This is a genomic window from Pelorhabdus sp. sgz311001, assembly GCF_055901755.1.
Genome location: NZ_JBVXUT010000002.1, coordinates 461,372 through 576,714 on the forward strand (window position 1 = coordinate 461,372; position 115,343 = coordinate 576,714).

The window sequence follows — 115,343 nt, forward strand, 5'->3', positions numbered from 1 at the left end:
AAATCCGACTAATGAGTCTAGTCTTCACTCGTCAAATTAGACCGTATTCGGCAAAAATAGATGAAAACAAAGATTTAAAATAATTTTTCAAGCTTGTTTCACTACTTTTCTCTTTATTTTGCATCTTTAGAGGACAAAGCAAACATAAATTCGCCTTCGGCCACAAGTTGACCGTCTACAAACGCCTGCGTCCAAATCTTACCGATGGAACCGCGAACCTTTAAAATATCCGCTTCCATGCGCACCTGATCGCCAGGAATAACAGGTTTACGGAATTTCACTTTTTCCATACCAGCAAAAACAGCCAGCTTACCGCGGTTTTCTTCTGGATACAAAAGAGCTACGCCACCTACCTGAGCCATCGCTTCTAGGAGCAACACACCAGGCATAATCGGTTTTCCCGGAAAGTGGCCTAAAAAAAAGTTTTCATTCATGGTAACATTTTTTATACCGACAGCATGTTTCATCGGTTCTATTTCAATAATACGATCCACTAACAACATGGGATAACGGTGAGGAATAATTTTTTGAATTTCACTTGCATCTAATATCATCAAGTACGCCTCCTTATAACTTTTGTGCAGCTTTATGCCTGTTCCTCTAAGATTTTCTTTGCGAGAACAGCATTTAACGCATGGCCTGACTTTACGGCAATAATATGCCCTTTAACCCGACCGGCCAAGGCAATATCACCAAGTACGTCAAGAATTTTATGCCGCACAAGTTCATCATGAAAACGAAGCGGTGTCAAAACTTCTTTATCATCATAGACAACGACATTTTCCAAGGTACCGCCCCGCGCCAAGCCCTTGGCCTTAAGCGCCTCTACTTCATGCATAAATCCAATCGTACGGGCTGGAGCAATTTCTTTTACAAACAATTCTGGGGTTATTTCATAGTCGCCGAATTGCGTACCCAATAGAGGGTGCGGATTGAGCGAAGTAAAAGTAATGCGAAAACCATCATAGGGTATAATAGCAATAAATTTGTCTTCTACATGGACTGATTGTGCCGTCTTAACTATGGTAATGTTACAAGGCGCGTCTAGTTCCTGTAATCCCGCCTGCTCGATCAAGCGGACGAAGGTCAGCGCACTGCCGTCGGCGACAGGCGGTTCCGGCGAGTCCATTTCAACAATACAATTATCAACGCCAAGTCCGGCAAAAGCCGCCATTAAATGTTCAATAGTGAACACCTTGGCTAAGCCAGCTTCCAGCGTCGTGGCGCGCAGTGTATTGGTTACTTGTCGAGCTGACGCTTGCACTGACGGAGCGCCTGGTAAATCGGTCCGAACAAAAAGAATCCCCGTATCTTGGGGAGCCGGCTTTAAAGCGAGATTTACCTCAAGACCGGAATGCAGTCCAATCCCAGTATAAGTAACTTCCTGGGCTACGGTTGTTTGGTATTGCATGATTGCCTCCTGCGAATTAACTCTTTTCATTCTACCGGAAAAATGGCCATCCTGCAAGATAAATCACGCTAAAGCTCTGGCGCTGATGCTCATTTGATACTCAATTAAGGCTTTATATTCACTCCCAATGACTGACTGGGGCTCCTGGAAAACAGTCTGAGGACTACCTGTTTCTACAATTTTCCCCTGATCCATAAGCACAATCCGATCGGCTACATGGAGCGCAAAGGGCAACTCGTGCGTAACAACTACCATCGTGCTTGCTTGGTACTTCGCTAAATCCTCCATGACCAGTAAAACTTCTCTGACAAGGATCGGATCTAGCGAAGCTGTCGGCTCATCCCAAAGCATAAGTTCCGGTTCAGCCGCCAAAGCGCGGGCAATTCCCACCCGCTGCTGCTGTCCGCCCGAAAGCTCTGTCGGCTTTTGGCTGCTATAGGCGATAAGACCCACCTTGTCTAGCGCAAGCTTGGCCTTATCTGCCGCCAATTCTCGTTCCATGCCATCCATAACTAAGCCCAGCATAACATTTTCAATCGCCGACAATCGTCCAATTAAATTAAAATGCTGAAAAACAAAACCCACTTTTTTCCGCACCTGCCGCAGTTCTTCTAAAGGCAGACTGACAAGATTTTGACCACGAAACCAGACTTCACCCTGATCAGGCTCTACGAGGCGATTCACCATGCGAATCGTCGTCGATTTGCCACAGCCTGACGGCCCCATGAGGACAACTGTTTCGCCGCGTTTTACGGCAAGATCAATACCAGCTACTGCTTTGACTGCGCCAAAGGTTTTATAAAGATCCTTAAGCTCCAATATCACTTCCTGATTTTGCGGCAAACCACTCTCAGCCATAGCCATCCTCCTTTATTTAAATTTCAGCAACCGCCGATTGAGTTGTTGCAGTAACCCAGGCCTACCGGCAGGAATCACAATTTCCCGCATAACCTGAGCAAAAGAAAGTCCTAGCGCCTCGCCTGCCAGCAATTCTTCCTGGGCAATCGGACTGATTTTCTCCGCATAAGCTGCTGTTACCAAACCAAAGACCGCCCCTAATACAGGGACTCCCAGCCAGGGCAAGTATGGGATACCGCCCTGTGCCAACAAAAACATACTTGTCAGCAATACAGCACCAATCATCATGCCATATAAGCGATGATAGCCTACCTTTCCCAACAAGCCCCATTTTCCGGTAAGCGTGCGCCGCTTCAAGGCACTCATCAGCGCAGTATGGTCAAGAACAAGAAAGACCACAGTAAATACACAAGCAGCAAGTCCCGCTAAAATAGCTTTGACTTCCGCTAAAATACTTAAGATCTGACCGCGCGGATCTGGTTCAATTACGCCAAGCGCCGTAGAGTAAACGGACAGATTATTGTGTCCTACCACTTTCGCCGCAATTGGCACGATCGCATCAGTACTCACTGTATTCGTCGTCAAAATTTGAATTCGTGCGCCGGGAATCACTTGTCCCGCAATGAATTTATCAAGCAAAGTAACCGTATGGGTAATTTCATCATCCTTCATATTGGGTACCGCCGCCGCCAAATACGCAAGCTGGCTTGTAATCAGCGGCGTATCAAGCTGTTGCAGTCGATTCAAGCTATTTGACGCTTGATCAAGACTACGCCGCGCTCCTGCCGTATCGTAGCGACGCAAATCGTCAAGCATGGCCTGTCCGCTTGTCGTCACCGAGTCAACCGCACTTTGAGCGGCTCTCGCCTGGCCTGCTAAATTGCCCATGGCTTGCACTGTGTTTTTGATACTTGTTAAGCCAGCCTGCGCGGTAGCCGCACTTGTGGCCGCATTACCGGCGTCAGCGCTGACAAGCTTTAATACTTGAAGTACGCTGGCAATATTCCCCATGGCCTGAGCTGAGGAATCAAGCTGCACGACTAAGGCATCTGTATTTAAATGAATCAAACCGCTTGTAGCCTGCTCGACACTGCGTCCAGCACTGCGCACCGATTTCAGTGTCTGATCGAGTTTATCCAAACTGGCGTTATACTGATCAATCGCGCCGTAAGCCGTTTGACTTAAAGCTTTCGCATCGCGAGTATAGTCGGGTATCTGTCCGACAAGCTTGCCTGTCTCAGTTAGGGCGCTAGCAAGTTGCAGCCGCGGCGACTGATATTGAGCCCCTCCCGCCGCTTCGCCAATCACATTTTGGTCAACACGATAGGCCTGCAACGATTTTAAATTGGCGCCGTCTCCTTGAGTAATTGCCGCCTCGGCACTACCGTCGCCACGAACAGCAGTTACAACAGCTAGTATATGCTCTTTACCAGCTGTCTCACCGCGGTTTGGCACTGTCGGAGCATTGCCTTGAAACAGCAGGGTATCACCTAGTTTATAGGGAAGGCCAGCCGGAGAAATTACCAGTTTTGCAGCATAAGACTGTAGAAACCGTTTCATTTCCATCATCGTACTAACCATATAGGTCATATCGTCATTTTTACCGTCAATTGATACATTTTGCGCCAAAGGCAGCTTGAGTGTCTGCTCCATAGCAGAGCCAATCTGCTCACCAGTCCGAATGGGATTGGCTGGCTCACTGCCGACAGGAAAGCTAATCTCCATGATCTGATAACGATCAAGGAGACTTTTTATTTGATTCGTCACATCAGCAGTCTTACTGGCATTGCGTAACAAAACTCCAATGGCCGCACCATCATAAAACGAGAACTGAACGCCTTCTAAGGCATCCACTTGCTCCATCACTTGATTTTTGGCGCCCTCCGGCACACCACGAATCGTAATACGCGGCTCAGTTAAGACGCCTACCCCAGCGCCACCGGGAATACTACCGAATAATTTGCCTAAACTGTTATAAGTTTGTTTGTTTTTCAAGGCTTCTGGTAAAGCTACAAAAAAGCTCGTTTTGCCGGAAAGGGTCGGCCCTTCCTTAAATTTCGCACCAGGAATGCTTTCCTGTATCATTTTCGCTAAATGCTCGCTCGTATCTTCTTTCATTTCTTCCCGAGCCGTAATAATCACATCATATTCGCCGGATTCACCAACAAGATTGGCTATGGTCTTAGCAAAGTAGGCATTCGATGCCAATGAAAGAGATGCAGCTAAAGCCGATCCCACAAGAATACTAAGAACCAGTAGCAAGGCAATCTCCTTTTTCATTTGCAATTCACCTCATTTTCGACCTCTAGTATATCATGTATATCATTTTTCAGTCTATATTTATATACTATTTATTAATAATGTATATACTGGAGCATTTGCTAACAAATCCCCTCCTCAGTATTTGCTAAAAGAGCTAATTATAACCACAGCTCCCTTTTAGCAAAAGGGAGGGGATTTGTTACAACGCTTCAACGTTAGCACTTGACTTCAGCTTTTGTAACAACTCTCCTCCCTTACCAAACTTTGTGCCAAATATCTTTTAATCACACATCATAAATAAAGTTTTCAAAGCAGCTCCCTATACTATTGGCACTTCATTCTGCTGTATACCATTGCCCCATAGCAGCCAGCAAAACAATAGATATGCTATTGCATACATTGGATCAAGCGTAATAGTGACGACGTTCCTTACGCTCCTCTCACCGCCACCTAGCAAGAAGAGCATAGGGCTGCTTACATAAGCAGAGGTCAATTACCAACGGTGAGGCGTCTCATCCGCCACCTAGCAGGAGGAGCATAGGACTGCTTACATAAGCAAAAGTCAAGTACCACCAGGGGAACTGTCCCATCACCACCACCCAGCAGGAGGAGCATATGGCTGCTTACATAAGCGGAAGTCAAGTGCCAACGTTGGAGCGTTGTAACAGCCATATGCTCCTCTGTCTACAAAAAAACTGCCTCGATTTCTCAAGGCAGTTTCCTTTTATAGCTTATTTATCCTTCTGTTGGCGGTTTTGTTTTCCAGCGATTATGCAACCAAAACCATTCGCTTGGATACTTACGAATATGACCTTCTACAACTTTGGTGACAGCCTGGGTCGTCTTCTGAATCGCCTCTTCCCGCTCGCCCTCGGCCACGCGAATCGCCGGATAGATATCAATGCGATGCTTTCCTGGCGCTTCTTCCGTAATAAAGGCTGGGATAATAGGCGCGCCTTTCAAGCGGGCTAAAGCCGCGGCCCCTTGCGGCGTCGACGCCGCTTTCCCGAAAAAATCAACAAATACGCCAGGCGGCCCGGCATCTTGATCTGCTAACAGGCCCACGATCATGCCTTGTCCCAAAAGACGCACCATCTCACGGACACTACTTTTATACGTTACATGCATGCCCGCCAAAGTCCGGTACTCGTTAATGAACTGGTCCATCGCCGAATTTGTCTGCTTTTGCACAACAGCGACTAAGGGGAAACCGTGCATCGCTAAGGCAGCGCCCATGATTTCCCAATTTCCACTATGAGCCGTAGCTAAAACTACGCCGTGACCTTCCGCCAAGGCTGCGTTCATGTGCTCTTCACCAGCAATCGTCACATGGGCGGCAATTGTCTCTTTCGTTACTTTCGGCAAATATAAGACTTCCATCAGCATCGGGCCAAAGCGAACAGCGCTTGCCTTCGTTAATTTTTGGGCGCTAGCCGCATCAATCCCCAAAGCCTGCTGCATATTTTCACAAGAAAGCAACCGCCTTTTTTTCGGCACAAGCAACCAAAAGAACTGCCCAAGACCGCGTCCAAGACCATAGCGAAGCGCTGGCGGCAAAAGGCAAATCAATTTACTTAAAGCCTTTATCAGAATATACAAGTGTATCCCCTCCTATCTGGTAAAATTAATACCGTAATAAGTGTGATGCCCCCGTAGGCCCCCTTCTAGCTTCAGACTGGGAGCAATCGCTAGACGCAAGCCGTAATTCATCGTTTTGCCGTCATATTCGCCAATGACCGTGGACCAAGGGTTTAACGAAGCTTCTAGTGCACCAAAAGAACCATTATAGCGGCCATCGCCAGTTCCGACATGAAGGCGAAAACCAAAAGGTAAGGTTTTACTCATTACAATATATTTAGTGCGATGATTTTGCTGAAAGGCGCCTTCAAGACCAATCGAAATTCCTGGAGTAAAAATTTCTTCGGGGATTAGGTTATATTTAGCCTGAACAAAGGTTTGCTGCGAATGACCATGATATTTGATATTCGTTAAACCGAGTTCTAAATTTCCGCCAACACCAAGAACAAAGTTTTCCATGAGCCCCTCATGTACCGAATCAACGCCGAAACTCAGTTGGCCACTACGAAGCACATCGGCCGTTTCTGTATTAATTAAACCAGTTCCGCCTACTAAACTGGGCGCAGCGCTAGCTAGCGGCAAATAAGCCAGCCAAGCCGCCACAATCAAAAGATATTTCACAAACTTCGATCCTTTCTGTGTGTACTTATGCGCCCACGGCAAAACAAGCCTGACCCATCGGCCAGGCTTGTTTACTGTATCAGAGCTTTCAAGGCCGCTCTTCTAATTGACGGATTTTACGCTCTAAGTCCTTTACTTGTTTCATCAAATCCGGCAGCTTTTGAATCGCTGCTTCGGCGCGAAGCCATTCACGATGAGGCCGCGCCGGAAAACCGGCAAAAAAGGACCCTGCCGGTACATCTTTAATCGGTGCTGAACGAGCTGCAAAGGTGCAGTTATCGCCGATATTAATGTGACCGTTACAGCCGCTTTGACCGGCAAAAGTAACATGGTTACCAATTTTAGCGCTGCCTGCAATACCAGTAAAGGCAACAAATAAGCCGTCTTCGCCAACTACTACATTATGAGCAATATGAACAAAGTTATCAATTTTCGTACCGGAAGAAATAATGGTGCTACCGGTAGTAGCCCGGTCGACGGCTACATTCGAACCAATTTCCACACGGTCGCCAATTTTTACATTGCCAACCTGTGGCACTTTTTCATGCTTGCCTTTTACCGTAACAAAACCAAAACCATCACTACCGATCACTGTATTGGCATGAATAATACAATCGCTGCCAATTTGACAATACTCGCGAATTGTTACACTAGGATATAAAACCGTATTCGCACCGATTACGGTCCCATGGCCGACATAGGTGTGAGGATAAATCACAGCATGATCGCCGATTTTTACATTGTCGGCAATGACCGCATAGGGCATAATCGCAACATTTTCGCCTAAAATCACATTTTTGCCCACCACAGCAGTCGGATGAACGCCAGCCTCAATTTTCACAGGTGGGAAAAAAAGTTCCAGCAATTTTGTAAAAGCTACACGGGGATTATCTACCACAATAGCCGCTTTAGGAAATGTATCTGCTGCCTCAGGCGGAATCATCACAGCTCCCGCCTGTGATAAAGCTGCTTTTTCTAAATGAGGCGCTACAGCAAAAGTAATATCCGTTTCCTTCGCATCTTCCAGGTTAGTAACACCCTGAATCTCAATCGTTCCGTCGCCTTGTAAAGTTCCCCCAACCACTTCAGCTAATTCTTGTAATGTTTTCATTAATGGAAGCCTCCAGCATCGCTCTGCGCTGTGTATTTACTGAATCCGTTTCAAAACATCGTCGGTAATATCAATCCCGCCTTGAGCAATACTGTTTTTATAAATCACAACACCAAGATCCTTTTCTTTGGCAATCTGCTCTAAGGATTGTTTAATATCCGCATCAATTTGACTTTCTAAATCTTGCTTAGTTTTCTGAAAGTCGCCATAAGCGGCCTCCTGCTTTTTATTAAATTCTTCGGGACTCAGCGAAGCTTTATCTTTATCAAGCTGATCACTCAATTCCTTGCCTTTGGTATTAAGCTGTTCTTGCATGGTCTTGATTTTCGGACTATCTGACATGATTTTGTTCACATCAATTACACCGATGGCAGACTGCTTACCACAACCGCCTAAAAATACAGCGGTGAGCAACAGTACCAATAAGGCCCCTACTGCTTTTTTCGTCATTTCATTTCCTCCTGTCTCCTGGATAATTCAACTTTCATTCCGTTAGGATCTAAGCTCTGACTGAATGAAGTTTCATTTATTATGCACAGGAAAATTATTTCTTAAACTGACGAATCACTTCATCAGTAATATCGTCGGCTTTTAAGTTAACTGCTACACTGGTAATCACAATGGAATACCCTTTCAGTTGAGCAGTTTTCCCACATAAATTTTCAATATCCTGAAAAATCAGCGCATCAAGCGCATCAATTCGCCCTTTTAATTGATCGAGCTGCGCAGCATCCTCAGATGTAAATAGAGTCTCCGCCGAACTTTCTGTTGACTGTGGCGGCACCGCAGCTGCCAAAGCCTGTGAGGCTGACAGCGCTTCCTTAGCGACTTGCTCGTGAAGCGATAAACCATATTGATCTAACTCGGCGCTAGCCGCTTGCTTTGCTTTAGCCATCTTCTGATCAATCAGCTCGGTTAACTCTGTTTCTTTTGTTTGTAGTTTTGCTGCTTTTTCTTGATTGATTTTTTCTTCTTTGGCCTGCAAAGCCGTAAGTTCCTCTTTACTCAATTGCAATGTTTTGCGCTTCAGTTCAATATCAAAGAGTTGGCTTTGATATTCTTCATTCAGCTTCGCCACGTAATCATTATACTGCGTAGCCGCCTGCGCCCTAGCCTCACTTTGCTGCGTCGTTAAAGCGGCGTTAAGTTCCGCCTGTTTTGCGAGCATTTTCTCCTGAAACTGCGCCTGAAGCTCGGCCGTTGGCGTCACTGTCGCCCCATTTTCTAGCGCTGCTGGGTTTCCATCGGTTCCGTCAGTAGCAGCGGTCGCTTGGCTTTGTCGCCCCGCGGCAAACTGCTGCTTAGCCAATAAAACTTGAAGTTCTTTCGCCAAAGCAGTGCGTTCTGCTTGTTTCGGATGAGAAGCACTCGCTTTGTCCATATCAATGATAGCAATTTTGTCTTTTTCCGGTTCAACTGATGCTTCTTTGGGCTTTGCACCACAGCCGCCTATAAGCATCACCGCAAGCAATAGCCCGATACAGGCAGTGAATACCACCAGAAATCGATTGGATCGGTTTCGCATCGAATCACCACTTTCAACAGGCAAATTTTAGGGCAAGGAAGAACCGAGCACAGCTTACACCGGCTCGGCTGATCTTTTGCTTCTTCTTTATTTACCGGTCAGTTTTTTAACAACATCATCGGTAATATCTTGTCCGCCATATACTACAGACCCTTTTTCGAGAACAACCGTCAAGCCTTTAGCATCAGCTACGCTTTTGATTGCGCCATCAATCTGGTCGCGAACAGGAGCTACTAATTCCTGCTGTTTCAGTTGTAAACGTTGTTGCACTTGGCCGTAATAATCTTGTTTTTCTTTATCATTCATATTTGCTGTTTTACTGTCAAAATCTTTTTTTGCTTGATCCACTTCTGCTTGCATTTGCTGATCGATTTTAGCAAGATCAGGATGCTGTTGGAAAATAGAATTGCTGTTTACTACGCCAATTGTTGATGAAGAAGATGCAGCTGAAGCTACTTTCCCGCCGCTCTGCGTCACCGCAATGGCGCCGACTCCCAGTAAAAATACAACGGCAACAGCCAAAGATACAAAGCGAACTACTTTTTTGTTTTTTAACGCATTTAACATTAAATACCCCTTCTTTCCCATACAAAATCGAATACCATAGACTCTAGTTCATTATAACAAGGCCGCTCGTTACATTCAATGATTATCTTGCTACATGCCTAGAGATTTCCGACTAATCTAAGATAATGCTCATCGCTTGTAACAACATATTCAGCACTCAAAAAATCATGAATTTTATAACGCAAGGCAAATTCATTGTAATTTCTGAGCGGTACTCGTTCCAAACGGAGCATGTAGCCTTTACCTAGCTCCTGCTCTATAAACAGGCGCGTTTCATGATCATTCAGACTGTACTTAAAGCCGCCAAGTGTTTGTTTTGAAAACCGATAGGCATAGCCTGGTGAAAAATCCCAGCTCATAGAACCTGTTACAACATTGCTTTCCACAAAAAGTTCATTGCGGGGATTCACCCATTTGCCCACATGAATTCGGGCTGACGTATTATTTTGCTTCCGTCCTGTATCGAGATACCCTTCGGCAAAAAAACGATACTTTGTCGTTTCCGGCAGCAGTACAAACGTTGTTACATTCGCCGCTGATAAGACAAGACGGTAAGTAAGACCATAACGCTGTGTCATTGGCAAAGCCTGCACCCTATCCAGCATTTTCTGCTTAAAATAGTCACGCTGGCGCTGTACAAACGATATAGGGAGACCGCGAATTTCCTTCGCCATCTCTTCTAGCGGCTCTTTCGCATCATAAAGCAACAGGCTCGGCAAAGTGTGCGAACGAATAGCGACTTCTGTGAACTGAACAATTTCTCCTACAGGGCTCAGCGTCATTTTCACAGTGGTTACAGGCCCTGGTATCACCTCAAAGATAGGGCGAAACTCAGGCAGTCGGTCAGCAACGAGGTCTCTAAGACTTTCTTTTACCAGGCTTGCAGCCCAATCCACGGCATCAATCGGCAGCCCCACTAAATTCTCCTGCAGCCGCTCTGGCACAGAAACAAGTTCTTGACCTGCTAGCGCTGCCATTTCTGGCGATAAGCCCGTAAATTCGACATCAAGCCGAACTTCCTTCACCGTAGCGCCCCAAGGCTCTAAGTTGACTCTAATTTCGGTCTCCTGGTCGGCAAAGACGCTTACAGACTGTACGGAGTAGCCGACAAGAACCCGCTCAAAGACTTCTTTAATTACTTTTTCATAAGCGCTGTGATTTGCCGCGACTTCGGCTATCGTTCTGCCTAGTAAAATATGCTGCCCCACTGTCGAAATACTTGCTTCCATCCGCTTTAACGCTTTGGGCGGCGGTGGCGCTGTTGAATTCACATTGACGCTGAGCGTTTCAACAACAGGCTGAGCTGCGACTACGGGCGTCAAAACCAGTAAGAACAACAGAGTCAGTAAGCTATAGCGCCAAACTGCACGAATAACAGCCACCTCCCCTCTGCAGGCTATAAGGAAAAGTCAGGCGATTTACCTGACTTTTCCTGTTGCTTAGCTTGTCTTAAAATTCATTCGTTTTAGAATTGGCCGCCAAAGCTGAAATGGGTTTTATTCCCCTGATCCCCTTTAGCAAAGTCAAAACGAATTGGACCAATCGGCGTGGTGAGACGAATGCCTACACCAACGCTCTTTTTGAGATCGCTGACTTTAAGCCCTGTATCATTCCAGGCATTACCAACATCGCCAAATACTACGCCTTGCACTTTCTTGATAATAGGAAACCGGTATTCCGCTGAAGCCAATACCATACGGTTGCCTTTAAACTGATCGTCATCATAACCGCGCAAATTGTCAGCGCCGCCGACAGAAAACTGATTTGCTTCGGAAATTTTACCTGTGGCATAACCAGCAGTGAGACGAACGGCAATGACATGATCATCATTAATCTTAAAGTAACGACGACCTTCTGCCGTGTATTTGTTAAAATTGAAGTCGCCTTTCATGAAGCGTCCGGCAAATTCACCACTTAAAGAATAGCGACTGCCTTCCGTTGGATTAAAGACATTATCACGATCATCATAAACGCGCGTCAAAATAACACTGCGTGTCAAACCAAAATTATCTTTCAAGTAATTGGTAAAATGAGGATCGGTGGTTTTGGAGTAATCAATATCTCCCGATACATGGCTAACCCATGTGTCTCTCCGGTTCTTAAAAGTAACATAGTTCTGCAAATATTCATTGGCAGGACGACCTAGCGTAACTTCAAAGCCCTTACGGTTTTTGTCATAGGTAGAACGACTGGCTTTGTCGTCATAGCTGCCATCAGAACGATACACGCCATAATCAGTATACTGATTCGTCATGTTATAGATACTAAAACCGATAGAAGTTTGTTGGTCATCAAGCCATGGGTGCGTATAAGAAAATTCATAATTTCGGCTGCTGGCATTGCCGCCGAACTCCCAGTGAATCTTCGCCTTGTCACCTGTTCCGGCTAAATTATTATCACCTAGCTCAATAATACCAACAAGCCCGTCATCATGACTATAACCGCCGCCAATAGAGAAAGTCCCTGTTTTTTGCTCGACTACATCGGCTTCCATCGATACGGCATTGGGTTCACGACCGGGGTTGAGTTTCATATTGACATCTTCAAAATAACCAAGATTATAGATCTTTTGCATGCTACGTCTTGCCAACTTAGCATTAAAAGGTTCGCCTGGCTTAATCGTCATTTCGCGAGTAATTACATAATCTTTGGTCTTTTGATTGCCCTTAACAACAATATTCTCCAGCATTCCTTCATTGATCGTAATCGTCAACGTCCCATCAGGGCTGGCGCTTACATCACTGACTTTTGCTAAAATATAGCCCTGATCATGGTAGTACTGCTCAATGGCCCGCATATTTTCGTTGAGGCTCTTCATATTGATAATACTGTTTTTAGGAGCTTGTACCATACCAAGAATGGCTTCCGTCGTAACTTTCGTATTGCCTTTTACAACCACATTCGTTAGTAAAGGATTCTCTAAAACAGTGTAGGTAACTTTAACTCCTTCTGGTACCTCGGAGAAATTCACCACAATATCATAGAAGTACCCAAGATCATAGACGGACTGCATGTCCTTACGGACTGCATCGCCTGTGAGTACATCGCCGGGCTTTAGCTGAATCGCTGCAAGAATCTTCCCTGTCTCTACGGTCTTATTACCACTTACGGCAACAGCCGCGACTGTTTTCCCCGTCATATCAGCGGCAAAAACAGAAGAAGTTGACCCTAGAAACAAAACGGTACAGAGAAAGACGGCAACTATAAACAGCCCGTAGCGTCTTGTATTCATGTATTCCCTCCTTATAGAACTTTCAACTCAACTTACTGACCGCGCAAAGATTTTCCGGCAGCCCGAATTAGCTGCTGCATTTCTTCCGGCGCTACGACTTTTGCCGTGTCCTGCGTCGGAACTGTTTCAGGGACAGGCGCTTTGCGAACAGGTTCTGAAACTGTCTGCGGCGCTGTCGTCATCAAACTTTGCTTAGGCGGCATTACATCAGCCTGCTTTTCTGTCACAGTCGATTTTGTTTCAACTGGATCCGTTACGGCAGGCACAGTGGGATGGACAGGTAATAAGGGTTTTGTTTCAGCTATCTGCGGCAAAACTTCACTTGTCTTTTGCTGCGCCAAATAAACATAGGCGCCCCCTATCCCTACAGAAACAAGTAAAGCAGCCAAAGAGAAGGCAGCTAGCTGCTTTTTCCAAGAAAAGGTCTTCTGTTGAATCGTTTTTTCCTGGATATGCTGAAGTTCAGCCTGAGCGAGCATAAGATTCAGTTTTCCCTGCGTATCTTTCTCGCTCTCAAAAGCTTGTTCAGCCCGATGCAGCCATTTTTGCGCTGACCGGAGATGTGCACTGATTTTCCCTTTAAATTCACCCATATTGACCACCTCTATTATAACCACATTTTATAATCAAGGGAAGGGTCCAGATTCTGGTCACTTAAATTCGTCTTTTTTTTAGCTTTTTTCCAAGAAAATCGCACATTCTTGCCGTTTTTTGAGTCATAATCACTTATTTTCATAATTTATCATTGATTTTATACGAAAAGCTTACCAGTTTTGCATTAACTTAGCCATCATACCGCGAATTCGCCGGATTCCCTGTTTCTGTAGACGATACAAATGGGATACGCTCACATCAAGCGACTGAGCTAAATTCTTAGGTTCTTGCTCTTCTAAATACATGCCGCTGACAGCAATTTGTTCTTTCTGCGGTAAGCGGTCAATAGCATTCTTTAATTGACTGACTAAAAAGCTTTGTTCAGTTTGAGACGCTAGACTAGGACCTTGATCGGCTAAATAATCTCCTAATGTGGCAGTATCTGCTTCATTTACAGGTCCGTCCATATAGGCCCAATTTTGCTTGCCCTCCTTCGCCAGATAGTTCAGCATCCGCCCGCGAATCCGATGAAGCGCATACACAGCAAAGGCAACATTTCGCTGTGGCTCATAGCTTTCCGCCGCTTCAATCAGACCTACAGTTCCTTCTTGAATCAAATCAAGCATCAGCGTTTCGCCAGCGCGAAACCGGCCTGCTGTTTTAAAAACCAGGGGCTGGTAGCGTTCAATGAGTTCGCTGCGTGCTGCTAAATCATCGCCGTCTTTATAGCGAGACCAAAGTTGGGCCTCGGCCGCGGGAGTTAAAAGCTCAACTTTATTTAGTTCTATTAAATAATCCTGCAAACTCATTGCGTCCATCCTATTCTTACAAAGTGTTTCCCGCTTCAAAAAGCATAGCGAGTTAGAATATTAAATTGCGTCTTCTTCACTGAATCATAATAAAGACCACTGCTTACATGTTCATTGAATTGGTAGAGGACGCCAATCTTCTGTGATGAGTTATCGACGCCACGAGAAAGGTTTATGGAAAAACGGTCTGTTAAATATTTGCTAATTTCTACATTATAAACATCACGAGAGCCTCGTCCGACTGTCCCATCAGTTGTCAGATAGTCGGTACTTCTTACAATATGAAAGTCATCCACACCAAAAAAGTCCTTTAAGGTATTTTCCACGGGACTGAAGAGCTGCGCCTCAATACCAGAGCTTACGACACTGCCAACTTGATCGACGCCAAACGAAGTATCGGAACTTTGCCGCTCAAAATAGCGACTTCTAAGCGTCAGCAGTGAAAGAATGGCTTCCTGGTTCATCGGCGGATTCGCTGATAATTTAAAATTCATCGCATTGGCTGGACCATTAACACCTAACGTGACGGTGGTCTGTTGCGCTAGATTAATCTGCTGAATCTGGAAATAAGAAGTTAGCTTTATGACAGGCATGAGCCCATTATAGGGTGTAAACTCAGCGGAACCGGAAACAATCTTAAAGGGCGCCGTAAAATAGGTAAGCTGACCACGACTCACAGTAAATCGGCCTGTTGGCTCAAGCTTTTGCCAAGTACCGCCAAAAGTCGTTTTTCCCTCAACATAAAAATCATACATATAAGGGTTATAAAATCGGACATTTTTACCGGCCTCTACTGTAACATCAAGCCCCATATCAAAGTTAGTAGGTTCCATGTCAGGGATCATTGGAATATCAATCTGATCGCGTTCAAATAACACCTTACCAGAAAGCAGCGGTTTTCCCGCTTTTGGCATTAACTGCAGCGAAGCACTGACAGGGCCTTTAAAGTTGCGATGATCAATTTCTAACGCGTTAAGATATAGATTAAAAGCATAGTCTGCTAAAGATCGCCCGCGAATCGCTGCTGAACCGTTGAGGGTAAACCCACCTTTTCCCATTGTGCCTTGAAACGTGTTTACAACTATTTTATCACCTTGTAGGCTAATGGCAATAGACAAGTTTTGCAAAGGCTCTTTTAAATCAGAAAATTTGATCACGCCATCAAGAACTGTAAAATCGCCTGATACCTTAGGATTATCAAGTGTACCGTTTACATAAACGATCCCTTGAGTCTGTCCTGTCGCCCAGGCCACTCGCTTAGTAAGAAGTGGCAAAATCCCCAAATCTGCTTGGTCGAGCATGATTTTTAAATCCATTTCCCCGTCAGACACAATCTTTTTGCTCACCTGACTATAATGGGAATTGGTAATCGGCGAAAGATTAGGCCAAATTTCACTGTCACTCAGCGATTTTAGCGGTATTTTCCCAGTAGCACTGGCGACATAACTGTTTTTCGTCAAGGTGATCTGATTAATATCGATTTGCTGCGGCGTAACAATAAAACTGCCGCTAAGCGTATCAAAACTCTGATCTTGAATACTGCCATTCGTGATACCAATAGAAACAGCAGCTTGCGGCGCTTTTGTATCGCCCGTAAGTGTCATGGCAATTAAGGCTTCGCCATGGACAGGAACTTTCGTATCATACCAAGCCGAAAATAAACCGCTATCAATTTGATTGCCGAAGACATTCAAATTGATTTGCCCCTTTAAATCGGCTGATCCGGTTACGACAAGCCGCCCATTGCCCTGCTGCGCCTGAAAATGATTCACTGTAACAACGTGATTTGCCAGTGACAAGTCAATATCAATATTTTCTAAGGGATAGTGTTTGATCGTCCCATGATCCAACTTAGCCCGTAAGGAGGCTGTAGGATTATCCCAAGCGCCGTAAGCCTGCATTTCACCATTGAACAGGCCAGTGACCTGATCTGGCGGCAAATCAAAGAAAGGCATCAGCGTACTGACGGAAGCATTTGAAACCTCCATCACGCCGCCCATAGTCTTGTCAATCAGATCCAAACCGCCGCGTAAGCGGAAGGTTCCGCCGCCCTGACTAAAGGTCAGATCCGGCACGGTAAGAGTTCGTTTATCAAGAATTACATGGCCTAAAACTCCGGTAATCGGCTGACCTTTCACTTTTACATTTTGCGCTGTCAATTCACCAGTAAAAACAGGATCATCTGGCGTCCCGGTCAATTGTCCGGCAAAATCACCGCGTCCGGTGACCGGATAAGGCAGTTCGACGAATAAGCGGTTTAAACGAATATTTTTAATATCTACGGCAAAATTCATTTGTTTATTGGCATCAATGGTACCACTCAATTCAAAATTCGCTGGTACTGCCCGTACTTTTAGATGATCGACGGTAGTAACGCCTTGATGGTGCTGGACCAGCGCTTCAGCCTGTCGAATAATATAACCACGATAGCTGCCATCGGTAAAGTTTGCAGCCATGAACGCCTCAGGCTGCTTGATTGTCCCTGTCAACCGCAAATCAGCATCAATATTGCCAGTCAGTCGTTCCCCAGGAGCTAGAACGGCCACAAGATCTTCCGCTCGCCCCTTGGTTAAGGCGGCAGTTAAGTCGATGCGCTGTTCACCGGTAAATTCTATGGAACCCGTCAAATGGTACCGTGTCACAATTTCCGGACTTAAAAGCTTCGGATCACTTTTTTCCACCTGACGATGATACTCTGTATTAACTTCATCAAGATACAGCCTATTCTGTGATACGTGAACACGCCCGCTCAGTTGGTCAAAGGGCTGACTTGCCAAACTTCCCTGCTCTCCTAGAACCTGTCCGGTAAAAGTCGGCTCATTCAAAGATCCGCCTAACTGCCCTCCCAGAGAAAAAGTCCCTTTGACGGGAATCTCGCTATAAGCCGCCGCCAAAGGAGCGGCATTAATGTCTTGGGCCCAAATAGAGCCTGTCAATTGACCTTGCCGCACCGCAGCAGAGAGAGAAATGGAGCCGCCGCTTATTTTAGCGCTAGCCGCCTGCAGTAGCAGAGAGCCGTCGCCATTTTTTTGTCCAGTGGCTGCTAGCGACTGAAAGTCAATTCCTTGCACCGTTCCCGCCTGCATAGAAACCTGGCCAAAAACAGTAAGCTGATCAACTGCTAAGGGTCCTGATGCCGCTAGGGAAAAATCGGCATAACCAGTAAGTGGCATTTGTAGCGCTGCCTCAAGTAAACTCGTATCAATATGCCAGCCAGAAAGCTGAAAGGCCGTCTGCCCCTTGGCAAAATCCACCGTCCCGGCCCCACTGGCATTACCCCCGAAGCCTAGCAAAGAAAATTTATGTATAGCCAGCTTTTGATCGCTGTAATGAAACTGTCCATAGACATGGTCTACGGCGTAATTCCCTAACTGCATTTTATTTACATTCACAGAGCCCGCCACATCAGGAGCTTTCGCTGTACCTTGTACCATAATATTTAAATCAGCCAAACCAGAAAGAGGCTGATTTAAACCGATTTTCGCTAGAGGTAATCTAGCAAGCTCGGTTTGATGCGTAGTAAGCGCAGCAGAAAAAACTGGCTCGGCGCCGCTATAGTAGACTTCACCGCTTAAAGCAAAAGGCTGCCCGTCAAATTCGGCTTTGCCGCCATAGAGGTTGATTTTATCAGAGGTAAACGTAAGAAAAGCGCTTCCCTGCGAAAATTCCTCGCCTTGCCAAGAAAAAGCCGCCTGTTTTACAGCGCTCTCACCAGAAAAGAGCAGCGATCCCTTATTTCTCTTGACAACAACTGTCACATCTTCTAGCTGGCCGCCGTGGATATCCAGCCCATTTTGCCCCAAAACTTCCGCAACGAGCGGTAAAAAGGGCGAAACCTCTACTTTTGACGCAGTAAGCTCAGCTTGAAGATTTTCCTTATCTTTGATAAATCCCTCTAGTGAAAAAGGTTGTCCAGCGGCAGTCCCCTTTAGCGTCATAGCTACAGCAGGAAACTGGGCCAAGTCAGCTGTTCCGTTCAAGTCTGACAGGACCCATTTCCCCTGGGACAAGGTAACCGTCACTTCTCCCTGCTCTATCGTAACCGTGCTTTTTAGCGGAGATTGTCCGCTCGTCTTCGTTTGAAAAAGTTTTTCTATATTCCAAGTTCCAGCAGCGTCTTGCCATAAAAAGACTTGGGGCGATACCAAATCAATGACCTCAATCATTGACGCAGCCGACTGACCGCCAAAGAGAAACTGACGCAATGAAAAAACCAGATTTACTTCCCTACTCTGGCCAAGCAATTCTCCCTCTTGATCCTCTATCGACACATCGCTTAAAGATAATTCACGAAAAGAACGAATCCGAATCGAACCGATTTTTACGTTCTGACCAAGAGCCTTAGTCAATTCCCCACTGATTTCCTGCGAAATCCCAACCATGACCTGCTGACTGTGGCTCAAAAAAACTGCGCTTCCCACAATTAATAGCAGAAAGGCAAGTAAAATAACTATTCCTTTTTTCGGCATAACGAGCCTCCTGCAATTCACTTACAGAGAAGTTCGACATCACTTCTAGGCCTTCCTCCATGACAAGAAATAGAAAATCGCGCCAACCGCTTAGAGGCTGGCGCGATACATAGCTTATAGAACTTCTATTTTGCTACAGCAATTCCCATGGCTTTATCTAGCTGTGCTTTGCTTGTATTGTAATCATAAAGGGCTTGTACAGCATTTGTTTTGGCTGTTGTGAGGTTTGTTTCAGCATCCATTACATCGGTATTGGTACCAACGCCAGAAGAGTAACGGACTTGAGCAATCCGGTAGTTTTCTTCCGCTTGATCAACGGCAACCTGCGTTGTAGCAATCCGTTTTTCCGCTTCCCGCAAGTTAAGGTAAGCCTGTTGCACATCAAGAATTACCGTATCACTCGTCTGACGAGCCGTATGCGTTGCTTTCTCCACACTAGCAGTCGCTTGTTTTACCTGCGCTTTGGTAATGCCGCCGTCAAAGATATTCCAAGTAGCCGATACGCCTACTACCCAGTTATAATTAGACGTTCCAGCAAACTTCGTATCGTTCCAGTCGGTCATGCCGCTCGCCGTAACAGTAGGTTTGTAGCCGCTATTGGCGACAGTAACGCCTTCCTTGGCCGAAGCAATGGCAAGATCAGATTGCGCTTTATCAGGGCGGTGCGCTAAAGCGTATTTTGTCGCATCCGCTAAAGCGATCTGGTATTTCGTATATTTCAAAGTATCTTTAATTTTAAGTTCCGTATCAAGCGAAATCCCCATCACATTATTCATGTTTGATAAGGATAGCTGATAGGCATTTTCGGCTTTAATTAAATTTTGCTCAGCATTGGCTAAGTTAACTTGTGATTGCAAAACATCAGATTTAGCAACAGTACCTACGGCATATTGAGCTTCTACATTTTTAAGATGCTGCTTCAGATCGCGAACGGCTTCCTGATTCACTTTCAGCATATTCTGAGCTTCCAAAATTGCATAATAGTAGACAGTGGCGCTATAACGAATCTGTTGCCGTGTATTTTCTAAGGCCAACTGGCTGGATTGGTAGTTCAAATCCATTTGATTGACGGTACCTTCTAGTTTGCCGCCTGTATAAAGCGGTACAGACAAGCTCAATTTGTTATCATATTTATCGGTGCTGGAGCGAGGCGTAAAAGTTGTACGGGATACGGTAGAACCAATGACGTTGCCATTGGAATCAACAACCTGACTCGCTCTGCTCGTACTTTCCGACGAAGGCGAACCAACGCGCTGCGCCGAGAAGGTATAGCTAAGCTGCGGCTGATAGCCATTTTTCGCTTGATCTAATTCGGAAGCAGCTACATCGAGACTAGATTCAGAGATACGGATAGCCGGATTATTCTTTAAGGCAATAGCAATACTATCGTCCAAAGAAATTTCCAGTGCCGCCGCCGACGCCTGTGGCGTCACCAATGCAAGGGAGCCGCCGATCAGCAGCAAGGCTAAGCTTTTTCGCAAAAAAGTATATTTTTTATCTCTCATTATGTATTAAATCCTCCTTATGAATTACAAAGTGCCGCCAGAGTGACTAGCGAGTCAATTATGAATTTATTATAGGGTCCTTTCCCTCTAGTGTCAACATTAGAAGGCATGGCGCAAACCAAAATACGTATTTTGGCTAGCCTCGCGATTGATGCTATCGGTTTGACCAATCAGAGAGATACTATCGGACAGTTTGTACTCACTGCGCAGTCTTACCTTCACTGCATTAGGATCATAAACATCGACAGAAAAACGCATTTGTTCGCCCACTTGAGCATCAAGACCGACGCCGGCCTTGCCGCTAATGACTCCCATGCGTTTGCCAAAACCATTTGTTTCACTCCCTACTTGAAAATTAAGTCGACTGCCATCACCGATAGAATCCACCCCCATTAAAGCATAATTTTGTGGTGTAAACTGCACCCTTAGATCTGCATCGGTGCGATATTTGCCCCGTTTGGGATTATAAAAAGCATCAACAGAGCCGCTAGCTGAAATATTGCTGACCTTACTTAGCAGCTTGTTTGCCTTTTCACTGGCATCATGGACGTTTTGCAGTGTTTCTTTCAGATTCGCCGCTGTTTTCGGATCAGTTACAACGCCTTCGAGCGATTTCGCCATCGCCTCAATCCGATCACTTGTCAGCTTAATATTATGTACGGCTGCCGCCAGATCAGAGGCCGTCTGGCCATTATTATCGACGCGACTCAGCATGGAATCCACGCGATCGGCTACGAGACGCAGGCTCTCTGACATAGCCCGCATATTCTGAACCATGGCATTTACATCTTGTTCATTATTTACGGCCATTCTTGCCAAACTTGCTGATAAGGCATTTAAATTATCCGTAATAACTTTGGCATTGAGCGCTGAATCTTTTAAAGCAGCCTTGACTTTTTCATCACCAAGAATATCATTTAATGATTGTACGAGTGCATGAACATCACCAAGAACTTTTTCCGCTGAGGCTATGAGAGTGGCGAGCCCCTGCGGCTCATCTCCCTGCACAATAGCGCCTGGTTCTAGCATCGAACTGTCTGTTGCCGCTGGCGGAACAATGGAAATGAACTTTTCGCCAAGCAGTCCGTCAGACCCGATCGTAAAATGCGACTGAGCCGGTATCGCTGTATCTTTTTTGATTTGCATAACGACACGAATTGCACCAGGCTCGATGGACACGGTTTCCACCCGGCCAACTTGAACGCCAGCATAACGCACAATATTGCCTGGCACGAGGCCAGCCACATCGCGAAATAAAACGGAAACAGGATAGCCTTTTTCACCAAAACTAAAGTGACTCAGACTTATAATCATTCCCGCCAAAAGCGTCAGCGCCGCTATTGTCATCGCTCCGACTTTGGCTTCTGTACTTATCACAAATCGTTCCTCCTTTTCATTAAGTCGCGCTGTTTAGCGCCATAAATAAACCGTTCAATCAGAGGGTTTTGCGAGTTTTTAAACTCTTCCGGTTTGCCAACTTGAAGAATGCGGCCTTCATGAATCATGGCCATGCGATCAGCAATAGCAAAAGCGCTATCCATATGATGCGTCACTACTAGACTGGTCACGCGCATGCGCCGCTGCGTACTAACAATCAGTCGGTCAATCGTGGAAGACATTATCGGATCCAACCCGGCGGAAGGTTCATCATAAAGCAGAATTTGCGGCTCTGTCGCAATGGCCCGGGCCAAGCTCACCCGTTTTTTCATTCCGCCGGAAAGTTCATTAGGCCAGTCGTTTTCACGGCCCCATAGCCCAACCATTCTGAGACAACGGCGCACGACTTTGGCTATGTCTGCTTCGCTTTTCTGACCATGCTCACGCAACCCAAAGGCGACATTTTCGCCTACCGTCAAAAAATCAAAGAGCGCTGAATACTGAAACACCATTCCCATTCGTAATCGTACTTGATTCAGCTGCGTTTCGTTCAAAGTAGAAATTTCACAGTTATCTATATATATTTTCCCTTGTGTTGGTTTCAGAAGACCAATCATCAGGCGAAGCAACGTACTCTTACCAGACCCGCTTGGTCCGATAATGACCATGGTCTCCCCTGTTTCTACTGTTAAATTGATATCTTGTAAAATAAGGCGGTTGCCTAAGGACAAGCTCACCTCTTCCAAGCGAATCATCGGCATTCCTCCTTGTTGCCGGCGCTAATAAAGTAACAAAGATAAAAAATAATTGCTAATAAAGATTAAAATAATCGAAGTAACGACAGAGCCTGTCGTGGCTTTACCGACTCCCTCCGCGCCGTTTTCTGTAGTTAAGCCTTTATGACACCCCACGAGAGCAACAATCATACCAAAAAACATGGCTTTGATGAGCCCGCCTGTCACATCATTCGGCACAGAAAAGACCTGAATAGAGTGAATAAAAGTCGACTCGGCAATACCGGCATAGCTTGTAGCCATAAAGTAGCCGCCTAAAGTACCAATTACATCACCTAATACCACAAGCGCCGGCACCATGATCAAACAGGCAAGCAGTCGTGGCGCTACTAAATAAGCAATTGGATTGACCGCCATCACTCGAAGAGCATCAATCTGCTCCGTTACTTTCATCGAACCAATTTCAGCGGTAATGGCCGCCCCAACACGGCCTGCCACAACGACACCAGTGAGCACCGGCGCTAATTCGCGCCCCATAGCAATAGCAATGACGCCGCCGACCGATGATTGCGCACCATATTTAATAAATTCATGGGCAATCTGCACTGTCATAACCATACCGGTAAATAACATGGTAAGCAAAACAATAGGCAAAGAATCTGCCCCTAAATGACCCATCTGCTGCAACACATGACGACTATTCGCCGCAGGTAAGAGCATAAAGGCATCGCGCAGCATATAAAAACTACGGCCAGCACTTTCAAATAAACGAATGGTTGCTTTACCGATTTCACTTAATACTTTACTTAGCATGGCTTCTTTTTCCTCAGCCCCTTCAAAATCGTAGTATCTTTATTCCCTATCAACAGAGAAATTCCCTGCTTGCGAGCGTTTTTTCGACAAAGAGATGCGAGAAAGCAGGCAATATCTGTATAAGATATTGCCTGCCTGAAAAAGCAAAATTATTTTACCATAATCGTAATTTGTGTATCGCCGTCAATGACAAAGTCAGTTGCTGCATTCACTTTTGCTTTTGCTGCATCATTAGACGCTTTTGCGTTGGAAACAGCTGTTGCCGCAGAAGTTTTATTGGGGGCTTTATTCCCCTTAGCAATTGCGGGACCATCGTTTTCCTCGCCTTGATTTTCAAGAATTTCCACGACAATATCATTATTACGGTCACGTGTAGCTAATTTATTCACTATCGAAGCAAAGGTACGTTTTTTCACATCACCGCGCAACGCATCAACATCAATTCCTTGCCGTTTTAACAGCAAGTCAGCCAGCGGCACCATACCGCCGCCGCGCACTTCCAGCAACATATTGCCAGAAGATTGGTTTTTGGGCACTTGATATTGAACTGTTTTGACGACAGGTGCGCCGCGATAAGGCTTTAAGGTTACGTCAATAGCAACGGTATCACCGGCTTTTGCTTCCCCTTTCGCCGCTTTGGCGCTAAGAATGGTCGCAGTCTTCCGCGCCGCTTCTACCTCTACGTTTACCTTCACATCAAATAAATCTACATGGGAAAAAATATTGCTTGTCAATAAATCTAATGCTTCATGAACTTCGCCTACAGCCATTTCACTGATTTTACCAGGTGCATAAAACATATTTTCCCGCTTTAACGTTTCGCCTGGAAGATTGCGTCCCGTTATTTCGAAGGTAACCTTTGCTGTCCCGCCGCCTTGGCGGTCCATCGCTTTGTCTATGGCGTTAAAAACACCAGTAGCTCCGAGAATTGGCGCAAGTTCTTCATCTTGCACCACCTGGTAGTCTGACTCTTGTGTCCGGCCTAAATCCTTATCTTGGATTGTTACCGCGAAAGGAATTACATAAGGAAACTGATTGAGCTGCCCCGAAATTCCGGCGCCGCGGTCTTGGGTAATCGTTCCCACTAAGTCGCCAGTTGTTCCAACTTTAAAAGAACTTTCCTGACCAATTACCGTCGTGAAAATGTAGGCATTTGTGGCAAAATAATTCACGGTGCCTCGTTTAAGAAAGGGATGCCCGAAAGCTAATACTTTATTACCATCCACATAAGTCACGGTTCCCAAGGCGCCGATCGATACGTCGCCACGGACCAGTTGAACGCCAATGGCGCTGCCTGGTTCAATTGGACCATAATTTGTGCCACTTGGCGCATCGCCCACGGAAAAAGGGACGAGATGAAGGGGAGCAAGATCACTTGTTAAACGATCTAACGCCGCCGCACTATAGCCAGATACCATTAATGGTGTATTGAGCGGCGCAAAAAAACGAGTCTTCTTGTCAGCCGCTTTCTTAAGTACTACGCCTGGCTCAGCTTCTTCTTGGCCGTCATCGGAGCCGTTTCCGGTTTGATCAGGCGCTTCAGCTGTATTTTCCGCCTCTGGCTCTTTTATCAGCTCCGGTTCCGTCGGAGTCGTCGGATTAAAATCAAACGTTTTGATCATGTCGCCAATGGGTGTAACCATTCCCACGCGATGATCCGCATTGGGCCAACCATAAGCAATGGCTCCCACTAATTTCCCTTGGATATAGACAGGACTGCCGCTCATTCCTTCAGCAATACCGCCAGTTCGATCAATTACCGAGCCTGATGTCTTAACAAGAATCAAATCGCCACTCGGGCCTTTTCCTTTCATGACACCGAGAACTTCTACGTTAAACTCCTCGATTTTCGTACCAGAGACAACTGTCTTGGCAATGCCTGTCATGCCTGGCTGAATCTGATCCACAGGCAAAAAATCAGGCGCTGCCATAGCTATCGGCAGACAACCCATCAGGACTGTCAGCAAAGTTATGAACAGCACCCGCAAAAATTTCCCCAAAAAGCTCATCCTCTCTATCGTCTCTGCACTGCTTCCAAGCGGACCAGCACATCTCCTGTATTTACTGTGTCGCCTGGTTGCACAAGGACCTGACGAACAACACCGTTCACATTCGCTCTAGTAGCCGGAACGAGACCGACTGGCGTTGCTACCATAACCAGAGGCGTCCCCACCGAAACATGCATTCCCTCAGTAACGAGGCTCTGCGCCGCGACTTTTCCCGGCACAACGCCTTTTTGATCAACTAGCCCAGCAGCTGATGAATAGGCCGCAACGAGCGCCACCAATAGAATGGTTATACAAACAATTTTCATTTTGGTGCCCATAATAAACACCCCTTTTACCTCTTTACTCAAAGTAACTTCCTACCTTCATTATAGCTGATTATCAAACGAAAGCAACATAAATCATTTCTTCGGCACAAGAATCAAGGCATCGCCCACTAGCCGCTCTTGACCATCGGAAGGTTTATTTTTCACTTCGTCCTTTACTACCATATCGCTGGAGCCGCCGCCGTCAAAATTCATAGCATCAACCGCCCCTAGTTCTTTCATAAAATTCGCTAATTCTCCTAGCGTATAACCTTTGCTAGCATGACGACCATCAACAACGACAAGCAGCACATGATTGTCCTTCGTCACACCTAATGCCGTGCGCGGCGCTCGACCGATTGCAATATCATCAGGAAATTCTTCCGCTGTTGTCGTTAAAAAAACTTTACCGTCCCGTACGAGTGTTGGGCCAGCGCCAATGGCAAAAGGAGCTTTATTAAATACGTCGCCGAGAGACTGTTCGATCGTAACTACATCGCCTACCTTCAAGCTTTCCATAGCCTTTGCGGCAGTACCATGAGCCGATAAAACGACGCTTCCGCTAACAAGCTTGGTATCTTGTGGTGAAATAGCCGTGATCTTGCCATTTGTAACAACATATTCGCGGCCAAACTCATTCGTCTTTGTAGATGAACCATAATAAGAATTATAAAGGGTCACAGCATCTTCACCGCGTTCACAGTTAATGCCGTTTATAGCTAACGTGCGCTTATCAGGCAAGCGAATACTCCCTTGATAATCTACTTGATCAAAAACGAGTTTATTATCTGTTGTAATTGCCAAAGCCGTCCGCGTAATATAGGGAATACTCACAATCGTGTCATTCAGTTTCAATAGCCCGATAATTTCGCCGTTAGGGGCAAAGTAAGAACCGTTTATAGCAGCGACTGCTTGATTCCGTTCCGCCATATCACTTACGGCTTCCAACCCAGGTACGATGGTGTTTGATAGCACAGGGCGCAGATTATATTTCGCCAAATCCGCTTCGACAACATAGGTTTCTACCGGTCCGAAGGCTTCATTACGCAGCCAGTAGGTATAAGTGAGCCCTGGCGCTACCGTTGTAACGGTTTTATCGCCACTTTTCAGTAAATCGATGACCAGGCGATTGGGATTTGCTAACGAAAAAACTTTCGCCGTCACCTTATCTGTAAAAGAAATCGTAAGCTTAAGATGATTTCCCGCTGCTTTATCCCAGCGAATTGCCGTAATATCCTTATCTTTTATCGCGGGAAGAGCAGCCCCTGCCGTGAGTGTCGTACTAGGCAAATCAATCGTAATTTCGCCCGCCGTACTCGCATCGACAGTATAATCAGGCAAAGCCCCTATTTCCAAAACAAGACGTACTTTATCAGACGCTTGACTAAACCGGATTTTCTGAACTTGACTCGCCGTAGCCGCAAACGCAAAGCTTTGCAGCACCAAAACTAAAAATAAGGCAAACACTATAGACTGACGTACGATTTTTTTCATAATTCTCCTTCTTTATCTTGGTTTTGCAGAAGGCAAAACCTGACACTTTCGTGTCAGGTCCTGTATCCTAGGGGATTATTCCTTTGCTTTATAAGCAGCCTTCGCATTAAGCGGCGCTAGCTGCTTGTAGATCACATCAGACAAACCAATGCCACCAGCCTGAGAAAGATTTTTAGCCATTTCGCTGTCAAGCATGGATTTTAAAATATCATCTTCGTTACTGTCGCCCAAAAGCGAATCTTTGGGCACAGTAGAACGCATAGTGCTTAGCATCATGTTAATAAACACCGATTCCATGTCCTGACAAACCTTTTTCAGTTTTTTATCTTCCTGTCCTACCGTCGCGCCCTTTTGCATAGCTTGGTCAAATTGACTGCGAAACTCGCTGCCGTCCGACTTTGGCAAAGTCGCAGTCGTGGCAGGACCAGAAGCAGGCAAATTCGTTATTGTCGCATCTACATTCATAAGCGAATGCCTCCTGCTCAAAGTTTAAATAATTTGCAGCTCAGCATGAAGCGCACCAGAAGCTTTAATTGCCTGAATAATTGATATGATATCAAGCGGTGTCGCCCCTACAGCATTGAGTGCATTTACCACATCGCCCACACTGGAGGAAGGCGGTAATACGACCAAATGTCCAGGTTTTTCTTGTACATCTACTGTCGTGTTGTTTGTTACAACAGTAGAACCGTTCGAAAAAGGTGCTGGTTGTGAAACATCTGTTGTCTTACCAATTTTCACCGTCAAACCACCTTGCGCCACAGCCACTTCATCAATCGTTACATTCGTCCCTAAAACAATTGTTCCAGTCCGCTCATTAATAACAATTTTAGCAATGGCATCAGGATAAACTGGCAGTTCTTCCAAAGCGGAAACAAAACCAACGACATTTTCGCTAAATTCACTAGGAATGTTCACAGCAATGGTTCCGGGATCTTTCGCCGAAGAAATAGAACCAAACCGGCTGTCAATCGCTTCGGCAATACGCGAAGCTGTTGTGAAATCGGGCTGTCCTAAGGATAAACGAATCTCACCGTCTTTGGCAAATTGTACTGGTACATCTTTTTCCACAATCCCGCCAGCAGGCACCCGGCCTGTAGTTGGAAAGTTTTTCGTAGCACTGGCGCCGCCACCACCGGCAGTATAGCCGCCAACGGACAGAGGTCCTTGCGCCACTGCATAAACAGAGCCGTTAGCTGCTTTCAAGGGCGCCTGCAAGAGAACTCCGCCCTGTAAGCTTTTGGCATCTCCCAGAGACGATACATTCACATCAAGCGTGTCGCCTGGTTTCGCAAAGGCCGGCAATTCTGCTGTAACCATAACAGCAGCCACATTCTTGGCCTGCAGTTGCGAGGGACTCATCACTACGCCAAAGCCCTTTAGCATATTCGATATGGATTGCAGCGTTTCCACGATTTTCGTACTATCGCCGGTTCCATTTAAACCGGTTACGAGACCATATCCAACTAGTTGATTGCTGCGTACCCCTTGCACTTTCGCCACATCTTTAATCCGTGTCGACTGATAGGCAAGGGCCGGAGTGATTCCGAGACAAAAGAGCAGCAGAACTAGAATTGCAATTCGTTTTTGCATAAAACCCTCCACAGCTTTCTACGAAACAATTAGAATAGGAGATTAAAAACTTGTGTCAAAATACCTTGACGCTGTTTCCCCGCCAAAGGACCATTGCCTTCAATCTTCAATTTCGCTTCCGCTACATTCGAAGATAAAATGGTATTGTCATAAGCAATATCGTCAGGCCTTACCGTGCCTGTGACCGTAATTTTCTGCACTTCATCATTTTGATTGATTGTCTGCGTGCCGGAAATCATTAGATAACCATTTGGTTTCACGCCGACAACCTGGACGGTAACACGGCCAGTCACCGTATTTGTATTCGTTAAAGCGCCTTTTGCCGAAAAAGAATCCGAGCCGCTCGCTGTCGCACTAGCTAAAAAGTGGAAAATACCTGTCCCCGCATTGAGCGTATTACTGCCGGACTTTGAGTTAGAAGCATTGCCACTTCTGACGGCGCTAGAGTTTTCACTAATTACAATCGTAAGGGTGTCACCAATCGAATGAGCCCGACGATCGCTAAACATACTTTGCGCCGAGTCATTCCACAACGAATCAGCAAAGACTAGCGGCGAAGCGGTAAAGAGCCATAAAATTGTCAAAAGGAGCACACGATGTTTATAACGCCAAAACTGCATGGCAGATTCTCCTTTCCGATGTTGGCCTAAGGTCTTGTAAAGACCTCCGCCGTATTGGCATCAATTACTTTTGCCGAAACAACTTTTTTTGATTTTAAATTTTGCACTTTAATGATTTGATTTATACTGCCGTTCTCCATAGCTTGACCTGTCGTCGCCACTTCAATCGAACCGATTCTAGCAACAAGTGACAAGAGACTGCCGCGTTTTATAACCTGCGGCATCGCCATAAAAGAACTTTGTAACATCGTCCCTGCCGCTACCGGCCGCTTCAGCACCATCCCTTCAGCCTGACTAAGCTCTGAAAAAAAGCCGCTAGAATGGCCGATTTCGCGACGTTCTAACTGAATATCGCTAGCAGAAATCATATCACCATTTTGCAATGCCCGCACCGTCGTAACAACATTTTTAAAAAGATTTACATCTAGTTTCACTGTGACTTGACGATAGGGCTTATGATCTACAGAAACAGCTACAAGCGCTGTAACAGGTCCGATAAAATGAATGCCCGAAGGAAACCGAACGTCATAGGAAACTTGCCCGACTGGCGCTAAAAGATCGGCGCCGCCCAAAGGCTTTATTTCGCAATCGAGACCTACCGTTTTGCTTTTAACCGCTTGTTGCGCCTGTTCCAGCAAAACAGCTTCGGGAATAGTTTGCGCCGACGTAGTAATTCTTACACTATCAGGCACTTGCCAATCAATATCGCTTAGATCTGCCCAGGCTCCCGCTAAACGCATCCTAAGTAATTCCGGCGTTAAAATCGTCGCAAATCCAGGCTGCGCCGCCGTACCAATTTTACAGCGGCTTAAAGTCGCAGCACGTTCGTTATCACCAGTAATTGTGGCAATATCGCCTAAGTACAACACACCGCCTGACACTGTGATCTCCGGCGCCACCACAATCGTAACTGGTGCAGCCCAAAGCACAGCTGAAAAACACAGCGAGTACAAAACAAGAACAATCCAGACAAGAAGGGCTTTATAGATTTTCATCTTAACGTTTTAAATTAGCCGCTTGTTCCAACATGGAATCTGACGTCTGAATCGCTTTGGAATTAATTTCATAAGCCCGCTGTGCTGTAATCATATTGACCATTTCTTCGACAACCTGCACATTGGAAGTTTCCAAAAACTTCTGTTGAATCGTACCTGCCCCATCAACACCTGGATTAGAACCGACAGCTTGACCAGAAGCAGATGTTTCGACAAGTAAATTACGGCCAATCGCACTTAAACCGGCTGGATTGATAAATCTCGCCAGTTGCAACTGCCCCAAATCCTGCGCCGCCGTTTGGCCAGGAACAGTAGCCGATACTCTTCCGTCTGAGGAAACGCTAACGCTCGTCGCCGTTGAAGGCACTGCGCTGACATTTTGCAAGGGATAGCCGTCAGACGTAACAATTCTTCCCTGTGAATCCAATTTAAAACTACCGTCACGTGTATAGGCAGTAGTACCATCAGGCATATCAATCTGGAAAAAGCCATCGCCTTCGATCATCATATCATACTGGTTACCCGTCTGGAGAGCCGAACCTTCTAAATAAATTTTCTGCGTCGCCACTTGCTTTACGCCACTGCCCATCTGAATCCCCGATGGTACAGTCGTATCCGGTCCTGTAGCAACCCCAGGCTCTCTTAACGTCTGGTACATAAGATCTTGAAAATCAGTCCGACTTTTTTTAAAACCGGTCGTATTTACGTTGGCAAGGTTATTTGAAATCACATCAATATTGGCTTGCTGCGCCGTCATGCCTGTTCCGGCTGTCCATAAGGCTCTCATCATAATGAATTATCCCCCTCGTCGTTTTATATAGACCTGCCTCATTCATTCAGCAGGCAGCGGCTTCCGCAAAGCGGTCCGGCCGCTTATGATCTTTCCCTTTATACACGGCCTACTTCATTCACTGCTTTATCAAGCAAACTGTCCTGGGCTTGTACCATTTTGCCGCTCATCTCATAAGAACGATACCCAGAAATCATATTTACCATTTCTGAAATAACATTGACGTTAGATCGTTCTAAAGATCCTTGCTGCACCGTCCCAGTAGCTCGTCTTGGTTGGGCTTCATTGGTCGTAGAAAATAAATTGCTGCCTTCTTTCCGCAATACACTTCTATCATTACCGAATTCTACAAGTTGCAATTGACCGGTCGGCTGACCTGCCACGGTGACGCGACCATCAGAACTAATTGATGCTGTCCCATCAGGCAGAGTAATCGGACGATTGTTGGTACCAAGCACCTGATAGCCATCAGCAGTTACCAGCTGACCGCGACCGCTGCGAAAGAAAGCGCCATCCCGAGTATAACGTACGCCGTTTGGTGTTTGTACCGCAAAGTAACCACTGCCTTGCACGGCCAGGTCTAGAGGATTTCCAGTTGGCTGTAATTGGCCATTCGTATAAATCGTAGCGATTTCATTGACTACATCACCATACCCCATACCACCGATTGGCGCAGCGCCCGAACCGTCTTTGCCAGTTCGTTCGATTAGGAATGTAGCAAAATCTTTCGTTACAGTAACATCCCGCTTATACCCTGTCGTATTCACATTCGCGAGATTATTGGCTATCGCATCATTGCGCAAACCTTCGGAAACCATGCCTGCCGCCGCTGTATAAATGCCTCGTAGCAAAAATCTCAACTCCTTTTTTCTCTGCCTGACTGCGCCGCAAAATGCACGCAGTCAGGGATTTTTTCTGATAGCTTTTGATAGCTTTTGATAGCTTTTGATAGCTTTTGATAGCTTTCTTTAAGCGATACCGCCTTTTTTCAGCGTTGTTAAACTATCTTGAATAGTTTCCAATGAATCTAAGGCTTTACCAGTACCTAGCGCAACACAAGAGAGAGGGTCTTCTGCTAAGTAAGTAGGAATTCCTGTTTCCTGGTTAATCAGCTTGTCCAACCCAAAGAGTAAAGAACCGCCGCCTGTCATAACAATGCCGCGGTCCATAATATCAGCCGCGAGTTCTGGCGGAGTCACTTCTAACACAGATTTGACACAATGAACAATGAGGGATACCGATTCGGAAAGAGCTTCGCGCGTTTCCGCCGAAGAAATCCGCATCGTTTTCGGCAGACCAGAGACCAGATCGCGTCCACGAATTTCCATCGTTTCATCGCGTCCGGTCGGAAAGGCCGTGCCAATATTGACTTTGATCTCTTCAGCAGTCCGTTCGCCAATCATAATATTATATTCTTTTTTCACATACCGCACTAAAGCTTCATCAAATTTATCGCCGCCAATGCGAAGCGATTCACTAACAACAATACCGCCCAAGCTTAGTACTGCAACATCGGTCGTACCGCCGCCAATATCAACAACCATAGAACCGCAAGGCTCGGCAATATCAAGACCAGCTCCCATGGCAGCAGCTAGTGGCTCTTCAATCAAAAAGGTTTTACGAGCGCCAGCCTGCATCGAAGCTTCGAGTACAGCTCGTTTTTCTACCGTCGTTACACCAGAAGGAATACAAATCATAATACGAGGTTTAAAAAAGCTGCTTTTGCCTGCTACCTTTTGGATAAAATGGCGAAGCATGCTTTCCGTCGTATCATAATCAGCGATGACGCCTTCTCTAAGCGGACGAATCGCAATAATATTGCCTGGCGTTCTGCCTAACATTCGGCGAGCTTCCTCGCCAATTGCCAAAACCTTATTCGTATCCCGATCAATTGCCACAACGGAAGGCTCTCGTAATACGATTCCTTTTCCCTTTATGTAAACCAAAACATTGGCAGTCCCTAAATCAACGCCAACATCCATTGACATTCCAAACATGCTTTTACCCCTCTCGTCTTCTTCACTGCTTGTACCGTACGGCGATTCGCGCTATAGATACATAAGTGTTACTTTATTTCTACAACTTTTGCGAAATACCTTTATTTTAAGGCCCCTTTTCCTAGGACTTTTCGCAGATTTCTTTCGTAGATTGATATTTTTTTCGCGTCGCTTCGCCGCCACGAATATGCCTTTCCGCTTTATTCAGTTCTAATACCGTCCGCACTTTAACTGCCAGGGGTTTATTCAACAGCGGCAACCGTTCAATCATATCCTTATGGAAAGAATTACCAAAACAAAAAAAATACGGACTGCCTTTTCATCTCGGCAATCCGCAGTAGTTTACGATCTTTCAGTTCATTGGCTGATTTGCAATTCAGAAAACAGTTTTAAGAAAACTTGGATTTCTCCTTCTACTGTTACAACTATTTTATCAATAAAGTTCTTTAACATAGCATTATCAAACAAATCAGCTGCCAAGAGACTTTGTATACTGCTGCAATAATTTTTTATCTTACTCTCCACCGAACTCAATCCAGATGTATTATCTTCCATTGATGTCAGTTTCTCTTCATAGACAGCAATCGCAGTATTTAATTCAGCAGTTCGTCCTTTTAGCTCTTCCAGACTTATGGCGTCTACTTCAAACATTTGGCGTTGTTTCGCTTTTGTTTTTTTAAGTCTTGTCAGTTCACTCATAATAAAATCGTGAGAAACGTCCTGTGTGCTTGGCTTATATTTCTTATTAAATTCAGCCAACGTCTGTTTAAGCAGTTTATCTGGCGATGAGATGAGCCTACTCAAATAGTTCTTGATTGCCGCTAACAGTTCCCGCTCATCAATCGTCGTATGATTATGACAAAACTCCTTGCCGTTCACATTCCGACCACCACAACCCCAACGGACATACTCCTTAAGCCATTTTCGATAAATTCGTCTAAAACTATAGCCACAATCGCTGCAATGAATTAAGGTACTGAAGCAGTATTTATTGGATTGACGAGTTTTCGTCAGTCGAAACATCGCTGTGCGTTCAGCCAGCAAAGCTTGCGCCTTATCGAAAATATCTTGCTCAATCATAGCCAAGGCTGGCTTATCGACGATATATTGCTTGTCCACTTCATTTTTAATCCTTTTCCCAGTCAAGAAATCTTTAATAGATTCTTTGCCATTAATGACCTTGCCAATATACAGCGGGTTCGTCAATATGGTGGATATGGCCTGTTGTGACCAGCGGCACTGCCGCTTTGTTAGGACCCCTTCTTGATTTAACCGTTGCGCAATTTTATAGGTTCCTTGCCGCTCATAGACATAATAATGGAAAATTCGTTTTACCACTTGGGCTTCATAGTCATTGATGGTCAAATCAAAATACTGGCCACAGGTCTTGTCATAACCATAAACTAGATTTGGTACGCGGCCTCGTGCAGCATTACGTTTTTTCCCAAATTTAACGCGCTTAGACAGGTTGGCCGATTCCTCCTGTGCTACGGCTGCCAAAATGGTTAGAGTGAGCTCGCCGTCATTACTGGACATATTGGCAGTTACAAAGCGGCAGTCAATATTTAACGCTTTCAATTTTCGTATACTCTGAAGGAAATCTACCACATTGCGGGCCATTCTTGATACATCTTTGACGTAAACACAGTCAAATTTCTGCTGCTGCGCATCATACATCAGCCGACTGAAGTCTTTTCTATTTTTCAACTTCGTACCGCTTATGCCTTCATCAGCATAGACTTCTACGAGCTTCATTCCTTCTTTTTGGGCATATTCCGTAAAAAAATCCCGCTGCATCTGTAGACTCATTAATTGATCTTCTTTCTCCGTAGAAACTCGACAATAAGCAGCCATCCTTCTTACAAGCCCCCTCGCCTCTTCCATGCGGCGCTTCCCCCCTCAGTAGAGTAATCTTTCGCGGTAATAAAAAAACTGCCGCGGCTAAGGATGATGGACTTGTTTACTGTCCTCAGAGTTTGATGCTGTCTCCATTTCCTTGGTAATTTTGTTGATTAGCGCCTCGGCTAAGATTTTAGGTAAATGCTTGTCCACATTCTCGACTGTGTTAGGGTTAATAAATCGTATATTTAGACTCATCGTGGCCCCTCCTTGATCGCTATATCTGATCCCTTACATTGTACTTTTCAAGGTCAATAATTATTACCGCTAAAGACAAAATAAAAAGTGTTCCATTAAGCCAGTGTGTTCATGGACAATCGCCCCAAACACAGCTAACTTTTACGGAACACTTAACTTATCATCATTTTTCTTTATTATAATTACGTAACAGTTGCTTTATCCTAGCAGCCACTTATACCGATCTTTCTTTGCTGTTATCTGGGCAATAATACATGGTGAAAAAGTGTTTCCAGATCACGCTCAACCGCTTCAACTGACTTTTCTACTTTCATGCGTAGCAAGCCGCCCTGCCAGCAATCCCACACTAAATCGGCTAACGCTTGGGATGATATATCGCGGCGAACCTTGTTGAGCTGCTGTCCATCAGCCAAGTGATCCGCCAAAACAGTCTTAAACTTAGCTATGGACTCGTGAAGAGCCACACGACATTCTTCACTAACCTCGCTAATTTCAGCAGCCATAGTCCCTAAGAGACAGCCTTTTTTTACGGCCTCACAGCGATATTTTTCCGTCACTGATAAAAAAGCCGTACTTAGCGCCTGATAAGAGTCTGCCTTTGCGGTTGCATCTTGTAATAAGAGCAGCCAATTTTCCAAGTTCATTGCCGTATAATACCGTATCACCGCAGCGCCAAACGCTTCTTTGTTCGCAAAGTAATTATAAAATGACCCTTTGGGGATCTTCGCGGCATTGGCAATATCCTGAATTCCTGTGGCGTTATAGCCTTTTTCCTGCAATAATTGCAATCCCGCTTCTAATATTTGTTGCTTTGTCTTTTCTAAATCAGAACTTTTTCTTCTCACGGTCCAGGAAAACCTCACTTTTTTAGGATAATGTGGTTTCAGCGCCTTTACTAAACAAGACGAGATCTTGCTCTCTCCCTTGATGAATTTTAGCTGCCCAAGCGGGGTCGGCTAAGAGGGCTCGGCCTACGGCAACCAAATCAAATTCATTTTGTTCTAGTCTAGCCATGAGGGGCGCTAAACTACTATGATTGGCCCCTTTTCCTTCGGTAAAAAATTCAATAAAATTCGTATCAAGCCCCACAGAGCCTACGGTAATAGTAGGTTTTCCTGTTAACTTTTTCGTCCAACCGGCTAAATTCAGGGGTGAATCTACAAACTCCGGTTCCCAATATCGCCTGGTAGAAGCATGAAAGATGTCAACGCCTGCCGCACTTAGCGGTGCTAAAAAAGCAGCCAGTTCAGTTGGATCACTCGCCATTTTAGCCTGATAATGACCCAGTTTCCACTGAGAAAACCGAAAGACAATCGGAAAATCATCACCAACCGCGCTACGACAAGCTTTAATAATTTCCGTAGCAAACCGAGTCCTCGCAACAAGATCCCCGCCATATTCATCGTCACGCTGATTCGTATTCGCCCAGAAAAACTGGTCGATCAGATAACCGTGGGCTCCATGTATTTCAATGCCGTCAAAGCCTAGGCGCTTCGCTTGCCGAGCTGCTTCCCCAAAAGCTGCGACAATTTCCTGAATCTCACCATGGGTGAGCGGCTTTGTCATCTGTTCACCAGAGATCACGTCAATTCCCGATGGACCTACAGGCGCTACGTCTGGGTTTGGATTCTGCCCTTGCAGTTGGCGCGCCATGCCAACATGCCATAACTGCGGGATAATTTTACCACCTGCTTGATGAACTTCTTCTACCACCTTAGCCCAACCGTCCAATGATTCCTGTCCAAAAAAATTGGGTCGCCCTAAGCCTTCGGCAGCAGCCGGATGATTAATGAGTGTTCCTTCGGTAATAATAAGTCCGGTTTCATTCTCCGCCCGGCGCCGGTAATAGGCAGCGACATCAGCCCCCGGTATGCCGTTAGGTGAAAATCCCCGCGTCATTGGCGCCATAACAATTCGATTAGACAAGCTCAAGTTTCCTAGGGTAACTGGCTGAAACAGTAAATCTAAACTTTCTCTATTCATAATTAACACTTCCTATTAATTAATATTTTATATTCTATATTTATATTATATGACCAGTCGTTTTAAAATGTCAAGTAATCATTTCCATAAAAAAATGTACCTGCCATTCATCGACAGGTACATCACAGCTGGAACGTATTATTTTAAAAGCACTATTTGATCAAACTTTAAATTTTGACACAGTGGCTTGCAGAGTTTCCGCCATCGTCGCCAAGGATTGACTTGATGCCGCAATTTCTTCAATCGATGCAGCATGCTCTTCGGATGCAGCCGAAACATGCTGTGTCTTACTTGCCGATCTTTTGCCGATTTCATCAATATTTTTCACAGAAGCTACAATCTGCTGACTGCTTGACGCCATTTCCTCAAGCGCCGCCGAAATATCAGTCACTTGCGCCGATACAACATCAACAAGAGAACCAATCTGTTCAAAATTCTTGCCAGCACTTGCTACAACATCGGCTCCTACCTTCACTTCGTTGCTGCCTGCCTCCATAGCGGCAACAGCTTTTGCTGTTTCACTTTGTACATCGCGAATCATAGCAGCAATCCGCCCCGCTGCTTCTTGCGACTGCTCTGCCAGTTTCCTGACTTCTTCCGCTACAACTGCAAAGCCACGGCCTTGCTCGCCAGCGCGTGCTGCTTCAATCGCCGCATTCAGCGCCAAAAGATTAGTCTGCCCAGCAATGCCGGCAATTGTATCAACAATCTGTCCGATTTCCTGCGATCGTTCACCGAGTTTTGTCACAGCCGAAGCGGAAGAGGAAACGGTTGTTTCAATGGCATCCATTTGATGTGCTACCGAATCGGCCGATTTAGCACCGGCCTCAGCGGCCGCCACAGTTTCGCCTACGGCTTCGCTGACTTTTCCCGCATGGGAAGCAATTTCTTCAATCGCTCCTGACATTTTCAAAACAACGCGAGTTGTTTCATCAATGGCCATAGACTGCTCCTGCGCTCCCTGGGCAACTTGTGTAATCGCGCCAGTTACTTCGCCTGTCGCTTTCGCCGCTTGATCAGCGCCTGCCGTAAGTTCTTCCGATGAAGCTGTCAATTCTTCGGCACTTTGATGAATACGTGACACGAGATTGCGAAGATTATCAGCCATGCGACTTACTTCGCTAGTAAGCTGGCCGATTTCATCATGATATAAAGGCCCGCTCTGACGAATCTTAAGATCCCCTGCGGCCAATTGCTTTACTTCTGTGACAAGATTTGCCAATGGTAAGGCAATTAAACGAGAAATCACCCATCCCAAGGCAAGCGAGAAGAGCACCGCCAGCAAGGTTACCGTCATGATCAGCCGATCATTATACAAAGCGACCTTATCACTGGTCTCATTCTCCGCCTCGGCTTGTTTCGAATTATATTCAACAAGCTGGTCAAGCAGTTTATTAAACTCATTTAAATGACCTGCTGCATTCTGAACAAAAAAAGCATGTCCGGCTTCCTGTTGACCTTGCAGCGCTAGGTCAAGCGATTTTTGCCAGCCATCACGATAGGCGCGCATTTCCGTCAACGCTTTCGATATGGTTTCAGCCTCATAGGAATCAAGCTGCGTGTTGCTGTAATCTGCTAAAAGTTTTTCTACTTTTGTTTTATGTTCTTGGATTTGCCCAAGCAGGTCTTGCTGCTGTTTTGGGTCTTTCGCAAGAAACACAGCCAGAGTTAATGTTTCATTCAGCCGACTTTCGGCGCGGACGCCATTGAGCCATTGGATTGGCAATAGCCTATCCTTATACATATTACTCATCATAGCCGACAGATTATTGGCAGCGTAATGGCCGGCATAGCCCACAACACCTAAAAAGAAGGCCATAAGAACAATCAAGGTAAGAATTTTAACCGATGTCTTCAAATTACGAAACAATCCCATGACAAACACTCCTCCGACTCATATTTAATGAGAACGATTCTCATTATGTTGTAAAAAGGGGACCAACAAAAGAGAGTTCTTACCATAAGGCAAGAACCCAGTAAGGTAAAACCCGCCATCCTGTTCATTATACTGCGACTTTCGACCTAATACAATGGTACAGGTGTTATTTTTTACCGTTCTCTTTTAGGTTATCTTTCTGTATAGTGCTTTTGCTCACGCCAAAACGCGCCGCGGTCTGCCTCACTGTTTCACCACTTGCTAATATATGCTCACAAACATCGAGAACCCGTCTGCGAATATAGTCTTTCATCCCGTCCGACTCCCTTCCTAACTTGCTTGCTACCATGTATATGCGAAGTGAAAAAAAACATGACCGCCCCTAAAGCCAATTGTCTGGATCTTCAAGCCGCCCGGCAACTTTTATCGTAATATGAAGGTGTATATAAGGCTCATCCTGACAAGATCCACTGAGACCAATGGTGTCGCCGCCTGCCACAACTCTACCTTGTGTTACAAAAACTTGACTCAAGCTCTCATAACGAACCTGCCGCTCACCTGACTCAATGACTAGCGTGAGTCCCCGTCGTTTGTCTTCACGCACTTCGGTGACAGTTCCCGCCCACATCGCTTGAACCGGCGCTGCTTGCTCAGTCAATAAGTCACAGCCATTATGATAGCGCCAATCATGAAATGCCGGATGAATCTGCCAACCAAAGTGCCAATACACACTGCCTTGGCTCGGTCGATACACACGCTGACTGCTCGCGGCAGGTTCACCGGACTGATCCGCTGAAATCTGCGGCGTTGTTTCTACCGCGACCGACTGCTTTCCAAACAAGTTCCAACTGCAGGTAACGGCAATTACTAAGATTAGAAATACTCCAAATAAAAATAAAGTAATAAACAGAATACGCCCCTTTGCCACAGCAATCACCTCTGGCTGTAGGCTATCCAAAATCTCCCTTGTTTATACATAAGAGGCGGAATTAACCGCCCTGCAATGCGCTAAGCAGGGTCTTGGGATAATAAAATAACAGAATTTGTTTATAATCATAACCAGCCTTAGCCATCCCATCGGCGCCGTACTGAGAAAGGCCTACGCCGTGACCGTAGCCTGTTGTATGAAAAATATACGAATCTTTCGTTATGGTAACGGTAAAATTAGTGGAATGAAGTCCCAGCTTTTCCCGAACTTCCTGGCCGGTCAAAACCTTATCGCCAAAACGGACTTTGTCTACTCTGCCTGATTCAGTCAAGCTAAGAATATGCACCTCTGTCGGTTTAGCAGTACTCTGACCAAAAGCGGCTATGCTGCCTTTATTAACGCCAAGGCAGTCTTGCAGTTGCCGCAAAGTATATTCTTTATCTTCTTGATAGCGCGGCGACTGCCTGTCCCAATTATTCGTTACACTGACAAGATAAGGATAGTCACTTCCCCATACTTCTCTAGAACTTGCCGTTTTCGGACCCGCGGTAGAGTGAAAGACTGCATGAATCGGTTCGCCTTCATAGGTTAAAATCATTCCCGCTGTTTTCGCTACAGCCGCTTTTATTTTACTATTCTTAGCCTCATATTGTCCTTGCCAGCGTTTTTTTCGTTCTGCTTCGCTGATCCAAGCCTGTCCCTCTCGGTAATCGCTGCTAATATCGGCGCCAGGATGAGCTGGCGCTCCCTTGCCGCCAAAAATTTTCAAAGTCCTGACCGCATAAGTTCGAGCCGCAACAGCCTGCGCCGCTAGGGCCTCGCTCTCAAATTCAGCTGGCATCTCAGCAGCCACAACACCAGCTACATAATCTTCCAGATCTAAATCAATAATTTTCTGTACTTCGGCCTGATACAATCGCACGGTAATATGTTCATTATAGCTGCCAAAGGGCATAGAAAAAGGCATTTTAACACGAGGGCCATAAACAATCAGCGCCGGAAGAATTAAGAGCACAATCAGTCCGCCAATTAATATTTTCAGGGCTGTTTTCACCCCTCCTCCTCCTCCTTTCAAGCCCCCCAATTATCCGGTTCCTTTCATTCTATGAAGCCAAAATTAAAAAAATACTTCCTGCTATTAGCAGGAAGTATCTTCATACATATTCTCTCGTTATCGATCAACCCGGGAAATATCGGCACCCAGTCCGCGCAGCTTGTTGACAATATCATCATAACCGCGATCAATATGGTGAATATAAGAGATTTCCGTCGCCCCATCAGCAACAAGTGCCGCTAGGACAAGCGCCGCGCCAGCTCGAAGATCTGTCGCTTTCACTTCACAGCCAGTTAGACGTTCTACGCCTTCCACCAAAGCACTGCGGCCTTCTATCTTGATATTTGCACCCATTCGTTTTAGTTCGTCCACATGCATAAAGCGATTTTCAAAGACAGTTTCTGTGACAACACTCGTACCACCAGCGACTGTCATCAGAGCCATAAACTGAGCTTGCATGTCTGTCGGAAAACCGGGATATGGCAAAGTCTTAATATCAACAGAACGAATCGAGCGACGGTTATTGCCGCGAACCCATACACCATTCGTGTCTTCTTCAAGCTGAATTCCAGCTTCTTTTAGTTTGGCAATGACTGGTTTTAAATGCTCTGTCAAAACATTGTCAATCCGAACTTCGCCGCCTGTCATCGCCGCAGCTACCATATAAGTCCCGGCTTCAATGCGGTCCGGAATTACGGCATGAACAGCGCCACGCAATTCTTTTACACCATTAATTTTAATGACATTCGTGCCAGCACCGCGGACCTTCGCGCCCATGGCATTTAAGTAATTTGCTAAATCAACAATTTCCGGTTCTTCCGCCGGATTTTCAATAATAGTCTGTCCAGAAGCAAGGCTTGCCGCCATCATTAGGTTTTCTGTCGCGCCAACACTAGGAAAATCCAAATAAATGCGCGCGCCAACCAGTCCACTGGGAGGTGCTGCCGCCTCAATAAAGCCATGACCTAACTCGATCTTCGCTCCTAGAGCTTCAAACCCTTTTAAGTGAAGATCAATTGGACGAGTTCCAATCGCACAGCCGCCTGGCAACGAAATTTTCGCTTTGCCAAAACGAGCTAAAAGCGGCCCCATAATCAAAAAGGATGCTCGCATTTTTCGCACCAGTTCATAAGGTGCTTCTACTGTCGATATATGAGTGCTGTCAATATGAAGCGTCGCCGCTTCACTTGCATCTACCTTGACACCCAAGGTTTTTAAAACGGCGCTGATCGTCCGTACATCTTCCAAATCAGGAATCTCTTCCAGTGTACTCGGAGTGGTTCCCAGAAGGGAAGCTGCAATAACAGGTAGTACGGCATTTTTCGCTCCGCTGATTTTCACTCGTCCTGCTAATTTATTACCGCCCCTGATAACTAGTTTTTCCACAAAAGTTCCTCCTACGCCAACTCACTGCGCGTTCGTTGAGTCATTCTTATCTAGTTTACCATTAAGCAAGCCCGACAGGCAAGTATTTATATTGTTGTCATTTTATGAAATGAATATGCGAAAATCCAAAAAGAGGCTATAGGTCACTTTTTCGCAAAAATGACGCCATAGCCTCTTAAACAGGACATGAAAAATTATATACGCTGCGCGAAATTAATGATGTTTCGCTCCAAAGCTAGCTACTTTCAACCGGACTATCGCACGAGATAAAGCAGCATGAGCTCTTGCCTCATCCACTTCGCTGCTAGCAGCACTCAAACGTTCTTCCGCACGTTGCTTTGCCGCCTCAGCTCTTTCTACATCAATTTCTTCGGGCAATTCGGCACAGCTCGCCAAAATAGTAACCTTTTCCGGCTGCACTTCGATAAAACCGCCACAAAGAGAAATTTGATGTTCGCCATCCGCTGTCAACAGACGCAGTGGCCACGTATTTAGAGCGGCAATCAGCGGCACATGGCCTGGCAGAACGCCAAGATCGCCGTCAGTAGCCCGCGCAATTACCATATTGACATCACCGGAATAAGCCAGTTTGTCAGGAGTTACAATGTCCACACGAACAGTTCTGGCCATTGCTTATTCCCCCTTCAAAGTACGAGCCTTTTCGATAACCTCGTCAATTGTACCAACCATGTTGAATGCTGCTTCTGGCAGATCATCATGTTTGCCGCTTAAAATTTCGCTAAAGCCGCGAATCGTTTCTTTCAGTGATACATATTTTCCTGGCGAGTTCGTGAAGACTTCCGCTACAAAGAACGGCTGACTTAAGAAACGCTGAATTTTTCTAGCTCTTGCTACAGTGATCTTATCGTCTTCCGACAACTCTTCCATACCAAGGATGGCAATGATATCCTGCAACTCTTTATAACGTTGCAGAATTTTTTGTACGCCGCGAGCTACACGGTAATGTTCTTCCCCTAAAATATTAGGGTCCATAATACGGGACGTGGAATCAAGCGGATCCACAGCCGGATAAATACCAAGCTCAGCAATCTGACGCGACAATACTGTCGTTGCGTCAAGATGGGCGAATGTCGCAGCTGGCGCCGGGTCAGTCAAGTCATCGGCAGGCACATAAACAGCCTGAACGGAAGTGATAGACCCTTTTTTCGTAGAAGTAATACGTTCTTGCAGCGCACCTACGTCAGTACCCAGCGTTGGCTGGTAACCAACAGCGGAAGGCATACGGCCGAGTAGAGCCGATACTTCCGAACCAGCCTGAATGAAACGGAAAATATTATCAACGAACAGCAGTACGTCTTGACCGCCTACATCACGAAAATATTCCGCCATAGTCAAGCCCGTAAGGCCTACGCGCATTCTGGCTCCCGGTGGTTCATTCATCTGACCATATACGAGAGCTGTTTTATCAATAACGCCAGATTCTTTCATTTCTGACCAGAGATCATTTCCTTCACGGGTACGTTCGCCTACGCCAGCAAACACGGAATAACCGCCGTGCTCAGTAGCAATGTTTCTGATCAATTCCATGATCAAAACAGTTTTACCTACGCCAGCACCGCCAAAGAGGCCGATTTTACCACCGCGGGAATAGGGAGCAATAAGGTCAACAACCTTAATGCCTGTTTCCAAAATCTGCGTTGAAGTTTCCTGATCTTCAAAGCTCGGAGCTGACCGATGGATCGGCCAATGATCGTCCGCTACGACTTCCGCCGGATTATTATCAACGGCTTCTCCTAACACATTAAATACCCGACCGAGCGTGCCCTTGCCTACGGGAATCTGAATCGGCGCACCGGTATCAACTGCATCCATGCCGCGTGTCAGGCCGTCCGTAGACGACATGGCAACAGCACGAACCGTGTTGTCTCCCAAATGCTGCATGACTTCAGCTGTAACATCCAACTTAGCGCCATCCGACTGTCCCTGAATTTTAATGGCATTATAAATGGCAGGGAGCTGCTCGGGGGAAAACTCAATATCTACAACAGGACCAATTACTTGTTTCACTTTTCCGATATTCACAGGGTTCCCCCCTCCTTAAATTCACTATTTAATGGCTTCAGCGCCACCCACGATTTCACTGATCTCGCGAGTAATATTCGCCTGACGAATTTGATTGTATTTCAGGACAAGCTTAGCTATAAGCTCCTGGGCATTATCAGTAGCCGATCCCATCGCCGTCATTCGTGCGCCTAATTCGCTTGCCGCCGACTGCAACAAAGCGCCATAAATGGTAGACTCAAGATATTTTGGCAATAATTCCGCTAAAACGGCGGCAGCATCCGGTTCAAAAATATATTCCCCAGCACGCTTTTCGTCCGCTTCTACTTTTGCCTCTGGTTGCGTCATGGGCAACAGTTTTATAACCGTCGGCTTTTGGGTCAGCGGCGATAAAAACTGCGTATAAGCCATATAAATTTCATCATACTCGCCTTTTACAAAACCATCTGCTACCGCGCGAGAAAGTTCCACAGCATTTTGATAGGAAGGTTTTTCAGAGAATCCAATAAATTCCTGATCAATGCTATAGTGGCGGCGCCGGAAATAATCACGCATTTTTCGGCCCACCGTAATGAGCTGTACATGATCATGACTCTTAAGGCGCGGCACAACTTCCCGGACTAAGTTTGACGTATAAGCGCCAGCCAGTCCTTTGTCCGCATTAATGAGTAAATAGCAGACTTTTTTTACGTCTCTCGATTCCAGCAGCGGATGAGAGATATCGTGAGCATTAGCAGTTACACTCTCTAGCACTTCCCGGATTTTATCGGTATAAGGCCGGGAAGCTGCTGCTTTCTCCTGCGCTTTGCGCAATCTGGCGGCAGCAACCATCTTCATAGCCTTCGTAATCTGCTGAATGTTTTTTACGCTTTTGATGCGACGACGTATGTCCTGTGTACTAGGCATCCGTTATCACCTCGCTGCACTGTCTTCAATGCTTACAAAAGTATCTTTGAATTCTTTAATGGCTTTTTTCAGCGCTGCTGCCGTTTCGCTGTCAATTACCTTCTTCTCGCGAATCGATTTGCCGATTTCTGCATAGCTTGTACGCATGAATTTCAGGTAATCCTGTTCGAGCTTCGTAATATTTTCTACAGCTACATCATCAAGATAGCCGTTAACAGCCATATAGATTACAAGCACCTGTTCTTCTACAGGCATCGGTACATACTGGGGCTGTTTCAAAACTTCCGTCATGCGGTCGCCGCGGTCAATTAACGCTTTAGTCGCTTTGTCCAGATCACTGCCGAACTGAGCAAAAGCTGCCATTTCACGATACTGCGCCAAGTCAAGGCGAAGCGTACCAGCTACACTCTTCATGGCTTTTACCTGAGCACTACCGCCTACACGCGATACGGACAGACCTACGTTAATAGCTGGACGGATACCAGAATAGAAAAGTTCGCTTTCAAGGAAAATCTGACCATCTGTAATGGAAATTACGTTAGTCGGAATATAGGCCGATACGTCACCAGCCAAAGTTTCAATAATCGGCAAAGCCGTAATGGAACCAGCGCCAAGTTCATCGGATAATTTAGCAGCCCGTTCTAACAAACGGCTGTGTAAATAGAAAACGTCACCGGGATAAGCTTCACGTCCTGGCGGACGGCGAAGTAGAAGCGACATGGCGCGATAAGCCGCTGCCTGTTTGGAAAGATCGTCATAAACGCAGAGGCAATGGCCGCCTTTATACATAAAATATTCTGCCATAGCAACACCGGCATAAGGAGCGATATATTGCAACGGTGCACTGTCAGAAGCAGTAGCAACAACAACAATCGTATATTCCATCGCGCCGTGATCTTCCAGCGTCTTCACAACGCGAGCTACGGTCGAAGCTTTTTGGCCAATCGCAACATATACGCAGATTACGCCTTGGCCTTTTTGATTAATAATCGTATCAAGTGCAACAGCTGTTTTACCAGTACCACGGTCACCGATAATCAATTCACGTTGTCCCCGGCCGATTGGCACAAGAGCGTCAATTGCTTTTAAGCCTGTCTGAAGTGGTTCGTGAACGCTTTTACGATCAGCAATACCAGGCGCTTTAAATTCTACAGGACGGAATTCCGTTGTTGCAATTGGGCCTTTACCATCAATCGGCTGCCCCAAAGGATTGACAACACGACCTACCATAGCTTCGCCAGCAGGAACCTGCATGATGCGGCCGGTACGGCGCACTGTGTCGCCTTCTTTAATCGTCATTTCACCGCTCATAAGAACAGCGCCGACATTATCTTCTTCCAGATTCAAAACCATACCGAAAACGCTACCGGGGAATTCTAACAGTTCACCGGCCATAGCCTTTTCTAAGCCATGGATACGAGCAATTCCGTCGCCTACCTCGATGACTGTACCAATATCATCAACATTGAGGTCGACTTCATAGTTTTCAATCTGCTGTTTGATGATAGCCGTAATTTCTTCTGGCCTCATTTTCATACTTACTTTGTCACCCCAATCTTCGTCGCTTGCGATTGCAGCAGTGCGTACTTCATAAGGTCAAGCTGACGTTTTACGCTGCCGTCAATCAGTTTATCGCCTAATTTAATGATCATGCCGCCAATAATGGAAGCGTCAATGTGTTCTTTCAGTACAATGGTTTTGCCCATAACGGCTTCAAGCTTTTGCTTCAAAGCAGTCTGCTCTGCTTCGCTTAAGGGCAGAACTGTTTTTACTTCAGCAATAGCAATATTACGTTCTTCATTTGCTAAGCTAATAAATTCCTGAATCATTTGCGGTAAAAAAGTCTCCCGACGCTTGTCAACGACAAGCAAGAGAAAGCGAAGAACTTCCGGGGTTACTTCCTTACCGAAAACTTCCTTTAACAAGGATTTTTTTGATTCAGCTGGTACGCGTGGATGATACAGAAAAGTCGCCAGCTCTTTATTGTCAGCTACAGCGCTTTGCACCATCTGAAGCTGCGCTTCTACTGCAGCAAGCTCGTCCTTTTCTTTGGCCAACTCGTAAATCGCTTGAGCATATTTTTGGGCAAGCTGCTGCACTAACATGGCAGACCACCCGTCTTCGTTTCATCTAATTTATCAATGAAATTCGCTACAAGTTTCGCATTTGCTTCATTTGTCATGTTTTCACTGATAATTTTAGAAGCTGCTGCTAATGATAAAGCAACGACTTCTTGCCGCATTTCATTAATCGCTTTATCGCGTTCGCGGCTAATTTCTTCCTGAGCATTTTTCAGCAGTTTCGCGCATTCCTGACGCGTCACTTCTAGTTCTTCGTCGCGTTTTGCTGCCGCAAATTTTTCAGCTTTGTCAATAATAGTCTGTGCCTGGCTGCGAGCTGCCGCCAACTGACGTTCTAAGTCTTGTTTCAACGCTTCGGCTGCAGCGCGTTCTTTCTCTGCCGTCTCAAGACCTGAGGCGATTTTCTGCTGCCGTTCATTGAGCATTCCCACAAGGGGCTTATAGGCGACTTTGGTCAGAATGGCCACAAGAATTAAGAAATTTATAATTTGCGCTATAAGCGTCGCATCAATATCAACCAATGAGGCCCCTCCTCCTTAGGCGTGTAGGGAGGCGACAGACCCTCTAGCCTGTCGCCCTATACCGCTTTTCTTGATTACTTCGTAAACGGGTTGGCAAACATCAAAACGAAAGCAATAACAACAGCGATGATTGGCAATGCTTCGATCAAACCAACAGAGATCAGCATGTTAACAAGAATCGTGCTTTTTGCTTCCGGCTGTCTAGCCATACCTTCTACGGCTTTAGCCGTAACGAGACCGTCACCAATACCTGCGCCAATGGCGGAAAGACCGATAGCTAAACCTGCTCCGATAACCGAAGCTGCGATAATAATTGCATGTTCCACAATAAGTTCCTCCTTTTTTTCATTCCATTTTGTTTAGAAAAGTCTATTTTCAATCATTAGTGGTTGTCATTTAAGCTGTTTGACAAGTAAGACATTGTCAGCATGGTGAAAATAAAAGCCTGAATCACACCGACAAAGACACTGAAAGCCAGCCAAATTGTCGGAACAAAGTACGGCACCAACATGCCAAGCACAATGAGGAGAACTTCCCCTGCAATAATATTTCCGAATAGACGAAAAGACAGTGTAATCGGCTTGGCTAATTCTTCAATAATATTAATGGGCAAAAATAAAGCGTACGGCTTGAAAAAATGTCCGATATACGATCCGAGCCCTTTATGCATAATGCCCAAAACCTGTATGAGAACAAAAACCATAATCGCCAGCCCTGCTGTCGTGTTCAAGTCGCTTGTCGGCGAACTAAACTTCGGAATGAGTCCAAGCCAGTTGCTGATCAAGAGAAAGAGAAACAGCGTAATGATCATCGGTGCAAACTTGAGGCCTTTCGGGCCCATAGTGGATTCAATTTGATTCAAAAGCGCTTCTACAGCCATTTCCAATAAATTTTGCCAGCCAGATGGCACTAGTGTCAGCCGTCTTGTTGCTAAGATTGCGATAATAATAACAACCGCCATAGTCAGCCACGTCATAATGAGCGTGTCTAGATGAAAACTCAGGCCGGCAAAATGAGCAATCTGATGTGAGCCAATTGCATGTCCTTCACCATGTTCCATCAGAAATCCCCCCCTTTCTTATTTCATTTAGAAGAATTTGTGTTTGATAACAAACACACAAGCAGCCCCCAGGAAAACTATATGAAGTGAGAAAAGCCCCACGACTGCTGCCAAAAAATCGAGTTCTGGAACTCGCAAAGAAAAATAAAGAATAAAACAGACAAATACAAGACGAATTACCCAGCCCACGCGCATGGACCAAACCGCCTTCTTCGGCGGCAGGTTGGCGCTTTTTTTTACGCGGATCATCACCAGGATAAAATAAATATAAGCCGCCACGATACCAAGCAAGAGTCCGGGCAGCTTATCACCATGACCTGATAACCACGTACTGCCAAGCAGGAAGAACGACCATAAGGGTAGTCCCCAAAAATAGGATTTTTTCATCTCCCCAAAATCGGTTCTCATACAAAAAGCGCTTCTTTCATTTACTATCACCATAATATTCAATTTTTTTGACTGGCAACAATGAGCTTAAACACTCCCACGCAACCAGCTAAAGCTCCCAGCGCAATTCCAATGATCGTTCCCCAAGGGTAAGTGGCAAAATAGTGATCCCAAAGCCGCCCTATCCCTATTCCTACAGCAAGTGTCGAAACAAGCGTAAGCCCTAGAGCCGATACAAGATTCAGCGCCTGCAGCAAAGCATTTTTGCTATTCTTGCCCATCTTTGCATCCCCTTCATCTTCAAAAAATAGCATACCCTGGAATACGCTTTTCTATGATTTCGGAAATGGCATGAATAGTATTTGTATATATTCTTCACACAATTAAAAATTCCTCCTCGATTGTGTAAAAAAGAAGATTTTTGTCTAGTTATTCTATAAAATTGCTGAAAAACGCTAAATTTATTTCAAATACAAAAAGTCCGCATCACAATAGTATGCGGACTAAATTCTTATTCGTTTTTGCAAACAAAAGGAGCTGGCATTGTTTGTTTCAAGCCATAGCGACATAGAATCGTTTCAACAATCCGCCGCGAAGAAAGTCCATCACCATAAGGATTGCAAGCCCCAGCCAACTTCTCATAGTCGCTGCGACTACTTAAGAGCAATGAGGTTTCCTGATAGACTCGTTCTTTTTCTGTACCAATCAACTTTACTGTACCGGCAGCGATTGCTTCTGGTCGTTCCGTCGTATCGCGCAAAACAAGAACTGGCTTACCTAACGACGGCGCTTCTTCTTGGATTCCGCCCGAATCGGTTAGAACCAGATATGACCGCGCCAAGAGGTTCGCAAACGGTTCATAGTCCAGTGGATCAATAAGATGAACTCGTTCTACACTGCCAAGTTCGGCCTCAACAACTTCACGTACTTTCGGATTTTTATGAACCGGGAAAACGACTTCTACATCAGAAAAATCATGAACAATCTGCCGTAGCGCTTGATAAACATGGCGCATCGGTTCGCCAAGATTCTCGCGGCGATGAGTCGTCACTAGCACAACGCGGCGCTCGCCATAGGGGATCGAAGCTAACAGCGGATCAGAAAATTGATAGGTTTCACTTACCGTTGCTTTCAAAGCATCAATGACTGTATTGCCTGTAACAAAAACATTGTCAGCAGAAATATTCTCTTTCAAAAGATTTTCTTTCGCTGTCGGCGTCGGTGCAAAATGCAGTTCTGCTAAAGAACCAGTCAGCTTACGGTTCATCTCCTCGGGAAAAGGCGAATATTTATTGCCTGTTCTCAGCCCCGCTTCCACATGGCCTACGGGAATATGATGGTAGTAAGCGGCTAGCGCTCCCGCAAAAGTGGTTGTCGTATCGCCATGAACAAGAACAATATCGGGTTTTTCGGTGGCAAGGACACTGTCAAGACCATGCATGGCTTTGGCGGTAATATCAAATAGAGTCTGCCCTTGCGCCATAATATCAAGATCATAGTCAGGTTGAATCGCAAACAGGCCGAGGACCTGATCCAGCATTTCTCGATGCTGGGCTGTTACCGTAACAATCGGCTGGATGAGATCGCTATATTTAGCAAGCTCTAGCACCACTGGAGCCATCTTGATAGCTTCCGGTCTTGTGCCAAATACAGTCATAACTTTCAGACGAGCCAAACAAATCACTCTCCTAATTAGCTAAAAGAGGCAGGCCTTGCGCCCGCCTTTGTGGTTTCTTGCTATTTTTACTTTAAAATCATACTCAGGAATGACTTTGCGCCGAATCGTTCTGTTTCAGAACGCCCACCTTCCGCGCCCCAACAAAAGCAAGCGCCAGGAGGCAGAAAAGAATGACGGCAGCAAACCCCATATTTACTTCTGTCAAAGCAATTGCGCTAAGACCGAGGCAGCCACTGATCACATACATGAGTAAAACAGCTTGTTTCTGTGATAAGCCCATAGCTAACAAACGATGATGCAAATGTCCTTTATCAGGCTTAAATATGGGCTGTCCGCTATTATAGCGGCGAATAATTGCAAAGGTTGTATCCATAATCGGCAGCCCCAAAGCTACGATCGGCACAATCAAGGCAATCGTTGCAGCGGATTTCACAGTTCCCAAAATGGAAATCGCCGCAAGCATATACCCTAAAAACATACTGCCTGTATCACCCATAAAAACTTTAGCCGGATTAAAATTATGCTGTAAAAAACCAAGGGCGCTACCAGCAAGAGCCGAAGTCAGCACAGCAACAATCCAAAAATTCTGTTGCAAAGCCACGAGCAAAATCGTAAGCGCTGCAATTGTTGAAACACCAGCGGCCAAACCATCTAAACCGTCAATTAAGTTGACTGTATTGGTCAGCCCAACAACCCAAAGAATCGTAATCGGTACAGAAAAATATTCTACATAGATCATATCCCCGAAAGGATTTGTCAACCATTCAATCTGAATATCAAATAAAACTAAAACAATCGCTGCAGCAATTTGCCCGAGAAGTTTCACTTTTGCTGGCAGCTGCAACATATCATCAGCAATACCTACAAGCAAAATTACGGTACCGCCAGCGAGTAGGCCAAGAATATCTTTATCCATATGCATACTTGCCAAAACAGCGACGACAAAACCGATGTAGATTGCCAGTCCGCCCATCCGCGGAATCGGATGCTTATGCACTTTGCGTGCGTCAGGCGCGTCCATAGCCCCAAGTTTGATTGCCAGCTTTATTACGGATGGAGTAATGAGATAAGCCAAAACTAAAGCCGTGATAAAAGCAACAACATAAGATTGCACAATTCATGCACCTCGTTTTCTAATGTACCTAAGGTAAGTTCAAAAAAACTGACCAGGCACCAACAGCCCTATTGTACCAAACCACGTAAAAACTTGTCAATGAAAGCCTGTACATTCCTGTCTGATTTACCGCGTAAAATAGCCCCGTTTTTCCAGTTTTTCTACATGCTCAGCTACAAGCGCGGCAATATCAACTTGATAGCGGTCAGCGAGAATATACATCATCGTAAAACAACACTGCGCTACATCTAATAGTTCTTCGGCGCAACCATCTAGAGCAGCCGCAAAGTCAAGCTGAACGGTTTCACCGGAAGCGCCTGTCATCTTGCCTAAATACTGCGTCATCTCGCCAAGCTCTTCTTGAATCTTACAAACCGTCGTAAGCAAAGTTACTTCATCAAGATAAAGCCGCGGCAGCCGTAATGTCTTAAAGGAACCGCAAGTTGCAATCTCATAGGTTTGCCCCTGATCAAAACAGTAGCCTTTTGCCATAAGTTTCGCCAAATGTCTGTCAATCATTTGATCAATCGTCAGATGATACTCATCTTCCATCACAAACAGCATGGTCACGCAAACCTGAGCCACATCTAACAGTTCTTCCGCCACCGAACGCAAAGTGCGCTGGGCTGCCGTCAGATCAACTGCCTTGCTTGGTATCGCACTGATCTGTCCGACCTCTTCCGATCGTCCATACGGCAAAAAGTGCAAAACAGCCCGCGCCAACTCCCCAGCTTCTTCTACTGCTTTTAAAAGAGTCGAAGAAAATGTCGGTGTCAAATGATTCAATTTTGGTAAGCTAATTGTATCCATTTTGTTTTCCTTTCATTCCTTGTTCAATCCAACGACAAATGTCCCATCCTAAATTATATCTTCGCAGGGCAGATTTTGTATATTTTATACTTAAAATTAAGTTATATCTCTATTGTAGCATAAAAATAGGTTAACTGCTTATTGACAGAAGATGTTTCATCATGCTACAATCTAATAGTGTCCTTGGAGTGATACTCAAGTGGCTGAAGAGGACGGTTTGCTAAATCGTTAGAGGTCGCAAGGCCTGCCAGGGTTCAAATCCCTGTCACTCCGCCATAATAGGAAGAACCGGTTATTTACGAAGGTAGATAGCCGGTTTTTCGCATTTCCCAGCCTTTTTCGGGTAGACGAAAGGGAGATATTACTCATAACGCGTCACCGTTAGCACTTGACTTCCGCTTTTATGAGCAATATCTCCCTTTCTGCCTTATCACAAAACAGTTGTCATAAGCTCAAAACCACGATTAATGCTTAATTCTACCTATATGAGTATACACCCCTTTTGCCTTATCACGAAATCATTGCGATAGGCTCCAAACCACACCATACCATTAATACATGTTCCGCTTATATGGCTGCCATTCCTTGCAAAATCATTCCAACAAGCTCAAACCGCACTATTCGGCGCACCTAAGCACAAGGGATGGCCTGCCATACAAGCGGAAGTCAAGTGCTAACGTTGACGCGGTATGGCTGCCATTCCTTGCTCACCGAGGCAAATAGACGATTTCAATCCACGGCGCCAGCGAAAACCACTCGGTATGAGGCTCGTAGTCTCGAGCAAAAACAACGCGCTGAATTCCTGATGTAATAATCAGCTTCTGGCATTCCGGACAAGGCCTATCCGTGCAGTATAAGGTAGCCTCATGACGTTCATCAGGCGAGCATTCCAGCAAGGCGTTCGGTTCCGCGTGAATGCAGCGGATACAATGGCCATCAAGCATGAGACAACCTTCTTCAAGGCAATGAGGCAGTCCTGCCGGGCTGCCGTTGTAGCCAGTTCCTTTAATCCGTTTGTTTTTCACAATGACAGCGCCGACTTTTCGCCGCTGACAAGTACTGCGTTCAGCTACCTGAAAAGCAATATCTAAAAAATATTCATCCCAGTTTTTCCGCATAAAAACCCTCGCTTTACAAATACGCTTTTGCAAAAAAACGGCAGTGGACAGTTCCCTAGAACCAAGTCCAACTGCCGTTTTTCTTATTTTGTACCGAAAATCCGGTCGCCTGCATCACCAAGGCCAGGAACAATATAGCCATGGTCATTCAATTTAATATCAACAGCTGCTGTATAAATTTCTACATCAGGATGCTGTTCATTGACAAGATTAATGCCTTCCGGCGCTGCAACAAGACACATAAGTTTAATGTTCTTAGCACCGTGACGTTTTAACAGATCGATCGCCGCAGCGGAAGAACCGCCAGTAGCGAGCATTGGGTCAATAATGATGAAATCACGTTCTGTTACATCGGTCGGCAGTTTGCAGTAATATTCAACTGGCTGCAAGCTCTCGGGATCGCGGTATAAGCCGACATGACCGACTTTTGCTGCGGGAATCAGGCGAAGTACGCCGCTAACCATGCCGAGACCGGCACGCAGAATTGGCACAACACCGATTTTTTTACCTGCCAACATTTTGCAATGGCATTTTTCTACAGGTGTTTCAATAACAACGTCTTCTAAAGGAAGATTGCGAGTAATTTCATAAGCCATTAGTGTAGCAATTTCTTCAAGAAGTTCACGAAACTCCTTTGTTCCTGTATTTACATCACGAATCAAAGATAGTTTATGTTGGATTAAGGGATGATTAATTACATGAATCTGCATTCTGTTATCTCCTTCGTCTCTTTACGCTTTTTCAGGATAAAGAGGGAATTTTTTGCAAAGAGCCGCTACTTTTTCTTTCGCAGCCACTTTTATGGTTTCGTCATTTGGTGCGGTCAGCACTGACGCAATTACTTCGCCAATCACTTCCATGGCGGCTTCGTCCATGCCTCGCGATGTTACTGCCGGAGTACCAATCCGAACACCGCTAGTCACAAAGGGGCTGGCCGGATCAAAAGGTATGGTGTTTTTATTCACAGTCAAACCAACTTCATCTAAAAGATGCTCCGCTTCTTTGCCTGTTAAGTTTTGCGGCCGCACATCTAGCAGCAATAAGTGATTATCCGTACCACCCGACACAAGTGTGCAACCGGATTTCGTCAGTTGCGCCGCCAAAGCTGCCGCATTTTTTACTATCTGCTGCTGATAAGCTTTAAAAGCTTCCGTGCTAGCTTCCTGCAAAGCAACAGCTTTCGCTGCAATCACATGCATAAGCGGGCCACCTTGAATTCCAGGGAAAATCGCTTTATTCACTGCTTTCGCGTACTGCTCTTCCCGGCAGAGAATCATACCGCCACGCGGTCCGCGTAGTGTTTTGTGAGTCGTCGTCGTAACAATATCAGCATGCGGTACAGGACTGGGATGAAGGCCTGCTGCCACAAGCCCAGCAATATGAGCCATATCGACCATAAGCAACGCGCCTGCCTCATGAGCAATCGCTGCAAGACGGGCAAAATCAATGACGCGCGGATACGCACTGGCGCCTGCAACCAGGAGCTTCGGCTTATTTTCTAACGCCAATTTGCGCACTGCGTCATAATCAATGCACTGGGTCTGTTCATCAACACCGTAAGCAACAACTTTAAACCATTTACCGGAAAAATTAACGGGGCTGCCATGAGTCAAATGACCGCCATGGGATAAATTCATACCGAGAATGGTATCACCAGGTGAGAGCAGGGCGAAAAAAACAGCCATATTCGCCTGAGCGCCAGAATGAGGCTGCACATTGACGTAAGGAGCGCCGAACAGAGCTTTCGCCCGATCAATAGCCAATTGTTCTACTACATCGACATGTTCACAGCCGCCGTAATAACGATGCTTGGGATAGCCCTCAGCATATTTATTCGTCAAAACAGAACCTTGCGCTTCCATAACCGCTTCACTGACAAAGTTTTCTGATGCAATCAGTTCCAGCTTATTTTGCTGACGTTGTTTTTCTAAAGCAATAAGTTTAGCAATTTCCGGATCTACCTGTTCCAAGAACGACATGATGTGCCCCCTAACAAAGTGTTGTATTATTTGACGAGTACTTCTTCATGATAAACAGCCCGTTGACCACCGATCAGCTTAGGTCGCGTTCTTGCCGCCACCAACAGAGCTTGTCCAATTTTTTTTTGCGTAAGACGCAGTGGTACAGCTACAGCCTTTAAGTGCATGCCAATGAGCGTACAGCCAATATCCAGACCCACATGAGCCTGAATCGTTTCTACCACGACAGGATCACTGAAATCGTTCATGGCCTGAGCCGCTAACGCACCGCCCGCATGAGGCCGCGGCAATACGGAGACTTCTGTCCAGCCGTATCTTTCCTGAGCTTCCCGTTCTACAACGAGAGCCCGGTTTAAATGCTCACAGCATTGTATGGCTAAAAAAACCTGACGACGAACGGCGGCCTGACGAAGCTCTGCTAGCAGAATTTCTGCTACAGCCTCCGAACCGGCTGAGCCGATTTTTTCCCCTTTTACTTCACTGGTACTACAGCCCACAACCAGAACCATCCCAGCTTTTACCTGAGCTTTCATCAGCAGTTCTGTAGCGGCCTCACGGGTCGCCTGACGAATTTCTTCCAACCATTCTTTCTGTGACACCTATGCTCACCTCTATTGTTCGAGTTCACTAATTTTGCCAACACGACGCTCATGACGACCGCCAGCAAAAGGAGTATCCAGCCATGTATCTAAAATCATACAAGCAAGCCCCGGTCCTGTTACCCGCTCACCCAGAGCCAAGATATTGGCGTCATTATGCTCGCGCGACATTTTCGCTGAAAAGACATCGCAACAAAGAGCGGCGCGAATTCCTTTTACCTTATTAGCTGCAATAGAAATACCGATTCCTGTGCCGCAAATAAGGATTCCGCGCTCATAGTCACCGGCGACGACAGCTTCAGCCACTGCTTTGGCATAGTCAGGATAGTCCACCGATTCCTCTGTATAAGCGCCAAAATCGTGAAATTCGATCTGTCTTTCTTCCAGGCGCGCTTTTAGTTCTTCTTTCAGACGTAAGCCGCCGTGATCACTGCCTATTGCAATTTTCACTTTTGTACCCCCTTTGACTATTCTCCTCATGATTCTCCGTTTACTGATTTTTTCCTGCCGAAGTCTGCAACTTTTCCCAGGCAAGATCAACAAGTTCTGATAGCATGCGGGCGCAACGCTCATATTCCGCTAAATCACCGCCAAAAGGATCTGACACATCGGCAAGGTTGCCCGTATATTCCGCCAAAGTAAAAACTTTGCTCTTAGCCTTAGGAAAGAGCTGCAATACTTGATTTTTATGGCCTTGCGTCATAGTCAGTATAAGGTCGGCTGAAACAAGATCATCTTCCGTCAGCAACCGTGAACGATGCATCTTGGCATCAATTCCGCGCGATTTCATCGCTTGCGTGGCTCCCGCCGAAGCGGCCTGACCAGGAAATGCCGCCAGACCGGCTGATTTTACGGTAAAGGCATGCGTCATTTCCGCTTCTTTAATGCGCTCTTGCAGCAAGAGCTGCGCCATAGGACTGCGGCAAGTATTTCCTGTACATAAAATGAGAATTTGCAACAAAGGACTCTCCTCCTTCTATTTTAGCCAAAAAACTCGTAACAATGTCTGCATGCCGAAAGCGGCTAAAAGCAGTCCGCCTAGAACAGGGGCATAGCGACCTACGAAAGCTCCCAGCTTATCGCCTAAAGTAAACCCGCAAAAGCTAATAACAAAAATCGTCAAGCCGAGAATTAAGCTGAAAAAGAGCAGATTGACTTCAAGTATGCCTAAGCCAATTCCCGCAACAAACGCATCAAGACTGACACTGACAGCCAGACTCACTAAAGCGCCGCCGCGCAAGCGGCAAGATCGCATTTCCTGGCCTTGTTTTTGCTCCCATAGCATGTTGCAGCCAAGCAAAATTAAAATCGTTGCTCCAAAGGCGCTCGCCTGAGCCGTAAGCACATCGCCAAGTAAGTGACCAAAAAAATAACCAGCCCAAATCATAAAAATATGAAAACAGGCAAACACCACAGAAGAAAAGAAAATGCGTTCTTTCTCAAGCCCTTGCATCCCAATCGGCACAGCCACAGAAAACAGGTCAGCCCCTAAGGCAATGCTGAGTAGTAAAACCTCCCAAAGCGACATAGGCCTCTCCTCCTTTTAGTAACTATATGAAGGAAAAAAGCCGCGCAAACCTCTAGGATTATACTTTTACAATCTGCTGACCGGCCGCTTTACGCAACCGATTCATCACCGCTCGACCAATTCCCGATTCAGGAATTCCCTGCGCTAAAATGAGATCAACCGATTCATGGTCAAAAGACCGTAATGCGCCAAAAATCTGTCCGGCAACAGCATCGAGGTCTAAGAGGGAACCAAAGGTTTCGACAGATTCTACCATTTGAAATAGAGACCGCCACTCTTCACAAATGAGCAGCCCTAGCCGCCGTCCCTGCTTTGTCTCTTCCGCCACTCGCTCTTGCATGGCCGTTTGCACGGCCTGCTCCGGTCCTTCAAACAGTATCAGCGGCGCAGTTGGCGCATAATGGCGATATTTCATACCAGGCGCCTTCGGCGCTGCCTGGGCGCCTAAAGATAAACCAGGATCGACCTCGACTTGTCCTAGCTCTTGTACAAGCATTTCATAGGTAATACCGCCTGGTCGCAAAATTACCGGAATATCACCAGTACAATCAAGCACCGTAGATTCCAAGCCAATATCACAAGGTCCGCCATCAATAATCATATCAATTCGTCCGTCTAAATCCTCCAACACGGCCTGCGCTGTCGTCGGGCTAGGCTTGCCGGAGCGATTGGCGCTCGGTGCTGCGATCGGTACATTAGCCGCAGCAATCAGCTCCCGAGCAATTACTGAGGACGGATAGCGCACAGCAACGGTATCAAGTCCGCCAGTTACCGCCAGGGGAACGCGCGAACTCTTCGGCGCGATAATCGTCAAAGGACCGGGCCAAAAGGCTTGTAAGGCTTTTTCCGCTGCTACCGGCACTGTCGTAACCAGTTCATCGAGCATGGCTAAAGAGGCAATATGTAAAATCAGCGGATTGTCGGAAGGACGTCCCTTGGCGGCATAAATCGCCGCCACTGCTTCAGGTGAGTAGCCATTCGCGCCTAAACCATACACTGTTTCGGTAGGAAAAGCCACAAGACCGCCCTGGCGTAGCAAGGCCCCTGCTGCTTCAATCACTTTATGGCTCGGATTTTCCGCCGACAATTTATAATAATGAGTTTCCATTGTTATTCCTTCTTTGATTCTTTTTTTACAAAGACCATAACGCGTTCAATCCCGCCATAGTCCTTCACAATCTCCTGTACCTGAAAGGGCGATACTGCAGCGAGTGCCTGCAGTGGTTCAGCTTGATCAATTCCAATTTCTATCGCTAGAAACCCATCATCCGTAAGCAGTGGCGCGCAATCACATAACAAACGTCGGTAAAAGTCAAGGCCGTCGTTGCCGCCTTTTAAGGCAAGACTTGGCTCTTTTAATACTTCCGGCGCTAAAGTCCTCACCTCGTCATCAGGAATGTAGGGAGGGTTGGAAACAATCGCTTGAAAGCGTCCTGATAAAGCCTGCGTAAAATCGCCGCAACATAAGTCTAAGCGATCCTGTACCTGATGATTCTTGGCATTTTGCTCAGCTACAATAAGCGCTGCTTCAGAAATATCAACAGCTACCGCCTTGGCTTTAGGCAACAATGTCAACAGACTTACGACAATTGCGCCGCTGCCTGTACCAAGATCAGCAAACGAAATATCCTCATATTGAGCAAGACGCTTTTGGACTGTTTCTACAAGAATCTCTGTATCAGGGCGCGGAATCAGAACGGACGGGGTAACGACAAAGTTAAGGCCCATAAATTCTTTATAGCCTGTAATATAAGCAACAGGCAAACGCTGCGCTCGTTCTTTCACCGCTTCCCGATAAGCAGTAAGTTCTTCTGGCGTAAGCGGCTGATCAAAGTGCACATATAAATAAATTCTATCTTGCTTTAAAATATGGGAAAGCAGTACTTCGGCGTCAAGGCGCGGAGATTCCACGCCTTTGGCTGCAAAGTACTGCTTCGTCCAAGCTAAAATACGGCCAATCGTCCACATTTCAGCCATAGCTACTGCCCCTGCCGCAGCCGTTCGCTTTGATCCGCCGTGACCAAAGCATGAACAATTTCATCAAGATCGCCGTTAAGAACAAAATCTAATTTATGAAGAGTCAGACCAATCCGATGATCGGTCACACGGCCCTGCGGGAAGTTATAGGTCCGGATCCGCTCGCTACGGTCGCCTGTCCCAACTTGACTTTTTCGCTCCTGCGCCACTTCAGCATGCTGTTGCTGCTGGGCTAATTCTAACAGTTTTGCTCGTAATACGCGCATGGCTTTATCACGATTTTTCAGTTGGGATTTTTCATCCTGACAAGTAACGACGACGCCTGTTGGCAAATGAGTAATTCGCACAGCCGACTCTGTCTTATTGACATGCTGTCCGCCAGCGCCGCTGGCACAATAGGTGTCAATTTTTAAATCATTTTGATTGACGTCAATATCGACTTCTTCGGCTTCTGGCAGTACAGCAACGGTCACTGTTGATGTATGAATCCGCCCGCCAGATTCTGTCGTCGGAATCCGCTGTACACGGTGCACGCCGCTTTCAAATTTTAAGCGACTGTAAACGCTATCGCCCTCAATCAGAAATATAACTTCCTTGAAGCCGCCAAGTTCCGTCGGATTCGACTCAAGTATTTCCGTACGCCAACCTTTTGTTTCGGCATAACGCGTATACATGCGGAAGAGATCACCTGCAAATAGAGCCGCTTCATCGCCGCCGGCGCCGCCACGAATTTCAACGATAACATTTTTACCGTCATTGGGATCTTTCGGCAACAGCAGAATACGCAATTCCTCACTCAGGACGGCAAACCGATCTTTTAGCTCATTCAATTCTGCCTGGGCTAAAGAGCGCATTTCATCATCGAGTTTTTCTCGCAAAAGCTCTTCTGTATCAGCGAGTTCCTGATGCACTTCTTTATATTCGCGATATTTTGCCACAATTGGCATAAGCTGGGCATGAGCGCGCGTATGCTTTTGCCACTGAGCTTGGTCAGCCAGTACAACAGGATCGCTAATTAAATTTTCCAGTTCTAAAAATTTATCTTCTATGGCCTGTACTTGTTCAAGCATGGTCATCCACCTTTATTTCTTCACTTAATACTTGTTCTGACTCACTAGCCGGATTGACTGCTTCCAGCGCAGCAACGGCAACTTCAATCTGATCATCGCTCGGTTCACGGGTCGTTAAATTCTGCAGCCATAAGCCTGGTTGAATGGCAAATGCCACAAAGGAGCTTTCACTGCGTCCGGCAAAACGGATTACCTCATAAGCAAGACCGGCCACAACCGGCATAAGAATAATCCTTGAGACGATTCGCTCGATTAAATCAGGCCACCCGAGAAAAGCAAACAACACGATGCTTACGACCATGACGATCAAGAGAAAGTTCGTACCGCACCGCGGATGCAACCGACTCTGCGGCCGAATATTTTCTACCGTTAAGGGAAGTCCTTGCTCATAGGCGTGAATCGTTTTATGCTCAGCCCCATGATATTGAAAGACACGCTGAATTTCTCCCATGCGCGAGATTCCATAAATATAGGCAAAAAAGATCACAAGCCGCAGCAATCCTTCTAGAAGGTTGAGCAAAATCGGATTATCTAGCGAAGAATGGAGGGCTTTCGCCGCATAGGTGGGCAAAATCACAAACAAACCAATGCCAATTGCCAGCGAAACGATCATCGTCATGGCAATTTCCTTATCAGACAAAGCTTCCTCTTCTTCACCGGCCGCTTGCGCCGAATAGGAAAGCGATTTTAAACCATATACCAGCGACTCCACTAACGCAACAACGCCCCTAAGCATCGGCTTCTTTAAAATAGGATAGCGGTCCATAATTGAAGTCAGGGGCGATTTATCAATCACAATCGTCCCGCCTGGTTCGCGAACAGCTGTAGCGATATGCTTCGGCCCGCGCATCATAACGCCTTCAATCACAGCCTGGCCGCCAATATATACTTTTGGTTTCACTCCAGTTCTCCTTTGATCCATTGTTCTTCTTGTCTATATTATCTGATAAACTAATAGATATAAATACAGCAGAGCATGTATGTGCTCTGCTGAACCTATCGTTCTTAGTTACCGTAACGTTTATTGAATTTTTCAATACGACCGCCAGCCTGAATGTTTCTCTGCTGACCCGTATAGAAAGGATGGCATTTAGAGCAAACATCAACGCGCAGTTCTTTTTTCACAGAACCCGTTGTGAATGTGTTGCCACAGCCGCAAACTACTTTGGCTTCGCCAAAATTAGGATGAATGTTTTCCTTCATAATTTCTGCACCTCACTTTTACTAGCATCACCATGTTCTTTGACATAGTGCATAGAACCCCTACAGTTTACCTATGAATTATAGCACAATCGACTTTTCTGTGCAACACGAAAAGCGAAAGAAAAACCAAAGAATTATTCTTCCTTAGTATAATGGCTGAAGCTGCCAATCACGAGGGATGGCGCCGCCTGCTGCAATCTTTTTATCATGGGCTTTACGCCTATAGCGGCTGAAGTCATTTGCGGCATAATGGCCATGAGTTCATCAGGGTCTACATTCAAATTACGCAACTGAATCATATCAATCGCGAGTTCCTTGATAAAGCTCTCCCAGGCAGCGACTTCCGACTCACAGTCATTGATTCCTGGGAAAAAGAGCATATTGAGCGATACGAAAACACCTTTGCTCTTGGCATAGCGAATCGATTCCTTTACCGCCGCCAAATCATAACCAGCCCGGTAATAAGCCTGATAGACAGCCTCGGTAGGACTGTTAATGCTGACACGCATACTATTGAGTCCAGCGTCCACAATCGCCTTGATTCCTGTCGTAAAGCCCGCGTTCGTATTGATATTGAGAATTCCTTGATCGGTTACGGCACGAATCTGTTGCATCGCAGCAGCAATCGTTTCATAGGCGAGCGATGGCTCCCCTTCGCAGCCTTGGCCAAAACTGATGATCCCATCTTCCGCTGTCGCCAGATGATAAGCGCCAATTTCCGCCACCTCTTCCGGTGTCGGCGTAAAGGCAATGCGCGTCTGCGGCGACGGGCAGCACTCTGATGGTTGCAGCGAAATACAGCCAAAGCAATTGGCGTTACAAACAGGCGACGTGGGAATTCCCGCCTCCCAGCGGTGATAAAAAAGATTTTGCGCCGTACAGCAATGCCAGGAAAGCGAACAACTCCCCAAATGTTCTACTAAGCGGTTTTTCGGAAACTGCTCCGCAAGCCGCCGGACCTTTCCCTTTAGTTTCGGCGTATTATAGGCATAAGGATGCCACTTGGCATTATCATCACTTTTCACAGCAGCTACATAAATTTCATCATCAATAAGCGCCGCCGCCGTATAGCCGTAGAGCGGCAAAACTGGTGCAGCGTCCGCTTTAATAAAAGCAGGCATCAGCGTCCGCGTATAGCCTACAGGCAGCATAGCCGCAACAGCAAGCCCCTGATTCGTAAGTGCCTTTGCTTCCCCCTGCTCCCAAGCAACGGCGCGCCGTCCTGGCAGAAACATTAGTTCAGCCCCTTCGGGCAACAAAATCATATTTTCTCGCGAAAGCGGCACAAGGCAATCGCCGCTGCGCCCGACTGCCGCTTTGCCTGGCTGATCAAAGATTTCGCCATGTTGATCGGCAAATAAAGTGGTAATCATCATTTCACCTCACTCATTCTTGTTATATCCATTCATGGCTGCCGTAATTCCCTCTTGTAGCCATGCTTCTACCGCTTGTTCCGAGCGCGCTAAGGCCGCTTCAATGGCTTCGCTTTCTTCTGGCGTAAAGGGGGTCAGCACATGATCAACGACTTTGCGTCGGCCGCCAGGATGACTGATTCCCACTTTCAACCGAGAAAAATGATTGTCCCCTAATTCAGCAATCATTGACTCAATGCCGCGGTGGCCGCCAGAAGAGCCTTTCGCCCGAAACCGAAGTTTGCCAACAGCAAGATCCATATCATCATAGATCACCAGCATGTCAGCTAAGTCGATTTTGTAGAAGTTCGCTAGTTGGCGTACAGCTACACCGCTTAAATTCATATAGGTTTGCGGCTTCACTAGAATCACTTTTTCCCCTTGAAAGCGCTGCTCCGTAATGAGCGCCTCTTCCCAGCGCCGCCAATCAGGCGTCTCCCAGCGTTTTGCTAAGCGATCCACAGCCATAAACCCGATATTATGACGCGTCGCCTCATATTCTCTGCCGGGATTGCCCAGACCGATTACTAATTTCATTTATCTCACCTAAAATCCTCAAGTAATAAACTATTACCATTCAACCCAATGGGTATAATATAGCAAAAGCGCTAACCTGTTGCAACAGCGCCCGCTTTCTCCTTGGCAATATTTCATCTATTATAACATATTTCGGTATAGCCCACAGCCGACCTAAACCTGATGTACAAAAAAAGGCCGTCCCCTAATAAGGGACGGCCATCTATTCTATGAAAAGCAAGTTTTGCTATGTTTAACTATCTGCTTGCTTCGAGTCGCCAAATTAATCGTCAAATAATTTGCTTACGGAAAGTTCGCCGAAAATACGAATAATGGCTTCGGCCATAAGCGGTGCAACTGACAAAACTTTAATTTTATCTATTTTCTTACTGTCAGGCAAAGGAATTGTGTTCGTAATGATCAATTCCGTAATATTGGAATCTTGAATACGCTGTACAGCCGGATCGCTTAAAACGCCATGAGTACAGCAAGCATATACGCTTTTTGCGCCAAGCCGCTGCAGAGCTTTAGCACCTTCGGTCAAAGAACCAGCCGTATCAACAATATCATCAACAATAATTGCATTTTTCCCTTCGACGCTGCCGATCAAGTTCATTACTTCAGCCACGCCTGGTTCGGGGCGGCGTTTTTCAATAATAGCAATCGGCGCTTCCAAACGGTCAGCTAATTGCCGCGCTCTTGTTACACCGCCAAGATCTGGTGAAACAACAACTAAATCACCCAAGTTTTTAGAGGTAATGTAATCAGCCAAGATTGGACCGCCAGGCAGATGGTCCACAGGAATATCAAAAAATCCCTGAATCTGACCAGCATGCAAATCCATCGTAACAACACGAGTCACACCAGCGGTGGTTAACAGATTCGCCATAAGTTTGGCCGAAATAGGTTCCCGTCCCCGTGTTTTACGGTCTTGCCGCGCATAGCCATAGTAGGGAATGACGGCAGTGATATGGTTGGCTGAAGCCCGTTTCAAAGCATCTACCATGATCAAAAGTTCCATGTAGTGATCATTGACCGGCGTGCAGGTAGGCTGAATAATAAATACATCGGTACCACGAACGCTTTCGCCAATCATAACCTGTGTTTCCCCATTATTAAAATGCCCTACGGAAGCTTCCCCTACGGCGATTCCTAAACAAGCTGCAATTTCTTCAGCCAGCTTTTTGTTGGCATTGCCGCTGAATATGCGCAGCCGTTTACTGTCATCTAACATCACTTGTACACCCTCCAAAATTACTTTCTTTTGTTTTGCATTTTTTCGGTCCATCCCGGCAAAATCGTCTGCCGACTTCTTGCCACTCCTAATGCTCCCTTGGGAACGTCTTTCGTAATCGTCGATCCTGCCGCGATAAAAGTATCGTCCTCAATCGTAACAGGCGCCACCAAATTGCTGTTGCAGCCAATAAAAGCATGGTCGCCAATGGTTGTCCGATGCTTTTCATAGCCGTCATAATTGACTGTAATCGTACCACAGCCAATATTTACATGCTCACCCATATCGGTGTCGCCAATATAGCTTAGATGGGGCAGTTTGGAACCTTTACCTATTGTAGAATTTTTTACTTCCACAAAATTTCCCACTTTAACGCCAAAAGCAAGATGCGTATCAGGCCGTAAGTGAGCATAAGGACCTACAATAGCCTGACTTTCCACCGTGCAGTCATGGGCATAGGAAAAGTGGATCGTCACGTCGTCACGAATGCGGCAGTTCTGCAACCTACTGTTCGGCCCAATTTCACAGCCACTGCCAATCACCGTATCCCCCTCAATCCAGGTAAAGGGATAGATGATCGTATCCGGACCAATCGTCACCGTTTCGTCAATAAAGGTAGAGTTCATATCCATAATCGTAACGCCTTGATCCATAAGTTCATCAAGTTTACGCTTACGCAATACTAATTCGGCTACCGCCAATTGGCGCCGCGAATTAATCCCGCTTGTCGCCTCATAGTCAGCAGCGGCTACAGCCCAAACCTTTTCTCCATCTTTTGCCAAGATAGCGATTACGTCAGTGAGGTAATACTCGCCTTGCGCATTATTGCAATTCGTCGCGGCGAGCGCCTTAGCCAACGCATTTTGTTCGAAACAGTAGATCCCTGTATTGATTTCGCGAACAGCTAGTTCTTCCGGCGAAGCGTCCTTTTGCTCTACAATCTTTACTACTTGACCAGCTTCATCGCGAATCACCCGCCCATAGCCAGTCGCATCAGGCATATGAGCCGTAAGGACTGTCGCTTTGGCCCCGGCTGCCTCATGCTCTGTGAGCAGATTTTGCAGCATCTCTACTGTAAGCAATGGCGTATCGCCGCAAAGCACCATAACGGTTCCTTCTCCAGTGGGAAGCTGCGGCAGCGCCTGCAATACAGCATGCCCCGTTCCAAGCTGCTCTTTTTGCTCAGCAAACATAGCCTGTCCCGCTAGAGCCTGCCTCACTTGATCGCCGCCAAAACCGACTACAACAATCTGCTGGGAAACACCAGCTCCCTTTGCCGCATCGATTACATGCTGTACAAGCGACTTACCGCCGATCTTATGAAGGACTTTCGGCAAGGATGATTTCATCCTTGTTCCTTTGCCCGCAGCTAAAATAACCGCCGTACAGGGGATATTCGTCATCTAAATTCCTCCTGACAGAAAAATTCGCAAAAGTGCACAACGAGTTCTCTTCGACAAAAGTCTAACTATTCCTTCACAGAATAGTTAGACTTTACAAGATTTCTTGTAAAAAAATAGTATCCTAAATCACCGTAACCTGATACCCTTCGTGCTGCAGCAAAGCAACAATTTCGGCTGTATGGCCGCTATCGCGCGTTTCCAAACTGATTTCAAGCACAGCTTGGCCAATCGGAACTTGGCGTTCAATCCGATCATGTAGCACATGCACTACATTTGCTTTGGCTTGCGCAATCAGCGCCAATACGTGCTGCAACGCCCCTGGCCGATCAGGTACAAGTGTGGCAAGTTTCACGCGCCGTCCTGATTGGACCAGACCGCGTTCAATCATTCGGGCAATAAAGTTCACATCAATATTACCGCCAGAAATGAGGCAAACGGAATTCCCCTTAAATCTTCCCTTGCTTTTCAGCGCCGCCGCCAAAGACACTGCGCCAGCGCCTTCGACCATGAGCTTCGACCGTTCCAACATTAACAAAATGGCAGCGGCAATTTCTTCTTCCTCCACAAGCACAATTTCATCAATGGTTTCATCAATAATGGGAAAGGTTAAATCCCCGGGAACTTTAACGGCAATCCCGTCGGCAATCGTCGTCGCATCACATATAGGCGTAAGCACATGACGCGCTTTGGAAAGATACATACTCGCCGCACCGCTGGCTTCCACACCAATCACTTTTACGTGAGGCGCCTTGGCTTTGATATAGGCGCCGATTCCCGCCGCCAGACCGCCGCCGCCAATGGGCACAAAGATCTGATCTACGCTGGGAAGTTGCTGCAAAATTTCTAAACCAATCGTTCCTTGACCGGCAATGACCTGTGGATCATTAAAGGCATGGATAAAGGTCAAACCTTCTGTTTCTTTAAGCTCTGCCGCCTTTTGATACGCCTCGTCATAACACGAGCCATAAAGTACTACCTTTGCGCCATAACCGCGCGATGCCATAACCTTGGCCAGCGGCGCTGCTTCCGGCATAACAATCGTAGCAGGAATATTTTGCAGTCCTGCCGCATAAGCGACTCCCTGCGCATGGTTTCCCGCTGAAGCGGCAATAACGCCATGACTTTTTTCCGCGTCTGATAAAGAAGCAATTTTATGATAGGCACCGCGAATTTTAAAAGAGCCTGTCTTTTGGAGATTTTCGAGTTTCAAATAAATCGGCTGACCTGCCATTTCACTAAAAGTTCGACTGCGGTCAAGCGTCGTAAAGTGAATGGCATCCTTTAAGGTTTCATAAGCAAACTCGATATCCTGCGCCGTTACCGTTTTCATAAAAAATCCTCCCTTTGCCTATTTTACAATACGGGTCGAATCTGCACAGTTTTATTATGCTCATTGACGCTTTCCAAGATAAGCAACGCCGTATAATTTTCAATCATCTTCACTTCTGGTTCCTGTGTCGCCACAAGAACGCCAACGCCCACAGCCTCAGCGCCAACCTCTTTGGCTAAATCAACCATGCCAGCAGCCGTACCGCCAGCTTTCATAAAGTCATCAATAATCAAGACTCTAGCGCCATCGCGAATCGCCCGTTTCGGTAAAGACATGGTCTGAATCCGCCGGGATGAGCCTGTCACATAATTAATGCTTACAGCCGATCCTTCGGTTACGCGGCTGCCGCGGCGTACAATGACCAAGGGAACGCGAAACGCTCTGGCCGTCATAAGCGCTAGAGGAATTCCTTTGGTTTCTACTGTCATAATATAGTCGGGATTGGCATCACGAAACCGCGTCAAAAAGAACTCACCGACAAGTTCCATAAGCCCAGGATCAAAGAGCAGGTCTGACATATATAAAAAACCGCCGGGAATCATCCGTTCTGCTGTACTCAAGCGCTCAGCAATCGCCGTTAACTCCCTAGCGATAACAGCTTCAGAATGATACGGCAGATAACGAACGCCGCCAGCTGCACCAGATACGGTTTCTAACGTTCCCATTTCAAAATGCTGCAGTGCTTGCTTAATTGTCAGCATATCTTCACTCAGGGTTGATTTTGCCGCTGTAAAGAGCCGATTAAAATAATTTAACGGAAAGAGTTGATGGGGATGGTCGACAAGAACTTTCGTCATTGCCACCAAACGGTCCATTCTCCGTACTTTATCCATGAAAAGTCCTCCAGTTTACCTAAAATTCCGAACATTAACTGCTAAATTTCTATTTTTATTCACTTTCTCTCTTTTCGCGGTAAATCCTGCTTATTTTTTTCGGCAAAAAAATAACTATCAAGAGGATTCCCCTGATAGCTTCTCTTTTATGTTTTATAAATTGCTTTTGTCTTGCTAACTCTATATTAAAATCGCCTTCGCTAACAATCAGAAGTTTAATTTGTTAACCGCCGTAAAAAAGCAGTAGCCGTCTCCAAATCCGCCGCCTTATCAATATCCATAGCCACCAAAGGAAACGGACCATTAATCACCACGCCCTGAAAACCCAACAATGCCGATGCCCGTTCTTCAATATGCGACAAGGAAAGCTGCCCCGCTAAAAAACGTAACAGAAAAGAAAAACCTAAAAAGCGGCAAAGCGCTACAGGCTGTTTGCGATGCTGAAATAAATAGTCGGCTTGTTTAATGCATTGCGGCAAAACGGCTGGATTGGCCAAAAAAAGATTGCCGCCCGTAAACAACCCATCCTTAAGCTTCACATAGGTTCTTTTAGTCGTGCGAAAGGTTTGATCCATAATCGCTTTCGTGACAACAGGATAATACAAGTCGGCTGTACCAGGCAAAGTAGCTGCAAAAAAATCACGGACAGTCTGGCCCGTCAAAAGCGGAATATCGGCGGAAGCAATGAATACTTTTTGAGCCGCTTGCACCTCGGCCAACCCTCGCTGCAGACTTTCTAATAACGTAGCACCGCCTGACACAATCGAAACAGCGGCAGGGAAAGCGCAGGAAGCAAGCGTAGCGATGTCGCCCACTACGATAATTCGCTTGACAAGATCGCTCGCTAGCAGTGCCTCTATGACCCAAAGCACCATAGGTCTTCCGGCAATAGGCAGCAACGCGCGCTCTTTCGTTTGGGTAATTTCATATAAGTCATGACCACTTTGTCCGCCAGCCAAAACAATAGCGTCTAGTTTCAAAGCCCTGCGCCTCCTGCGACGTCAGGTTAAACCTGACGCCGATGGTTCATATCTAGGAGTAACGTTTGTTCGGCATTTTCCATATGTTCACGCGCTAATTTCTGAGCTAGTTCCGGATCGCGGGAAGCAATGGCCTCGACAAGGCGGCTATGCTCTTCCAACGTATTTTTAATTCGGCCCGGAAAAGCCATAGAAATAGAGCGAAACCGTGTAAACTGTTCGCGAAGATTATTAATGATCCCAACAAGCCGATCATTGCGACAAGCCCGATACTGAATATCATGAAACTGGCTATCCAGCTCAACAATTGGTTCCATATCGTTTTTCTCGATACATTCGCCGATTTGCACTAAAATTCGCTCAAGCTCTTCTAACTCTTCATCAGTAATTCGCTCTGCTGCCAAACCGGCTGCCAAAACATCCAGGGCTGTACGAATTTCAAATACCTCATTGACATCTTTGATTGATAAATCAGCTACATAAGTACCGCGCCGAGGAATCATAACAACAAAGCCTTCCAGCTCCAGTTTACGAATCGCCTCTCTTACAGGCGTACGGCTTACGCCGAGTTCCTCAGCAAGCTGAATTTCCATAAGCCGTTCTCCCGGCTGCAGTACCCCGCTCGTAATCGCCTCGCGAAGTGTTTCACTGACCACTTCCCGCAAGGGCTTGTAACTATCTAATTTGATCGGCAATAGACGCCTCTCCATCTTACACGTTCCTCCCCACAACATTTTTCACCACAGTAATAAATAAATCTTCTTTGTCTTGCAACTGCTTCGCGGCAGCCAAAGCCTTGTCTCTAGTGGTAAACAGGGCAAACACCGTCGGGCCACTGCCTGACATCAACGTCACAAGCGGCGCCGCTTGAGCAAGCTGCGCTTTAATAGCGGCAACTTCAGGATAATGCGCCAGAGTAACTGATTCCAATACATTGGCACTGCTTTGCACTAAGGCCTGCATATCGCCACTAGCCAAAGCTTTGGTCATGACCGCTACATCAGGGCGACATGAAACTTTTTCAGCCGAATAATTTTGATAGACCCAGCTTGTCGCCACAGCAAGCGACGGTTTCACCAACAGAAACCAGAGGGGTGGCAAATCGGGCAAACGCTGCAGCTGTTCGCCGCGTCCTGTAGCCAGCTGCGTCCCGCCAGTTAGGCAAAAGGGCACATCAGAACCGACTTTTGCACCAATTGCTTCGAGCTCTGCCTGCGACAAGCCAGTTTGAAATAATTCGTTCATCCCGATTAATACGGCGGCCGCATCAGAACTGCCGCCAGCCAATCCCGCAGCCATAGGGATTTTTTTATGCAGTGTAATGTATACGCCAGCCGATAGCGAACAAGTCTCCTGAAAAAGAGCGGCCGCCCGATAGGCTAAGTTGGACGGTCCGCCTGGCAAATCGCTACGATCTGTACACACCGTAATTCCCGATGGCGCCGTTTCCAGCGTCACCTCGTCATACAAATCAACAGACTGCATAATCATATTGACGGCATGATAGCCGTCGGAACGTTTATGGAGCACATCAAGAGCTAAGTTAATTTTGGCATAGGCCTTTACTTCTACCACGGCATCTCCTTATTCCTTCACTTGGCGCAAAGCCGATTTCGGCTTTTACGCATCCTTGTCCTTCTATTTTACAAAGTCCTATTCGACAAAGTCAAGTAAATGCCTGCTCAACAGGCTCGCTTTCGCCGGAAAAAGAGTGAGGATCCGCTGCGGCTTCTGCTTCATAAGCTGTTACGATTTCATCAACCAAGCGATACTTCTCATAAAAGATAACAATTAAATCTCCTGCCTTAGCCTGCGTTAAAGCCGCTCGAACTGCTTCTGTTTCTGAATAAATCACTTCAATCTGCTTGGCCGTAAGCCCGCCTTCCATCATTCCCCGCCGCAAAAGTGCAGCTACTTCACCGGGACGGCGACCGCGCAAATCCTCATCTTCCTTAATAATTACCTTGTCAAAACCGCAGCCAGCTTTACGTCCGATATTTAAAATGCAGCTATCCTGCCGATCGCCTGGCGCCGCAATGACGCCGACAAGTCGTTTCGCGCCAAGCTGCTTCACTGTCTGAATCAAAGCACTGTAGCCTGCTGGATTATGACCATAGTCAATACAAACTCGCACAGCTCCTACTTGCCGAATCGTCAAACGCCCTGGATTTTTTTCAAAGGAAACGAGTCCTTCCTCGATTTTTGGCAGTGGCACCCCTAAAGCAAAGGCGGCAGCAGCGGCAATTAGCGCATTCTGTACATTGTGCAAAGCGGCTCCACCTAACGTAATCGGAATTGTATGAATCGGTGCAACTGGGCGCGCTTCATTGCCTTTTGCCTGATAAATCATATCATTTTTAACAAAAAAGGCTTCACCGCCGACACCCAAATGGCGCCGTACAATCACATTTTCAGCGGAAAGACTGAAATAAAGGCATTTCGCTTTTACCCGCTTAGCCATAGCAACTACTTGCGGATCATCGGCATTAATCAAAGCGGTACCGTCAGATTTCACTCGCTCCAGCACCAGCGATTTAATATAAGCCATATCATCAAGACTTTCGATGCCGTATTGCCCCAAGTGGTCTTCCGTTATATTTGTCACAACACCGACATCGCAAAAATCAAAGGCAAGGCCCGACCGTAAAATTCCGCCACGGGCTGTCTCAAGAACCGCAATCTGCGTAAGCGGATCCCGTAGTACAACCGAAGCGCTAGCCGGACCGCTGCGATCGCCTTCTTGAATGCAGGTATTGCCAATAAAGATTCCATCTGTACTCGTCATTCCCACAGTAAAACCTTGGCGACTTAATATATGGCTTACGAGACGTGTAACTGTAGTTTTGCCATTCGTACCCGTGATCGCCGCAATGGGAATCCGCCCTTGGCTACCGTCGGCAAAAAGCATATCCACTATGGCCCCAGCCACATCGCGCGGTTTCCCTGCCGACGGATATAAGTGCATACGAAGTCCCGGGGCCGCATTAATTTCAATAATCGCTCCCTGACCTTCCAGTGGCTGACAGATTGTTTTGGCTACCACGTCGACACCCGCTACATCAAGTCCAATTAAGCGGACGGCCCGTTCTACGGTAGCGCGAAAGACCGGATGTAGCGCATCCGTCACATCCACTGCCGTACCACCTGAGCTAATATTGGCATTCTCTCTGATAAATACAAGGCGTCCCACTGCCGGAATACTGTCAGGACTTAGCTGTTGCTTAGCCAAAGTGCTTAAAGCAACGGCATCAAGTCGAAGTTTGGTCAGCGGTTTTTCATGCTCTTCGCCCCGCAGCTCATTTTCGTTTTCCTTGGCGACAAGTTCACGTACCGAGTGCAGTCCATCGCCAAGAACCCGCGCAGCCAAACGTTCCGCTGCCGCCACGACCTTCCCGCCCACCACACAGAAGCGATACTGATAGCCTGGCACATATTCCTCAATCAGCACCGTATCACTATAGACTGCGGCGGCCTCATAGGCGCGTCTTAGCTGCGCTTCACTTTGTATGTCTAAGCTCACGCCGCGCCCTTGATTTCCATTGACAGGTTTTACCGCTACAGAGCTGGTAAACAGCGCCGCTTTCGTCGTCGCTTCTTCCCAGGAAGATACGGCAAAGCCGCGCGGCACAGGAATAAGATTCTGGGCTAACAGGCGATTTGTCAGTTCTTTATGACAAGCCACATCGACTGCAACAGCACTGCTTTGATCCGTTAAAGCCGCCCAGATTTTTTGTTGCTTACAACCATAACCTAACAAATACAAACTGTCGCCGTCTAGCTGTGTAACCGGAATATGGCGTTTCTCCGCGGCGTCAATAATTGCTTGTGTACTTGGCCCTAAAGCATATTTTGCTGCTGTTTGCTTAAGCTCTTGTACAAAGCTTTCACCAAAAACTCTCTTTTCTGCCAACACGAACCGCAGCAGCGCCTCCGCTAATTGAGCCGCTTGCAGCCCCACCATTTTTTCCTCATAACTATAAACTACATCGTAGTGTCCTGCGCCTTCGGTCCGACGCGTTTTGCCAAAAGCAACGGAAAATCCAGCTAAATTCTGCAGTTCAATCGCGACATGTTCAAATACGTGAGCTAGATAGGTTCCCTCCCGCAATCGTTCCACAAAACCGCCGGGATAGCCTCGCGAGCAGCTATGCTTCGCCAGGGAAGGCAGACATTGCAATAGGCGCTCTGTAAAACCGCCTATTTCCCGAGTCGATACAGATTCGTACTTCCCAATATCTACAGTCGCCTTGATTACTGGTGAATAGCTGTAAATATTGGGGCCGTCAATCGACCGCAATGCTAGGATATGCATGAATATATGCCACCTCTTTTAGGAATTAACAAGATAAGGAACACGATTTTTCAGATCAAAGCCAAAGCCAGAAGGCAAAATATGAACACGCAAGTTGGTAATTGCTAAGGGATCAAGAGGATTTGATTCGGAAATATTAGTGTGAAGAATCTGCTTGCCATCAACAATCGTTACTGTCTTTGAGCCAATCACCCGACATTTCGCATTATCAGCTACCACCAGCGCCGTATCCTCATCAATACCGACTCCCAAAACAAAGGGATTTTGCGCCACAGCTGACAACAGACGATTCATCCGGCCGCGCTGGGCAAAATGCTGATCAATAACGACTTCTGCCAAAAGTCCCATGCCGTGTGCCATCGTCATAGCCTCTTTCTGCGCCGACTCATTGGCTTCGCCCTCTACAATCATCGTATCGCTCATAACCGAAGCGCCCGCACTTGTTCCAGCAATCACGACACCGCGTCGATAGGCCCGGCGAATGGCGCTTTCGACTTCTGACCCGCCAAGAATACTGGTAAGCCGTAGCTGATCCCCGCCAGTAAAAAAAATGCCAGTAGCCTCTAAAATCATTTCCGCCAAAGGACTGCCATTGGCTGTCTCACGATTATTAATGTATAAAATGGACGATTCCTTAGCCCCTAACGACAAAAACAAAGTACGATACTCTTCGCCCAACTCCCGCGGATATTCACTGGCGGTAGTAACAATCACAATACGTGACTCCCGGCCTTGGGCCATACGCAAAAATTCTTTTAAGATCACACAGGAGTCTTCTTTGTCTTCATTGCCGCCAATAATCATCAGGTTACCTGCTACTTTTTCCCCCATGACGGACCTCCATTTGCCTAGTATAGCCATATTTTTGCCAAAGAGCGGCTCTATTTATGCAAAAAGAACAAAACACAAAAAAACCATCGTTGTCATATAAGTAAAAAAACAAACTGTTTGCATAAGAAGGAGGAAGTCGCATGCTAATTCGCATCTCATTTACTCCCCCACAATCCCGATGGAAGGAGAACCCAACTACGGAAATCCCCTTGGACACCCGAGCCTATAGTCAAGCGAAAGCAAATCATATTCTCATCGAAAAATCGCGCCGCCAGCTTTCCCTGTTGCAGGGAAATCGGGTCTTCCGCCAATATCCGATCGCCATTGGCAAACCAGGTACGCCAACGCCAGTGGGAAACTTCGCCATTGCTGTAAAAGTTGTAAATCCCGGCGGAGTCCTCGGCACGCGTTGGTTGGGCCTAAACTATGACACGTACGGCATTCATGGCACCAATCGTCCCTGGCTGATCGGCCAACAAGTATCGAATGGCTGCATTCGCATGCATAATTCCCATGTAGAGGAACTATTTGGCCTGACCTTCGTCGGTACGCCTGTGGCGATCCGGGATTAGTCGGCATAAAGCAGCCACAATATCCTTTGCTAAGGCGCGTCGCTTAATGAGAAATAAAGCGAGCGCCTGTCGTTCAAGCGAACTGATCGCCCATGCAGCGGGAATTTTTTGGATCATTTCGCAAAAATCACGATCTGTCAGTGAACAAAACCGTTCTTCATACGGTAAAAAATCAGCGGGATACAAGATTTCCCGCAATAAAAAACCATACAAGCCAAACGAATTGAGCACAATTTTTTCGGCTTGCCGCAATAGTGACTCCACTTGCCAGCGCCCGCGATAGAACAAATGAGAATGATCAATTGCATAGATTCTTGCACCCGTCTTTTCCCGGCAAAACAGCAAATTGCGCCGATTGCGCGTTCGGTCAAAATTGTGAAACAAATGATCGAAAAATAAAATTCCAGCCATTTCGCGGCGATTCACGGCGCCAGAAACACTTCTCGCCGTTACGTAATAGGCTTTAGGTAAAAACTGAGACGCAAAGTGTTCTGATAGCGCTACTGGCTGCCGTAGTTGCCGACTTAAACCCGCTGCTATAGCAGGGTCAAAAGCAATCAAATCACCAGGAGGAAAACAGAGCTGAAGTTTTTGGCCAAGTTCTTTCGCTAAAAACTCATTAACAAGTACTTTGCAGCCCAAAGGATTGGATTGCAATTTAACCACATAAGAATTGCCATCATCAGCCAAAACCAACAAGGGACGCGTCACGCCCCGATTCATTGGCCGCAAAAGCTTGATCCCCTGTAACATCACCATCACCTGCTTTTCTTATGCATTGATAAGTAAAAACAGCACCTACCGGTGCTGTTTTATTATCCCTTTGGCGCCGTGGGCATTGCATTCAGCAGCCAACTGGCAATCCAGCCTGTTGTCGTGCCATCAGGCAGAACGACACGATTCCAGCCGAAAGCACTGTCTTTTAATGTAACCACATCGCCAGTATTTACCTTTGTAACAACAGGGAAAGTGGTCCCTGGTCCTGTACGCACATTCACATTCGTACCTTTTACTGTAGCTGTACCTGACACAGTTCCTTGCGTCGTACCAGCCACAGGCTCCATCCCTGAAATCATCATATTTTCCGGTATATAGCCACCTGTCTGCGAGGCAGACACAGTATTACCGAACTGCCCTGATGCGGAAGCTGAATCATTGACAGCGCCTGACGCTGTAGCCGTTTCCAGGGGGCCAATTTCATTGATAGGCGATAGGGCATATACATCAAGAGAAGTTGTTGTCGTAACTCGAGTCCAGAATTTAAGTACAATGGTAATATGCACTTTTCTAGGATCACACCAACAGTCAAAATCATAGTCGACAAATTCCATAACTACATCGGCTGTAGCATTCATCCCTGGCGCTGCGCCTGGCAAATCAATATCTCTCGTAAATCGAATGTGTTTCTTCTCATGAGCAAATACGGGCTCATCAGGTAAGTTGGCTACATACATGACCTTGACTTCTAAATTGCCGCGAATAATGACCTTATCAAAAATCACATCGATATCAGTAATGCAGATATCTTTCACGTAAACATCAATGACTTGTTTGATATCTGGTTTATCGCTTGGTAACACAATATCAAACTCGACGACCCGCTGATTCGTCCCTACTCCGAGTACCTGCTCGACGTCAATGGTTTCCGGTCCTGGCTGCGGGCAGCCGCAAAGAACATCGGCGGAATTGACTGTTCCCGTACCGCTCACCGACGTAACGGTTGTCGTTGTTGCGCCCGTCGAGCCTGACGCCTGACGGCTAAGCTCTTCTTTCATTGCTTTCCCCCCTTTGCCTGCATTTTGCCGGCTCAGCCTTTGGGATTTGTCGGAACAACGCCATAATTGAGCTGCACTTCCCTGTCGGCCATTACTTTTGCCACGATTTTAAGTACAACCGATACGTCAAATTCGCGCAAATGGCAATGATGGTGATGATGGTGTCCGTCACAATCGTCGTCGCAGTCATGGTGATGATGATTGTGGTGGTGATCGTCGCAGTCATGATCGCAGTTGTCCGTATCGTCATCATCAGGATCATCGCAATCGTCATCATATTTTTTAAAGTTATAAGCTCGCTTATAATCATCATCATCTACATCATAATCGACAAACTCAATGATTACACTAGCATCGGCATCCATACCGCGGCGCGCTCCCGGTAAATCAACATCTCGCGTCCATTTATAATGCTTAATTTCAATGGCATGCACCGGCAGATTCGGTAGATCGGCCACATAAATCGTCTTAATTTCAAATTCGCCGCGAACAATTACTTTATCATGAATTACATCAACACTATTGATTTCTACATCTTTCACCAGAACATCGATAATCTGTTCAATGGCCGGTTTTGCCGCCGGAACGGTCACATGAATATCCAGCACCAGTTGCTTTTCATTTTCCCCAATTACCTGCCTGACAACAATCGTTTGCGGACCGGTCTGTACGCCAAGTGTACAAGGGTCGCCATAAGCACGAAGGTCTTTTTCGTCCACGCAGATCCCTCCTTTGAATACTCTTACCTTACCTATATGAGCAATCGCCTCATGATGTGAATCCTTGCCGCAAGGCTTAGCAGGGATTTCGGCAGTTTCTTCAGGCTTTGTTCATTTATATGCAGGAAAATCGCCCTCGGTGCCTTAATAATTCTAATAGCCGCCAAAATTTTCGTTTTGATACTACTTTTAAGGAGAGGATCATTCATGTCACGCCATTCCACAGGATTCTTGCTTCGTATCGGCCGCATTCTCTTGCGCAAAATGGCCAAAAAACTTTCCCCCTCTATGTATGAATACATATCTCTCAATCTGCCGCATATGATTAGACAATATATCTGGGTCGCTGTCGGCAGCATGATCGGCGGTATCAGCATTAACACTTTCTTCGTACCTCATCACCTGTTGAGCGGCGGAATCAGCGGTATTGCCATGATCATCTATTTTCTCTTGCAAACACCGATTGGCCTGATGACCACGCTGCTAAACATACCAATTTTTTACTTAGCCTACCGTATGCTCGACAAAGAGTATGTCATCGGCGCCCTCTACGGTCTGCTGATTTTTTCCGCAGCACTTGATACTACAAAATTTTTAGCTGATTATAATTTTATTGATGATATTTTATTAGCCTCCGTATACGGCGGCATCTTAAGCGGCATTAGCGCCGGCCTCATCTTTCGCGTCAATGGCAGCAGCGGCGGCCTCGATATTATCGCCGCCATCATGAAACGCTACTACGGCTACAGCATGGGGTCCGTCAGTTTCGCCATTAACTGTGTAATCATGGTCATTGCGGGGATTCTCTTTGGCCCTAAATCAGCTATGTATACCTTATTTGCGATGTATACAACCTCGGTATTAACTGACAAGGTTGTTGAAGGCTTTAACCGCCGTAAAACCATTATGATTATCTCTGATAAACACGAAGAAATCGCTACAGCCGTCCTAAGCCTGCTTGGCCGCGGTGTAACGATCTTAAAAGGGGAAGGCGCTTTTACGCGCCAAGAAAAAAAGGTTCTGTATATTGTCGTATCTTTTACTCAAATTGCTAAAATTAAGCTACTCGTTGAAGATATTGATCCATCATCCTTTATGATCGTCCAAGATGCTGCCGAAGTTTCGGGGAAAGGCTTTACTCACTAGCAAGCGGCACCATCGCGACGCCTGCCTCATATTATGTAAAAGACTCCCCACTGAGTAACAAGGAGGCCTTTGCATGAATGAGGAAAAAATGTATTACCAGTCCAAAATGGAAGAATGGGACGACATGAAAGACTGCTGTCACATGAAAAAGGAGCCTAAATTCATTTCCTGCGCTCCGAAGAAAAAATGTGTAAAAACCTTTGACTGTACCTTTAAACTCTACCGTATGTGCTATTACCGCCTGTATAAAGTCTGCCATGCCTGCGGCCATGAATATGATTTTTATCAGCACCGCGGGACGTGTCCGCGCTGCCAGAAAAAATTCTTTCATATGCACACAGCGGATCTATCCTATAACGAATATGATATGGACTAAGTAAAATAAAAAGGCCGTCTCGCAAAAACAAACCGTTTTTGCTGAGACAGCCTTTTTGATTATTACTTACCAATAAATTCCTGTACTACATAAACATCACCTTTACCATCATAAGCTACGCCAATACCAATGTTCGTATAGTTTGGATTTAAAATATTTGCTCGATGGCCGGAACTGTTCATAAACGCCGTTTCTGCTGCAGCAATCGTCTGATTGATCGCTAAATTTTCCCCAGCGGCCTTATAGGTAATTCCAGCTGCTTTCATTCGGTCAAAGGGCGACTGTCCTTCGGGATTCACGTGAGCAAAGAAATTTCTAGCAATCATGTCTTTGGCATAATTTTCACCCAAAACAGTTAAACGGGAGTCAACAGCTAGCGGCGCCAATCCGTTCGCTTTGCGGTCAGCGTTCATTAGTGATACTGCCTGTGCTTCCGCCGCCTGTACCGAACCCGTTGAGGCTGTGCTCGTCGTGGTGTTGCTGCTTGGTTTTGTCGTTGTTGTTGTACTTGTCGTTGCCGCCGTATCTTCCGCGGCACTCGTCGCTTGAGTGGAACCTTTGCCAGCGCTTGGCTGATGATCACTATGCCCGGCAGTCAGAGCCAAAAGACCGAGTAGCGCTAGAGCGCCCGCCCCACCAAACTTATTGCCTGATGGCTTGTCAGTCGCTTCTTTGCCGACTGCCGCTGCTGTATCAGCGGCAAAAGCAATACCGCCCCAGCCGAGCGGCAGTGAAGTAACTGTCAATGAAACTGCGAGAACCAACGCGCCTGCCTTTTTCGTTACCGATTCTGTCAGAAATTTTTTCATATCATCTACCCTTCTAGCGAGATAAAGATCTCACAAAGCTAGTAATTCGCGCTAGAAGGGAAAAACCCTGTTAACATAACGTTGGTAATATTAGTAAGGCGTTTTCGGCAGCCCCAAGCGAAATTTCCCCCTTGTTTCAATACCGCCGACACCCTCAACGCCAGTCACAGAGGAAGTAATCGTATCACTTAAATTAATGGCCTGATTAATGGAAGTAAAAGCGACTTTTTCAGCAATAAACACGGGGTCATAGGCGTGAATAAAAATGCGCGTCGGAGAACTGGCAAAATTAGCGCCAGCAGCAATAATCGCTTCAAAGTAAGACTGGCAGGCCCCAGCAAATATCACCAGTTCATCACGAGACGGACATAGACTGCGCACATTGAGAACCGACTGCACAAAATGCTTGGAGTTACGATAATTCTCTATATTGCGGCAATCCTTTTTCCCATTGCCGCTTAAAGCGTCATGACCTGTAATAACCAAAATATCAGGCCGATATTTCTTCACTACAGCGACAATCTGTTCGGGTTGATTGGCCTCACTAATCCATTCGCCATCAGCTTCTAGGTTTAATTGACGATATGTTTTCAAGCACATTTTTAAATATTCCTCGTCACCATCAATATGCAAAACCCTACCGGGAATATCAAAATAACTATATTTTTTCCGATCACCGCGCCAGAGATTTGGCATCCGATCAGCGGATCTTCGCTCCATGACGCGACTTAAACAATCACTGCGCTTTTCTTCCAGTCTTTTAATTTCCACCCGTAAATGCTCGGCGTCGACTCTCTCTACATCATCAAGCGGCGCATCGGCTAATAACCGCATATGAAGTCCTTTTAACACACAGCTAGGTTCATATTGGTCCTGCTCACAGATATCCATAACCTTAAATACAATATCGCCGCCATGGGATTTACGAATCACTAAATCGCCCACTGCAATCGCCACAGGCATCCTCCTCCCCTGCATTATAGTATGCGACAGAATTTTGCTTAGCTACAAATCTCCCGGCCGACACTGTGACCAACAGTACGCTCTTTCAATATACTGTAATAATCCTGCCAGGGTAAAAGCCTTTGAGGTGATGTCCTTGATCACAGTTGTCATTCCTGCTAAAAACGAAGCAGGCCGCATTGCTACGGTCATCCAGAATGTATCACTGCTTCCTGTCGATCATATTATTGTAGTCATCAACGGCGCCACAGATAAAACGCTCCGAGACGTACTGGAACTCCCGGCAAAAAAAGTCCAGCTCCTCTATTTCCATGAAGAACTGGGCATTGACGTTCCTCGCGCAGTCGGCGCCAAGCTGGCCTGTTCGCTGGGCAGCGACACGGTCCTCTTTGTCGATGGCGATATGGTGGGAACCTTTAATGAAAACTTATTAGAACTTATCGAAGGAATTACTATAAAACACTTAGATATGGCCCTGACCAACTGCTATCCGTCGCCGCCCCGCCATATTGAACGCTACAATCCAACCTTCCAGTGGCGCTATAATTTAGCCAAAGAACTCGGCTTCGAAAAAAAGCTGGGGCTGGCAACACCAGCCCACGGTCCTCATGCTCTATCTCGCCGGTTCTTAGAAACAGTCCCCTTGGCGGAACTGGCTATTCCGCCTGTCAGTCTGGCCTTAGGACGTCTGGCAAAACTGAAAATTGATATTGCCGCAACAATTCCCCACTATCGCCTTGGCTCTTGTGTCAAAAATTGCATCCATAGTCAGTTGATTATTGACACCATTGTCGGCGACTGCCTGGAAGCTATTGCCGCCTTCCACGGCAAAGAAAGAAACCGTTTATGGCAAAATAAAACCTACCTGGGTTATCACCCAGGCAGGCGCTTTGATGTATTAAAGAAATTTTTAGACTAAGCGGCCCTCGGGGCTAACCCAAGTTTTGCATAGCCGTATAGGCGTTCGCGAGATCGCCAAATTCCTGAAGCGATAAAGTTTCGCCGCGCCGACTGCCGTCAATAGCAGCGCGATGCAGCATTTCTTTCACTTCGTCAGCAGAAAAACTGCCACTCTTTAAACTATTTCCCAGTGTTTTCCGGCGCTGAGCAAAAGCGGCCTTTACAACACGGAAGAACAGTTTTTCGTCGGCAACAGCGACTGGCGGCGCCGTTCGAACGCGACAGCGAATCACCGAAGAAGTAACAGCAGGCGCCGGAATAAAGGATTTCGGCGAAACATCAAAAACAATCTCTGGCTCTGTATAGTACTGAACGGCCACAGACAAAGCGCCATAGTCTTTGCCGCCAGGCTTTGCCACCATCCGTAGAGCCACCTCGCGCTGAATCATCGTCACTACGAGCGAGATTGGCAGTCGTTCTTCTAACAGCTTCATAATAATTGGTGTCGTTATATAGTAAGGCAGATTTGCCACAACTTTGTAAGGTGCTGTCGCCATTTCCCGGGGAATGTCAATTTTTAAAATATCGCCGGGAACAATTTTTACATTGTCATAGGCATCGAGCGTTTTTGCCAACACAGGCAACAGTTTTTTGTCGAGTTCGACAGCAACCACTTGCGCCTCTGTTTCGGCAAGGCCTTGTGTTAAAGTTCCAATGCCAGGACCGACTTCTAAAACATGGTCGGTTGCCTCTATTTCAGCGGCAGCTACAATCGACTGAACAACAGATGGATCTATTAGGAAATTCTGTCCTAGCTTTTTACTCATAGACAAATGAAACGTTTTTAAAATATGCAGCGTTACGTCGCGTTGGGCAATACAGGGAGATTTCATTGTTCATCCTCCATTTGTCGCAGTGCCGCCTCATAGTCCTCGCGAGTCACGCCGTAATGATTCAAGCGCTGCAAAAAAGTTTTTCCATTGGCAAAGCCAATTCCTAAAATTTCACCTAACTGGCGGCGGCGCTCCGAAGCGGCGGCGCACCCTGTCAGACCATCACGATTTAAATCTTCTAAAGAAAACTCCGCTTTCGGCTCAAACAAAGTATAGCGAACCTTCTGCAAGGCTGCCTGAATGGACGCAGCAGAAGCCTGTTCGACGCCAATATCATTATGAGCGATTGCTTCTCGTCGGGGAATATAAGCATGCTGAGCTAAAGGAAAGCGCTTCATGAGATAACGGCGAATCCGTTCACCGGGGCTGTCAGGGTCTGTTAAAATAATAATTCCTCGTTTCTCATAAGCTTGTCTGATTTGTTCAATCGTATGTTTTAAGAGCGAGTAGCCGCCTGTAGCAATACAGTCAGCATCAACAGCCTTCTTTACAGCCACAATATCTTGTTTTCCTTCCACGACAATGACTTCTTTCAGCATGCCTTATTCTCCTTTATTCACAGAAAAAGCGCAGGGTTGCCCCTGCGTACCGCTTTTTCTGCAAGACTATTCGCCTAATACATAGACTTTTACAGTACGCCGGCCAAAGCCTTCCGCGCTACCGTAATCTTCCATGCATAAATCAATGCGGTCGCCCATAATTGCACCGCCTGTATCAGCGGCTAAAGCCAGACCGTAGCCTGGTATGTAAAGTCGAGTACCTAAGGGAATTACCGAGGGATCGACAGCTACGATGCCACGTCTGGCAGCAATGCCACTGGCTGTAATGCCAGAACCACCGCCATCATAAGGCGTGTAGGCTGTCGCTTCCATATAAGCGATGCGGCGAAATCTTAAATCGCCGCGCGAAGTCGGTACAGTATCACGCATACCGACCCGAATTACCTGAGGTTGGGGAGGTACAAGGATTTTCTCTGATACAACTTCGCTTTTTGTCATAACACCATCAGTAAAATGTTGTCTGACAGTCATTTCTTTTATTCCTTGACTTCCGTCACTTTCAACTTTCTCGATGCCTTTTTCCAAGGTAGCATCGCCTTGACGCACGACAGGAATTGGAGCAGCTACCTGTTCGGTAACCACTTTCTCTGACAACACCGTGACAGTAATCGTCATGCCAGCTGTTGGCAAAGAATCGGGCTGAGGGGAAATTTGAACCTGTTCCAAGGGAATCCCTAGGGAACTGACCACTTCCCGAACAGTAGGCTTACCGGAAACAACCTGGGTGGTTTCGCCGCGATAAATTACTTGTAATGGTATGGCGCGGTATACATGAATGTTTGTGCCGCTAACCAGTTTTTCCGTAGACAGTCGAACCTCATCACTTGGTTCGACCACTACCTTGGCTTGGCGCAATACATCCTGTACATTCGAATGGTAAGTAGTAACGGCTAGTTGTTTATTATCGACTGTAATAGTTACATTTTTATAGGACCATACAAACCCAGTTGCCAGTAGTGATGTGATGATCAGCATGAGAAAAACCGCTAATCTTTTCCGCCCCATTGCAGAAAAAATGGGCTTTGCATCACTCATTTAATACCCCCTTTCGTATTTGAGTTCAAATTTTAGCATAGGAATCAGGACTTTGTCAAGTTAGCCTGTCCTAATTTCTCTAGACATAGTTCTTTGGAGCCTGTCACAAAATGTCCTTATTTCAACTGTTACAGACCGAGTAAAGAGCTTGGCTATACTTTACTATATGCTAAAGGTACGGAAAATATGTGAAAAAGCAAAACGACAAAAAGAGGCGCAAAGAAAACGCGCCTCTAAACAGATTACTCATTCGATTGATTTTTAAGCAATGCCAAATAAATTTTGCAAATTATTCGTAGTTACGGCCATCACTTCTGACCGATCTATGGCGCGTATCGCTGCAATTTCATCAACAACGTAATTTACATAAGATGGCTCATTGCGTTGCCCGCGATAGGGATGTGGCGTAAGGTAGGGACAATCAGTTTCTACAACCAGCGCTTCAAGGGGTACTGCCGCTACAATCTCTTTCAGCTTACGACCGTTTTTAAAAGTAAGAGCACCGCCGATGCCTAGGTAGTAACCTTTTTTAATCAGTTCCTTCGCCATTTCGAGGCTACCGCTGTAACAGTGAATAATCCCAGTCAATCCCTGGCCTTCTGCCTTTAACGCCGCCATCATATCACCATGGGCGTCACGAGTGTGAACGATAATGGGAAGCTTTGCTTCTTTGGCCAAAAGCAGTTGGCGCCGAAAAACCTGCTGCTGAATTTCTCGCGGCGAATTATCGTAGTAGTAGTCAAGTCCAATTTCGCCAATCGCAAGGACCTTGTCTTGTTTTGCCCACTCCAAAAGAGTGTCATAATCACTTTCCATAACACTTTTTGCTTCATGGGGATGAACCCCGATTGCCGCGTAAATCATAGGATACTTTTCAGCAAGTTCTAACGACTTTTGTGATGACGCCATATCGGCGCCAATATTAATCATGCCAGTAATGCCAGCAGCAAGAGCCCGCTCAATCACTAAGCTCTGATCTTCGGCAAAACGGTCGTCATCTAAATGGGTGTGCGAATCATAGAGCGCCACTTTATTTCACCTTGCTGCCAGCAGGCATGCCTGGTACTGATACAACTTTAAGTTGATCATCGCAGGAAGCAGCTAACACCATGCCGCGTGATTCGATACCGCGGATTTTAGCCGGCTTTAGATTAATAATCATGACGACATGCTGACCAATAAGTTCCTCTGGCGCATAATGTTTTGCAATCCCTGACACAATGGTACGCACTTCGCCGCCAAGATCCACTTCCAGCTTCAATAATTTATCGGCCTTTTGAACTTTCTCCGCTGCCAGGACTTTAACAACACGTAAATCCATTTTGGCAAATTCATCGATTGACACTTCCGGTAACGATTCCACCGTTTTTTGCGGTGCTGCCTCTGAAGCAACCGGAGCCACTGGCGCTTCTTCTTCTTTTTCTTCAATACGCGGGAAAATCGGTTCTGGCTTAGAAACAGTTACACCACTGGCTAAACCGCCAAAAGCAGCATCGCGAAGACGCACATCAGCTAAGTTATCACCCAAGCCAAGCTGTGACCAGATTTTCCCTGACGTTACTGGCATAAAGGGAGAAATAAGAATAGCTACAATCCGTAGCGTTTCTGCTAGATTGTACAGCACTGTGGCCAGACGACTTTTCGCCTCGCTTTGCTTCGCTAAAGCCCAAGGCGCTGTTTCATCAATATATTTATTGGTGCGGCTAATGAGCATCCAAACATCCTTTAGCGTGACCGTAATATCAAATTTATCCATAGATGCTTCATATTTTTTTACGGTGGCGGCGCATAAGGCTTCTAAGTCCTCATCAATAGCGGCTTTTTCGCCAGCAGGCTCAATGACGCCTTGTTGAAAGCGGCCAATCATGCTTAAAGTACGATGAAGCAGATTGCCAAGATCGTTGGCAAGATCGGCGTTAATTCGATTGATCAAAGCCTGTCGTGAAAAATTGCCGTCGGTACCGAGCGTAATTTCGCGCAACAGAAAATAACGAATGGCATCAGGACCAAACTCGTCAATTAATGCTAGAGGATCAATCACATTGCCCTTCGATTTTGACATTTTATCGCCTTCGACAATGAGCCAGCCATGGCCATAGACTTGTTTTGGCAATGGTTCGCCAAGCGCCATAAGAATAATTGGCCAAATGATCGAATGGAAACGAACAATTTCTTTACCGACAAGATGCAAATCAGCTGGCCAATATTTTTCATATTTTTCTTTGTTGTCAAGATAGCCTGCTGCCGTAATATAATTGACAAGTGCGTCAAACCAAACATAAACTACATGCTTTGAATCAAAAGGTACAGGAATACCCCAATCAAAGGTGGTCCGCGTTACGCAGAGATCTTCAAGTCCCCCTTTAATGAAATTAATCATTTCATTGCGGCGCGATACTGGTTGAATAAAATCAGGATTTGCTTCAATATATTCAAGCAGTCTGTCCTGATATTTGCTCATGCGGAAAAAATAACTTTCTTCCTTTACTACTTCTACTGGACGACCACAATCAGGGCATTTGCCGTCGACAAGCTGCCGTTCCAGCCAAAAGGTTTCGCAAGGTGTACAATACCAGCCTTCGTAAGCTGATTTATAAATATCGCCTTGATCGTAAATTTTTTGGAAAATATGCTGTACCACTTTATGATGGCGTTCTTGCGTAGTGCGGATAAAATCATCGTTAGAAATATTCAGTTTCTGCCATAGATTCTGAAAACCTGCTACAATTTTATCAACATACGCTTGGGGCGTTACATTACTTTCTGTAGCTTTCCGTTCAATTTTCTGGCCGTGCTCATCAGAACCTGTCAAAAAAAAGACATCGTGGTCTGTTAGGCGCTTATAGCGAGCAATCGCATCAGCCACGCTGGTGCAGTAGGCATGGCCGATATGCAATTTATCGCTCGGATAATAAATTGGCGTTGTGATATAAAAAGGTTTCTTGCTCATTGTATCCTCCTTTAGTAAAAACAGCTTGCTAAATTCGCTATTGCTTTTTATTATAAGCCTTCCAAGCCCTTCCATGCAATTTTTGTTCACAACTTCTTGATTTTTGGTGAAATCCCATAAAAACTGAGCTGCTTGCTCTAATAAAAAGTTCGTTTTGTCGAAAAAAAGACTGAATTTTCCCTTGTTTTTTTAGGTTGACAAGCCTTGTAATTTTTGGTATTATTTAGTCAGACATATTTTGTCGAATAATGTTGTGTGGGAGGAAGTTAAAAATGAAATCTACCGGTATTGTACGTAAAGTCGACGAATTAGGCAGAGTCGTTATTCCTATCGAACTACGTCGTACTCTCGATATTGAAGAAAAAGACGCCTTGGAGATCTATGTGGACAGTGATCGCATTATTCTGCGCAAGTATGAACCTGCTTGTGTATTTTGCGGCAACGCTGACGAAGTAACGAACTTCAAAGGCAAAAACGTCTGTAAAACCTGTTTGCAGTCCATGAGCCAGTCTGCTACGTAAATAAAAACAGCTACTGCTCGATGCAAGCAACTACAAAAGAGGGAGTCGTAAACCAGGTTGTTATAGCCTGGTTTACGACTCCCTCTTATTCTGTCCGTTCTGCTTATTCACTTTTTTTATTGCGATTCGCTAATCCTTGCAAGCTAGTACAGCCTGATATACTTCGCGTTTCGTAAGATCATACTTAGCCGCAACTTGACGCATGGCCTCTTTCGGCGCGAGGCCTTCAGCCGCAAGCGACGCCACTGCCGCAGCAAGTCCAGCTTCATCCGGCACAACTAACTCTGTTACAATTTCTTGTTTACAGCCGCTCACCACCAGCGAAAATTCTCCTCGCGGCGGCTGCTGCGTAAAATGCTCAATCAACTCACTCAGCGTACCGCGCACAAACTCCTCAAACTTTTTCGTAAGTTCACGGCCTGCTACTGCCGGTCTATCACCCAAAACCTCGCGCAGCACAGCCAAAGTAGTCAGCAAATGATGGGGCGATTCATAGAAAAGCAGCGAATAGGGATGCGCTTGGAGCGAATTCAAAAGTTCGATCTGCTTTTTTTTCGTTTTCGGCAAAAAACCTAAAAAGGTAAAGGCCCGAGTATCCAGACCTGAGGCAATTAACGCGCATAATGCAGCATTAGCGCCAGGCAGCGGTACTACAGCGATACCAGCAGCGATAGCCAGTCGGACAAGATCACTGCCAGGATCACTAATACCAGGCATACCCGCATCACTGACCAGAGCAATGGACTGACCTTGTTGCAACTTTTCAATCAGCCAAGGGCCTGCCGTCTCTTTATTATGTTCATCATAACGAACAAGCTCTTTATGAATCTCAAAATGAGCCAAAAGCTTACGGGTATGGCGTGTATCTTCAGCAGCAATCAAATCAGCCTCTTTCAAACATTCCACCGCCCGAAAAGTCATATCGCTCAAATTGCCAATGGGCGTTGGGCATAAGTAGAGTACATTGCTCACAGTCTGTCCTCCTTCGCAGCGTAGTAAGACCGCACTTCCTTAGTATAAGTACCGTCTGCCTCATGGACAATCAACGGCGGCAAAACCGTGAGGCCGCTCTTCCCGCCGCGCACCCCTTCGACTAGCATCATATTAGCTGGTTTATGAACAAGTGGATGAACAAGGCGCAACCGTTTTGGTTCAAGCCCCGCCTGATGCATCAGTACGAGAATTTCCGTCATCCGTTCCGGCAAGTGGACCATGACAAAGCGCCCGCGAAACTTGGTCCAAAAGGCAGCGGCCTTGAGGACATCAGACAAAGAAGCGTTCACCTCATGACGCGCTGTCGCCACGCCAGCCTTAGCATTTTTTTGACCTGTCCCTAACAAGCGATAAGGTGGATTTGCAATGACTAAGTCTAGCGATCCCGGCGGCAGATCGGCGGCAAACTCGCCCGGACAGCTATAGTCGCCAGAAAGGATCTTAATAGTTTCATCTAAATCGTTCAAGGCCACACTACGCCGAGCCAAATCAGCCATACGCTCATTACATTCAATGCCCGTAATTTCGCCAGCGCCTCTAGCAGCCAAAAGTAAGGCAATCACGCCAGTTCCCGTACCTAAATCAAGCGCTTTTGCTTGGGGCCGCAAAAAAGCAAAATGAGCCACAAGAACAGCATCGAGCGAAAAGGCAAATTCCTCTTCATGCTGCAAAATGCGATAGCCGCCATAAAATAATTCATCAATGCGTTCGCCAGGAAAAAGCTTCATATAATTGGCTGGTCACCCTTTTCTACGACTTCGTCCCAGGGAATATCCAGCGATTTTCCATCATTTAATTGAATATGGGCCGTTTTTTTCGTTGTATTCAGCGAAACTACCTTACCTTCGCCCTGAAGTGTCAAAACTTCAAGGCCCACCTTCGGCGCCATAACCTTTTTGGCATGGCCGCAATAGCAGTGGCTTTCATATTTTAAGCAGCACATAAGACGGCCGCAAATTCCCGAAATTTTGGTTGGATTGAGCGATAAGTTCTGATCTTTGGCCATACGAATCGACACAGGCTCAAAATCGCCTAAAAATGTGGAGCAGCACAACGGTCTCCCGCAGCAACCAATCCCCCCCATCATTTTTGCTTCATCACGCACGCCGATTTGCCGCAGCTCAATCCGAGTACGGAAGACACTGGCAAGATCCTTAACGAGTTCACGAAAATCAATGCGGCCTTCGGCCGTAAAATAAAAGATAATTTTATTTACATCAAAAGTATACTCTACATCAACTAAGTTCATGGGAAGCTCATGGGCGGCAATTTTCTGCTCGCAAATCGTAAAAGCGCTTTTTTCCTTCTGACGATTTACCGTAACCTTTTGCTCATCCTCGGCTGTGGCCAAGCGCAAAACAGGTTTTAATGGCTGAATAATATCTTTTTCCGCCACATCGCGCGGTGCGATAACAACATCGCCAAATTCTAGACCTCGCGCCGTCTCTACAATTACGTGATCATTCGCCGAAATGGCGAGTTCTCCCGGATCAAAATAATATATTTTTCCCGCTTTTTTAAAGCGAATCCCGACTACTGTGGGCATATAAGTTCCTCCCTAAATACTGCTATTACCGCTTCGCCAAAGACGGTGAAGCGAAAGCGCTAAAGATTCAAAAACAATGCGGGGGTTTCCATTTTTCTGCAGGGCCATCTCCGCTTCCTGCAACGAAAAAACCATTCGCTCCCAAACGAAAACAGACTGCTGGCGGTCAAGTAGCGGCAAAGCGTTGTCCTCGGTGCTAACAGCGAGTTTTGCATAAGCCCCTGAGTCGCATAACTCGCGTAATATGCCATCACGCAGTAACAGCTTACAAAAATAAAAAAAGTCACTGCGCGTCAAAGGTGTAAGGGCCTCAGCTAGGGCTTCGCCATGGGCGAGCAGCTTACTCTGCGGCAAAGTAAAGAGTTGCTTCAACCAGTCTGCTGCAACCCGACGCAGCTCGCGTCCGTCTTGTGACAAAAGCTCACGAGCTCTTCTTACACTGCCTTGACTTAGCCTTGCGGCCAACTGCGCTTCCGAGCGCGACCACCCTTCTTGGCAAAGGGCAGCTTCCAGTAAACTCTTCGAAATCACTGAAAAATGAAAGCGTTGACACCGGGAAAAAATAGTTTCTAAGAGTAGCGATAAATCTTGCGCTACAAGAATAAACGTAATGCTTCCCGGCGGCTCTTCTAATATTTTCAGCAGGCTATTCTGCGCCTGCTGCGTCATTTTTTCTGCCTCATCAATCAGAAAAACCCGTCTCTGGCCCAAACGCGGCGAAAGTGCGGCTTCCTGCTGTAATTGGCGTATCTGATCAATTTTTATAGATGATCCGGCAGGAATTACTTGGATAAAATCGGGATGGTTTTCTGCGGCGAAAGCGCGGCAGGACAGACAGTGTCCGCACGGTTCGTCTTGGTCAGACTCACACAACAATGTTTTAGCTAAAACAGCAGCAATCCGAGCTTTGCCGATTCCTACTGGTCCGTCAAATAACAGTGCATGAGCCACAGTCTGCTGTCGCAACACTTTTCTAAGCACAGCAATTTCCCGTTCATGGCCAATAATCGAATTCCAGTCCATAAGCTCAGTCCCTTACATATACAAATCGACAAGCATGCCGCGAATTGCATCATGCTTGGCCATGATATCTAACTGCCGTTCCTGGCCCACTCGCACATCTTCCGCCATGTCAGATAGTGTATTATCAATCTTCTTAATAATTGTAAACATTTTCTGGCGACCTTGGCGATCCCAACCGCGATCGGAACTGACAGCATACATGCGCCCTACGGCTTCGCCGATAAACTGGCGCACAAGTTCACGGTAGCTTTTCAATTCACCATAAGTCGGAGCCTGACTCAGGTTAGTCCCCTGCTCCTGGATCTGCTCCATTAACTTATTCAGCTTTTCCTGATACTGTGTTTCCTGTGAATTGAGCAGCTCTGAGGCAAAATGCCCTGGAGATTTTTCCACTTTTCCTTGATTATCGCGATCACTTATTAGAGGAACTTGGCTTTTGCCTAAATTATTAATCTTCACAGGGTTTCCTCCTGTCTTTCAATCCCTCGATTTTCTCAAAAGGCTGTCACTATATAGTATCGATAGAAACAAGAAGCTTATAAGTAGAATTTATCAATTTATTTTATCATACCAGTCTGGCTTGGTATAGCAAAAGATTATTTCAAACCTTGTCTTTTCAAATAAGGTTTTACCAAATCATAAAGTTCTGCATGAATCGAATCAATCGATTTTACCTGATCCCCCTCAACACAAGAAACCTTTTTCCATCCGTACTTTTGTGCTAAAGTCTGTGAATGCTCATAGCAATGAGTCAGATACGTCTGATCCTGCTCATGAATATCCTTGCTTTCGCCTGACTTGAGCGAGCGTCCTGCCATAAGCTGCGCGGAAAAAGTCGGCGGCATATCTAAAAAGAGCACGCAGTCTGGCACAGGCAAAGCGAGTTTATGAAACTCTAAATCCCACAGCCAATCAAGATAGACGTCCTTTTCTATGGCGTCATCAATTTTAGCTGCTTGATGGATCATATTTGAGGTAACGTAGCGATCGGCTAAAATAAGACCGCCAGACTCATAAAAAGCGCCCCAATTCATTTTCCAGGAAGCAAACCGATCCACGGCATAAAAAGCGGAAGCAGCATAGGGGCTTACATCATCGGCTTTTTTGCCAAAATCTCCTTTTAAGTACATCTTTATTAAAGCCGATGACGGACTGTCATAATCGGGAAACTCCACTTTCCTTATTGTTTCCCCTTCGGCCTGCAATCGCTCAAATAGCAGTTTCGCCTGAGTAGCCTTTCCACTAGCATCAGTGCCGTCAATAATAATTAAAGTTCCTTTCATTCCCCTTGCTTCCTCTCTGCTCTAATCACTTTAATCGTCTGCAGCGAATGATCCTCTGGCCCGGCTACATTGAGCCCGGCCTGCTGCATGCGGCGACAGTAGTCAATAAATTCAGCCGTAATTTCCTCACCCGGACTGACAAGTGGGATTCCCGGCGGATAAAAGGAAAGAACTTCCGCGCTGATCCGTCCAACTGCCCCGCTAAAGGGAATCACTTCTGTTGCTGCAAAAAGCGCCTCTCTTGGCGATAAAATCAGTCGTGGCAGCCACTGTGGACAAACCGCTTTAGCCAAGATCTCGCTGCGCTGTTGTTTTCTGGCGTCAAAAGCCATTGCCGCCAAGGCATCAATCAGTTTTTGAATCGTGGCTTTCCGATCACCAAAGGTAAGCAAAAAAAGTACGTTGCGCTCATCATAAAGTTCTACTTGAATCTTTTTACGCCGCAGAAAGGCTTCCGCTTCTGCGCCAGTCATCCCTAGGCCCGAAACCGTCACTGTTACTTTCGTACGATCCAGTTCATAGATCCCCGGCAAACCGATCTTTTCGGCGCCAAAGGAGTACAGCCCCGGTATCTGATTCACTTGTGAACGAAAAAAATCAGCTAAAGCCAAGGCTTTCGTCATAAGTTTTCTGCCTGAGCAAGCCATCTGCAACCGCGCCGCCTCCAAGGAAGCCAGTAAAACATAGTTAGGGCTAGTAGAGTGCAAAACCTTAAGCATGGAATTCAAGCGGGATGAATCAATCCGCTCGCCCTGTCGATGCAACATGGAACATTGCGTCATAGCGCCTAAAATCTTATGAGTGCTTTGCGCTACAAGATCAGCGCCAGCCGCTAGTGCAGCAAGAGGCAGGTCCTGATGAAACTGTAAATGCGGACCATGAGCTTCATCAATGAGTAGCGCCATATTATAACGATGAACCAGATTGGCGATAGCTGCTAAATCAGCAGCAGCGCCATAATAGGTAGGGCTTGTTAGTAAAACGCCTTTTGCATCAGGATGGGCCATTAAAACAGCTTCTAACGCCTCAGGACTCACGGCCATGGCTAAGCCGAGCTCGACGTCAACTTCAGGTTGCACATAGACCGGCCTAGCACCGCTTAAGGCAAGACCACTCAGGCAGGACCGATGGGAGTTCCGCTGCAAAATCAGTTTATCACCAGGTCCAACAGTTGCCAGAATCATTGCTTGAATGGCTTCGGTAGTTCCATTTACTAAAAAAAAGCTCTGATCCGCTCCGTAAAGCTCCGCTGCTAACGTTTCAGCCGCCAATAAACAACTTTTCGGTTCAGCCAGATCATCCCATTCACTCATGAGCGACAGGTCATAACGCAGCAACTTTTTGCCCATCAAATTTGTAAAGGCTTTGTCCATGCCGCGCCCCTGCTTATGGCCTGGCGTATGAAAGGGCATAACATCTTCCTCTATATAGCGCCGCATCGTGGAAAGGAGCGGCGTTTCTCCCTGTCGGTCAAACTTCTTCATAACCACACCTCTTGTCAGACCACTTACAGTAATGGCAACTTCACAATAATCTTTAAGCCTTGTTCTGGATTGGAACGAAATTCGATATCCCCGTTAAGCAAATGAACCCGCTCTTTCATTCCCATAATCCCAAAGCTTTCTTTTCCCACATGATCTAGATTGCAGCCCTTGCCGTCATCTTCGACAATGACCTGTACTGCCCTGGGGCGAAATTCCAAAATAACTCTTACATGGGTCGCTTCCGCATGCTTTTCAATATTATTCAACGCTTCTTGTACAATTCGAAACAGACCAACTTCGACATAGGAGTCTACGCGTTTTTCTTCCCCAATTACCTGAACCTCGGCGGAAACACGGCATCGTTCCTTCACCCCATCAAGAACACGACGGATCGTCGGCACAAGACCGAGATCATCGAGCGTCATGGGTCTGAGATCAAAGATAATTTTACGCGTCTCCTTTAAACACAAGCGAACTTGTTCCCGCAACGAACCTAGCTCATATTTACACCGTCCGATATCTGTATCAGCAAGCCGCTCACATACCTCGGCCCGAAATACCAGATTGGCCATCGCCTGGGCTGGACCGTCATGAATTTCGCGAGCAACACGACGCCGTTCCTCTTCCTGAGCCTGAATAATCTTCGCACCAAATTGCTGACGCTGTTGCATCGTTTCCAAACTGCCTAGCACGGCGCCCATCTGGTTGCCCAGAAACCCCAGTGCAGCAGCAACCTGAGACGATAGACTTTCCGCCTTGTCTACAGTTTCTTTCAACCGTTTTAAACGAATATCTAAATCATCGCGTTTTTGCCGCAGATTCTGTTCTTGCGCTCTGGCTACAGCTAGTTCAATTTGAAGACTATTCGCTTCTTCATAGGCACTTTTTATATCGGCTTCTTTGTATACGCTAAAATTGCGACTCACTTCCATAAGACGAATTCGTCCCCGCCGCTCCTTGCGCTCCAGCTCATCAACTTTAAAAATAACTTGGATCATTTCTTCTTTGACAATTTCAGCATCACGTCTAACATGATCCATTTCGGTCCGGGCAGCTTCATAAATCTCATAGATTTGTTTTTTCCCTTTTTCTACCGCATCCACCGTATCTTTTACAATTTTATCCAAATCAGTAATAGTAAGTTCAGCCATCTCAGTTCACCCTGTGCTCAAATTCAAAATCTGCAGTCTTTCGGTGATTCGCCGCGACTTACTTTAATCCCTGCCCCAATCCCCCTTGTATTCGCCTCTTTCTCAGGTATATAATAAACTTGAAAATAATTTTCACAAATGCCCCACTATTATGATTTTTATTTCGCAATACCCACTTCATTTCCTTGCAAATTAAAGGAGGATTTCTCATGAATTTTGTAAATGCACTGACTGATGACAAAAGCTATCAAGTGTTAGCCGATCTTTTGTCGCCGATTCCACTACCGAAGATGGTTAAAGTACGGCAAACCTTTGACCGTCCGCAAGAAACAGCGATTCCCCAAAGTCTAAAGAATCAGTTTACCGCTGGAAACTTTGCCGCTAAAATCCAGCCTGGCATGAAAATCGCCGTAGCCGTAGGCAGTCGCGGTGTTGCTCAAATTCCGCTTCTAGTCAAAGAAACGGTAGCCTTTCTAAAAGAGCAGGGAGCGCTTCCTTTTATTGTCCCTTCTATGGGAAGTCACGGTGGCGCTACGGCCGCCGGGCAACTAGAAGTACTGCATAACCTCGGCGTTACCGAAGAAAGCGCTGGCTGCCCCATTCGTTCTTCCATGGAAGTTGTTGAACTCGGTCGCCTGGAAAATGGCCTACCTGTGTATCTTGATCGTTATGCCAACGAAGCGGACGGCCTCGTCGTCATCAATCGGGTGAAACCGCACACGGCCTTCCGCGGCGATTCGGAAAGCGGCATGGTTAAAATGATTACCATTGGTCTTGGCAAACAAAAAGGGGCTGAATCCTGCCATGCTTATAGTTTTAAATATATGGCTGAACATATTGTAGCCATGGCCAAAATTGTTCTAGAGAAAAAAAATGTTCTATTTGCTGTTGGAACCGTGGAAAACGCCTATGATGAGGTGGCTAAAGTCGTTGTTGTTCCGCCAGAAAAGCTACTCGAAACAGACAAGGCTCTGCTTATTGAAGCGAAAGCCAACATGCCCAGCCTGCCGTTCAAACAAATTGACGCCCTCATTATCGACCGTATCGGCAAGGACATCTCCGGCGACGGCATGGACCCCAATATTACCGGCCGCTATCCCAGCCCTTACGCCACAGGCGGACCAGAGATTGCCAAAATGGCGGTCCTTGATCTAACGAACCGCTCGGAAGGCAATGCCAACGGCATGGGCACAGCTGATTTTACGACAAAACGACTCATTGATAAAACAAATCTTTTTGCTACCTATGCCAATGGCCTTACCTCGACTGTCGTCGGTCCAACTCATATGCCTACGGTTCTTGCCAATGATCTAGATGTCTTAAAAGCCGCTGTCAAAACCTCCAATGCTCGTGACTTGACGCAGGTACGCCTTGTAAGAATTGAAGATACACTGCACCTAGGTGAATTTTATATTTCAGAAGCGCTTATCGCCGATGCGAAGGCTGCTGGTCTGGAAATACTCTCTGAACCGGCATTCTTTGAATTTAACGAAGCGGGAAATTTATTCTAGGAGGTCTTCCTATGGCTCAGACAAATTCGGCAAACATAGTAATTGCGGGAAACGTACTGCCAATTCTGCAGGATACCCTAGCCCAAAACGGCCAGGTTCAACAGTTTCTCGATCCGGCAGGAAAAGACCGCGTTGCTTTTGAGGCATCGCTGACAACAGCCGATGCGCTCCTTGCCACATCAGCAATTACAGTTAATGAAGCGTTGTTAGCTAAAGCGCCAAATCTAAAAGTAATATCCCAACCCAGCGTGGGTGTCGATAATATTGATTTAGATGCCTGCACGGCCCATAAAATTCCTGTCGGTCATACGCCTGGCGTCTTAGTCGAAGCAACAGCCGATCTGGCCTTTGGTCTCCTGCTCAGCGCCGCTCGCCGTATTCCGGCTGGATGGAACTTTGTCAAATCCGGTGCGTGGGGGAAAAAACAATCCTTTGCTCTTGGTGTTGATCTCTATGGCAAAACGCTAGGCATCGTCGGTATGGGACGAATCGGCTCAGCCGTTGTCCGCCGCGCCCAAGCCTCAGGAATGAAAGTGATTTATCACAATCGCCATCGTCATCCTGACGAAGCGGCGCTTAAGGCTGATTATGTTTCCTTTGATCAGCTCTTAGCATCAGCAGACTTTGTTCTGCTACTTCTACCGCTTACCAAAGAAAGTGAAGGTCTCTTTAACCGAGAAACCTTTGCTAAAATGAAACCCTCCGCTTATTTAATCAATATCGCCAGAGGTAAGATTGTCGATTCAGAGGCTTTATATGACGCGCTAACAACCGGGAAAATCGCTTTTGCGGCGCTTGATGTAACAGACCCTGAGCCACTGCCCGGCGACCACAAACTGTTAAGCCTTGATAACATTCTTGTTTCACCGCATATCGGCAGCGCTACTAAAGAAACGCGCCATGCCATGGCGCTCTTAGCCGCAGAAAATCTCTTATCAGGCCTTGCCGATAAAGCCCTTCCCGCTTGCGCTAACAGCGCTGCCAACTACAAATAAAAAATGCAAAAAGACTCTTGCCTGATTGATGGGCAAGAGTCTTTTTATTTATTTCATCGAATCGCTTACTTATTTTGTCCAATCGCTGTGGAAAATTCCTGCTTCATCAGTCCGTTCATACGTATGAGCGCCAAAGTAGTCACGCTGCGCCTGGATCATGTTGGCAGGCAGCACAGCCTGACGGTAGCTGTCAAAATAGTCAAGCGAGGCGCTGATGGCTGGCGTCGGCACTCCCAGTTCCTTGCAAGTTTTGACAACAAGACGCCAATTGTCCGAAATCCCGCCGATGGCGTCAAGGAAGAACGGATCAAGTAACAAATTAGGAAGGGCCCCATTACGATCAAAGGCTTCTTTAATTCGTTCCAAAAATACCGCCCGGATAATGCAGCCGCCGCGCCATAAGAGCGCTAAATCACCAAAATTCAGATTCCAGTTATATTCCTCGCTAGCCGCTTTCAACAGGGCAAAGCCTTGAGCGTAAGAACAAATCTTCGATGCATAGAGCGCATCGTGAACTGCTTTGATAAAGGCTTCTTTATTGCCAGTAAAAGCAATTTTCGGACCCGTAAGAATCTGACTCGCTGCGACGCGTTCTGTCTTATAAGCCGACATGCAACGAGCAAAAACAGCTTCGGTAATCGTCGGGGTCGGCACGCCAAGATCCAGGGCGCTTTGCGACGTCCATTTGCCTGTTCCTTTTTGCCCAGCCTTGTCGAGAACCATCTCAACTAATGGACGATTCGTTTTTTCATCAACGCGTTCTAAAATATCGCGAGTTATTTCAATCAAATAGGAATCAAGGACGCCTTCATTCCAAGTCGCAAAAACCTCATGCATCTCTGCTTCGGTTAGGCCAAGAACGTGTTTTAAAATATAATAAGCTTCGCTAATGAGCTGCATATCACCATATTCGATGCCATTATGGACCATTTTTACATAATGCCCGGCTCCGTCAGGTCCTACAAAGGAACAGCAAGGATTGTCGCCGGCTTTAGCGGCGATTTTCGTAAATATTGCCGCTACCTGTTCATAGTCTGCTGCTTTCCCGCCAGGCATCAAGCTGGGACCATTCAGCGCCCCTTCTTCGCCGCCTGACACGCCCATACCGATATAACCAATACCACGCTTCTCTAATTCAGCAAAGCGGCGCTGCGTATCTTGAAAGAAAGAATTACCGCCATCAATGATGATATCACCTTTTTCTAAGTGCGGCACAAGTTCTTCAATCATGGCATCAACCGGTGCTCCGGCTTTCACCATAAGCATAATTTTTCGCGGCCGCTCCAGCATATTGACAAGTTCAGTAATGGAGTAGGCGCCGCCAATGGGCAGTGCAGCTGGTTTCTTGCCGAGAAATTCTGTGACCTTCTTAGTAGTACGATTATAAACGGCTACAGAAAACCCCTTTCCCGCCATATTCAGCACAAGATTTTCTCCCATGACAGCTAAGCCAATCAAGCCAATTTGATACATACTTGTTACCACCTTTCTACTTTTGGAAATTTTTTTCCTAAATTAAATCCGATATTGAAATTTATTTACTTTTATCTTAGCATTATTTTCTCACTGAAACAAGAAAAAAAGACGGTACTCTCAACTAGAGAAGTACCATCTTTTACTTTATAATCAGTCAACAGTCTGCTTGACTTCTTCCCAAACGATATAATTTGCCTTGGCAAAACCATTAAAGATTGTTGCCGATGCGCTGGTATAGGCACCGCAGTTCGGCACAAGCAGCAAATCATCTACATTCAATACAACAGTTGGCTTGTCTCTAAATAGAACATCAAGCGAGTCGCAGCTTGGCCCGGCAAAAGTCGCCGCAATCTGTTTTCCTTCATTGAAGCTTTTGAGTTCATAATCCCAATGATCAAAAATGATTCCTGAAAAAGTTCCGTAAAGACCTTCATCAAGGAAATACCACTGCTGCTCATTGCGTTCCTGCGTCCCGATCACGCGGGTAATCAAGTTAACAGCAGTGCCGCAAATAAAGCGGCCTGGTTCAGCCCAGATTTCTGTATTGGGAAAATATTTGTCAATAGCCTCCTGAATTTGGTCTAACATCGTTTCAATATCTATTGTTTCATTGGAGGTCGGAATGGGAAAGCCGCCGCCAATATCAAGAATTGTTAAATCAAAACCGCGCGCCTGCGCTTCAGCATAAATGTTATGGAAAATCTCCATCGCTGCAATGTAAGCCTTAGCATTGGGCGACTGACTTCCCACATGGAAGCAAAGACCAGCCACATTCAGTCCCTGCGCTTTAGCAATGGACAAGAGCTTAAGGGCATCTTCCGGGGCAGCACCAAACTTTTTATTCAAATCAACTAAAGCCTCAGGATTATCGATCCGTACACGAAGCAATACAGTCCCACCAGGAATCGCTTTCGCCATTTTGTAGATTTCGCTTTCGCTGTCAAAGGTCATCTTATGAACGCCTTGTTTGCCAGCCATAGCCAGGCCGCCGCTCGTTTTTACCGGATTGGCGTAAATCATTCGTTCCGCCGCAATTCCCATTTGGGTTAATGCAGCCATTTCACCATCGGAAGCAACATCAAAATAAGATCCGAGCTCAGCTAAAGTGCTAATAATCCGTTCGTCAGGATTGGCTTTCACGGCATAGTGAATCTTGACCTGCGGCAGATGCGCCTGCAGCATCCGGTAATTATAAGCAATTTGCTCCGTAGACAGAACGAGTAGCGGTGTTCCGTACTTTTCAGCAAGTACCTCCACTGCTGCTTGGGGTAATGAAAAAACTTTTTGCATGGCCATTCTCCTGTCTTTCTAAATTCTGGCTTCCGGTCCGAGGTCTCGCCAAAAAGCACGATATGATTTTAACACAACTGACCAAAAGTGCAATAAAAAATTGAGAAAAACAAATTTTTTTTAAAGACAGTTTACACTTAGCCTGTACAAAAACAATTTTTTCTATGCCTGTTACGAAAAATAAGCCACACCGGACTCAAAAATCTTCTGATCTTTGTTGCCAGGTACATTTTTACCAATTTGCGATCCTCGCCGTTCCGAGTGTCCCATCTTACCAAGAATGCGTCCGTCAGGACTTGTAATCCCTTCAATCGCCCACAGCGAACCATTGGGATTATAAGGCATCTCGACCGCGGGCTGACCAGTAGCATCAACATACTGGGTAGCAATCTGACCATTCTTAGCTAAAGTATGCAAAACTTCCGACGAAGCAATGAATCGACCTTCGCCATGAGAAATGGCGATAGTGTGCTCTTCTCCCAGCTCAGTGAGCGCGAACCAGGGCGACAATTTCGACGTAATTTTCGTCTGTACATAAGAGGACATATGACGTCCGATGCGATTATACGTAAGCGTCGGCGCCTGCGCCGTGCTAGCTTGAATCTTGCCATAAGGCAAAAGTCCCAGTTTAATCAAGGCCTGGAAACCATTGCAAATTCCCAGAATCAATCCGTCTTTTGCCAGAAAAGCGTCAACTGCTTCGGCAACTTTCGGACTTCTAAACAGAGTTGCAATGAATTTGCCTGATCCGTCAGGCTCATCACCAGCACTAAAGCCGCCTGGGAACATAATAATTTGACTTTGCGCCATTTTTTTCACCAGCTCGTCAAGCGATTCCTGTAAGTCCTGGGGCTGTAAATTGCGAATTACAGCAATTTCTGTATTGGCGCCAGCTCGCTCAAAGGCTTGCGCTGAATCGACTTCGCAATTCGTGCCAGGAAATAAAGGAATCAAAACTTGCGGCTTTGCCAGTTTGAGCTTAGAATGTCTAGACTTTGCTTCGAGTGCCGCAAAAGAAATCGCCGGAATTTCAGGAGAAAGACCAGAAGGAACTACCGCGGGAAATACTTTAGCTAAGGGCTGCTCCCAGGCTGTTAATGCTTCATGCAAAGCAATTTTTGTTTCGCCAATACAAATGGTAGCATCGTCTGTTGTCTGTCCTAAAACTTCATAAGAGCCAGCAGCAAAAATCGCAGCAGGATCGACTGTATCAATAACTTCTAATACGAATGCGCCATAGTCAGGTTGAAACCATGCTTGCGGTTCTTTCGCCGCAGTAAGCGCTAAGCCGATCTGATTGCCAAAAGCCATTTTGCTAAGCGCCGCTGCCAGACCGCCCTCACGAACAGTCATAGCTGCTAGAACTTGGCCTTGTTTAGCCATCGTATGAATCGTACCATACAATTCTTTTAACGCTGTAAAATCTGGCATGAACGCAGCATCCTTCGGTACAGGCAAATAGATGATTTGGTGTCCAGCACCCTTGAGCTCAGCCGACACAGCCTGCGAGGCTTTCACAGCAGCCACGGCAAAAGAAACGAGCGTCGGCGGTACCGTCAAGTCTTCAAAAGTTCCTGACATACTATCTTTCCCGCCAATGGCAGCAACACCTAGCTCCTGTTGCGCCGTATAAGCGCCAAGGAGTGCACTAAAGGGTTTGCCCCATTTTTCCGCATCAACGCCCAGTTTTTCAAAATACTCCTGCAGTGTCAAATAGACTTTTTTTGCATCACCGCCCAAAGCGACAATCTTAGCAACAGAAGCAACGACAGCATACAAAGCGCCATGGAACGGGCTCCAAGTAGCCAGCTTCGGATAATACGCAAAAGTCATCGCTGTAGCATCATCGGTTTCACCATGACGTACGGGCAATTTTGCTACCATCCCCTCCGTGGGCGTAAGTTGATTCTTCCCGCCAAAAGGCATCAACACAGTACCGCGGCCAATCGTCGAGTCAAACCGTTCGGCAAGCCCCTTTTGGCTGCATACATTCAGATCCGAAAGTGCCGTAAGCCAAGCAACTTTCAGGTCAGGCAAAGCCGCCAAAACAGGATCTGCTATTTCACTAAACGGATTTTTTTCTAAGGGCGCTGCCACCTTTACAGTTGTCTTTTGTCTCACGCCATTTGTATCTAAAAAGCTCCGCTGCAAGTTCACGATAGTTTGACCGCGCCATTTCATCACGAGTCGTCCTGTCGTCGTAACCACGGCTACAGGCGTTACTTCCAGATTCTCTTCTTTGCCATAGGCAATAAAAGTTTCCACCGCTTCAGGCGCTACCACAACAGCCATGCGCTCCTGCGATTCAGAAATAGCCAGCTCTGTACCATCAAGGCCATCATATTTTTTCAAAACCCGATCAAGATCAATATCAAGACTATCCGTCAATTCACCGACGGCAACAGAGACGCCGCCAGCGCCAAAATCATTGCAACGCTTAATAAGACGACTCACTTCACTGCGGCGGAAGAGCCGCTGAATGGCCCGTTCGGTCGGAGCATTTCCTTTTTGCACCTCAGCACCGCAATTTGCCAAGGAATCATCGGTATGGGCTTTCGAGGAACCAGTCGCACCGCCGCAGCCATCACGACCAGTCCGGCCGCCAATTAACAGAACGCAATCGCCCGTAGCAGGCTGCTCTCTTACGACATTCTCCCGCGGAGCCGCCGCAATAACAGCCCCTACTTCCATCCGTTTTGCCACATAGCCAGCATCATACACTTCCGTGACCTGTCCGGTAGCAAGACCGATTTGATTGCCATAGGAGCTATAACCAGAAGCAGCGCCTAGGGTAATTTTGCGTTGCGGCAGTTTCCCTTTCAGCGTTTTTTCTACGGGCGTACGAGGATCACCGCTGCCAGTTACTCGCATTGCCTGGTACACATAGGAACGACCAGACAGTGGATCGCGAATGGCGCCGCCAAGACAAGTCGCCGCACCGCCGAAAGGTTCAATTTCGGTCGGGTGGTTATGCGTTTCATTTTTAAACATAACCAACCATTCTTCATCTTTACCATCAATCGTGACAGGCACAACAATACTGCAAGCGTTAATCTCCTCAGACTCGTCAAGTCCCTTTAGATCTCCCGCTTGCTTTAATTCTTTCATCGCCATCAAGGCAATATCCATGAGGCAGACAGGGCGCAGCTTCTCGCCGTATACTTGGCGTCGACCAGCTTGATAGCGTTCATAAGCCTGTTGAATCGGCGCAGTAAGGGAATGATTCGCAAATTCAGCTGCTTCAATTTCCGTCTGAAAAGTCGTATGACGGCAATGATCAGACCAATAGGTATCAAGCACCTTAATCTCGGTCAAAGTAGGATCACGGTGCTCTTCTTCTTTAAAATAAGTCTGACAGAAAGCGAGATCGGCAGCGCTCATAGCCAAACCAAGGCTTGCGAGACAGTTCTGCAGTTGTTCCGAGGAAAAATTACAAAATCCCGTCAGTACGGCTACATCGGCAGGAACCTCGCTGCTTTGTTCCAAAGACTCTGGTTTTTCCAGCGATGCCAAGCGGCTTTCCACCGGATTAATACAATAACTTTGTATGCGGCTTACTTCTTCTGCCGACAACGCGCCATATAAAAGAATCACTTTGGCTGTAACCACTTTAGGACGATCTTTTTGCGTAATAAGCTGTACGCACTGCTCCGCGGAATCGGCCCTTTGATCATACTGTCCCGGCAGATACTCCATTGCGAAGACCTTGGCATCAGAGGGATAAAGCCAAGCTTCATCATAAACTACATCAACTGGCGGTTCCGAAAAGACAAGCTCTGCCGCCTGAGAGAATTCCGCCTCTGTTAAACCAGCTACATCATAACGATGGAGAATCCGCAGATCTTCTAAAGAGCGAATACCAAGATTTTCAACCAGATCCTGCTTAAGAGCCTGTGCTTCTACAGCAAATTCAGGACGCTTTTCTACATATAACCGTCTAACCATACCTGTCATTCTCATCATTCCTTTTATATTTTATCGGTAAAAATCCAATAAAGATCTTCTTCTATTCTTCCTTTACAAGGCTATTGTAGCATAGTAGTATTAATAAATAAAATGAATCGTTTTTATATATTTGATTAGTCCTGCTAATGAGTAACTTTGCAATAAACTACGAGGAGGCTGCCCTATGAACAATAAATCGATTAACTTTGAACAATACAAGGTTTTTTTTCATGTAGCGAAAACACTAAGCTTCTCGAAAGCAGCTGAAGCTTTATTCATTTCCCAATCCGCTGTAAGTCAATCAATTCGCCAGTTGGAAAAAGAATTACGAACACCATTATTTTCTCGTACAACAAAACAAGTGCGCCTCACTCAGGCTGGCGGGGTTCTATTTCACCACGTCAAAGAAGCTTGCCAACTTCTCGAACTAGGCGAACGGGCCTTGGACAATCTGCAAGATTTATCGCTGGGCGAAATCCGGCTTGGCGCCAGCGATACGATCTGTCGTTACTATCTATTACCTTTTTTAGCTCATTTCAAAAAAAAATATCCCCCAATAAAAATAACTTTGATTAATCGTCCCTCCCCGATTTGCCTGGACCTGCTTAAAGCTGGCGATGTCGATCTTAGTATTGTAAATATGGCCAGCCAACCGTCTGACCCCCTCCTGCAAAATTCCCCGCTTGTAACAATCCACGATGTCATTGTAGCCTCGCCGCAGTACCCAGCGCTGCCCTCAGCAGCTGTACTACTAAAGGATTTAGTAGAATTCCCCTTTATTTTGCTAGAAAAAAATTCTACTACAAGACGTTACGTGTCAGACTTTTTAGCAGCACAAAACATCAACCTTGCACCCGAAATTGAATTAGGCAGTCTTGACCTCTGCCTCGATTTTGCCCGAGCTGGCTTAGGGCTTACCTTTGCTGTACGAGAGTTTATTACAAAAGATCTAGCCGAAAACAAGCTGAGGGAAATTGCCCTCACCCAAGCATTGCCCCCGCGACAGATTGGCCTGCTTACGCACAGTCGAATTCCACTGTCCGCCGCAGCTCACACCTTTTGCGAACTGCTCTTGCAACCTTCTAGTATGGCTACCGCCATTACCAACTGAAAAAATTACCACAGGAATTTTTGACAAGAATAACAAAAAAGCCGCCCAGCAAAATGCAAGGTGCGGCTTTTTTATTAACGATACCGTTTCATAATCAGAACTTCTACACGACGGTTTTTCGCCCGTCCGTCTTCTGTATCATTGCCCAATATCGGACGATATTCACCATAACCAATCGCACTAAAGCGCGCCGGATCAAGTTTTACATCCTGAGCAAGAAGAAATTTCATAAAATTAAGCGCCCGCTTCGAACTGAGATCCCAGTTCGAGGGAAATTCAGCCGTATTAATCGGCAAATTATCAGTATGACCAGAAATTATAACATGCTGCGGCAATGTCGCCAAGAGCTTCGCAATTTCCCCGCCCCAGCGCTGCGAATCCGGACGAAGCTCAGCCCGGCCGGAAGCAAATAGAGCCGTATCCTGAATGCGAATCATAAGCCCCTCTTCCGTCAATACCGTCTGGAGCTGTCCGCCTAAATTGTTCTGTGCAATATAAGCGTCCACTTTTTTCTTGACTTCATTAAGCTGTACAGCTTCTTTCACTTGTTCTTTCAACTTTTCCTGCCCAGGATCCTCGGTCGGCGTATTGGGATTGACATCGCCCGCAATAGACATCTGATTCATCACCGAAGGTCCGCCATTGAAGGCAGCATTAAAAGACTGTGCCAGAACTTCAAACTTTTTAGAATCTACTTGCGCTGTTGCAAATAGTACAATAAACAAGGCCAAGAGCAACGTGAGCAAATCAGAATAAGGAATCAGCCATGTTTCATCAGCATGTTCTTCATGATGCTCGGCCGGCTTTTTCTTTGCCATAATGAATTACCCTTCCGATTTTTTCTCAAGCAAAGCGGCCCGCTCCGCCTGGGGAATAAAGACCATAAGTTTTGCCTGCAGGGCGATCGGTGAATCACCAGCCTGCAAGGACAGTACACCTTCCATAACCATGCGGCGCATCTCCGCTTCTTCACCGGAGATCATTTTCAGCTTATTCGCAAAGGGATGCCACATAACATAACCGGTAAAAATACCAAGCAAAGTTGCTACGAAAGCAGCGGCAATAGAGTGACCGAGTTTTTCAATATCGCTTAAGTTACCTAAAGCGGCAATCAGACCAATAACGGCGCCAAGTACGCCTAGTGTCGGCGCATACATACCTGCCTGCGAAAAAATCAGAGCGCCTGACCGATGACGTTCCTGCATCGTATGAATTTCAGCTTCTAAAACATCCTGAATCAGCTCTGAATCCATACCATCAACAACCATGCGGATTGCATTGCTCATAAAGGGGTCTTTAATTTCATCAATCCGGCTTTCCAGAGCCAGAATACCTTCGCGGCGAGCAATCTGCGATAATTCTACAAACATGGGCAAAAGCTGCGATTTTTCCATAAGTTCCTGCTTTTGAAACAGCAGTTTCATGAGTTTCGGAAAATCTTTTAGTTTGTCCATCGTGAATGCATTACAAAGAGCTGCGGCCGTTCCGGCAAAAATAATCAAAAAAGCGGCTGGATTAATCAGCGCGCTGGCGCTGGCGCCTTTTAAAACCATGCCGACGCCTACGGCTAGAATTCCGCCAACCATACCTATTACTGTCGATATTTCCAAAGTTTCTTCCTCCAGTCCCACTATCAGCCGCGCTGACTCGCGTTTTTCCAAGTACATAAACTATTCCCTGTAAAGAGCCATAATCCTGTTATTCGACAAAAATCTTTTAATAAAATTAACAATAAAAAGATTCCAGTTTGATTGTAAGGTTTTATGACAAAAAAAGTCAAGCGTTAAAGGCCATAAGAATCTAGGCTATAGGTCTCAACCTTTGCCCATAATAAAAAAAGCCTTCCTTAAGAAATTCAGAAAGGCTGTTTTACCTATTACAAATTTTTAGACTTTAGGAATATTGCGTCCTGAAAAAATTTCAAGCATTTCCTTTTTAATACGCTGCTTAATTTTTTTCTTTTCCCCTGGCAACAAATCTTTTTTCCCGGTGCCAAAGAGATAGTTATCCATATCGAATTCTTTTAAAATCATCTTAGTATGAAAAATATTATCTTGATATACATTTGTATCAATCATTTGATACTGAGATTTTAAATCGCGGGAAATATAGTTTTGAATCGAATTGATCTTATGATCAATATAAAACTTCTTGCCATTCACATCACGAGTAAAACCTCTGACGCGATAATCGACAATACAAATATCAGAACAAAAGCTGTTAATCAAATAATTTAAAGCCTTCAGCGGCGAAATCTGACCGCAAGTCGATACATCAATATCCGCGCGAAATGTACTGATCCCTTGGTCGGGATGACTTTCAGGATAGGTATGGACCGTAATATGGCTCTTATCCAAGTGCGCCACGACACTATCACCGCTAAATTCTTCCCCATTGGGCCCTTTTTCTTCCGTCTTATCTTCGGCAATCAGCATCGTTACGCTGGCTCCCTGAGGATCATAATCTTGCTTAGCAATATTTAGAATTGTAGCACCAATAATATTGGCTACTTCGGTAAGAATACTCGTTAAACGTTCCGCCCGATACTCCTGATCAATATAGGCGATATAGGCCTGCTGATGCTCCGGTGTTTTAGCGTAGCAAATATCATACATGTTGAAGCTAAGCGTCTTTGTCAAATTATTAAACCCATACAATTTTAACTTCTTAATCCCCTTGATTTCCATTGTGCTTTTACTCTCCTTATATGGTTTACGAATGACAAAACACAGACCTATGAACTAAAAATTCAAATCTCATGAATCATTCTAATGATAAACCATAAGAAATGCAAGCAGAACTGAAAGTTAAATGCTGGCAGATACCAGCTTACTATTGTAAGACAGAGTCAATGACACGCCAGACATTTTCCCAAGCAATTTTTTCAATCTCCCTTTCCTTGAACCCAGCTTGTTCTAAGGCGTGCCATAATTTCCCCATTTGGCCGCTGTGAGCAATTTCCACGGAACAGTCAATCCCATCAAAGTCAGTTCCTAACGCAATCACATCAATGCCGCCAACTTGTTTCATATGCTTGATATGATGCACCATATCAGTCACAAGGCTTGTCGCTGAATTCCCTAGAAAGTGGTTGGAAAAATTCAGTCCCATGACACCGCCATTTTCCGCTAAACGACGAATCATCGGATCAGTAAGATTCCTGCTATGATTCGTCAAGGCCCTGCAGTTCGAATGAGACGCGACAAAAGGCCCGTTTAGCGTTTCAGCGACATCATAAAAACCCTGATCTGACAAATGCGACACATCCACAAGCATGCCGAGTCGCTCCATTTCACCAACCACATCACGACCAAATTCTGTTAAACCAAGTCTCTGACCCTCATGATAAAGATGGGGCCAGCCAATTTCGTTGGGATAATTCCAAGTCAAAGTCAAAAGACGAATTCCCTGCGAATAAAAATAATAAAGATTTTCCATGTATCCCGCTAACGCGGCGCCTTCTTCAATCGTCAAAAAAGCGCCGATCTTCCCGGCCTGCCGACATTCCCTGAGTTCTGTCCCGTTCCTTACGAGCCTAAGTTCGTCTGGTATAGCCGCCACTTCGTTTTGAAACCGCTCTAGCATAGATTGACAACGGGCAAAACAGTCAGGATGCTCTTGTTTATCCATAAATAAAGCAAAAAATTGACCATAGGTCCCAGCTTCCCGCAGTTTTTTTACATCAACGGCATAAGAATTCTCTCGCAGCGAAGCTTCTTTATCAGCCATAAGCTTCCATACTGTATCACAATGCAAATCAATCATATCTCACCGCTCCCTTATAGGAATTTCTTCGTGCTATTTTCCCAAAATCCCCCTGTCCTTACAAAGTCTTGGTGTCAAGTAGAAAGATTTTCTGAACTTTGAAAAAATCTAAGAAAATATAAGGATTTTTTTCTAATAAAAAGAGGATTTTGACTATTTTTTCTGAACTTTATATTTTGTAGGAGAATTTTTGCAAGCCAAATGTCGCTACTTCTCTGAGCTTTCTTTTTACTTGCTTTTATATTGCTTGAAGCAATATAAAATAAATAAAAAATGACCACTAGGAAGGGAGTATGATTTATGCCAAAGATCATTACCTGCTACAAATGGGTGCTTGATGAACAGGATATCAAGGTCAACCCGACTACACTGGCCCTGGACACGAGCCGGGCGAAAAAGAAAATCAGCGATTATGACAAAAATGCCATTGAGGTAGCTACCCAGCTTTTTGAAGCCCACGGCGGCAGCTCAACCATCATTTCCTATGGCGGAACAGATTTAAAACAATCACTAAAAGATGCCTTATCGCGCGGACCGGAAAAAGCCATCTGGGTAAGCGATGCCAACGCTGAACAAGCTGACGGTTATGTGACAGCAAACGTCTTAGCGGAAGCAGTAAAACAAGCTGGCGAGTATGACATGATTTTGTGCGCCGATGGTTCCGCTGATGTCTGCAATCAGCAGCTTCCCGCTCGTCTTGCTGCACTACTTGACGTTCCGGCTATTACTTCCGTTGTAAAATTTGAAGTAGAAGGCACTAAAGTCACAGCAACGCGCCGTGTTGGCGATTCGACGGAAACAATCATCGTGGAAGGCCCAGCCGTTTACAGCGTTTTGCCGGAAATTGCTCAGCCGCGCTTCCCCACCGTTAAACAACTCATGGGAGCCTCGAAAAAACCTCAGACAGAAATTAAAGTTGCCGATTTAGGATTGCCTGAAACAAAACTGACCGCAAAAAGCAAAGTTAGAAGTATCACAGGTTATGTCATGTCTCGTAAGAATATGCTCTTTAAAGACGGCTCGCCGGAAGAACTGGCTTCTCAAGTCGTTGCGAACTTAACTAAAGAAGGCGTACTATAAGACGCTAGAATTGAAAGGGGTTGTATGATAACATGGCAGGAATTTGGGTATATAGTGAAGATGCCGTTTTGGCAAAAGAAATGGTAACCCTAGCCAAAGAACTGGCTAAAACGAACAATCAGCCGATTGGGGCTGTCACCTTGTGTGAAGATACGGCAAAAGAACTGACTGCACTGGGCGTGCAGAAAGCGATTGTCTTAAAAGGCAATTCTACTTGGGCGGAAGCTTATGAACAAGCCCTAGCCGACACACTTGCCGCAGAAGGCGCATCGATTGTGCTCATCGGCGGAACTGTGTCTGGAAAATATACAGCTGCAAAAGCAGCGGCCCGTCTTGACGCCGGTCTTGCTACGGACGCGACGAAAGTGTCCTTAGAAGGCGATGAAGTCGTCATTGAAAGAATTATTTACGGTGGTTTGGCCGTTTCTACGGAAGCGCTTTCCTATCCAGCTTTCGTAACCATCCCGCCACGTTCCTACGACATTAGTGCTGAAGCAGCTAGCAGCGGTGAAGTGATCGTTAAAGAAGTAACAGTCGATCCCAAAGTTACTGTAGGTGCAACAGCTAAAATAGAACGCCAAGGAGTTGACATCTCCAAAGCAGAAAAAGCCGTCGGCGTAGGCCGCGGTGTAGGCAACCAGGAAGACCTTGCTATGATTCAAGCGCTGGCTGACGCCATTGGCGCTGAAGTCGGCTGCACGCGGCCGATTGCCGAAGATGCCAAGTGGTTCCCTATCGACCGCTATATTGGCATTTCCGGTAAAATCTTTAAAGGCAGTCTCTATATCGGCGTAGGCACATCCGGTCAGATTCAGCATGTGTCAGGCATTCGCGACTCAAAAGTAGTTGTCGCCATCAACACTGACGAAAATGCGCCAATTTTTGCTGCAGCCGACTATGGTATTGTCGGAAATTATGCTGAAATCGTCCCGGCTCTGACTGCAGCCATCAAACAAGCAAAATAAGATTCGATAGGGGGCGAAGTTTGTGAGCGAAGAAGAAAAAGTTGACGCGATTATTGTCGGCGGCGGCGTAGCAGGGTTAGCCTGCGCCTATAAACTAGCTACCGAAGGCAAAGAAGTCGTTGTCATCGAACGGGGGTCCTCCTGTGGCGATAAGAATTTGACAGGCGGACGAATTTATACCTATTCGCTGCTCAACTTGCTTGGTGAAGAGCTTATGGCCGAAGCACCACTGGAACGGCCCATTGTAAAAGAACAAATTGCCATGACCCATGCCAAAGGCGCCATGACAATTGATTATACCGACTACGGTTTTACCGAAGGCGTGCCACAGTCTTATTCCATTTTACACGCTGTTTTTGATCCTTGGCTGGCAGAAAAAGCCGAAGAAGCTGGCGCAATGATTGCGCCAGGCATTTTAGTAGAAGAACTGATCGAACGGGATGGAAAAATTGTCGGCGTAAAAATGGGCGATGAAGAAATGTTCAGCGACATTGTCATTGCTGCTGACGGTGTAAACAGTTTTCTCGCCCAACAGGCCGGACTGCGTTCGGATTTAAACGATCACGAAGTAGCTGTAGGCGTAAAAGAAGTCATTGAATTGCCGGAAGAAACCATTACGGACCGCTTTGGCTTACAAGCCGGTGAAGGCGCTGCCCGACTATTTCTTGGCGTGTCTGAGGGCATGGGCGGCGGCGGCTTCTTATACACCAATAAATCAAGTATATCACTAGGTCTTGTGGTCAGTCCTAAGGACTTAGGCAAACATAATAAACGGCTCCACGAAGTCATGCAGGATTTCAAAATGCATCCTGCCGTTTACCCGCTGATCGCTGGCGGTACAACGACAGAATACGGCGCCCATCTTGTCGGCGAAGCTGGTTATCACGGTCTCCCGAAACAGTTGTATCGTGAAGGCCTTGTCCTAATCGGCGACGCAGCTGGCCTATGTATTAACATGGGAAGTACGATTCGCGGCATGGATCTGGCAATTGCCAGCGGCGTAGCTGCGGCAGAAGCCATTTTAGGCGCGAAATCGCCCAGTGAAATCGGCCCCGCCTACACGGCAAAGCTAAATGAAGCCGTATTGCCAACAATGAAAGTCTATGCAGGATATCCTGTCATGATGGAATTACCGCGTCTCTTTACGGAATATCCGCTTATGGCGAATGAAATGATGCACTTCTTATTCGCCGTCGATGGCAGCGTCCCGGCAAAAATGCCAAAAGCAATGCTGGATATTGTGAAGAAAAACGTCGGTATCGGCGCAATCCTGTCCGACGGCTGGAAGGGGTTTAAAGCCTTATGACTGTAAAAAAACAAGCTGTAGAAGAATTACTTGGCTACAACAAGTTTAATGTGGACGAAGAAAATGCTCACATTGTCATCGACAAAGAAATTTGCGCCAAATGCAAAACCAAGCCCTGCTTGGTAGCTTGTCCCGCTGTGCTTTATCGTCAGCAAGACGAAAAGAGCGATGTTACCTTTGATTATGCAGGTTGCTTAGAATGCGGCACTTGCCGCGTTGTCTGCTTCAATCAAGGCAACAAGGGCATTGTCAAATGGGTTTACCCCAACGGAACCTTTGGCATTAGCTATCGTCACGGTTAAGACTATTTAAATAAGATCGCCACAGCCGAATCGGTATCGGCCGTGGTAACAAAAAGAAGCTATCTGTCATTAAGACCTACGTCAAAATGGCAGATAGCTTTTATTTATTTTCTCTGCTGCTTAAATCTGTTGGGCATCAGAAGGAACTGTCAAGAACTTCAGTTCGGGATTCCGTTCAATAACCCAATTTAAGGACCATTCATTGTTCACAAGAGCTACAGGCCGCTCTTTAATATCAAAAACAAGCATGCCGCTTTCCATGCTTTTTACTTTTTTCATATCGACAAGGTCACCTGACTGACTATAAAGCCAGCGGGCCACGCCAAAGGGTAGACGATTCATGAGAATATCCACGCCATATTCATTCTTTAGCCGATATTCAAGCACTTCAAACTGAAGCGTACCAACAACACCGACAATAAAGGATTCGACCGCGCTATCATGTTGGCGGAAGACCTGTACGGCCCCCTCTTGGGTCAGTTCGGTCATCCCTTTTATAAACTGTTTCCGACGCATCGTGTCTTTCGGTTGTACTCTGGCAAACTGTTCTGGCGGGAATACGGGGAAATCTTTAAACTCAATTCGTTTTCCCTCATCACAAATCGTATCACCGATCCCAAAAACGCCAGGATCAAACAGGCCCACAATATCACCAGGATAGGCTTCGTCAATTAAAGTCCGCTCCTGCGCTAAAAACTGTTGTGGCTGTGAAAGTTTGATCGCTTTGCCGCTACGACCATGGTACACGCTCATCCCTTTCGTAAATTTGCCGGAACAAATCCGCATAAAGGCAAGGCGATCGCGATGGGCCGGATTCATGTTCGCCTGAATTTTAAAAATAAAGGCAGAGAAAGCGGGATCTACTGGATCTACTGGACCTTCCTCTGTAAGACGAGGCGCTGGCGCTGGCGCTAAATCCAAAAAGGCCTCCAAAAAAGGTCTCACGCCAAAATTACTCATAGCACTCCCGAAAAACATGGGTGTCAGCTCGCCATTGCGTACTTTTTCAAAATCAAAAGCGTCGCCAGCCATATCTAGTAGTTCAATATCATCAATGAGCGACTGATGAACTTCCTGACCTAACAGCTCCTGAAAAGCAGGATCATCAACACTTCCCTGCTTGGAAGGCAACACAGCCGAACCGTGACTGCCATCCTTCTCAAACAATTCAACCTGGGCGAGCTTACGGTTATAGACGCCAAGATAACTTCCGTCCACACCGATAGGCCAGTTCATGGGATACGCGCGAATTCCTAGCACCTGTTCTAGTTCTTCCATAAGGTCAAAGGGGTTTTTCCCAAAGCGATCCAATTTATTGACAAAAGTAAAGACGGGAATGCCCCGCTGCTTACAAACATAAAACAGTTTTTTCGTTTGTTCTTCCACGCCTTTGGCCACATCAAT

112 protein-coding genes, 1 tRNA gene and 1 pseudogene (1 of these 114 cut by a window edge) are annotated in these 115,343 nt (G+C 46.2%); 13 read left to right on the forward strand and 101 right to left on the reverse strand.

From position 1 onward, the window contains the following. Nucleotides 1-113 precede the first annotated feature (113 nt). From fabZ to AC0MXB_RS08285, 52 genes and pseudogenes are all read right to left on the reverse strand, one after another. Nucleotides 114-554: a 3-hydroxyacyl-ACP dehydratase FabZ gene (fabZ, locus tag AC0MXB_RS08030; protein ID WP_474039137.1), complete on the reverse strand. Its 441-nt coding sequence runs from the start codon at nucleotides 552-554 to the stop codon at nucleotides 114-116. A gap of 32 nt (nucleotides 555-586) precedes the next feature. Further along, a complete protein-coding gene (gene lpxC / locus AC0MXB_RS08035; protein WP_474039138.1) occupies nucleotides 587-1,411 on the reverse strand; it encodes a UDP-3-O-acyl-N-acetylglucosamine deacetylase in 825 nt (274 codons plus the stop codon). 63 nt (nucleotides 1,412-1,474) lie between these two features. Then, nucleotides 1,475-2,233, reverse strand: coding sequence for an amino acid ABC transporter ATP-binding protein (locus AC0MXB_RS08040; RefSeq protein WP_474039305.1), 759 nt, complete (start codon nucleotides 2,231-2,233; stop codon nucleotides 1,475-1,477). A gap of 48 nt (nucleotides 2,234-2,281) precedes the next feature. Continuing rightward, the gene (locus AC0MXB_RS08045; protein ID WP_474039139.1) at nucleotides 2,282-4,549 is read right to left on the reverse strand and encodes a hypothetical protein; all 2,268 of its coding nucleotides are present in this window, start codon (nucleotides 4,547-4,549) and stop codon (nucleotides 2,282-2,284) included. A 717-nt stretch (nucleotides 4,550-5,266) separates the two neighbouring features. Next, nucleotides 5,267-6,130: a lysophospholipid acyltransferase family protein gene (locus tag AC0MXB_RS08050; protein WP_474039140.1), complete on the reverse strand. Its 864-nt coding sequence runs from the start codon at nucleotides 6,128-6,130 to the stop codon at nucleotides 5,267-5,269. A 12-nt stretch (nucleotides 6,131-6,142) separates the two neighbouring features. After that, a complete protein-coding gene (locus tag AC0MXB_RS08055) occupies nucleotides 6,143-6,730 on the reverse strand; it encodes a YjbH domain-containing protein (RefSeq protein WP_474039141.1) in 588 nt (195 codons plus the stop codon). Between the two features lie 88 nt (nucleotides 6,731-6,818). After that, the gene (gene lpxD, locus AC0MXB_RS08060; RefSeq protein ID WP_474039142.1) at nucleotides 6,819-7,841 is read right to left on the reverse strand and encodes a UDP-3-O-(3-hydroxymyristoyl)glucosamine N-acyltransferase; all 1,023 of its coding nucleotides are present in this window, start codon (nucleotides 7,839-7,841) and stop codon (nucleotides 6,819-6,821) included. Nucleotides 7,842-7,877: 36 nt separating this feature from the next. Beyond that, a complete protein-coding gene (locus tag AC0MXB_RS08065; RefSeq protein ID WP_474039143.1) occupies nucleotides 7,878-8,291 on the reverse strand; it encodes an OmpH/Skp family outer membrane protein in 414 nt (137 codons plus the stop codon). 94 nt (nucleotides 8,292-8,385) lie between these two features. Beyond that, the gene (locus AC0MXB_RS08070; protein ID WP_474039144.1) at nucleotides 8,386-9,366 is read right to left on the reverse strand and encodes a hypothetical protein; all 981 of its coding nucleotides are present in this window, start codon (nucleotides 9,364-9,366) and stop codon (nucleotides 8,386-8,388) included. A gap of 87 nt (nucleotides 9,367-9,453) precedes the next feature. Further along, complete coding sequence (locus AC0MXB_RS08075) at nucleotides 9,454-9,933, reverse strand: OmpH/Skp family outer membrane protein (protein ID WP_474039145.1); 480 nt, start codon at nucleotides 9,931-9,933, stop codon at nucleotides 9,454-9,456. A gap of 98 nt (nucleotides 9,934-10,031) precedes the next feature. Continuing rightward, nucleotides 10,032-11,315, reverse strand: coding sequence for a hypothetical protein (locus tag AC0MXB_RS08080; RefSeq protein WP_474039146.1), 1,284 nt, complete (start codon nucleotides 11,313-11,315; stop codon nucleotides 10,032-10,034). A gap of 83 nt (nucleotides 11,316-11,398) precedes the next feature. Further along, the gene (locus AC0MXB_RS08085) at nucleotides 11,399-13,165 is read right to left on the reverse strand and encodes a BamA/OMP85 family outer membrane protein (protein ID WP_474039147.1); all 1,767 of its coding nucleotides are present in this window, start codon (nucleotides 13,163-13,165) and stop codon (nucleotides 11,399-11,401) included. Nucleotides 13,166-13,197: 32 nt separating this feature from the next. Continuing rightward, nucleotides 13,198-13,758, reverse strand: a complete 561-nt coding sequence (locus AC0MXB_RS08090; protein WP_474039148.1) for a hypothetical protein — start codon at nucleotides 13,756-13,758, stop codon at nucleotides 13,198-13,200. Nucleotides 13,759-13,929: 171 nt separating this feature from the next. Next, on the reverse strand, nucleotides 13,930-14,568 hold the full coding sequence (locus tag AC0MXB_RS08095; protein ID WP_474039149.1) for a sigma-70 family RNA polymerase sigma factor: 639 nt from the start codon (nucleotides 14,566-14,568) through the stop codon (nucleotides 13,930-13,932). A 35-nt stretch (nucleotides 14,569-14,603) separates the two neighbouring features. Further along, complete coding sequence (locus AC0MXB_RS08100; protein WP_474039150.1) at nucleotides 14,604-19,037, reverse strand: translocation/assembly module TamB domain-containing protein; 4,434 nt, start codon at nucleotides 19,035-19,037, stop codon at nucleotides 14,604-14,606. Between the two features lie 125 nt (nucleotides 19,038-19,162). Continuing rightward, entirely contained in the window at nucleotides 19,163-20,542 is a 1,380-nt protein-coding gene (locus tag AC0MXB_RS08105) for a TolC family protein (RefSeq protein WP_474039151.1), read from the reverse strand. A gap of 99 nt (nucleotides 20,543-20,641) precedes the next feature. After that, entirely contained in the window at nucleotides 20,642-21,919 is a 1,278-nt protein-coding gene (locus AC0MXB_RS08110) for an MlaD family protein (protein WP_474039152.1), read from the reverse strand. Further along, the gene (locus AC0MXB_RS08115) at nucleotides 21,916-22,674 is read right to left on the reverse strand and encodes an ABC transporter ATP-binding protein (RefSeq protein ID WP_474039153.1); all 759 of its coding nucleotides are present in this window, start codon (nucleotides 22,672-22,674) and stop codon (nucleotides 21,916-21,918) included. The genes AC0MXB_RS08110 and AC0MXB_RS08115 overlap by 4 nt, the downstream gene beginning before the upstream one ends. A 24-nt stretch (nucleotides 22,675-22,698) precedes the next feature. Continuing rightward, nucleotides 22,699-23,466, reverse strand: a complete 768-nt coding sequence (locus AC0MXB_RS08120) for an MlaE family ABC transporter permease (protein WP_474039154.1) — start codon at nucleotides 23,464-23,466, stop codon at nucleotides 22,699-22,701. A 149-nt stretch (nucleotides 23,467-23,615) separates the two neighbouring features. Beyond that, nucleotides 23,616-25,466: a SpoIVB peptidase S55 domain-containing protein gene (locus AC0MXB_RS08125; RefSeq protein WP_474039155.1), complete on the reverse strand. Its 1,851-nt coding sequence runs from the start codon at nucleotides 25,464-25,466 to the stop codon at nucleotides 23,616-23,618. Nucleotides 25,467-25,480: 14 nt separating this feature from the next. Continuing rightward, nucleotides 25,481-25,792: a biotin/lipoyl-containing protein gene (locus AC0MXB_RS08130; protein WP_474039156.1), complete on the reverse strand. Its 312-nt coding sequence runs from the start codon at nucleotides 25,790-25,792 to the stop codon at nucleotides 25,481-25,483. A gap of 81 nt (nucleotides 25,793-25,873) precedes the next feature. Further along, complete coding sequence (locus tag AC0MXB_RS08135; RefSeq protein WP_474039157.1) at nucleotides 25,874-27,271, reverse strand: phosphodiester glycosidase family protein; 1,398 nt, start codon at nucleotides 27,269-27,271, stop codon at nucleotides 25,874-25,876. A 75-nt stretch (nucleotides 27,272-27,346) separates the two neighbouring features. Beyond that, nucleotides 27,347-27,736 (reverse strand): rod-binding protein, encoded by a 390-nt coding sequence (locus tag AC0MXB_RS08140; protein WP_474039158.1) that lies wholly within the window; start codon nucleotides 27,734-27,736, stop codon nucleotides 27,347-27,349. A 24-nt stretch (nucleotides 27,737-27,760) separates the two neighbouring features. Then, on the reverse strand, nucleotides 27,761-28,864 hold the full coding sequence (locus AC0MXB_RS08145; RefSeq protein ID WP_474039159.1) for a flagellar basal body P-ring protein FlgI: 1,104 nt from the start codon (nucleotides 28,862-28,864) through the stop codon (nucleotides 27,761-27,763). Between the two features lie 29 nt (nucleotides 28,865-28,893). Continuing rightward, nucleotides 28,894-29,484, reverse strand: a complete 591-nt coding sequence (locus AC0MXB_RS08150; protein ID WP_474039160.1) for a flagellar basal body L-ring protein FlgH — start codon at nucleotides 29,482-29,484, stop codon at nucleotides 28,894-28,896. A gap of 26 nt (nucleotides 29,485-29,510) precedes the next feature. Continuing rightward, nucleotides 29,511-30,479, reverse strand: a complete 969-nt coding sequence (flgA, locus tag AC0MXB_RS08155) for a flagellar basal body P-ring formation chaperone FlgA (RefSeq protein ID WP_474039161.1) — start codon at nucleotides 30,477-30,479, stop codon at nucleotides 29,511-29,513. 1 nt (nucleotide 30,480) lies between these two features. Continuing rightward, entirely contained in the window at nucleotides 30,481-31,269 is a 789-nt protein-coding gene (gene flgG, locus AC0MXB_RS08160; RefSeq protein ID WP_474039162.1) for a flagellar basal-body rod protein FlgG, read from the reverse strand. A gap of 98 nt (nucleotides 31,270-31,367) precedes the next feature. After that, nucleotides 31,368-32,120 (reverse strand): flagellar basal-body rod protein FlgF, encoded by a 753-nt coding sequence (gene flgF, locus AC0MXB_RS08165; RefSeq protein ID WP_474039163.1) that lies wholly within the window; start codon nucleotides 32,118-32,120, stop codon nucleotides 31,368-31,370. 117 nt (nucleotides 32,121-32,237) lie between these two features. Continuing rightward, on the reverse strand, nucleotides 32,238-33,266 hold the full coding sequence (gene mreB, locus AC0MXB_RS08170) for a rod shape-determining protein MreB (protein WP_474039164.1): 1,029 nt from the start codon (nucleotides 33,264-33,266) through the stop codon (nucleotides 32,238-32,240). Between the two features lie 121 nt (nucleotides 33,267-33,387). Further along, nucleotides 33,388-33,540 (reverse strand): annotated as a pseudogene (locus tag AC0MXB_RS08175) (sporulation transcriptional regulator SpoIIID); the annotation flags it as partial. A gap of 83 nt (nucleotides 33,541-33,623) precedes the next feature. Continuing rightward, nucleotides 33,624-35,150: a recombinase family protein gene (locus AC0MXB_RS08180; protein ID WP_474039165.1), complete on the reverse strand. Its 1,527-nt coding sequence runs from the start codon at nucleotides 35,148-35,150 to the stop codon at nucleotides 33,624-33,626. Between the two features lie 57 nt (nucleotides 35,151-35,207). Continuing rightward, nucleotides 35,208-35,363, reverse strand: a complete 156-nt coding sequence (locus AC0MXB_RS08185; protein WP_474039166.1) for a hypothetical protein — start codon at nucleotides 35,361-35,363, stop codon at nucleotides 35,208-35,210. A 236-nt stretch (nucleotides 35,364-35,599) separates the two neighbouring features. After that, on the reverse strand, nucleotides 35,600-36,208 hold the full coding sequence (locus AC0MXB_RS08190) for a TetR/AcrR family transcriptional regulator (protein ID WP_474039167.1): 609 nt from the start codon (nucleotides 36,206-36,208) through the stop codon (nucleotides 35,600-35,602). Nucleotides 36,209-36,230: 22 nt separating this feature from the next. Then, entirely contained in the window at nucleotides 36,231-37,346 is a 1,116-nt protein-coding gene (locus AC0MXB_RS08195) for an NADH:flavin oxidoreductase (RefSeq protein WP_474039168.1), read from the reverse strand. Between the two features lie 160 nt (nucleotides 37,347-37,506). After that, nucleotides 37,507-39,222 (reverse strand): methyl-accepting chemotaxis protein, encoded by a 1,716-nt coding sequence (locus AC0MXB_RS08200; protein WP_474039169.1) that lies wholly within the window; start codon nucleotides 39,220-39,222, stop codon nucleotides 37,507-37,509. Between the two features lie 166 nt (nucleotides 39,223-39,388). After that, the gene (locus AC0MXB_RS08205) at nucleotides 39,389-39,535 is read right to left on the reverse strand and encodes a sporulation transcriptional regulator SpoIIID (protein ID WP_474039170.1); all 147 of its coding nucleotides are present in this window, start codon (nucleotides 39,533-39,535) and stop codon (nucleotides 39,389-39,391) included. A 69-nt stretch (nucleotides 39,536-39,604) separates the two neighbouring features. Beyond that, the gene (locus AC0MXB_RS08210; protein ID WP_474039171.1) at nucleotides 39,605-40,180 is read right to left on the reverse strand and encodes a peptidoglycan DD-metalloendopeptidase family protein; all 576 of its coding nucleotides are present in this window, start codon (nucleotides 40,178-40,180) and stop codon (nucleotides 39,605-39,607) included. A 31-nt stretch (nucleotides 40,181-40,211) separates the two neighbouring features. Then, complete coding sequence (spoIID, locus tag AC0MXB_RS08215; RefSeq protein WP_474039172.1) at nucleotides 40,212-41,204, reverse strand: stage II sporulation protein D; 993 nt, start codon at nucleotides 41,202-41,204, stop codon at nucleotides 40,212-40,214. Nucleotides 41,205-41,321: 117 nt separating this feature from the next. Next, nucleotides 41,322-42,590: a UDP-N-acetylglucosamine 1-carboxyvinyltransferase gene (murA, locus tag AC0MXB_RS08220; protein WP_474039173.1), complete on the reverse strand. Its 1,269-nt coding sequence runs from the start codon at nucleotides 42,588-42,590 to the stop codon at nucleotides 41,322-41,324. Nucleotides 42,591-42,803: 213 nt separating this feature from the next. Beyond that, nucleotides 42,804-43,220: a F0F1 ATP synthase subunit epsilon gene (locus AC0MXB_RS08225; protein ID WP_474039174.1), complete on the reverse strand. Its 417-nt coding sequence runs from the start codon at nucleotides 43,218-43,220 to the stop codon at nucleotides 42,804-42,806. 3 nt (nucleotides 43,221-43,223) lie between these two features. Beyond that, on the reverse strand, nucleotides 43,224-44,633 hold the full coding sequence (gene atpD, locus AC0MXB_RS08230) for a F0F1 ATP synthase subunit beta (protein ID WP_474039175.1): 1,410 nt from the start codon (nucleotides 44,631-44,633) through the stop codon (nucleotides 43,224-43,226). Between the two features lie 24 nt (nucleotides 44,634-44,657). Continuing rightward, a complete protein-coding gene (gene atpG, locus AC0MXB_RS08235; RefSeq protein WP_474039176.1) occupies nucleotides 44,658-45,518 on the reverse strand; it encodes an ATP synthase F1 subunit gamma in 861 nt (286 codons plus the stop codon). A 6-nt stretch (nucleotides 45,519-45,524) separates the two neighbouring features. After that, nucleotides 45,525-47,054 (reverse strand): F0F1 ATP synthase subunit alpha, encoded by a 1,530-nt coding sequence (gene atpA / locus AC0MXB_RS08240; protein ID WP_474039177.1) that lies wholly within the window; start codon nucleotides 47,052-47,054, stop codon nucleotides 45,525-45,527. Between the two features lie 2 nt (nucleotides 47,055-47,056). Next, a complete protein-coding gene (locus tag AC0MXB_RS08245) occupies nucleotides 47,057-47,623 on the reverse strand; it encodes a F0F1 ATP synthase subunit delta (protein WP_474039178.1) in 567 nt (188 codons plus the stop codon). Next, nucleotides 47,617-48,120 carry a F0F1 ATP synthase subunit B gene (gene atpF / locus AC0MXB_RS08250; protein WP_474039179.1) on the reverse strand — a complete coding sequence of 168 codons (504 nt, stop codon included), beginning with the start codon at nucleotides 48,118-48,120 and terminating at the stop codon, nucleotides 47,617-47,619. Before atpF ends, AC0MXB_RS08245 begins: the two co-directional genes overlap by 7 nt. Nucleotides 48,121-48,194: 74 nt before the next feature. Next, a complete protein-coding gene (gene atpE, locus AC0MXB_RS08255) occupies nucleotides 48,195-48,446 on the reverse strand; it encodes a F0F1 ATP synthase subunit C (protein ID WP_474039180.1) in 252 nt (83 codons plus the stop codon). A gap of 56 nt (nucleotides 48,447-48,502) precedes the next feature. Then, complete coding sequence (gene atpB, locus AC0MXB_RS08260; RefSeq protein WP_474039181.1) at nucleotides 48,503-49,180, reverse strand: F0F1 ATP synthase subunit A; 678 nt, start codon at nucleotides 49,178-49,180, stop codon at nucleotides 48,503-48,505. A 27-nt stretch (nucleotides 49,181-49,207) separates the two neighbouring features. Next, nucleotides 49,208-49,588, reverse strand: a complete 381-nt coding sequence (locus tag AC0MXB_RS08265) for an ATP synthase subunit I (protein ID WP_474039182.1) — start codon at nucleotides 49,586-49,588, stop codon at nucleotides 49,208-49,210. A 38-nt stretch (nucleotides 49,589-49,626) separates the two neighbouring features. Further along, on the reverse strand, nucleotides 49,627-49,848 hold the full coding sequence (locus AC0MXB_RS08270; protein ID WP_474039183.1) for an AtpZ/AtpI family protein: 222 nt from the start codon (nucleotides 49,846-49,848) through the stop codon (nucleotides 49,627-49,629). A 230-nt stretch (nucleotides 49,849-50,078) separates the two neighbouring features. Then, nucleotides 50,079-51,242, reverse strand: a complete 1,164-nt coding sequence (gene wecB / locus AC0MXB_RS08275) for a non-hydrolyzing UDP-N-acetylglucosamine 2-epimerase (protein WP_474039184.1) — start codon at nucleotides 51,240-51,242, stop codon at nucleotides 50,079-50,081. An 85-nt stretch (nucleotides 51,243-51,327) separates the two neighbouring features. Then, on the reverse strand, nucleotides 51,328-52,359 hold the full coding sequence (locus AC0MXB_RS08280) for a glycosyltransferase family 4 protein (RefSeq protein ID WP_474039185.1): 1,032 nt from the start codon (nucleotides 52,357-52,359) through the stop codon (nucleotides 51,328-51,330). A 126-nt stretch (nucleotides 52,360-52,485) separates the two neighbouring features. Continuing rightward, the gene (locus tag AC0MXB_RS08285; protein ID WP_474039186.1) at nucleotides 52,486-53,169 is read right to left on the reverse strand and encodes a MazG nucleotide pyrophosphohydrolase domain-containing protein; all 684 of its coding nucleotides are present in this window, start codon (nucleotides 53,167-53,169) and stop codon (nucleotides 52,486-52,488) included. Between the two features lie 185 nt (nucleotides 53,170-53,354). On the opposite strand from AC0MXB_RS08285, the gene AC0MXB_RS08290 reads away from it, so the two are divergent. Continuing rightward, nucleotides 53,355-53,445, forward strand: a tRNA-Ser gene (locus AC0MXB_RS08290). Between the two features lie 431 nt (nucleotides 53,446-53,876). Here AC0MXB_RS08290 and AC0MXB_RS08295 read toward each other — a convergent pair. From AC0MXB_RS08295 to AC0MXB_RS08405, 23 genes are all read right to left on the reverse strand, one after another. Beyond that, nucleotides 53,877-54,287, reverse strand: coding sequence for a deoxycytidylate deaminase (locus AC0MXB_RS08295; RefSeq protein WP_474039187.1), 411 nt, complete (start codon nucleotides 54,285-54,287; stop codon nucleotides 53,877-53,879). Nucleotides 54,288-54,370: 83 nt separating this feature from the next. Then, nucleotides 54,371-54,997 (reverse strand): uracil phosphoribosyltransferase, encoded by a 627-nt coding sequence (gene upp / locus AC0MXB_RS08300; protein ID WP_474039188.1) that lies wholly within the window; start codon nucleotides 54,995-54,997, stop codon nucleotides 54,371-54,373. Nucleotides 54,998-55,018: 21 nt separating this feature from the next. Beyond that, entirely contained in the window at nucleotides 55,019-56,266 is a 1,248-nt protein-coding gene (gene glyA, locus AC0MXB_RS08305; protein WP_474039189.1) for a serine hydroxymethyltransferase, read from the reverse strand. Between the two features lie 26 nt (nucleotides 56,267-56,292). Continuing rightward, nucleotides 56,293-56,865, reverse strand: coding sequence for a TIGR01440 family protein (locus tag AC0MXB_RS08310; RefSeq protein WP_474039190.1), 573 nt, complete (start codon nucleotides 56,863-56,865; stop codon nucleotides 56,293-56,295). A gap of 12 nt (nucleotides 56,866-56,877) precedes the next feature. Further along, complete coding sequence (gene rpiB, locus AC0MXB_RS08315; RefSeq protein WP_474039191.1) at nucleotides 56,878-57,315, reverse strand: ribose 5-phosphate isomerase B; 438 nt, start codon at nucleotides 57,313-57,315, stop codon at nucleotides 56,878-56,880. A gap of 40 nt (nucleotides 57,316-57,355) precedes the next feature. Further along, nucleotides 57,356-57,826 carry a low molecular weight protein arginine phosphatase gene (locus tag AC0MXB_RS08320; protein WP_474039192.1) on the reverse strand — a complete coding sequence of 157 codons (471 nt, stop codon included), beginning with the start codon at nucleotides 57,824-57,826 and terminating at the stop codon, nucleotides 57,356-57,358. A gap of 15 nt (nucleotides 57,827-57,841) precedes the next feature. Then, nucleotides 57,842-58,393, reverse strand: coding sequence for a manganese efflux pump MntP (locus AC0MXB_RS08325; protein ID WP_474039193.1), 552 nt, complete (start codon nucleotides 58,391-58,393; stop codon nucleotides 57,842-57,844). Between the two features lie 58 nt (nucleotides 58,394-58,451). Then, nucleotides 58,452-59,501 carry an L-threonylcarbamoyladenylate synthase gene (locus AC0MXB_RS08330; RefSeq protein ID WP_474039194.1) on the reverse strand — a complete coding sequence of 350 codons (1,050 nt, stop codon included), beginning with the start codon at nucleotides 59,499-59,501 and terminating at the stop codon, nucleotides 58,452-58,454. A 2-nt stretch (nucleotides 59,502-59,503) separates the two neighbouring features. Next, a complete protein-coding gene (gene prmC / locus AC0MXB_RS08335; protein ID WP_474039195.1) occupies nucleotides 59,504-60,370 on the reverse strand; it encodes a peptide chain release factor N(5)-glutamine methyltransferase in 867 nt (288 codons plus the stop codon). 2 nt (nucleotides 60,371-60,372) lie between these two features. Further along, nucleotides 60,373-61,440, reverse strand: a complete 1,068-nt coding sequence (gene prfA / locus AC0MXB_RS08340) for a peptide chain release factor 1 (protein ID WP_474039196.1) — start codon at nucleotides 61,438-61,440, stop codon at nucleotides 60,373-60,375. Beyond that, the gene (locus AC0MXB_RS08345; protein WP_474039197.1) at nucleotides 61,433-62,341 is read right to left on the reverse strand and encodes a DUF1385 domain-containing protein; all 909 of its coding nucleotides are present in this window, start codon (nucleotides 62,339-62,341) and stop codon (nucleotides 61,433-61,435) included. The genes prfA and AC0MXB_RS08345 overlap by 8 nt, the downstream gene beginning before the upstream one ends. Before the next feature lie 104 nt (nucleotides 62,342-62,445). Beyond that, nucleotides 62,446-62,643, reverse strand: coding sequence for a 50S ribosomal protein L31 (gene rpmE / locus AC0MXB_RS08350; RefSeq protein WP_474039198.1), 198 nt, complete (start codon nucleotides 62,641-62,643; stop codon nucleotides 62,446-62,448). Between the two features lie 134 nt (nucleotides 62,644-62,777). Beyond that, nucleotides 62,778-64,016: a radical SAM family protein gene (locus AC0MXB_RS08355; protein ID WP_474039306.1), complete on the reverse strand. Its 1,239-nt coding sequence runs from the start codon at nucleotides 64,014-64,016 to the stop codon at nucleotides 62,778-62,780. A 9-nt stretch (nucleotides 64,017-64,025) separates the two neighbouring features. Beyond that, nucleotides 64,026-64,592 carry an aminoacyl-tRNA hydrolase gene (pth, locus tag AC0MXB_RS08360; RefSeq protein WP_474039199.1) on the reverse strand — a complete coding sequence of 189 codons (567 nt, stop codon included), beginning with the start codon at nucleotides 64,590-64,592 and terminating at the stop codon, nucleotides 64,026-64,028. Nucleotides 64,593-64,854: 262 nt separating this feature from the next. After that, entirely contained in the window at nucleotides 64,855-65,805 is a 951-nt protein-coding gene (locus AC0MXB_RS08365) for a ribose-phosphate diphosphokinase (protein ID WP_474039307.1), read from the reverse strand. A gap of 20 nt (nucleotides 65,806-65,825) precedes the next feature. Next, nucleotides 65,826-67,208 (reverse strand): bifunctional UDP-N-acetylglucosamine diphosphorylase/glucosamine-1-phosphate N-acetyltransferase GlmU, encoded by a 1,383-nt coding sequence (gene glmU / locus AC0MXB_RS08370; protein WP_474039200.1) that lies wholly within the window; start codon nucleotides 67,206-67,208, stop codon nucleotides 65,826-65,828. A gap of 121 nt (nucleotides 67,209-67,329) precedes the next feature. After that, a complete protein-coding gene (gene ilvA, locus AC0MXB_RS08375; protein WP_474039201.1) occupies nucleotides 67,330-68,538 on the reverse strand; it encodes a threonine ammonia-lyase in 1,209 nt (402 codons plus the stop codon). Between the two features lie 23 nt (nucleotides 68,539-68,561). After that, nucleotides 68,562-69,371 (reverse strand): pur operon repressor, encoded by an 810-nt coding sequence (purR, locus tag AC0MXB_RS08380; RefSeq protein ID WP_474039202.1) that lies wholly within the window; start codon nucleotides 69,369-69,371, stop codon nucleotides 68,562-68,564. Between the two features lie 215 nt (nucleotides 69,372-69,586). Then, nucleotides 69,587-70,351, reverse strand: a complete 765-nt coding sequence (locus tag AC0MXB_RS08385; protein ID WP_474039203.1) for an NTP transferase domain-containing protein — start codon at nucleotides 70,349-70,351, stop codon at nucleotides 69,587-69,589. Between the two features lie 26 nt (nucleotides 70,352-70,377). Further along, the gene (locus tag AC0MXB_RS08390; protein ID WP_474039204.1) at nucleotides 70,378-71,061 is read right to left on the reverse strand and encodes a GntR family transcriptional regulator; all 684 of its coding nucleotides are present in this window, start codon (nucleotides 71,059-71,061) and stop codon (nucleotides 70,378-70,380) included. A 1-nt stretch (nucleotide 71,062) separates the two neighbouring features. After that, entirely contained in the window at nucleotides 71,063-71,926 is an 864-nt protein-coding gene (gene ispE, locus AC0MXB_RS08395) for a 4-(cytidine 5'-diphospho)-2-C-methyl-D-erythritol kinase (protein WP_474039205.1), read from the reverse strand. Nucleotides 71,927-72,017: 91 nt separating this feature from the next. After that, nucleotides 72,018-74,663 (reverse strand): cyanophycin synthetase, encoded by a 2,646-nt coding sequence (gene cphA / locus AC0MXB_RS08400; RefSeq protein ID WP_474039206.1) that lies wholly within the window; start codon nucleotides 74,661-74,663, stop codon nucleotides 72,018-72,020. A gap of 18 nt (nucleotides 74,664-74,681) precedes the next feature. Continuing rightward, nucleotides 74,682-75,494 carry a cyanophycinase gene (locus tag AC0MXB_RS08405; RefSeq protein WP_474039207.1) on the reverse strand — a complete coding sequence of 271 codons (813 nt, stop codon included), beginning with the start codon at nucleotides 75,492-75,494 and terminating at the stop codon, nucleotides 74,682-74,684. 209 nt (nucleotides 75,495-75,703) lie between these two features. On the opposite strand from AC0MXB_RS08405, the gene AC0MXB_RS08410 reads away from it, so the two are divergent. Then, the gene (locus AC0MXB_RS08410) at nucleotides 75,704-76,066 is read left to right on the forward strand and encodes a L,D-transpeptidase (RefSeq protein ID WP_474039208.1); all 363 of its coding nucleotides are present in this window, start codon (nucleotides 75,704-75,706) and stop codon (nucleotides 76,064-76,066) included. Here the strand turns inward: AC0MXB_RS08410 and AC0MXB_RS08415 are convergent. From AC0MXB_RS08415 to AC0MXB_RS08425, 3 genes are all read right to left on the reverse strand, one after another. Further along, nucleotides 76,019-76,819: a HipA family kinase gene (locus tag AC0MXB_RS08415; protein ID WP_474039209.1), complete on the reverse strand. Its 801-nt coding sequence runs from the start codon at nucleotides 76,817-76,819 to the stop codon at nucleotides 76,019-76,021. The genes AC0MXB_RS08410 and AC0MXB_RS08415 overlap by 48 nt on opposite strands. Nucleotides 76,820-76,881: 62 nt before the next feature. Next, nucleotides 76,882-77,841, reverse strand: a complete 960-nt coding sequence (locus AC0MXB_RS08420) for an SPOCS domain-containing protein (protein WP_474039210.1) — start codon at nucleotides 77,839-77,841, stop codon at nucleotides 76,882-76,884. A gap of 32 nt (nucleotides 77,842-77,873) precedes the next feature. Continuing rightward, nucleotides 77,874-78,560 carry a DUF3794 domain-containing protein gene (locus tag AC0MXB_RS08425; RefSeq protein WP_474039211.1) on the reverse strand — a complete coding sequence of 229 codons (687 nt, stop codon included), beginning with the start codon at nucleotides 78,558-78,560 and terminating at the stop codon, nucleotides 77,874-77,876. A gap of 207 nt (nucleotides 78,561-78,767) precedes the next feature. On the opposite strand from AC0MXB_RS08425, the gene AC0MXB_RS08430 reads away from it, so the two are divergent. After that, nucleotides 78,768-79,706: a YitT family protein gene (locus tag AC0MXB_RS08430; RefSeq protein WP_474039212.1), complete on the forward strand. Its 939-nt coding sequence runs from the start codon at nucleotides 78,768-78,770 to the stop codon at nucleotides 79,704-79,706. Between the two features lie 73 nt (nucleotides 79,707-79,779). Beyond that, complete coding sequence (locus AC0MXB_RS08435; protein WP_474039213.1) at nucleotides 79,780-80,082, forward strand: hypothetical protein; 303 nt, start codon at nucleotides 79,780-79,782, stop codon at nucleotides 80,080-80,082. 62 nt (nucleotides 80,083-80,144) lie between these two features. Here the strand turns inward: AC0MXB_RS08435 and AC0MXB_RS08440 are convergent, their stop codons facing one another. Beyond that, entirely contained in the window at nucleotides 80,145-80,891 is a 747-nt protein-coding gene (locus tag AC0MXB_RS08440; RefSeq protein WP_474039214.1) for a CAP domain-containing protein, read from the reverse strand. 90 nt (nucleotides 80,892-80,981) lie between these two features. Next, nucleotides 80,982-81,854 carry a sporulation peptidase YabG gene (gene yabG, locus AC0MXB_RS08445; protein WP_474039215.1) on the reverse strand — a complete coding sequence of 291 codons (873 nt, stop codon included), beginning with the start codon at nucleotides 81,852-81,854 and terminating at the stop codon, nucleotides 80,982-80,984. A 136-nt stretch (nucleotides 81,855-81,990) separates the two neighbouring features. Between yabG and AC0MXB_RS08450 the strand changes: the two genes are divergently transcribed. Next, nucleotides 81,991-82,773, forward strand: a complete 783-nt coding sequence (locus AC0MXB_RS08450; RefSeq protein ID WP_474039216.1) for a glycosyltransferase family 2 protein — start codon at nucleotides 81,991-81,993, stop codon at nucleotides 82,771-82,773. Between the two features lie 13 nt (nucleotides 82,774-82,786). On the opposite strand, the gene rsmA is transcribed toward AC0MXB_RS08450, so the two are convergent. The 5 genes from rsmA to metG form a co-directional block, all read right to left on the reverse strand. Continuing rightward, nucleotides 82,787-83,647: a 16S rRNA (adenine(1518)-N(6)/adenine(1519)-N(6))-dimethyltransferase RsmA gene (gene rsmA, locus AC0MXB_RS08455; protein ID WP_474039217.1), complete on the reverse strand. Its 861-nt coding sequence runs from the start codon at nucleotides 83,645-83,647 to the stop codon at nucleotides 82,787-82,789. After that, on the reverse strand, nucleotides 83,644-84,186 hold the full coding sequence (gene rnmV / locus AC0MXB_RS08460; RefSeq protein WP_474039218.1) for a ribonuclease M5: 543 nt from the start codon (nucleotides 84,184-84,186) through the stop codon (nucleotides 83,644-83,646). The genes rsmA and rnmV overlap by 4 nt, the downstream gene beginning before the upstream one ends. Before the next feature lie 66 nt (nucleotides 84,187-84,252). Next, nucleotides 84,253-85,242 carry a 3D domain-containing protein gene (locus tag AC0MXB_RS08465; RefSeq protein ID WP_474039219.1) on the reverse strand — a complete coding sequence of 330 codons (990 nt, stop codon included), beginning with the start codon at nucleotides 85,240-85,242 and terminating at the stop codon, nucleotides 84,253-84,255. A 261-nt stretch (nucleotides 85,243-85,503) separates the two neighbouring features. Beyond that, nucleotides 85,504-86,271 carry a TatD family hydrolase gene (locus AC0MXB_RS08470; RefSeq protein WP_474039220.1) on the reverse strand — a complete coding sequence of 256 codons (768 nt, stop codon included), beginning with the start codon at nucleotides 86,269-86,271 and terminating at the stop codon, nucleotides 85,504-85,506. A gap of 1 nt (nucleotide 86,272) precedes the next feature. Then, nucleotides 86,273-88,192, reverse strand: a complete 1,920-nt coding sequence (gene metG / locus AC0MXB_RS08475) for a methionine--tRNA ligase (RefSeq protein WP_474039221.1) — start codon at nucleotides 88,190-88,192, stop codon at nucleotides 86,273-86,275. 272 nt (nucleotides 88,193-88,464) lie between these two features. On the opposite strand from metG, the gene AC0MXB_RS08480 reads away from it, so the two are divergent. Continuing rightward, nucleotides 88,465-88,713: an AbrB/MazE/SpoVT family DNA-binding domain-containing protein gene (locus AC0MXB_RS08480; RefSeq protein WP_474039222.1), complete on the forward strand. Its 249-nt coding sequence runs from the start codon at nucleotides 88,465-88,467 to the stop codon at nucleotides 88,711-88,713. A gap of 129 nt (nucleotides 88,714-88,842) precedes the next feature. Here the strand turns inward: AC0MXB_RS08480 and rsmI are convergent, their stop codons facing one another. The 8 genes from rsmI to AC0MXB_RS08520 all read right to left on the reverse strand — a co-directional run bounded on the left by rsmI (nucleotide 88,843) and on the right by AC0MXB_RS08520 (nucleotide 96,193). Then, nucleotides 88,843-89,685 (reverse strand): 16S rRNA (cytidine(1402)-2'-O)-methyltransferase, encoded by an 843-nt coding sequence (rsmI, locus tag AC0MXB_RS08485; protein ID WP_474039223.1) that lies wholly within the window; start codon nucleotides 89,683-89,685, stop codon nucleotides 88,843-88,845. Further along, nucleotides 89,682-90,434 (reverse strand): tRNA1(Val) (adenine(37)-N6)-methyltransferase, encoded by a 753-nt coding sequence (locus tag AC0MXB_RS08490; RefSeq protein ID WP_474039224.1) that lies wholly within the window; start codon nucleotides 90,432-90,434, stop codon nucleotides 89,682-89,684. Before AC0MXB_RS08490 ends, rsmI begins: the two co-directional genes overlap by 4 nt. Then, entirely contained in the window at nucleotides 90,431-91,252 is an 822-nt protein-coding gene (locus AC0MXB_RS08495) for a PSP1 domain-containing protein (RefSeq protein ID WP_474039225.1), read from the reverse strand. The genes AC0MXB_RS08490 and AC0MXB_RS08495 overlap by 4 nt, the downstream gene beginning before the upstream one ends. Nucleotides 91,253-91,264: 12 nt before the next feature. Beyond that, complete coding sequence (gene holB / locus AC0MXB_RS08500) at nucleotides 91,265-92,275, reverse strand: DNA polymerase III subunit delta' (protein WP_474039226.1); 1,011 nt, start codon at nucleotides 92,273-92,275, stop codon at nucleotides 91,265-91,267. 12 nt (nucleotides 92,276-92,287) lie between these two features. Then, the gene (locus AC0MXB_RS08505; protein WP_474039227.1) at nucleotides 92,288-92,734 is read right to left on the reverse strand and encodes a YaaR family protein; all 447 of its coding nucleotides are present in this window, start codon (nucleotides 92,732-92,734) and stop codon (nucleotides 92,288-92,290) included. A 137-nt stretch (nucleotides 92,735-92,871) separates the two neighbouring features. Continuing rightward, on the reverse strand, nucleotides 92,872-93,558 hold the full coding sequence (locus AC0MXB_RS08510) for a dTMP kinase (protein ID WP_474039228.1): 687 nt from the start codon (nucleotides 93,556-93,558) through the stop codon (nucleotides 92,872-92,874). After that, nucleotides 93,555-95,042: an aminotransferase class I/II-fold pyridoxal phosphate-dependent enzyme gene (locus AC0MXB_RS08515; RefSeq protein ID WP_474039229.1), complete on the reverse strand. Its 1,488-nt coding sequence runs from the start codon at nucleotides 95,040-95,042 to the stop codon at nucleotides 93,555-93,557. Before AC0MXB_RS08515 ends, AC0MXB_RS08510 begins: the two co-directional genes overlap by 4 nt. 23 nt (nucleotides 95,043-95,065) lie before the next feature. After that, on the reverse strand, nucleotides 95,066-96,193 hold the full coding sequence (locus tag AC0MXB_RS08520) for a sensor histidine kinase (RefSeq protein ID WP_474039230.1): 1,128 nt from the start codon (nucleotides 96,191-96,193) through the stop codon (nucleotides 95,066-95,068). A 209-nt stretch (nucleotides 96,194-96,402) separates the two neighbouring features. On the opposite strand from AC0MXB_RS08520, the gene AC0MXB_RS08525 reads away from it, so the two are divergent. After that, nucleotides 96,403-97,704 carry a nickel pincer cofactor-dependent isomerase, group 22 gene (locus AC0MXB_RS08525; protein WP_474039231.1) on the forward strand — a complete coding sequence of 434 codons (1,302 nt, stop codon included), beginning with the start codon at nucleotides 96,403-96,405 and terminating at the stop codon, nucleotides 97,702-97,704. 11 nt (nucleotides 97,705-97,715) lie between these two features. Next, nucleotides 97,716-98,699, forward strand: a complete 984-nt coding sequence (locus AC0MXB_RS08530) for a 2-hydroxyacid dehydrogenase (RefSeq protein WP_474039232.1) — start codon at nucleotides 97,716-97,718, stop codon at nucleotides 98,697-98,699. Between the two features lie 69 nt (nucleotides 98,700-98,768). Here the strand turns inward: AC0MXB_RS08530 and gnd are convergent, their stop codons facing one another. The 3 genes from gnd to AC0MXB_RS08545 form a co-directional block, all read right to left on the reverse strand. Continuing rightward, nucleotides 98,769-100,172, reverse strand: coding sequence for a decarboxylating NADP(+)-dependent phosphogluconate dehydrogenase (gene gnd, locus AC0MXB_RS08535; protein WP_474039233.1), 1,404 nt, complete (start codon nucleotides 100,170-100,172; stop codon nucleotides 98,769-98,771). A 153-nt stretch (nucleotides 100,173-100,325) separates the two neighbouring features. Further along, a complete protein-coding gene (locus tag AC0MXB_RS08540) occupies nucleotides 100,326-101,465 on the reverse strand; it encodes a type III PLP-dependent enzyme (RefSeq protein ID WP_474039234.1) in 1,140 nt (379 codons plus the stop codon). Nucleotides 101,466-101,636: 171 nt separating this feature from the next. Continuing rightward, nucleotides 101,637-105,419: a phosphoribosylformylglycinamidine synthase gene (locus AC0MXB_RS08545; RefSeq protein WP_474039235.1), complete on the reverse strand. Its 3,783-nt coding sequence runs from the start codon at nucleotides 105,417-105,419 to the stop codon at nucleotides 101,637-101,639. A gap of 175 nt (nucleotides 105,420-105,594) precedes the next feature. Between AC0MXB_RS08545 and AC0MXB_RS08550 the strand changes: the two genes are divergently transcribed. After that, nucleotides 105,595-106,521: a LysR family transcriptional regulator gene (locus AC0MXB_RS08550; RefSeq protein WP_474039236.1), complete on the forward strand. Its 927-nt coding sequence runs from the start codon at nucleotides 105,595-105,597 to the stop codon at nucleotides 106,519-106,521. A 74-nt stretch (nucleotides 106,522-106,595) separates the two neighbouring features. Here the strand turns inward: AC0MXB_RS08550 and motB are convergent, their stop codons facing one another. The 4 genes from motB to AC0MXB_RS08570 all read right to left on the reverse strand — a co-directional run bounded on the left by motB (nucleotide 106,596) and on the right by AC0MXB_RS08570 (nucleotide 110,286). Beyond that, nucleotides 106,596-107,339 (reverse strand): flagellar motor protein MotB, encoded by a 744-nt coding sequence (gene motB / locus AC0MXB_RS08555; RefSeq protein ID WP_474039237.1) that lies wholly within the window; start codon nucleotides 107,337-107,339, stop codon nucleotides 106,596-106,598. Nucleotides 107,340-107,345: 6 nt separating this feature from the next. Further along, on the reverse strand, nucleotides 107,346-108,131 hold the full coding sequence (gene motA / locus AC0MXB_RS08560; protein ID WP_474039238.1) for a flagellar motor stator protein MotA: 786 nt from the start codon (nucleotides 108,129-108,131) through the stop codon (nucleotides 107,346-107,348). 276 nt (nucleotides 108,132-108,407) lie between these two features. Further along, nucleotides 108,408-109,208, reverse strand: coding sequence for an adenosylmethionine decarboxylase (speD, locus tag AC0MXB_RS08565; protein ID WP_474039239.1), 801 nt, complete (start codon nucleotides 109,206-109,208; stop codon nucleotides 108,408-108,410). 145 nt (nucleotides 109,209-109,353) lie between these two features. Then, a complete protein-coding gene (locus AC0MXB_RS08570; RefSeq protein ID WP_474039240.1) occupies nucleotides 109,354-110,286 on the reverse strand; it encodes a dipeptidase in 933 nt (310 codons plus the stop codon). A 300-nt stretch (nucleotides 110,287-110,586) separates the two neighbouring features. Between AC0MXB_RS08570 and AC0MXB_RS08575 the strand changes: the two genes are divergently transcribed. From AC0MXB_RS08575 to AC0MXB_RS08590, 4 genes are read left to right on the forward strand one after another with little or no spacing between them, the layout of a single operon-like run. Then, nucleotides 110,587-111,366, forward strand: a complete 780-nt coding sequence (locus AC0MXB_RS08575; protein ID WP_474039241.1) for an electron transfer flavoprotein subunit beta/FixA family protein — start codon at nucleotides 110,587-110,589, stop codon at nucleotides 111,364-111,366. Nucleotides 111,367-111,398: 32 nt separating this feature from the next. Further along, entirely contained in the window at nucleotides 111,399-112,331 is a 933-nt protein-coding gene (locus AC0MXB_RS08580; RefSeq protein ID WP_474039242.1) for an electron transfer flavoprotein subunit alpha/FixB family protein, read from the forward strand. Nucleotides 112,332-112,353: 22 nt separating this feature from the next. Then, nucleotides 112,354-113,637, forward strand: a complete 1,284-nt coding sequence (locus tag AC0MXB_RS08585; RefSeq protein WP_474039243.1) for an FAD-dependent oxidoreductase — start codon at nucleotides 112,354-112,356, stop codon at nucleotides 113,635-113,637. Then, nucleotides 113,634-113,939, forward strand: a complete 306-nt coding sequence (locus tag AC0MXB_RS08590) for a ferredoxin family protein (protein ID WP_474039244.1) — start codon at nucleotides 113,634-113,636, stop codon at nucleotides 113,937-113,939. The genes AC0MXB_RS08585 and AC0MXB_RS08590 overlap by 4 nt, the downstream gene beginning before the upstream one ends. A gap of 120 nt (nucleotides 113,940-114,059) precedes the next feature. Here the strand turns inward: AC0MXB_RS08590 and AC0MXB_RS08595 are convergent, their stop codons facing one another. Then, nucleotides 114,060-115,343, reverse strand: partial view of a peptide chain release factor 3 gene (locus tag AC0MXB_RS08595; protein ID WP_474039245.1) — the 3' portion only. It continues 330 nt past the right edge of the window; 1,284 of the gene's 1,614 nt are visible here — the last part of the coding sequence; its start codon lies beyond the right edge, outside the window; the stop codon is at nucleotides 114,060-114,062.

What these genes read in the sequence shown, in the direction of transcription:
- AC0MXB_RS08195 (WP_474039168.1), bottom strand. Translation starts at nt 37,346, where the DNA reads ATGAATAGAGAAAGTTTAGATTTACTGTTTCAGCCAGTTACCCTAGGA.
- rnmV (WP_474039218.1), bottom strand. Translation starts at nt 84,186, where the DNA reads ATGCTGAAAGAAGTCATTGTCGTGGAAGGAAAACAAGATATTGTGGCT.
- ilvA (WP_474039201.1), bottom strand. Translation starts at nt 68,538, where the DNA reads ATGAAAACGGTAACGGCGCAGGATATCGAGTTTGCTTATGAAACCTTA.
- AC0MXB_RS08225 (WP_474039174.1), bottom strand. Translation starts at nt 43,220, where the DNA reads ATGGCCAGAACTGTTCGTGTGGACATTGTAACTCCTGACAAACTGGCT.
- holB (WP_474039226.1), bottom strand. Translation starts at nt 92,275, where the DNA reads ATGGACTGGAATTCGATTATTGGCCATGAACGGGAAATTGCTGTGCTT.
- AC0MXB_RS08085 (WP_474039147.1), bottom strand. Translation starts at nt 13,165, where the DNA reads ATGAATACAAGACGCTACGGGCTGTTTATAGTTGCCGTCTTTCTCTGT.
- lpxC (WP_474039138.1), bottom strand. Translation starts at nt 1,411, where the DNA reads ATGCAATACCAAACAACCGTAGCCCAGGAAGTTACTTATACTGGGATT.
- AC0MXB_RS08430 (WP_474039212.1), top strand. Translation starts at nt 78,768, where the DNA reads ATGTCACGCCATTCCACAGGATTCTTGCTTCGTATCGGCCGCATTCTC.
- AC0MXB_RS08580 (WP_474039242.1), top strand. Translation starts at nt 111,399, where the DNA reads ATGGCAGGAATTTGGGTATATAGTGAAGATGCCGTTTTGGCAAAAGAA.
- AC0MXB_RS08090 (WP_474039148.1), bottom strand. Translation starts at nt 13,758, where the DNA reads ATGGGTGAATTTAAAGGGAAAATCAGTGCACATCTCCGGTCAGCGCAA.
- AC0MXB_RS08365 (WP_474039307.1), bottom strand. Translation starts at nt 65,805, where the DNA reads ATGTTAGATGACAGTAAACGGCTGCGCATATTCAGCGGCAATGCCAAC.
- flgA (WP_474039161.1), bottom strand. Translation starts at nt 30,479, where the DNA reads ATGAAAATCTATAAAGCCCTTCTTGTCTGGATTGTTCTTGTTTTGTAC.
- AC0MXB_RS08270 (WP_474039183.1), bottom strand. Translation starts at nt 49,848, where the DNA reads ATGGGCAAGAATAGCAAAAATGCTTTGCTGCAGGCGCTGAATCTTGTA.
- pth (WP_474039199.1), bottom strand. Translation starts at nt 64,592, where the DNA reads ATGAAATTAGTAATCGGTCTGGGCAATCCCGGCAGAGAATATGAGGCG.
- AC0MXB_RS08295 (WP_474039187.1), bottom strand. Translation starts at nt 54,287, where the DNA reads ATGCGGAAAAACTGGGATGAATATTTTTTAGATATTGCTTTTCAGGTA.
- AC0MXB_RS08075 (WP_474039145.1), bottom strand. Translation starts at nt 9,933, where the DNA reads ATGTTAAATGCGTTAAAAAACAAAAAAGTAGTTCGCTTTGTATCTTTG.
- AC0MXB_RS08245 (WP_474039178.1), bottom strand. Translation starts at nt 47,623, where the DNA reads ATGTTAGTGCAGCAGCTTGCCCAAAAATATGCTCAAGCGATTTACGAG.
- AC0MXB_RS08480 (WP_474039222.1), top strand. Translation starts at nt 88,465, where the DNA reads ATGAAATCTACCGGTATTGTACGTAAAGTCGACGAATTAGGCAGAGTC.
- AC0MXB_RS08570 (WP_474039240.1), bottom strand. Translation starts at nt 110,286, where the DNA reads ATGATTGATTTGCATTGTGATACAGTATGGAAGCTTATGGCTGATAAA.
- mreB (WP_474039164.1), bottom strand. Translation starts at nt 33,266, where the DNA reads ATGTTTGGAATGTCAATGGATGTTGGCGTTGATTTAGGGACTGCCAAT.
- flgG (WP_474039162.1), bottom strand. Translation starts at nt 31,269, where the DNA reads ATGATGAGAGCCTTATGGACAGCCGGAACAGGCATGACGGCGCAGCAA.
- AC0MXB_RS08285 (WP_474039186.1), bottom strand. Translation starts at nt 53,169, where the DNA reads ATGGATACAATTAGCTTACCAAAATTGAATCATTTGACACCGACATTT.
- AC0MXB_RS08440 (WP_474039214.1), bottom strand. Translation starts at nt 80,891, where the DNA reads ATGAAAAAATTTCTGACAGAATCGGTAACGAAAAAGGCAGGCGCGTTG.
- AC0MXB_RS08115 (WP_474039153.1), bottom strand. Translation starts at nt 22,674, where the DNA reads ATGATTCGCTTGGAAGAGGTGAGCTTGTCCTTAGGCAACCGCCTTATT.
- purR (WP_474039202.1), bottom strand. Translation starts at nt 69,371, where the DNA reads ATGGATAAAGTACGGAGAATGGACCGTTTGGTGGCAATGACGAAAGTT.
- AC0MXB_RS08180 (WP_474039165.1), bottom strand. Translation starts at nt 35,150, where the DNA reads ATGGAAGAGGCGAGGGGGCTTGTAAGAAGGATGGCTGCTTATTGTCGA.
- rpmE (WP_474039198.1), bottom strand. Translation starts at nt 62,643, where the DNA reads ATGAAGGAAAACATTCATCCTAATTTTGGCGAAGCCAAAGTAGTTTGC.
- AC0MXB_RS08205 (WP_474039170.1), bottom strand. Translation starts at nt 39,535, where the DNA reads ATGAAAGACTATATTCGCAGACGGGTTCTCGATGTTTGTGAGCATATA.
- AC0MXB_RS08265 (WP_474039182.1), bottom strand. Translation starts at nt 49,588, where the DNA reads ATGAGAACCGATTTTGGGGAGATGAAAAAATCCTATTTTTGGGGACTA.
- upp (WP_474039188.1), bottom strand. Translation starts at nt 54,997, where the DNA reads ATGCAGATTCATGTAATTAATCATCCCTTAATCCAACATAAACTATCT.
- AC0MXB_RS08520 (WP_474039230.1), bottom strand. Translation starts at nt 96,193, where the DNA reads ATGGCTGAACTTACTATTACTGATTTGGATAAAATTGTAAAAGATACG.
- AC0MXB_RS08465 (WP_474039219.1), bottom strand. Translation starts at nt 85,242, where the DNA reads ATGAGTGATGCAAAGCCCATTTTTTCTGCAATGGGGCGGAAAAGATTA.
- AC0MXB_RS08095 (WP_474039149.1), bottom strand. Translation starts at nt 14,568, where the DNA reads ATGAGTTTGCAGGATTATTTAATAGAACTAAATAAAGTTGAGCTTTTA.
- AC0MXB_RS08200 (WP_474039169.1), bottom strand. Translation starts at nt 39,222, where the DNA reads ATGGGATTGTTTCGTAATTTGAAGACATCGGTTAAAATTCTTACCTTG.
- speD (WP_474039239.1), bottom strand. Translation starts at nt 109,208, where the DNA reads ATGGAAATCAAGGGGATTAAGAAGTTAAAATTGTATGGGTTTAATAAT.
- AC0MXB_RS08590 (WP_474039244.1), top strand. Translation starts at nt 113,634, where the DNA reads ATGACTGTAAAAAAACAAGCTGTAGAAGAATTACTTGGCTACAACAAG.
- AC0MXB_RS08390 (WP_474039204.1), bottom strand. Translation starts at nt 71,061, where the DNA reads ATGGAGAGGCGTCTATTGCCGATCAAATTAGATAGTTACAAGCCCTTG.
- AC0MXB_RS08070 (WP_474039144.1), bottom strand. Translation starts at nt 9,366, where the DNA reads ATGCGAAACCGATCCAATCGATTTCTGGTGGTATTCACTGCCTGTATC.
- rsmA (WP_474039217.1), bottom strand. Translation starts at nt 83,647, where the DNA reads ATGAAATCTCCCTGTATTGCCCAACGCGACGTAACGCTGCATATTTTA.
- AC0MXB_RS08490 (WP_474039224.1), bottom strand. Translation starts at nt 90,434, where the DNA reads ATGAAGCTTTTTCCTGGCGAACGCATTGATGAATTATTTTATGGCGGC.
- metG (WP_474039221.1), bottom strand. Translation starts at nt 88,192, where the DNA reads ATGAGCAAGAAACCTTTTTATATCACAACGCCAATTTATTATCCGAGC.
- atpB (WP_474039181.1), bottom strand. Translation starts at nt 49,180, where the DNA reads ATGGAACATGGTGAAGGACATGCAATTGGCTCACATCAGATTGCTCAT.
- AC0MXB_RS08145 (WP_474039159.1), bottom strand. Translation starts at nt 28,864, where the DNA reads ATGCAAAAACGAATTGCAATTCTAGTTCTGCTGCTCTTTTGTCTCGGA.
- AC0MXB_RS08140 (WP_474039158.1), bottom strand. Translation starts at nt 27,736, where the DNA reads ATGAATGTAGATGCGACAATAACGAATTTGCCTGCTTCTGGTCCTGCC.
- AC0MXB_RS08325 (WP_474039193.1), bottom strand. Translation starts at nt 58,393, where the DNA reads ATGTCGCTTTGGGAGGTTTTACTACTCAGCATTGCCTTAGGGGCTGAC.
- AC0MXB_RS08100 (WP_474039150.1), bottom strand. Translation starts at nt 19,037, where the DNA reads ATGCCGAAAAAAGGAATAGTTATTTTACTTGCCTTTCTGCTATTAATT.
- lpxD (WP_474039142.1), bottom strand. Translation starts at nt 7,841, where the DNA reads ATGAAAACATTACAAGAATTAGCTGAAGTGGTTGGGGGAACTTTACAA.
- AC0MXB_RS08405 (WP_474039207.1), bottom strand. Translation starts at nt 75,494, where the DNA reads ATGGGGGAAAAAGTAGCAGGTAACCTGATGATTATTGGCGGCAATGAA.
- AC0MXB_RS08355 (WP_474039306.1), bottom strand. Translation starts at nt 64,016, where the DNA reads ATGATTACCACTTTATTTGCCGATCAACATGGCGAAATCTTTGATCAG.
- glyA (WP_474039189.1), bottom strand. Translation starts at nt 56,266, where the DNA reads ATGTCGTTCTTGGAACAGGTAGATCCGGAAATTGCTAAACTTATTGCT.
- fabZ (WP_474039137.1), bottom strand. Translation starts at nt 554, where the DNA reads ATGATATTAGATGCAAGTGAAATTCAAAAAATTATTCCTCACCGTTAT.
- AC0MXB_RS08415 (WP_474039209.1), bottom strand. Translation starts at nt 76,819, where the DNA reads ATGTTACAGGGGATCAAGCTTTTGCGGCCAATGAATCGGGGCGTGACG.
- AC0MXB_RS08150 (WP_474039160.1), bottom strand. Translation starts at nt 29,484, where the DNA reads ATGCAGTTTTGGCGTTATAAACATCGTGTGCTCCTTTTGACAATTTTA.
- prfA (WP_474039196.1), bottom strand. Translation starts at nt 61,440, where the DNA reads ATGCTTGAACAAGTACAGGCCATAGAAGATAAATTTTTAGAACTGGAA.
- AC0MXB_RS08515 (WP_474039229.1), bottom strand. Translation starts at nt 95,042, where the DNA reads ATGAAGAAGTTTGACCGACAGGGAGAAACGCCGCTCCTTTCCACGATG.
- AC0MXB_RS08540 (WP_474039234.1), bottom strand. Translation starts at nt 101,465, where the DNA reads ATGCAAAAAGTTTTTTCATTACCCCAAGCAGCAGTGGAGGTACTTGCT.
- AC0MXB_RS08420 (WP_474039210.1), bottom strand. Translation starts at nt 77,841, where the DNA reads ATGAAAGAAGAGCTTAGCCGTCAGGCGTCAGGCTCGACGGGCGCAACA.
- AC0MXB_RS08185 (WP_474039166.1), bottom strand. Translation starts at nt 35,363, where the DNA reads ATGAGTCTAAATATACGATTTATTAACCCTAACACAGTCGAGAATGTG.
- AC0MXB_RS08575 (WP_474039241.1), top strand. Translation starts at nt 110,587, where the DNA reads ATGCCAAAGATCATTACCTGCTACAAATGGGTGCTTGATGAACAGGAT.
- AC0MXB_RS08330 (WP_474039194.1), bottom strand. Translation starts at nt 59,501, where the DNA reads ATGGAAACTCATTATTATAAATTGTCGGCGGAAAATCCGAGCCATAAA.
- AC0MXB_RS08495 (WP_474039225.1), bottom strand. Translation starts at nt 91,252, where the DNA reads ATGCCCACAGTAGTCGGGATTCGCTTTAAAAAAGCGGGAAAAATATAT.
- AC0MXB_RS08045 (WP_474039139.1), bottom strand. Translation starts at nt 4,549, where the DNA reads ATGAAAAAGGAGATTGCCTTGCTACTGGTTCTTAGTATTCTTGTGGGA.
- AC0MXB_RS08530 (WP_474039232.1), top strand. Translation starts at nt 97,716, where the DNA reads ATGGCTCAGACAAATTCGGCAAACATAGTAATTGCGGGAAACGTACTG.
- cphA (WP_474039206.1), bottom strand. Translation starts at nt 74,663, where the DNA reads ATGCATATCCTAGCATTGCGGTCGATTGACGGCCCCAATATTTACAGC.
- AC0MXB_RS08130 (WP_474039156.1), bottom strand. Translation starts at nt 25,792, where the DNA reads ATGGGCACCAAAATGAAAATTGTTTGTATAACCATTCTATTGGTGGCG.
- glmU (WP_474039200.1), bottom strand. Translation starts at nt 67,208, where the DNA reads ATGACGAATATCCCCTGTACGGCGGTTATTTTAGCTGCGGGCAAAGGA.
- AC0MXB_RS08105 (WP_474039151.1), bottom strand. Translation starts at nt 20,542, where the DNA reads ATGAGAGATAAAAAATATACTTTTTTGCGAAAAAGCTTAGCCTTGCTG.
- atpA (WP_474039177.1), bottom strand. Translation starts at nt 47,054, where the DNA reads ATGAAAATGAGGCCAGAAGAAATTACGGCTATCATCAAACAGCAGATT.
- AC0MXB_RS08120 (WP_474039154.1), bottom strand. Translation starts at nt 23,466, where the DNA reads ATGCTAAGTAAAGTATTAAGTGAAATCGGTAAAGCAACCATTCGTTTA.
- AC0MXB_RS08435 (WP_474039213.1), top strand. Translation starts at nt 79,780, where the DNA reads ATGAATGAGGAAAAAATGTATTACCAGTCCAAAATGGAAGAATGGGAC.
- AC0MXB_RS08510 (WP_474039228.1), bottom strand. Translation starts at nt 93,558, where the DNA reads ATGAAAGGAACTTTAATTATTATTGACGGCACTGATGCTAGTGGAAAG.
- AC0MXB_RS08550 (WP_474039236.1), top strand. Translation starts at nt 105,595, where the DNA reads ATGAACAATAAATCGATTAACTTTGAACAATACAAGGTTTTTTTTCAT.
- AC0MXB_RS08545 (WP_474039235.1), bottom strand. Translation starts at nt 105,419, where the DNA reads ATGACAGGTATGGTTAGACGGTTATATGTAGAAAAGCGTCCTGAATTT.
- AC0MXB_RS08135 (WP_474039157.1), bottom strand. Translation starts at nt 27,271, where the DNA reads ATGAAAAAAATCGTACGTCAGTCTATAGTGTTTGCCTTATTTTTAGTT.
- AC0MXB_RS08525 (WP_474039231.1), top strand. Translation starts at nt 96,403, where the DNA reads ATGAATTTTGTAAATGCACTGACTGATGACAAAAGCTATCAAGTGTTA.
- yabG (WP_474039215.1), bottom strand. Translation starts at nt 81,854, where the DNA reads ATGCCTGTGGCGATTGCAGTGGGCGATTTAGTGATTCGTAAATCCCAT.
- AC0MXB_RS08065 (WP_474039143.1), bottom strand. Translation starts at nt 8,291, where the DNA reads ATGACGAAAAAAGCAGTAGGGGCCTTATTGGTACTGTTGCTCACCGCT.
- atpG (WP_474039176.1), bottom strand. Translation starts at nt 45,518, where the DNA reads ATGCCTAGTACACAGGACATACGTCGTCGCATCAAAAGCGTAAAAAAC.
- prmC (WP_474039195.1), bottom strand. Translation starts at nt 60,370, where the DNA reads ATGGCTGAAATGTGGACGATTGGCCGTATTTTAGCTTGGACGAAGCAG.
- motB (WP_474039237.1), bottom strand. Translation starts at nt 107,339, where the DNA reads ATGGCAAAGAAAAAGCCGGCCGAGCATCATGAAGAACATGCTGATGAA.
- gnd (WP_474039233.1), bottom strand. Translation starts at nt 100,172, where the DNA reads ATGTATCAAATTGGCTTGATTGGCTTAGCTGTCATGGGAGAAAATCTT.